Origin of the sequence: Streptococcus nasisuis, from assembly GCF_040836615.1 — a bacterium.
In the GTDB taxonomy this organism is placed as follows: Bacteria; Bacillota; Bacilli; order Lactobacillales; family Streptococcaceae; genus Streptococcus; species Streptococcus suis_V.
This window is the reverse complement of record NZ_CP162268.1, coordinates 1,730,146-1,845,488: the sequence shown is the minus strand read 5'-3', so window position 1 is coordinate 1,845,488 and position 115,343 is coordinate 1,730,146. Positions and strand designations below refer to the sequence as shown.

Genomic DNA, 115,343 nt, shown 5'->3' with positions numbered 1-115,343 from the left:
CTTTTATCATATTCTAGTCCAAGGTCCCGCTCTTATAAAAGAAGTCATGCCACTTATCGAAGAGCGTTTCGGTAAGTTTGTCGTGCTTCATTAAATTAGATAGTAGGAAGGAAATAAGCGATGTCACAACGACACTTATCACTCAATCGCGAAAAGAAGGAAATCTTCTCTTTTCGGAAATTTAAGGCCTATGGTACTGCCTCAGCCCTCCTCGGCTCTGTCTCCCTGCTTGCAGGGGCACCAGCCGTTTTGGCAGAAGCGGCACCTCTGCCAGAGGCAGATACAGATAATGCTATAGGTCAGACCGAAGAGGCAGCCCCTATTGAGGAGCCAGCTACTTTTGCGGTCAATGAAGAAGAAACGACCATTGTCGATACCAGCCTGCCAGAGCCAAGCCCTGTCCTTGAGCCGGCAGCAGATGAAACTGCTCCTCCCGTAGAAGGGGTTGAAAGTCCAGCCCCTTCTGCAGTTGAAGAAGCACCAGCTCCCCTGCAAACGGAGCTACTGACTAGTCTCATCCAGCAAGCTCGTGCAACTGATCTCCTCCATAAGACAACTTCAACAGCTCAAACCTTATTGGATGCGATCAGTCAAGCCGAGGCTGCCCTAACCGACCCTGCAAGCAGTCAGGAACTGATAGACAGTCGGGCTCAAGCTCTCCAAGTCGCCCTCCAAGGCCTTGAAGACAAGGTAGTGGAAACTGAAACCAATCAAGAAACCAGCCCAAATCCTCTAGCAGAGGAAGAAATAGCTCCTAGTAATCCGGAAGCAAATCCTCTGGAGGAAGTTAAAACTGAACTAAGTGAAGAGACTAGCCAACCTGAAAAAATAGAGGAAAAGATAGATAGCCAAGTAGCAGAAGTCCTGCCAGAAACAGAACTTACTGCAGAAGAGCCTGTTGATCTGAAGACAGAAGAAGCTCCTGCTTTAACACCGTTCCCTATCGCCTATAAGGTCCAGTACATCGACCAAGAGACAGGAGAAGTCGTCACCAATGAGCATAAGCTGGAAGTCGTGGAAGCAAGCAGCGGCCCTGTCAGCACAGCAATCACCGTATGGGCAAAAGACTTGAAGAACTACGAGCTAGCCCAAGGTCAGTCTGCCTACCTGACCCAGACCATCTCCTCAGACACCAAAAACCTCATCAGCTTCTATGTCGTCAAGAAAAAAGAGCTAGAAGGGCAGGGCAGTGTGGAGATAGAAGGATATACCAGCACACGTAATCTTCCTGCGACTAAGTTTACAATATTTAGTGATCAGAGTGTTACTGTTCAGTATGATCCTGCTACGGATAGGACAGAGTGGCATTTTACAATGCCTGAAACAAAGATAGAGGATTTAAAATCTCCTACTATAATAGAAGACTCCATATATGAAGGATATAGAGATGTCGTTTTAAGATCTGAGTCCCCAGAACCGCATAATATCCAATTCATTGACAAGGCATGGCGGCGCTTACCATACGGCTCAAAAATTGGAGACTCACCATATGGTTATATGATTGGTACTCCTGATTATGAATTCTATGTAATTGATATTCCTGTTACATTTAAAAGAGTTTTTGATAGGATTGGTGTTGGAGCCAGAATTACTGATATTGAGTATGTCTATAGTCAGTACTACAGTGTCAATACTACCCTATACAGCTCAGGAAACATACTGAAGCAATCAGTAGGAATGGATCCATTCTATCATTTTAAGTTTGGACCGTTAATACCTAGTAAAACACCCATAAATAGAGAAAAAACTGTTCTTTACCATAATACCGTGAGTAATGTGTGGTTTAACTCACCATTGATTAACAATCCTGCTCGAGGACAAGATATTACTACTGATCAGGGAGTCCTACCTAATGCACGTTCTGGTATCTCTAATGCTGACTCAATGCCATCTGGTACTACTTTTGCTTGGGCGGTGACTCCTGATGTGAACTCCCCAGGTGTGAAACCTGCTAAAGTACGTGTTACTTATCCTGGTGGTATCTATGATGATATTCCAATTAATGTGACTGTTATTTCCACAGTTCAACAGGCTACTATCCGTTTTGTCAATAGCTCTAAGAATAATGCTGTTCTTGAGACTATTAACCTGACGGGGCGGACGGGGCAGACTTTTGGACGGGATATCGCTCCAGAAATCACTAAGTACACTAACCAAGGCTACGTTGTAGTGACAAATACCTATAACAAAGACAGAGTGTATAGTGCTAGCACTACAGATAACGAAGTCTTTACTGTAACACTGCGTGAAGGCACTACCACAGTTACCAACGATACCCAGTGGCCTACTGGCGTAACACGCGGTCCTCTGTCAGAGAGCGTTACGCGGACTATTAACTACCGTTATGCTAACGGTAGTCAAGCAGCAGCTCCACATACGGAAACACTCCGCTTTACTCGTACGGCTACGGTTAACAATGTTACCAAGGCAGTAACCTACAGTAACTGGGTAGCGGCCAACAATGATACGACCTTCGATGCTCGTACTTCACCAGCCATCGTTGGCTACACACCAAGTCAGGCAACTGTTCCAGCGGTAACAGGAGTTGTTGCGACAGCGCAAGATAGTACGGTAACCGTTACCTACAATCCTGTCGACCAGAAAGCTGTTATCAACTTCGTCAACTCTTCTAAGAATAATACCGTCCTTCATACCATCAACTTGACTGGTAAGACAGGTCAGGCATTCGGTACAGATATTGCCGCTAAGATTAAAGAGTATACCGATCTTGGATATGTGTTGGTAACAAATACCTATAACAAAGCTAACATCTATACTCCAAATCCTGCAGACACTGAAACATTTACCGTCACACTGCGTGAGGGTACAACAACTGTGACGACGGATACCCAATGGCCTCCAGGTGTGACACGTGGTCCTCTGTCAGAAAGTGTAACGCGGACTATTAACTATCGCTACGCTAATGGTACACAAGCTGCGGCACCGCACGCAGAAACACTCCGCTTCACCCGTACGGCTACGGTCAATAATGTTACCAAGGCAGTAACCTACAGTAACTGGGTAGCGGCCAACAATGATACGACCTTCGATGCTCGTACTTCACCAGCCATCGTTGGCTACACACCAAGTCAGGCAACTGTTCCAGCGGTAACAGGAGTTGTTGCGACAGCGCAAGATAGTACGGTAACCGTTACCTACAATCCTGTCGACCAGAAAGCTGTTATCAACTTCGTCAACTCTTCTAAGAATAATACCGTCCTTCATACCATCAACTTGACTGGTAAGACAGGTCAGGCATTCGGTACAGATATTGCCGCTAAGATTAAAGAGTATACCGATCTTGGATATGTGTTGGTAACAAATACCTATAACAAAGCTAACATCTATACTCCAAATCCTGCAGACACTGAAACATTTACCGTCACACTGCGTGAGGGTACAACAACTGTGACGACGGATACCCAATGGCCTCCAGGTGTGACACGTGGTCCTCTGTCAGAAAGTGTAACGCGGACTATTAACTATCGCTACGCTAATGGTACACAAGCTGCGGCACCGCACGCAGAAACACTCCGCTTCACCCGTACGGCTACGGTCAATAATGTTACCAAGGCAGTGACCTACAGTAACTGGGTTGCGACTAATAACGACACAACCTTCGATGCTCGTACTTCACCATCTATCGTTGGTTACACACCAAGTCAGGCGACAGTACCAGCGGTGACAGGAGTAGTTGCGACAGCGCAAGATAGTACGGTAACCGTTACCTACAATCCTGTCGACCAGAAAGCTGTTATCAACTTCGTCAACTCTTCTAAGAATAATGCCGTCCTTCATACCATCAACTTGACTGGTAAGACAGGTCAGGCATTCGGTACAGATATTGCCGCTAAGATTAAAGAGTATACCGATCTTGGATATGTGTTGGTAACAAATACCTATAACAAAGCTAACATCTATACTCCAAATCCTGCAGACACTGAAACATTTACCGTCACACTGCGTGAGGGTACAACAACTGTGACGACGGATACCCAATGGCCTCCAGGTGTGACACGTGGTCCTCTGTCAGAAAGTGTAACGCGGACTATTAACTATCGCTACGCTAATGGTACACAAGCTGCGGCACCGCACGCAGAAACACTCCGCTTCACCCGTACGGCTACGGTCAATAATGTTACCAAGGCAGTAACCTACAGTAACTGGGTAGCGGCCAACAATGATACGACCTTCGATGCTCGTACTTCACCAGCCATCGTTGGCTACACACCAAGTCAGGCAACTGTTCCAGCGGTAACAGGAGTTGTTGCGACAGCGCAAGATAGTACGGTAACCGTTACCTACAATCCTGTCGACCAGAAAGCTGTTATCAACTTCGTCAACTCTTCTAAGAATAATACCGTCCTTCATACCATCAACTTGACTGGTAAGACAGGTCAGGCATTCGGTACAGATATTGCCGCTAAGATTAAAGAGTATACCGATCTTGGATATGTGTTGGTAACAAATACCTATAACAAAGCTAACATCTATACTCCAAATCCTGCAGACACTGAAACATTTACCGTCACACTGCGTGAGGGTACAACAACTGTGACGACGGATACCCAATGGCCTCCAGGTGTGACACGTGGTCCTCTGTCAGAAAGTGTAACGCGGACTATTAACTATCGCTACGCTAATGGTACACAAGCTGCGGCACCGCACGCAGAAACACTCCGCTTCACCCGTACGGCTACGGTCAATAATGTTACCAAGGCAGTGACCTACAGTAACTGGGTTGCGACTAATAACGACACAACCTTCGATGCTCGTACTTCACCATCTATCGTTGGTTACACACCAAGTCAGGCGACAGTACCAGCGGTGACAGGAGTAGTTGCGACAGCGCAAGATAGTACGGTAACCGTTACCTACAATCCTGTCGACCAGAAAGCTGTTATCAACTTCGTCAACTCTTCTAAGAATAATGCCGTCCTTCATACCATCAACTTGACCGGTAAGACAGGTCAGGCATTCGGTACAGATATTGCCGCTAAGATTAAAGAGTATACCGATCAAGGCTATGTATTAGTATCCAATACATACAATAAAGCTAATATCTATACTCCAGATCCAGCTGATACCGAAACCTTTACAGTAACACTGCGTGAGGGTACAACTGGCACCACCGGTGATACCGGCACTACGGGTACAACAGGTACAACAGGTACAACAGGTGATACTGGCACTACAGGTACTACTGGAACAACCGGTGACACTGGCACAACTGGTACAACTGGTACAACCGGAACAACAGGTGATACCGGAACTACAGGTGACACAGGCACCACCGGCGACACCGGAACCACCGGTGATACCGGCACTACGGGTACAACCGGTGATACCGGAACTACAGGTACCACAGGAACAACTGGCGACACAGGAACAACCGGTGATACCGGCACTACGGGTACAACCGGTGATACTGGTACAACTGGTACCACTGGAACTACCGGCACGACGGGTACAACTGGTACCACTGGAACTACTGGCGATACAGGTACGACAGGAGACACCGGAACCACCGGTACTACCGGTACTACTGGTACAACCGGTGACACTGGAACTACTGGTACTACAGGTACCACAGGTACAACCGGAACTACAGGTGACACCGGCACAACCGGCGATACAGGAACTACTGGCGACACTGGCACAACCGGCGATACCGGAACTACTGGCGACACTGGCACAACCGGCGACACTGGAACTACTGGTGATACCGGCACCACTGGCGACACCGGTACAACTGGCGATACTGGAACTACAGGTGACACAGGTACCACAGGTGATACTGGAACTACAGGTGACACCGGAACTACCGGCGATACTGGAACAACTGGCGACACCGGTACCACAGGCGACACCGGTACAACTGGTGACACCGGAACTACAGGTGACACAGGTACAACCGGCGACACTGGAACTACCGGTGACACAGGAACAACCGGCGATACCGGCACAACCGGCGACACCGGCACAACCGGCGACACCGGCACAACCGGTGATACAGGCACCACAGGTACCACAGGCGATACCGGCACAACCGGTGATACAGGTACAACTGGTACAACTGGCACAACCGGTGATACAGGTACAACCGGAACTACCGGTGATACTGGCACGACGGGTACCACAGGCGACACCGGCACAACCGGCGATACTGGAACTACCGGTGACACAGGAACAACCGGCGATACCGGCACCACCGGCGACACAGGTACCACAGGTGACACAGGAACAACCGGCGATACAGGTACAACAGGTACTACCGGAACTACTGGCGATACAGGAACAACAGGTGACACCGGAACTACCGGTGATACAGGTACAACTGGTACAACTGGCACAACCGGTGATACAGGTACAACCGGAACTACCGGTGATACTGGCACGACGGGTACCACAGGCGACACCGGCACAACCGGCGATACAGGAACTACCGGTGACACAGGAACAACCGGCGATACCGGCACCACCGGCGACACAGGTACCACAGGTGACACAGGAACAACCGGTGATACTGGAACTACAGGTGACACCGGCACCACAGGTGACACAGGTACCACAGGTGATACCGGCACCACAGGTGACACAGGTACCACAGGTGACACCGGAGCTACCGGCGATACCGGCACAACTGGCGACACCGGCACAACTGGTGATACAGGTACAACCGGAACTACCGGTGATACTGGCACGACGGGTACCACAGGCGACACCGGCACAACCGGCGATACTGGAACTACCGGTGACACAGGTACCACAGGCGATACAGGCACCACCGGAACTACTGGTGATACAGGAACTACAGGTGACACCGGCACAACCGGCGACACTGGAACTACTGGTGATACCGGCACCACAGGTGACACCGGAACTACAGGTGACACAGGCACCACAGGCGATACAGGCACCACAGGTGACACCGGAACCACAGGCGATACCGGCACAACCGGCGATACCGGAACTACTGGCGACACTGGCACAACCGGCGACACTGGAACTACTGGTGATACCGGCACCACTGGCGACACCGGTACAACTGGCGATACTGGAACTACAGGTGACACAGGTACCACAGGTGATACTGGAACTACAGGTGACACCGGAACTACCGGCGATACTGGAACAACTGGCGACACCGGTACCACAGGCGACACCGGTACAACTGGTGACACCGGAACTACAGGTGACACAGGTACAACCGGCGACACTGGAACTACCGGTGACACAGGAACAACCGGCGATACCGGCACAACCGGCGACACCGGCACAACCGGAACTACCGGTGATACAGGTACAACTGGCGATACCGGCACAACTGGTACAACCGGTACGACAGGAGACACCGGCACAACCGGTGATACTGGTACCACAGGCGATACCGGAACTACAGGTGACACAGGCACAACAGGTACAACCGGAACTACTGGAACTACTGGTACAACTGGCGACACCGGAACAACCGGTGATACCGGCACTACGGGTACAACCGGTGATACCGGAACTACAGGTACCACAGGAACAACTGGCGACACAGGAACAACCGGTGATACCGGCACTACGGGTACAACCGGTGATACTGGTACAACTGGTACCACTGGAACTACCGGCACGACGGGTACAACTGGTACCACTGGAACTACTGGCGATACAGGTACGACAGGAGACACCGGAACCACCGGTACTACCGGTACTACTGGTACAACCGGTGACACTGGAACTACTGGTACTACAGGTACCACAGGTACAACCGGAACTACAGGTGACACCGGCACAACCGGCGATACAGGAACTACTGGCGACACTGGCACAACCGGCGATACAGGAACTACTGGCGACACTGGCACAACCGGCGACACTGGAACTACTGGTGATACCGGCACCATCGGTGATACCGGCACAACTGGCGATACTGGAACTACAGGTGATACCGGCACAACTGGTGACACTGGCACAACTGGTGACACCGGAACTACCGGTGATACAGGAACTACAGGTGACACCGGAACTACTGGTGATACAGGAACTACAGGTGACACCGGCACAACCGGCGACACTGGAACTACTGGTGATACCGGCACCACAGGTGACACCGGAACTACAGGTGACACAGGCACCACAGGCGATACAGGCACCACAGGTGACACCGGAACCACAGGCGATACCGGCACAACCGGCGATACCGGAACTACTGGCGACACTGGCACAACCGGCGACACTGGAACTACTGGTGATACCGGCACCACTGGCGACACCGGTACAACTGGCGATACTGGAACTACAGGTGACACAGGTACCACAGGTGATACTGGAACTACAGGTGACACCGGAACTACCGGCGATACTGGAACAACTGGCGACACCGGTACCACAGGCGACACCGGTACAACTGGTGACACCGGAACTACAGGTGATACCGGCACAACTGGCGATACTGGAACTACAGGTGATACCGGCACAACTGGTGACACTGGCACAACTGGTGACACCGGAACTACCGGTGATACAGGAACTACAGGTGACACCGGAACTACTGGTGATACAGGAACTACAGGTGACACCGGCACAACCGGCGACACTGGAACTACTGGTGATACCGGCACCACAGGTGACACCGGAACTACAGGTGACACAGGCACCACAGGCGATACAGGCACCACAGGTGACACCGGAACCACAGGCGATACCGGCACAACCGGCGATACCGGAACTACTGGCGACACTGGCACAACCGGCGACACTGGAACTACTGGTGATACCGGCACCACTGGCGACACCGGTACAACTGGCGATACTGGAACTACAGGTGACACAGGTACCACAGGTGATACTGGAACTACAGGTGACACCGGAACTACCGGCGATACTGGAACAACTGGCGACACCGGTACCACAGGCGACACCGGTACAACTGGTGACACCGGAACTACAGGTGACACAGGTACAACCGGCGACACTGGAACTACCGGTGACACAGGAACAACCGGCGATACCGGCACAACCGGCGACACCGGCACAACCGGCGACACCGGCACAACCGGTGATACAGGCACCACAGGTGACACAGGTACCACAGGCGATACCGGCACCACAGGTGACACCGGCACAACTGGTGACACCGGCACAACCGGCGATACTGGAACTACAGGTGATACCGGCACAACTGGTGACACCGGAACTACAGGTGACACCGGAACTACCGGTGACACAGGAACAACCGGCGATACAGGTACAACAGGTACTACCGGAACTACTGGCGATACAGGAACAACAGGTGACACCGGAACTACCGGTGATACAGGTACAACTGGTACAACTGGCACAACCGGTGATACAGGTACAACTGGTACAACTGGCACAACCGGTGATACAGGTACAACCGGAACTACCGGTGATACTGGCACGACGGGTACCACAGGCGACACCGGCACAACCGGCGATACTGGAACTACCGGTGACACAGGAACAACCGGCGATACCGGCACCACCGGCGACACAGGTACCACAGGTGACACAGGAACAACCGGCGATACAGGTACAACAGGTACTACCGGAACTACTGGCGATACAGGAACAACAGGTGACACCGGAACTACCGGTGATACAGGTACAACTGGTACAACTGGCACAACCGGTGATACAGGTACAACCGGAACTACCGGTGATACTGGCACGACGGGTACCACAGGCGACACCGGCACAACCGGCGATACAGGAACTACCGGTGACACAGGAACAACCGGCGATACCGGCACCACCGGCGACACAGGTACCACAGGTGACACAGGAACAACCGGTGATACTGGAACTACAGGTGACACCGGCACCACAGGTGACACAGGTACCACAGGTGATACCGGCACCACAGGTGACACAGGTACCACAGGTGACACCGGAGCTACCGGCGATACCGGCACAACTGGCGACACCGGCACAACTGGTGATACAGGTACAACCGGAACTACCGGTGATACTGGCACGACGGGTACCACAGGCGACACCGGCACAACCGGCGATACTGGAACTACCGGTGACACAGGTACCACAGGCGATACAGGCACCACCGGAACTACAGGTGACACTGGCACAACTGGTACCACAGGTACAACTGGTACTACAGGTACTACTGGTACAACCGGTGACACTGGCACCACAGGTGACATAGGTACCACAGGCGACACCGGCACAACCGGTGATACTGGCACCACAGGTACTACCGGAACTACTGGCGATACAGGCACCACAGGTGACACCGGCACCACAGGTGACACCGGCACAACCGGTGATACTGGTACAACTGGCACAACCGGTGATACAGGTACAACCGGAACTACCGGTGATACAGGTACAACTGGCGATACCGGCACAACTGGTACAACCGGTACGACAGGAGACACCGGCACAACCGGTGATACTGGTACCACAGGCGATACCGGAACTACAGGTGACACAGGCACAACAGGTACAACCGGAACTACTGGAACTACTGGTACAACTGGCGATACAGGAACAACAGGAACAACAGGTACAACAGGTACAACCGGTGATACTGGTACCACAGGTACAACCGGTGATACAGGCACAACAGGTACAACCGGAACTACAGGTGATACAGGCACGACGGGTACCACAGGTACCACACCGAATCCAGACAATACAAGTACACCACCGACCATCAACCCAGTCAAACCGGGTGATACGACAATCGGTGGAGGTGGTACACCAGGTGGAAGCGTCACTGTAACCCTGCCAGATGGTACTGTCATCACAACCCCGGTTAAACCAGATGGAACATGGAATGTACCGTTACCAAATCCAGCTAAACCAGGTGATACCTTCACTGGCACTCAGAAAGAACCAGGCAAGGATCCAAGTCGTCCAGTCACAACAACTGTACCAGGTACACAGGCGGATGGACACACTCCTATCGGACAGGATGTACCGACAACAGTTGGTAAGACACCGGATGCCAAAGATGGTATTAAGAATAAAGACGATTTACCACCGGGTACTGACTATACTTGGAAAGACCGCCCAGATACCTCTACACCGGGTGACAAGCCAGCTACTATCATAGTGACTTATCCAGATGGCTCGACCGATGAAGTACCAGTAACTGTGAAGGTGACTAATCCGGATGATAAGGTAAGTACTCCACCTACTATCAAGCCTGTCAAACCAGGCGATACGTCAATCGGTGGAGGCGGCACACCGGGCGGAAGCGTGACTGTTACTCTCCCAGATGGTACTGTCATCACAACCCCAGTCAAACCAGATGGAACATGGAATGTCCCATTACCAAATCCAGCTAAACCTGGCGACACATTTACCGGCACGCAGACAGAGCCCGGTAAGGATCCAAGTCGTCCAGTCACAACAACTGTACCGGGTACCCAGGCAGATGGGCATACCCCTATCGGACAGGATGTACCGACAACAGTTGGTAAGACACCGGATGCCAAAGATGGTATCAAGAATAAAGACGATCTTCCAGATGGTACTAGCATCACATGGAAAGACCGTCCAGATACCTCTACACCGGGTGATAAGCCTGCTACTATTCTAGTAACTTATCCAGACGGCTCGACCGATGAGGTCCCAGTAACTGTGAAGGTGACTAATCCGGATGATAAGGTAAGTAATTCGCCAAGCATCACTCCAATCAAACCAGGTGATACAACAATAGGTGGAGTTGGTACACCAGGTGGAAGCGTCACTGTTACCCTACCAGATGGTACTGTCATCACAACCCCAGTCAAACCAGATGGAACATGGAATGTCCCATTACCAAATCCAGCTAAACCGGGCGACACCTTCACCAGCACTCAGAAAGAACCTGGTAAGGACCCGAGCGCTCCAGTCAAAACAACTGTACCTGGTACCCAGGCAGATGAGCATACCCCTATCGGACAGGATGTACCGACAACAGTTGGTAAGACACCGGATGCCAAAGATGGTATCAAGAATAAAGACGATCTTCCAGATGGTACTAGCATCACATGGAAAGACCGTCCAGATACCTCTACACCGGGTGACAATCCTGCTACTATTCTAGTAACTTATCCAGACGGCTCGACCGATGAAGTCCCAGTAACTGTGAAGGTGACTAATCCAGCTACTCAAGCGGATCAATTCCCACCGAAAGTGATTCCAGAAATCATCAATAAAGGTGGTACTGTTGATTTGACAGACAATATTGCTAATCTGCCAGAACTTCCTAAAGGAACCAAGGTAGAGGATGTAACGCCTGTAGGTAGCATTGATCCAAATAAACCTGGTACACAGACTGGACGAATCAAAGTGACTTATCCAGATGGTTCAAGTGTAATTGTAGATGTTCCAGTTGTCGTAGTAGACAACGATAGCTTGACACCGATTACCCCAGCGAAGAAATCACCGGATAATTTCTTGCCGAGAGAATCCTTCGATGCCCGTCCATCAACTCTCAGCGTTGCAGGCGGTGGAGGAAGCTACACTCCTACCTATAGCGGTGGTATGTCAAGTAGCAGTCCAACTGGCAAGTCATTACCAAATACAGGTAGTGAAGCGGGTCATCAATTCCTCGGCTTGGCCGGTATCTTGTTGCTATCAGCAAGTGGCCTCCTGCTGAAGAAAAAAGAAGACCGCGATGAACTATGAGAGTAGTCTATAGGTAAGCGATAGATCATCTTATCTATGGCGTAAGAATAGAGGCTCTTTGTCAACTGTAGTGGGTAGATGAAAAGCTAACACCTAGAGAGGACGAAATTCGTTCTCTCATTTTTGATGTTTAAAGCAATATATATCTTGGTTTTAAAGTTCGTAAAGTTCCTAAAGCCAAACGCTTGCCTCTTAATGTCTTTGATGAGTTTATTGGTCGCTTCCAGTTTAGCGTTGGAATATGGAAGCTCCATGGCGTTCGTGATGTAAGTTTTATATTTTAGAAATGTCTTAAAAACAGTCCTAAAGGTTGAATTGACAAGATTCAGATTGTCCTCTAGAAGTTCGAAGAAATGTTTCGAGTTCTTCTCTTGGAAATGGAAGAGAAGGACCTGGTAGAGTTCGTAATAGAATTTCAGTTCCACAGAGAAATTCAATGTCTTCTGGACAACCTCTTTCGGTGTTACTGTTTGCCCGAAAGTGCGAGAAAAGAAGCGATTCAGAGACAGTTTACGACTATCTTTTTGGAGAATACGCCAGTGATTTTTCATGGATCGATAAGGTAGGGAACGCGTATCGAAAGTCTTCATAATATCAATTCTAGTCGTCATCATAGCACGGCTCAGGTGTTGGATAATGTGAAATCTATCAAGAACAATTTTCGCATTTGGAAATAACTGTTTGATGATAGGAATATAGCTACCCGACATGTCCACTGTTACGACCTCGACAGTTTCTCTGACCGCCCTAGGATACTTGTAGAAATAGTTCTTGATGGTGGTTTGGCGGTTGTTGTCAAGAATGGTCACAATCGATCTCGTCTCAAAATCCTGAGCAATAAAGGCGAGTTTTCCCTTGTTCCGACTAAATTCATCCCAGCTCAAGACTTTTGGTAATTTCATAAAATCATGCTCAAATTGAAATTGAGCCAGTTTCCTCTGGACAACTGACACGGAGATATGTAGTCTCCTAGCGATGGCTATATTGGTCATGTTTTCTGTATGGAGTTGTGTGATTTTCTCCCAAATAGGTTGGGAAATCTGACAGTTTTTCTTGACTAGAGGTGTCTCAGATACAGTCACTTTTTGGCAAGATTTGCATTGAAACCGTCGTTTCTTAAGCAAGAGGAGGGTCGGAAAGCCCTGACAATCCAAAATCGGAATCTTTGACGACTTTTGAAAATCGTACTTGATACACTTCCCTTGGCAATGAGGACAGCTAGGGCTGTCATAATCCAGCCTTGCTCGAATTTCCAGATGGGTCTGATGTTTTAAAACGAAGAGAATTTTGATGTTTTTGTCTTTGATTCCGATTAGTTCTGTGGTATGATGAAGTAGTTCCATATGAGTCTTTCTAATGTGAGTGTGGTTGCTTTTCATTATAGGTCATATGGGATTTTTTGTATACACTCAAAAAGGCTACATAATCTCTACAGTGGATTTACCCACTACAGAAATTATAGAGCCAGAATAGAGAGATTCCGAAAGGAGTCTCTCTTATTCGTTTTATTTGTTGTTCTTTTGTCAACCGTAGGCAACGGATGAAAAGCTGGCCTTCTATTTAACGTTTTTCCTTTTCCGTGTTACAATAAGGTATAACATTTTGGAGGTTTATTATGAAATGGAATAAAAAGATAGCAGTTGTTGTTGTTTTATTGGTTAGTTTGGTAAGTCTGTCAGCCTGTCAGTCGATTTCCAACTGGTGGAAGAATACAAAGGAAGAATGGATTGGCTTAGAGATGACTGTACGGACTTTTGATGAGAATTCACAGTTAATTGATGAGATGTCTGGGAAATCTCTATCCATTGAGCGTAATAGAGAATTTGACTCCGTTGATGCCGAAGGCTATTCGAATGCGGATTCGTCTGTTTTGAAGGTGACACTTGGTGATTATGAGATTGACCATGTTGGGTCCTCTTTGATTGCATCGGAAGAAGGGCTAGAGGATCTCTATGCCAAGTACCAGACCACTGTCGATATCACTAACTATGACCGCTCAATTCCCTTAGTCAATCGAATGGTGTCAGGGCTTAAGAATGATTTTACAGGTAAGGCAAAAGTAGTCTTGATACGTTCACAAAACGGGACACCACTTGCGACCTACGTGGGGGATAAGGTATCCCTTTATGCTTCGGATGCTCCTAAGACTTCTGAACTCTTGATTGACGGTAAGCGATTGATTATTTACCGCTGTGATTATACGATTTATGACAGAGAATTATTGGAGAACTAGATGATAGAGATTCGTTCAGCACAGCTAGAAGATGCGGCAGACTTGGTGGCTATCTACGCTCCTTATGTTGAAAATACGGCTATTACCTTTGAAACAGAAGTGCCGTCAGTCGCGGACTTTATCAGTCGGATTGAAAATACTTTGGAGAAATTTCCTTTTCTAGTCGCAGTAGAAGAGGGGAAGGTTGTGGGGTATGCTTACGCTTCCACCTACTATGCCCGTGCTGCTTACGATTGGACAGTTGAATTGTCTGTTTATATCAGTAAAGAGATGCGTGGTAAAGGGATTGGAAGTCTCTTGTATGCTGCCTTGGAAGAGGAGTTGACGGTGCGTGGCTTTAAGAACTTTTTAGCCTGTATTGCCCTGCCTAATCCAGCCTCGCTTGCTCTCCATGAGAAGAGGGGCTATAAACAGGTGGCTCATTTCAAGAAAGTTGGCTACAAATTCGGTACCTGGCATGATATTGTCTGGCTCCAAAAATCTCTGGTAGGTGAGAATGATGAAGATTGAAGAATTAGAACAGCGACTCTTGGCTGTAGCTGATGCTAGTCAAGCCCAACCTATGAAGGCTTATATGAAGAATCACTTTGACTTTCTTGGAGTTCGTACACCAGATCGCCGAAAAGTTGCTAAACAATTTTTCAAAGATTTTAAGGTTCAAGGGATTGACTGGGATTTTATAGAGGCTTGTTGGGCCAAACCCTATCGCGAGTTTCAATACATTGCTATTGATTACTTGGTTACCAAGAAAAAAGACTTGGTTTTAGCTGACCTGCCCCACTTGAAAAAACTGGCTCAGACAAAGTCATGGTGGGATAGCATTGATGGCTTGGACAAGCTGGTTGGGAAGATTGTTTTGGACAATCCAGAGGCCAAGCAGACCATTTTGGAATGGAGTGTAGATGACGATTTCTGGCTGAGACGAATTGCCATTGACCACCAACTCTTGCAAAAAGAAAAGACAGACACAGAGTTGCTGGAGAAAATCTTGGTCAATAATCTCAATCAGACTGAATTTTTCATCAATAAGGCGATTGGCTGGAGCCTGCGAGATTATTCTAAGACCAATCCTGAATGGGTACGGACTTTTCTTGGCAAGTACAGCTCACAAATGGCAGGTCTGTCTATTCGTGAAGCCAGTAAATATATTTAGGTGGATTTATGATGGCAAAGCTATATAAATTTGAAGAAGTCATTCATCCAGTACCAGATAAAGGCGGAGCCTACGTTATTTTTCCCTATGACATTCGTCAGGAATTTGGAAAGGGAAGAGTAAAGGTAGAGGCTACTTTTGATGGCCTTGTTTATCATGGCTCTATTGTCAATATGGGAATCAAGGACGAACTGGGTAATGTCTGTTACATTATCGGTGTTCAGAAAGCTATTCGAGCTGCCATTGGAAAGCAAGCAGGAGACAGGGTTCAAGTCACAGTTCAGGAACGCTTGGAGTAGTTTTACTTGCAAATTATTCAAATTGTGGTAGAATGGGTTCATGCGATGAGCCGAGTAGTGGGTGGTGATTAAGGTTCAGCACACTTCTAAGAGTTCGTGTCAACATCTCAGCGCAGTGGTTGATTGGCAGATTTGTTCGTGTTGCACACTCCAAATCTGACCTAATCAACTGTGCGGGGGTGGGAAGACGAACTCTTGGTTGATTGGTTGAGTTCTTTCCCACTCCCTTCGACGCTAGGGAGGTCTTCATTGAATTGAAACGCAGGAGCGGACCTTGAATAGTTGTGTGAACCTTCTATTCTGGCTCTTTGTCAACTGTAGTGGGTAGATGAAAAGCTAACACCTAGAGAGGACGAACTTCGTTCTCTCTTTCTTTATGTTCAAAGCAATCAAAATGCGTTTTTTAAAGTTCTCAAAGTTCCTGAAACCAAAGGCATTTCTTTTAATGACTTTGATGAGATTATTGGTAGCTTCCAGTTTGGCGTTGGAATAAGGCAATTCTAGGGCATTCAAAACCTTGTCTTTATCCTTTAGAAATGTCTTAAATACCGTCTGGAAAATAGGATTAACAGTGGTTATTTCTTGTTCAATTAGGTCAAAGAAATGGTCTGAGTTCTTCTCTTGGAAATGGAATAAGAGAAGCTGATAGAGTTCATAGTGCTGTCGTAGTTCCTCAGAGAAAGACAAGAGTTTTTCCAGGATTTCCTTGTTAGTCAAATGCATTCGAAACATAGGGCGATAAAATCGTTTATCATTGATTTTACGGCTATCTTGTTGTATCAATTTCCAGTAGCGTTTCAAAGCACGGTATTCCTGCGATTTTCTGTCGAATTGATTCATGATTTGAATACGGACACGGTTCATAGCACGGCTAAGGTGTTGAACAATATGAAAGCGGTCGAGTACAATTTTTGCATTCGGAAAAAGCTGTTTAGCAAGTTGATAATAGGGACTAAACATATCCATGGTAATCACTTTGACTCGATTTCTAACCTTTCTAGGATAGCGTAGAAAGTGGTTTCGGATGGTTGCTTGAGTTCTTCCGTCGAGAATGGTGATGACATTTAGGGAGTCGAAATCTTGAGCGATGAAGCTCATTTTCCCCTTCTTGAAGGCATACTCGTCCCAACTCATCACCTCAGGTAGGGTATTCCAATCCGTTTCAAACTTGAACTCATTGAGCTTTCTCATAACTGATGATGTTGAGATAGCTAGCCTGTGTGCAATATGTGTCATTGCTTGATTTTCGATGAGTAACTGGGCGATCTTCTGACTAACAGCGACAGATATTTGATGGTTTTTCTTAACAAGAGGAGTTTCAGCGACAGCCATTTTCCCACATTCTTTACACTTGAAACGACGCTTTTTAAGGCGGATAAGGAGTGGGTAACCAGCAGTTTCTAGGTAAGGGATTTTTGATGCTTTCTGGTAGTCGTACTTAGCCATTTGTCCCTTGCATTCTGGACATTTAGGAGCCATGTAATCCAAGTAACCGTGGAGTTCTAAGTGAGTTCCCATATCATATTCATCAGTGATAGTAATATTTTTGTCTTTAATTCTGAGAAAATTAGTGATAAGATTTAGTTGTTCCATATGAGTCTTTCTAAAATGATAGTTTGAGCACTTTTCATTATAGGTCATATGGGACTTTTTGTATATACTCAAAAAGGCTCCATAATTTCCATGGTGGTTTTACCCACTACAGAAATTATAGAGCCTCTATTCTCATCGGAAACGATGCCCTTGCCCACCCTTGAGGTGGGCTTTTTTTGGTATAATGGAAAAAGAACCTGTATTCACAGTTCGGCACTTTTAGCTAAGGCTAGTTTTCTACTACTCATCGTTAGTTTTTTAGAAATACAGTCAGTATTTTTTCAAAAAACGGTCCTAATTATCAAAAAACTATCGCTTACCTAAATGTACCTTACTTGTGAGTCCAGATTGTAAAGAATAGTTCTTAGACGCCAGAATTGTGTGAGGAAACCATGAAGTTATATTATTCAGACATCAGCAACGATATTACCAAGAAGTTGACCGCTTTAGCACTGGAAGAGTCCCAGCGGGTTCAACGGGTATTTTACATTGCGCCCAACTCCTTGTCCTTTGAAAAGGAAAAAAAGGTCCTATCCTACCTGCCGAGAAAGGCTAGTTTATCAATCCTGGTGACCCGCTTTGCGCAAATGGCCCGTTATTTTATCTACCATGAAGAGAACAGCAAAAAAGCGTTGGATGATTTGGGCTTGTCCATGATGGTCTATCGAGTTTTAGCACAGTTTGAAGATGGTGATTTGCAGGTCTATGGCCGCTTGAAGAAGGACCCGGCATTTATTGAGCAGGTGGTCAATCTTTACAAGGAATTGCAAACCTCCAACATGCCCCTTTCTGCCTTGGAAAATCTGGAGACTTCTGCCAAGCAGGCAGATATTATCAAGATTTTGTCAGCCTTGCAGGACGTTCTCATGGACGAGGATTATGAAAATGAGACCAAGTTGGCGCAATTCAGACGGAAAGTAGAGTCAGGTCAATTGGATGACCAGCTCAGACAGGTGGTCCTGATTGTGGACGGTTTTACGCGTTTTTCAGCTGAAGAGGAAGCCCTAATTGCCAGCCTTCATGGGCGTGTATCGGAAATACACATTGCCAGCTATGCCAGCAAAAAAGCCTACCAGGAAACTCATCTTGAGGGGAATGTTTTTCAAGCCAGTGTTGAATTTCTCCGTCACTTGGCTTTTAGCTACCAGACCAAGCCTATTTTCATGGACGGAGTTGATCAAGGCAAGTTGACAAGGGATGGTGGCGATGTTACGAGGCCATCCCTTGCAAAACTCTCCAAAAATATTGAAAGCCAGTTTGATTATTCCAAACCTGCCTATGAGCTGACTGAAGAGGATTTGTCAGCTATTGAAATCTGGGAGGCTACCAATCAAAAGGAGGAGGTTGAAGCGGTTGCTCGTTCCATTCGTAAAAGATTGTTTGAGGGGACTCGCTATAAGGATATCCTAGTCCTGCTAGGTGATATGGATAGCTACCAACTTCAGATTGGCAAGATTTTTGATAAATATGAAATCCCCCACTATTTTGGCAGGGCTGAGGAAATGAGTCACCATCCGCTGGTGCATTTTGTGGAGTCCCTGGAGCGTCTGAAACGCTATAATTTTCGGGCGGAGGACCTGATTAACTTGCTGACATCTGGTCTCTATGGCCAGCTGGAGCAGGGGCAACTGGACCGCTTCCACGCTTATATTACCTTTGCGGATCTCAAGGGCCAGGCTAAGTTTTCTCGTGATTTTACGGTCAATAGCAGAGCGAATTATGATTTGGAGGTTTTGAACCAGCTACGAGAGAGCATTATGGCACCTCTGACACAGTTTTTCAAGGCTCGTCCGCAGTCAGGCCAATCCCTCCTAGAAAAATTCATGGAGTTTGCCCGTTGCATCAACTTGGCTGAAAATATGGCTGCCTTGTCAGAAGGACTGAGCCAGCTGCAAATTGAAAAAGAGGAAGAGGTTTGGAAGGCTTTCTGCCATATTCTGGAAGTTTTTCAACACTTGTTTGCCAAGGAAACCCTGTCGGTCGAGGATTTCCTTTCCCTACTCAAGGCGGGTATGCAATCTAGTCATTACCGGACCGTGCCAGCAACGGTGGATGTAGTGTCTGTCAAGTCCTATGATTTGATTGAACCGCATACGGCCAAGTATGTCTATGCCCTGGGGTTGAGCCAGTCGAATTTCCCAAAAGTTGCCAAGAATACAGGTATTTTGACAGACGAGGAGAAGGCCAGGATGAATGAACGTTCGGACTCCCTAGCCCAGTTCCACATTCCTAGTCGGGAAAATGGCAAGAAAAACCATGCTACCTTTATGTCCTTGCTGCATTCGGCGACTGAGCATCTGGTCTTATCAGCTCCGCAATTGTACAATGAAGGTCAGGAATTAGTCTCTCCTTATCTGAAGCTATTGACGGGCTTGGGTGTGAAATCCATTGAAAAAGGTCGGAGGACGACCCTGCTGCCAACGGATGTCGGGCATTTTAATGGTCTCCTGTCCCAAGTTATTCAGCTCAATCCTGAGGAATTGGCTACAGAAGAGGATACTGATATCAAGAACTTTTGGTCGGCGGCTGTCCGTTATCTTGATAAGAAGTTAAAGCAAAAGGGCGTTACCATTCCGACAATTTCCAGCCAATTGCACAGTCAGAAGCTGGCCAAGAAAACTCTGGCAACCCTCTATCCAGTTGACCAGCCCTTGAGGTTGTCGGTGTCTAGCTTGACGGACTTCTACAAGAATGAATACCTCTTTTTCATTAAGCATGTCTTGCGTTTGCAGGAGCAGGATTCTATTCGACCGGATGCTCGTAGCCATGGGAATTTCCTCCATCGGATTTTTGAGCGCGTGACCATGGACCACAGCAGTGCCTTCTTCGATGAAAAGTTGGAGCAGGCCATTGCAGCAACCCGTCAGGAAAAGGATTTCCAGGCCCTATACGGTGAGAATGCCGATAGTCGTTATTCGGAGCAAATTTTGCTGGACGTAGCGCGTGCAAGTTCCCTCGTTTTACGAGGCGATAGTCCTGTGCGAGTTTTGGCCAATGAAGCAGTGTTTGGTCAGAACGAGCAAGCCCATTTAGAACTAGAAGGTGGTCGTAAGCTACAAATTATCGGTAAGATTGACCGCCTGGATCAGCTGCTATCTGACCAGGCTTTGGGTGTCGTTGACTACAAGTCCAGTGCCAATAGCTTTAAGATTGACAGATTTTACAATGGCCTTAGTCCTCAGCTCATTACCTATCTGTCGGCTGTTAGTCAGATGAAGGTTGCTGGGCAGACAGATAAGGTATTTGGGGCCATGTATCTGCATTTGCTGGATCCCATTGTCAAATTGGCCGATACTAAGGGGCAGGACCAGGTTCTTGCCGAAGCATACAAATCCTTGGTTTATAAGGGCTTATTTATCGAAGAGGAGAGCAATCGTCTCAACCAACTCTATCATAAGACCAAGGCCAGTCTTTATAGTCGCAAGGAATTAGGGCTTCTAATGGCCCATAATGAGAAATTGTACCGCCAGGCAGCCAGCCGCATTTTAGAGGGAGAATTTGCCATCAATCCCTATACAGAAGATGGACGTTCCGTTGCAGGTGACCAGCTCAAGGCCATTACCGGATTTGAAGCAGACCGGCATCTGAGCCAGGCTCGTGTCTTGGTCAAGGGTGGTAGGCGAGAAGACTGGTTAGAGCGAATGAAAGGAGGGAGCCAATCGTGAGCTTTCAAGCATTTTTAACCGAAGAAGAAATCAAAGAGATTCAGGCCCAGGAACTGGCTTCCGAAAAAGACCAGAAGCGAACTCCAGAGCAGATTGAGGCCATTTACAGCCATGGGCAGAATATTTTGGTGTCCGCATCAGCGGGCTCAGGAAAAACCTTTGTCATGGTCGAGCGGATTTTGGACAAGCTCAAACGGGGTGTCCATATTGACCAGCTCTTTATCTCCACCTTCACGGTCAAGGCGGCCGGTGAATTGAAGGAGCGGATTGAGAAAAGGCTCAACACGGAAATCAAGGAGACGGTGGATGAGGACATCCGCAGGCATTTGACGGCTCAATTGGCTGAATTGGGCAATGCGGATATCGGAACCATGGACTCTTTTACCCAGAAATTGGTCACGACCTATGGCTATGAGCTGGGCGTGGCGCCCAATTTCCGTATCATGACAGATAAGAATGAGCAGGATTTGCTGAAAAATGAAGTGTTCGGTGATCTCTTTGCAGATTATCTGTCTGGAAAAGATGGCAAGTCGTTTGAGCAATTGGTTCGGAATTTCTCCGGCAACCGTAAGGATAATAAGAATTTTCGGGAATTGGTCTACCAGATCTATGACTTTAGCCAGGCAACTAGCGCACCAGACAAGTGGCTGCGACAAAATTTGCTCAAGGGCTATCAAGTTTATATGGACTGGGAGAGCCTGCCTAGCTCTAACCTAACAGGTTTGCTAGCAGCCATGTTTCAGGCCGCTGATGACTTGCAGGACTTGACTGATTTGCCGGATTACAAGCAAAAAACAGCCAAGGGAGAGGATACGGCGGCCTACAAGAAGCACCAATTGATTTTCCAAAGTCTGCGCGAATGGGCCCAGGAATTTGATAGGCATATGGAAGCGGGCCGCCTACCGGAATTGACTGGCAAATTAGTGGACATCCTCCCTTCGTCCAGCGATGTCACAGTGGCTGGGGTCAAGTACCCTGTCTTTAAGCAGCTCAAATCCCACTTGCAGAATCTCCAGTTTTTAGAGACCATTTTTGCCTACCAGCCCCAGGTCTTGCCACTTTTGAGGATTTTGCAGGAATTTGTTTGCGATTTCTCTTATCAATATTTACAGGCCAAGATGCAGGAAAATGCTTTTGAGTTTTCTGATATCAGCCATTTAGCCATCGGTATTTTAGAAAGCAATGCGCAGATTCGCCAGCATTTCCAAGAAAAGTACCATGAGGTCATGGTGGACGAGTATCAGGATAACAACCACACCCAGGAGCGGATGCTGGATCTCTTGTCAAATGGGCACAATCGCTTTATGGTGGGAGATATCAAACAGTCCATCTACCGTTTCCGTCAGGCGGATCCTCAGATTTTCCAAGATAAGTTCGAGCTCTACCAGGCCAATCCAGAGGCTGGCAAACTGATCCTGCTCAAGGAAAATTTCCGTAGCCGGGTAGAGGTCATCGATGCGACCAATGCTATTTTCACGCGCCTCATGGACAAGGAAGTGGGGCAAATCAAGTATGATGAGACCCATAGCCTGGTTGCTGGTAGTGAGAAGCAAGGGAAACAAGAACTCATCCTGCCCAATAATGAGATGGAGTATTTGATTTACAATACGGATATATCTGACGAGGAGCAGGAGGAGCAATCCTTTACAGCTGGCGAGGTGGAGCTGGTGGCCAAGGAAATCATTCGCCTGCATAAGCAGGAAGGAGTAGCTTTTTCAAAGATTACGCTACTGGTGCCAAGTCGGACCCGCAACGATGCTATCTTGACCAGTTTTGAAAAGCATGGTATCCCCTTGGTAGCGGATGGTGGTATGGCTTCCTATCTCAAGTCGCTGGAGGTCATGGTCATGCTGGACACCCTGCGGACCATTAACCAGCCACTCAATGATTACGCCCTGGTAGCCCTGCTCAAATCCCCTATGTTCGCTTTTGATGAGGACCAGTTGGCTCGTCTGGCTCTCCAGACAGAGACTGGATTTTTCTTCGACAAGATTCAGCTGGCTCTATCGGGTCAATCGGAGAATGCAGACTTGATTGAGCAGGATTTACTGGAAAAAGTTCAGAAGTTTGATGCCGTCTTGTCAGACTGGAGAAAATTTGCCAAGCTTCATTCCATTCACGACCTGATTTGGAAGATTTTCAATGATCGCTTTTACTATGATTATGTGGGCGCTCTGCCCAATGGTCAGAAGCGGCAGGCCAATCTTTATGCCCTGGGCTTGCGGGCCAATCAGTTTGAAAAGACAGGATTTAAGGGCTTGTCACGCTTCATCAGCATGATTGATAAGGTTCTAGCCAGCGATAATGACCTGGCCGAGGTAGAGGTGGCTGTTCCCAAGGATGCTGTCCAGCTCATGACGGTCCATAAGTCCAAGGGCTTGGAGTTCCAGTATGTCTTTCTCATGAATATGGACAAGAAGTTCAATGCCATGGAAAGTCGGGCGCCTTATATTCTCAGTCGGGAAAATGGCCTGGGCATCCAGTTTATAGCAGATATGAAGGACCAGTTTGATACGCCGCTCCCGCATGTGCGCGTGCAAATGGACACCCTTCCCTATCAGATAAATGGCCAGGAGCTGAAAATTGCTAACCTATCGGAACAAATGCGCTTGCTCTATGTAGCCATGACCCGTGCGGAGAAAAAGCTCTATCTAGTGGGCAAGGGCAGTCAGGAAAAATTAGCTACTCGCTACGATGGCAAGCGTCAAGATGGCGTTCTTGCAAGGGCCAGCAGAGAGAGCATGACCTCTTTCCAAGACTGGGTGCTAGCCATTGAGGCGGCCTTTCCAGACCAAGACCTGCATTTCAAGAAGCGCTTTATCCAAGACACTGATTTGGTATTTACTGATGAGGATAAATTGGAAATGCCTGACAAGCAGACCAATCCAGGGGGCAAAGACCAGCGACAGTCTAAAGCTATTTCAGATACTATCAAGCAACTAAATGGTGTCGAAGAGCTCAATCAGCGTTACAAGCCAGCTATTGATTTGCCGACCTTGCGGACGCCAAGTCAGATTAAAAAACTCTATGAGCCGGTCTTATCTGATGAGGCCCTAGATGTGATTGAAACGAGACAGACAGAGCATTCCTTTAGCTTACCGAATTTCACTAAACACAAGCAGGTGACGGGTGCTGATATGGGGTCTGCTATCCATGAGCTCATGCAGGCTATTGATTTGTCATGGCTGGTGACAGAGGATACGGTTAAAGAAGCTCTTGCCCGTGTGCAGACTAATCAGGCTGTCAAGGACAGGATTGATACTCAGAAGATTTTGGACTTTTTTGATACAGATTTGGGACGGGAAATCTTGTCCAATACTGACAAGCTACACCGCGAGGCACCTTTTGCCAGTATCCAAAAAGATGCAACTTCTAAAGAGGAATTTGTCCTGCGTGGAATTATAGACGGCTACATCCTTTATGAGGACCATATCGTTCTGTTTGATTACAAGACCGATAAATACAAGCATCCGGAACAATTACGAGAACGTTACCAGCAACAAATGGCCCTCTACGCTGCCAGCTTGAGACAGGCCTATGCGATTGACCGAGTGGATTCATACTTAATTCTTTTAGGCGGAAATCAGATTGAGGTTTTGTCCCTCTGACACCTGTAAAATGGAGGAAATTTATGGAACGTACATTTTTCATTATTAAACCAGACGCTGTCCAGCGTGGGCTGGTAGGGCAGATTATTTCCCGCATCGAGCACCGTGGCTTTACCATTTCTGATTTGAAAATGATGACGGCGACGGAAGACTTGATTGCCGCCCACTATGACCATTTGACGGACAAACCATTTTTCCCGCAGTTGGTGGACTATATGACTAGTGGACCGCTGATTGCTGGTATTTTGAACGGACCAGAAGTTGTGACATCATGGCGGGCCATGATGGGGGCGACCAATCCTGTCAATGCACTTCCAGGCACCATTCGAGGCGATTTGGCAACAGCGCCCCTGGATGGAAATGTCAAAAATGCTGTGCATGGTTCTGACTGTGCAGAGGCTGCTGAACGTGAAATCCGCCTCTGGTTGGGTGACAAGTAAGTCGGTGGACACCTGTATCTTATCATAATTTTTAGCACCCGAGCGGTGCTGGCTTGTCTTCATTTTCTTTATGTAATACAATGGTGTTACCGATAGATGAGGAGAAAATGTTATGACTACGATTACCTTGAAGGTGTCTGAGGCAGATAAAAACTTTATGAAAGCAATGGCTAAGTTTGAGGGGATTTCCCCTTTCGGAGCTTATTCGTACCAAGACATTGGAGGCTTTGGAAGATGAATATGATGCTCGTGTGGGGGAACTAGCTTATCAGGAGTACCTAGATGATGTAGCTAAGGGCTATCAGCCATTGACCATCGAAGAAATGGCAGAGGAGCTTGGCATTGATGGGGTTGCTAGTTCGATTGTGCGATACATCTATAAAAATGTTGATGGTTCAGCTAATCCACGAGAAAAAGGTAAAGGATTGACCGCTAATCGTGCTGGTCAGTGGCTTACCGCGTAGGAGACTACCGGGTTATTTGTGACATTATTGATGATGAATTGGTTGTACTTGCGATGACTGTTGGCCATCGTCGTGATGTTCATTAAGCATTCGAGTATTCGAGTGCTTTTCTTGTACCCAAAATAGAAAGGAGTAGGGTTATGAACAAGCATAGCACAAAGAAATACTAGCAGAAGTTGAGCAAATGCTCTATTCTTTGCCTGTTTTAGAGCATATCGGAGCTATTCACCAAAGCTGGTACTTTAGGCTTGAAGACAGTAGCTTTCTTGCCAAAACTATAATGAATTGATATAATGAAGAGTATTACCCTTAAAGGATGAATGATGAATTTAGAAGATTTGAAAAAACGACAGGAGAAGATTCGTAACTTCTCTATCATTGCCCATATTGACCATGGGAAATCAACGCTGGCTGACCGTATTTTGGAAAAAACAGAGACAGTTTCTAGCCGTGAAATGCAGGCCCAGCTCCTAGACAGCATGGATTTGGAGCGTGAGCGTGGCATTACCATCAAGCTCAATGCTGTCCAGCTCAACTACAAGGCCAAGGATGGTGAGACCTATACCTTCCACCTGATTGACACACCGGGGCACGTTGACTTTACCTATGAAGTTTCTCGGTCTTTGGCAGCCTGCGAAGGTGCGATTTTGGTAGTCGATGCTGCTCAAGGTATTGAGGCTCAGACCTTGGCCAACGTTTATCTGGCCCTGGACAATGATTTGGAAATCCTGCCCATTATCAACAAGATTGACTTGCCAGCGGCTGACCCAGAACGTGTCCGTCATGAAATCGAAGATGTAATCGGACTGGACGCCTCAGAGGCTGTCTTGACGTCCGCAAAAGCGGGTATTGGCATCGAGGAAATCCTTGAGCAAATCGTTGAAAAAGTGCCTGCACCAACTGGTGATGTCGAGGCGCCCCTTCAAGCATTGATTTTCGACTCTGTTTACGACCCATACCGCGGTGTTATTTTGCAGGTCCGCATTGTCAATGGTGTGGTCAAGCCCGGCGATACCATTCAAATGATGTCCAATGGCAAGACCTTTGACGTGACAGAAGTGGGAATTTTCACACCCAAAGCCATGGGACGTGACTACCTGGCAACGGGTGACGTAGGTTATATTGCGGCCTCCATCAAGACGGTTGCGGATACCCGTGTCGGTGATACGGTGACCTTGGCTGACAATCCTGCCTCTGAACCCTTGGCTGGCTATAAACAGATGAACCCAATGGTCTTTGCTGGTATCTATCCGATTGATTCCAACAAATACAATGACTTGCGCGAGGCCTTGGAAAAACTCCAGCTCAATGATGCGAGTCTGCAATTTGAGCCTGAAACTTCGCAGGCCCTTGGATTTGGTTTCCGCTGTGGTTTCTTGGGACTGCTCCACATGGACGTTATTCAAGAACGGATTGAGCGGGAATTCAACATTGACCTGATCATGACAGCGCCGTCGGTGGTTTACCATGTCAATATGACAGACGGTGAGTCGATCGATGTGGCCAACCCATCTGAGTTTCCAGATCCGACCAAGATTGCCACTATCGAAGAACCTTACGTCAAGGCCCAAATCATGGTACCGCAGGAATATGTCGGTGCGGTGATGGAATTGGCCCAGCGCAAGCGTGGCGACTTCGTGACCATGGATTATATTGATGACAATCGTGTCAATGTCATTTACCAAATCCCGCTGGCTGAAATTGTCTTTGATTTCTTTGACAAGCTTAAGTCCTCAACCCGCGGCTATGCGAGCTTTGACTACGAGATTTCTGAATACCGCTCATCTAAACTGGTGAAAATGGATATTCTCCTCAATGGCGACAAGGTCGATGCCCTCAGCTTTATCGTCCACAAGGAATTTGCCTACGAACGTGGGAAAATCATCGTGGACAAGCTCAAGAAAATCATTCCACGTCAACAATTTGAGGTGCCAATCCAAGCCGCTATCGGTCAAAAAATCGTGGCCCGTAGCGACATTAAGGCCCTTCGGAAAAACGTTTTGGCCAAGTGTTATGGTGGTGACGTTTCCCGTAAACGTAAACTTCTGGAAAAACAAAAGGCCGGTAAAAAACGGATGAAGGCCATCGGTTCCGTCGAAGTACCGCAGGAAGCCTTTCTCAGCGTCCTCTCAATGGATGAAGATGATAAAAAATAAGTCAGGAAGGGCTGGGCAGATGCCTAGCCCCTTTCCTATAGGTTGAACAATGAAAACAATTTTCGATTACCAAAGTCAAGGCCAAGCAGGACAAATTGACTCCTATGTCCTGCTCAGCAACTCGCCCCGCAGAAAAGAGCTTTTGCAGTTTTTAGCGCCAGAAATCCAGTCGGTAGAAGTTGATGAACGCAGGATTGAAGAACAGTTTATGGCTGAATTCGCTGCGGATGATTTTCTGACCCGGGCCGCCAAGACCTGTTGTGAAATTTCCAAGGCCAAGTCTGACCTGCCTCTGGAGCCGGGTAAGCTCTACATTTCAGCGGACACCATTGTGGTGGCGGACGACCGAATTTTTAATAAACCGCTTGATTTGGCGGAGGCTGAGGCCATGTTGCGCTCTTACTTCGGCAAGACCCATCAGGTTGTGACCTCGGTCTGCCTGCGCACTGCGGATTCATTGGATGTCTTTTACACTGTGGCAGAGATTGACTTTGTCGACTATTACCCAGCGCTTGAGGAGCCTATTCAGACCTACATCCATGACAAGCAGCCCCTGGACAAGGCTGGTGTCTACGGTATTCAGGAGCTGGACCCACGCTTTGTGGCCGGGATTTCAGGTGACATTCATACCATCATTGGCCTGCCCGTCGCTGAGGTTTCCCGTAGGATTTTTTCTACAAAGGCTTTGGAAAAGAGCAGAGCACTTTAGACCATTGAGAAAAGGAAGTTTATGAGCTTAGATATTGAGAAGTACCGGCAGCTGGCCCTGCAAAAACAGGGAGAGCACCGCAAATTTTTGGCTAGCTTGAAGAAAAAGCCACCGAAAAATTTAGATAAAATTGTCAAGGAATTGCACGACGAGGTCTTCCAAGAAATTGACTGCACCCAGTGTGCCAATTGTTGCAAGGATTTAGGACCAGACTTGACGGAGGCGGATATTACCCGCATGGCCAAGCTCTTTCGGATGAAATTGTCGACCTTTGAGTCCACCTATCTGCGGGTGGATGAGGATGGCGACAAGGTCTTCCAGTCCATGCCCTGTCCATTTCTGGGTCCTGACAATCTCTGTGACGTCTATGACGCCCGTCCCAAGGCCTGCGCAGCCTTTCCCCATACCGACCGAAAGCGTTTCTATCAGATTAACCATCTGACCTTGAAAAATACGCTCATTTGCCCAGCAGCCTATCTTTTTGTAGAGCGGTTGAAGGAGAGAGTGTAAGAAAGAATTCACCGAAAGGAAATACTATGGAAAAATTTTGTCAGTCTTGTGCTATGCCTTTGAATTTACATGGCCTAGATGTTCGTGGAAGTGAGAAAGATGGGACGAAATCGTCTATCTATTGCTCTTATTGTTATGTTAACGGTCGTTTTGTAGAGCCAGACATCAGTTTTGAAGAAATGTTAGTTAAGGGCAAAACTGCCATTTCAAATGGTCAAGGAAATGCCTTTGTCAAATGGTTGATGAAGGCCAGCTATCCTATGATGCTCAAGAAAACCAAACGCTGGAAAGCTTAGTTGAGTCCTATGACAATAGTCAGAGGATTTTTCTGTCGACTTCATATTCTGATTTTTATTCTAATTAGTGCTATAATAGTATTTGTTGAGTTCAGGTAAGAGGAGGTAGTTATGTCATTATTATTGTCACCGGTTGAGATTGCTGGTTTGTCGCTCAAAAATCGTGTGGTCATGCCACCTATGTGTATGTACGAAGTCAAGACTGAAGATGGGTTGCCAACGGCCTTCCATCATGCCCACTATGGCGCGCGTGCTATCGGCGGAGTTGGCCTGATTATCCAAGAAGCAACGGCTGTAGAACCAGATGGTCGGTTATCTAAGCATGACTTGGGTATTTGGACAGATGAACAGGCACAGGCCTTAGCCAAATTAGTTTCGGAATTGAAGGCTTTCGGAAGTAAGGTCGGTATCCAGCTCAGTCATGGTGGCCGTAAGGCCAAGGATGCGGAACTGCCCCTTGCTCCGACTGCTCTTGCCTTTAACCAAGATTACAAGGTACCGCAGGAAATGACCCTTGAAGACATTGAGCGTGTTCAGTCTGCTTTTGTGGCGGCTGCGGCACGTGCAGCTCAGGCTGGCTACGACATGATTGAAATTCACGGGGCGCATGGCTATTTGGTCAATCAATTTCTGGAACCCTTGACCAATCAACGGACGGATGCCTACGGTGGTAGTCTAGAAAATCGATTCCGTTTTTTGAAAGAAATTATCGAAGGTGTCAAAGCTGTCTTTACTGGTCCAGTTTGGGTGCGCTTGTCAGTGACCGCCTACGATGAGACTGGCCAGCAAAATACACTCCAAGATTACCAACAAATTGCCAAATGGTTGGAAGAACGGGGCGTGGCTTGCCTGGATATCTCAACTGGCGGTGTCATGGATACGCGACCAAATATTCCAATCTATGGTGGTTATCAGGCTGGTTTTTCTGCCAAAATCAAAGAAGCTGTCAGTATTCCAGTTACAGCTGTTGGTTTGCTTAATAGTCCAGAGATGGGCGAATATATCTTGCAAAATGGCCAGGCTGATTTGATCCAAGTCGGTCGTGGTCTCATTCGTAATGTCAATTGGTTGGCAGAGGCGGCCGAGGTCCTGCACGACCATGATTTTCAAGTCTACAATGCCTCTTACCAACGTGGTCAAGTCAAGTAGGGGCTTGCTGGGAATGATACAGTTGAATTCACAGGCTATTTTTCAAAAAAAAATAAACCTCAGACTTGACTTAAAGTAGGTTTAAGTTGATACAATAGTGATGGAGGCAGCTATGTCCACGATTAAAGAAATTTCGGAGTTGCTGGGGATTTCAGCGCCGACCATCCGTTTTTATGAGAAAGAGGGAATGGTGGAGATTCCTAGAAATGAGCGGGGTATCCGTCAGTTTGATGAGCGGAGCATTGACCGGATCAAGGCCATTGTCCACTATCGCCGTGTGGGAATGCCCTTGGAGGATATCCAGAAGATTTTGGCGGAGTTCCACAATCATGCCCTGTCGTCGGACTTGCTCAAGAAAACGCAGGCCCAGCTGGAGGCTCAGATTGCAGCCTTGCAGGAGACTCATGCCTATCTGGTCAAGAAAATCGAGATCCATCAGCAGTTAGCCCAGCTAGAAGCTCAGAGAATTTCGGCAAATGAGTGGACAGATGCCTACAACGATATACGAAGAAAGGACGCAGAGTCCTAGTGTTTCAAAAAGGAGGAAACATGGAAAACTATACACTTTCAAATGGTGTCAAGATTCCAAAGATTGGTTTTGGCACTTGGCAGATTAAAGAAGGCGATGCTGCCTACAAGAGTGTGGCGCACGCCCTCAAGGTTGGCTACACGCATGTTGATACGGCGCAGATTTATGGAAATGAGCGCAGTGTTGGTCGTGCCATCGCAGATAGTGACCTGGCGCGTGGGGACATTTTCCTGACGACAAAGGTCTGGAACGACAAGCACGATTATGAGCTTGCTAAGGCGTCGATTGAGGAATCGCTGGAAAAATTAGGCGTTGACTATCTTGACTTGCTCTTGATTCACTGGCCAAATCCAAAGGCGCTCCGTGAGAATGATGCCTGGAAGGCTGGAAATGCTGGTGCCTGGAAGGCCATGGAGGAAGCCTACAAGGCAGGCAAGGTCCGCGCTATCGGTGTATCCAATTTTATGATCCATCACCTGGAAGCCTTGTTTGAAACAGCTGAAATCAAGCCACAGGTCAACCAAGTTCTCTTGGCACCGGGTTGCCCGCAGGAAGAATTAGCAGCCTTCTGCCGTGAGCACGACATTCTTCTGGAAGCCTACAGTCCACTGGGAACAGGCAGCATCTTCAAGAATAAAGTAGTACAAGAAATTGCTGAAAAGACTGGCAAATCTGTTGCCCAAGTGGCATTACGTTGGAGCCTGCAAAAAGGATTCTTACCTCTACCAAAATCTGTCACTCCAGCCAACATTGAAAGCAATTTGAACATCTTTGACTTTGAATTGTCGGCAGATGATGTGGCGACCTTGGATAGTGTTGAAGGCGTCAGCGTCCAATCTGATCCAGACAATGTGAATTTTTAAGAAACTCAACAGCTGACGAAAGTTGGCTGTTTTTTGTGCGAGCACGGTCTGTATACCAATCCAAGGAGAATGCGCGTGACCGACCTATTTTTGGAAAAGGGGAGAAGTTGATTGATATAGTCAATTGAAACAAGAGCAGGACAAAAGTGCCTCAAGAAAAGTATCACAATTTGGCAATACTTTTCTGAGGTGTTTTTTCATTTGAGCCCATGTTTTCTCAATGGGATTATACTCAGGTGAGTAAGGAGGAAGTGGTAAAAGTCTATGACCCTGCTCCTTGCATAACTCTTTTAGCTTACTCATCCGATGAAACCTTGCATTGTCCATAATGATAACAGATGGTCTATCTAAAGTGGGTAGTAAGAATGTTTTAAACCAAGCTTCGAAAAAGTCACTAGTCATGGTTTCTCTGTAGGTCATTGGGGCTATAATCTCACCGTTTATAAGACCTGCGACTAAAGATAGCCGCTGGAATCTTCTTCCAGAGACCTGACCTGTGATCAACTGACCTTTCAAAGATCGACCATATTCTCGATGAAAATATGTCTCAAACCCTGTCTCGTCAATATAAACAGGTGTCAAGTGACTTAAGTTATTAAATTCTTTAAGGAACTGATTTACTTTCTCAGGGTCTTGTTCATAGTAGGTACAGCTCTTTTTTTCGAGTATATCCCATAGCTTTGAGAGCGTAATGAATAGCTGTTGGATGACAGCCAAATTCAGAAGCTATTTCAGTCAAAAAAGCATCTGGATGAGCTTCAAGATAGTTCTTTAATTTTACTCTATCAACTTTTCTTGGTTTGGTTCCCTTAACTTGGTGATGAAGCTCGCCAGTAGTCTCCATTAATTTTAGCCATTGATAGATGGTGTTGCGTGAAATATCGAAAACAACAGATGCTTCAGTAATACTGCCGGTTTTCTGACAGTATGCGAGAACTTTTTTACGAAAATCTAATGAATATGCCATAAGTACATTATACCACAAATGTACTGTTTTTGTTTCATTGTGCTATACAACTATAGAATGAAAAGCCCTTGAAGTCTTTGATTTGGAGGGCTTGTTTGCATTTTGGAGATGAATCAACCAAATTCTTGTACCTAAAACTAAATTCCGCTACAGTATGATAAAATATAAATACAAATTAGGATAAACAGGACAGAGGTTAGATCAAATGAAAAGAAGCCGATTACTTATCAGTATTTTAGCAACAATAGCAATTTTAATTTTATGAGGGTGTGGCATGACTGAGGGGAAAGAAACATTGAAGGAAGAGAGACAAATTGCACAAAAGATAGCTAAAGATTTTTCGTAAAAATATTTGGCGCCAGATAAAAATGAAATCACAACGATTACCTTTTATCAGGAACCGGTCGTTTCAAACGATGCAACTGGAAATGTTACATATAAATTTTACATAAATGATAATAGTGAATGGAAAGTCGGAGCTTCTGTTAAGGAACAGACCGGTGAGATATGGGCTTATGGAAGTGATTATATTGACCTTGTCCATTCTGAACAAATTCTTCAAAATGATGATTTGACTATTAAACTTTGGGAGCAAAAGTAAATGTTAACAACAACTCAAGACAGTAAGATTCTATCAAATGTTTCCTATTGGATAGATACGAATAAATCTGACAAACCGTTTACCCCTTTAAAAGGTGAGATATTAGATACTAGAGATATCAGAGGATTATCACAGAACTTCCAAGTCCTCCAAGTTGAAGACAACACCGCCAACGGCATGCAGGCAATGGCAGTTGCTCCAGTGATTAACTGTGATTAGGAGATATAAAATGAAAAAACGAAGAATTTTTATTAGTTTAGTAGTCGCAATGACAATTTTAATATTAGGAGGATGTGGAATGGCTAAGAGCAATAAAGAAGTGAAGTATAAAGAAGAGCAGGATAGAATGGTGGAGTATTTAGCTCAGAATTATGAAGGTGTTGAAAAAATTGAGTTTATAAATTTTGAAAAGAATAATACTACAGGTACATGGAGTAGTGATGCGATTGTTAATGACATTTATTATATAACTTTTAGCCTTAATGGATTCGGGGGAGAAATAGATGTAACTGAACATATTTCTAGAAGTAAAGGAAAAGAGTTACATCTGAAAAATGGGGAGGAAGATATAAATACTTCAAAAATACAGAAAGTTTATTTTGAGGAATAGAGAATGATAACACATAAAGATTATAATAGGATTGCTGACAAGGTTTATGCGGTAGATAGTGGCAAAGAGGCTTTTCCAATTGAAAAAGGAGATAAAATTTTAGGGAAAAAATTCCAAGTCCTCGCTGTAGAAGACAACACCACCAACGGCATGCAGGCAATGGCTGTAGCGCCAGTGGTTAACTGTGATTAGGAGATATAAAATGAAGAAACGAAGAATTTTTATTAGTTTAGTAGTCGCAATTACCATTTTAATATTAGGAGGGTGTGGTATGACTGAGAGCAATAAAGAAGTGAAGTATAAAGAAGAGCAGGATAGAATGGTGGAGTATTTGGCTCAGAATTATGAGGACATTAAGAAAGTTGAGTTTACAGAAATTGAGCATAATAAAATAACAGGAACATACTCATTTTATGCCACAATAAATAATCAAATTCAAATCGATTTTACACTGAGAGGATTAAATGGCGAAATCTATGTGAATGAGCTTTCTTCTAGAAATCATGGGCATTTTCTTAAAAAGTCAGACACATCTAATGAGAAACCAGATGTAGATGTGGTATATTTAGGAGAATAGTATAATCGTCTTGGGAATGATAGTGACTTTGTACTCATTGTTTCGTAATAAACGGAGAGGAAAGCAGTAAGATGAAAAAGTATCGATTATTTATCAGTATTTTAGCAACAATAGCAATTTTAATTTTAGGAGGGTGTGGCATGACTTCGCAGAAAGAAACATTGACCAGAGAGCAACAGGATAATGTGGTTAGATGGATTGCTAGGGGGTATGAGATAGAGTCGGTGGAATTTACAAACTTTGGGAAAAACGAAGCAACTGGAACATATATGTTAAGCATAAAAATTAATAATAATGACAATTTGGGTACTGTATATTCTACATCTAGTTTAATAAAATTTGATAAAAATACTGGTTCTATTGGATTAGATCCTATTGATGAATTTGCTTCTTTGGAGAAAACAAATCCTATTAATGATAATGATGAAGTAAATATAAGTTCAATAAAAATTAAGTATTTGGGAGAATAGTTATGTCATTGGAAGATAAAAATATCGATATTTGTCAGATCAATCTTATTGGTTAGATATAAGCAGAACAGATGTCAATCACAAACGAACAGTATATATATTATAAATAAGGATAAAAATATGAAAGAAGAGTACATTAGAAAATTATTATATGAGATACCAGAAGGGGCGGATTATGCCATAGATGCTTCTGAGCTAGAACAAGAGGATATCTCATCTACTAGAGTAAGACAATTGGAGGAGTTATTGCAAAAAGGCGAGTATGTCTTTGATCTCTATGTTATTAACTGCTTGGGGATACGATAGTGGTTTCAATTGCTTAACAGAACTTTTTGATAAAGGTTTACTCAGAGGTTTTATAGTCAATAGATTATATGGATATGATGAAACCTATAAACATATCTTGGATAACTTGATATTATTTTGGATAAATAAGGGCGCAGGAGAGGATAAAGAGATAGAAGTCAAAGTTAATCTATATATAAAAAAAATTATTCAGGATTCATTCCTAGAGATGTATGATTTAGATCCTTTGATTACATTTTTACAACTTTCTAGTACACGTCAAGAGCTTATAGAATTGATAAAACAAAATCTCGAAAAAATAACTTTGGAGCAAGAGAATTTCTTATGGAGAATAAAAAGTGATTTGAAGATCATAAACCTTTATGATAAAGATTTTGTAGACAATTTTATAAATAAATATTCTTTAGACCGAGATGATGTTTTATAATTTGATAAAATAAGTATGGAAAATATTAAATTTTATAAAATCAATGAACCTTTTGGTGAATTTTAGAATTTTGCTCCTTTTGGTTTGTTTGATGTTTCTGGTTTATATTGGCCGACAAGTGAGCACTATTTCCGAGCTAAAAAATTTGAGCAAAAGGAGCTTAGGGAAAAAATTAGATTACTTTCTAATCCAAAGGCTGCTGCTTTGGATGATGCCTATGATGCCGTTAGGAATGGACTAGGTAAAGCAGTGAAAGGTACTTGGAATATGGTGGCAAGTTGGTTTAGAGGAGGTTTAAAACATGCGTAATAAAGGACTCTTATCCGCAACGTTCGAACAGTCAAAAAAGGTTGTAAAAAAATCAGAAATCATGCGGTACAGTAATGATTTAGTATCTTCAATGAGTTTGTTAAAGAGGTTCATCCTAATTTTACCTGTTGCATTTCTGATAGGCTTGTTTTACATGTTAGGAGTAGCTCTACCGACATACGTCACCTCAGTTGATTCAATCAGTCTGGGTGAGTATACAATCAGAACTATTCACCAAATGGATTTAATCCTATCTCCTTGGATAAAAAAGTTTATTATTTTGGAAGGCTTCATGCTTATAATAAATTTATTTCCAAAATCAGACTATGCATTTCAGTTACTATTTGGAGTCATGATTTCAATAGTTGTTACATTGATTGGTGTGTTAGGAATGCTTCCTATGTCAGTTGGTCTTACAGTAGGTGCCTTTGGATGGATTGGTTTTTTACTTCAACTGTTAGTATGTGTATATCTGTGGAAGACTCTAGTAATCTCAAATGTAGAACAGCTTAAAAAACAACTTTATAAGGGGGAACCAGCTAATAAAGACTGGGGAGAGAGCCTAATGGCATTTATCAAGAAGTATGGAGGTGTTCTATTACTTCTAGCTATTGTCAATCGTTGGACCTTCAATTTTGGGGAAGCGATCAAAACGCGACCAGACATTTTCAGTTTCTTGTATGGTTGGGCTTTCTTATTAGTTGCGGCTCTCATGATTTTTACTACGGGCATGACCCTGAAAAATTTTGTAGCTGCATTTTACTTTTTCAAGTACCAAAAAGAATATCGCCAGTTCTTTAAAATCTCAAATGAGCAATGGTATGGCAAATGGCGTGGAAAAATGATAGATAAGAAGAAACAAAAAGAGAAATAAAATTGACAAATGAATTATTACCATTAGGAAGTATTATCTACTTAGAGGAAGCGATAACAAAGTTGATGATTGTAGGAAGAGGTCCTATTTTTGAATCAGATGGGGAGAATGTGTATAGTGATTATGTAGGAGTAATTTATCCAGAAGGGATCAATCCAGAAGATGCCATTTTCTTCAACCACGAAAATATTGAAAAGGTTGTATTTGAAGGCTATAAAGATGATGAAGAAAAACGCTTTATGGAAGTGTATGAAAGTTGGGAATCTGTGTTAGAAGTAAAGAAAGTAAAAATGTAGGCAAAAGTGCTATAGCTAAATATGTAAAATCAAATAAGTCAATATCCGAGTGAGCTTGAATTACTACTATATTCATTTTTAATTAATGAGGTTATCGAAAAAGGAAACGATATTACGATTAAAATGACATTTCTGAAATAGATAGGGAGAAACAATGAGGTTACATGAAAAATGGATAGAAGACTCTAGACAAATGGGCTTACTTGCTGTGAAAGAACAGCTACAGGCGGTTATCTATGGCTTAGCTATTGGTGATGCTTTAGGTGTTCCAGTTGAGTTCAAAGAAAGAGGGACCTATAGTATTACGGATATGATTGGTCATGGAACTTATAACCAACCTTTGGGAACTTGGTCTGATGATACCTCTTTATCCTTGTCATTAATGGAACATCTTTCAGAGTGTTCTGATTTACCAGCATTAATGGATAAATTTGCGGCTTATCGCAATGGCTATTTGACCCCATACGGTGATTGTTTTGATATTGGAATTGGAACTAATCAGGCTATTGAACGCTACTTGTCAGGTGTTTTCCCTGAAGAAGCAGGTGGACAATCTGAAATGGATAACGGAAACGGGGCTCTGATGAGGCTTTCCCCTTTAGCGATTCTATTGCAAGAAGAATTTGATTTTCCTAAGAAAGTAAAAATAATTGAAAGATATACAAAAATTACCCATAGACATCCAAGAACTGTAGTTGCATCAATCTTATATATTCAAATACTTATTGGCTTGTTATTGAATAATAATCTAGAAAATACAATAAAAGGAACAAAAAAAATATTTCCCCGCGTTGTAAAATGAAGTGCAACAAAAAAGACATGTTCGTCTGATATACTAGAATTCCCCAACTCAGTATAGAAAGCAGATGAACATGTCCAACACTCATTCTACCAGAAACTCATCCTATTCTCATCTCTCAGCCACAGAACGTGGTGAAATTGCAGCTTATCTTAAAATGGGAAAGAAACCAATTGAAATCGCTCGGCTTCTGGGTCGTCACCGGTCTACAATCTGTCGAGAAATCAAACGTGGTTCAGTAGATCAGGTACAGGATAAAAATGGGAAACGAACTTATTTCAGCGCCTATTTCGCTGATAGTGGACAACGTGTCTATGAGACCAATCGCCGAAAGTGTTCTTATCTCAAGTTGAATGATTGCTCCGCTAGGTTCATTGAACAATTAGGAGATGCCTTGAAGGCTAACGTTCGTCTCCATAGCGTAGATAGTTTTGTTCAGACTTATAAAGCAAGCCATTCTGAAGAAGTCGTACCCTCTACCAAAACGATTTATCGTTATATCAAAGAGGGGCTGTTAGCTATTAAACCAATCGATCTGCCTAAGATGGTTAGTATCAGAAAACGTTCTAAGAAAGTCACGAAGATGAATCGGAAGACTTTAGGTAAGTCTATCGAAGAGCGTCCAGAGTGTATCAATGACCGTTCTGAATTTGGGCATTGGGAGATTGATTTAGTTCTTGGCAAGAAAACCAAAGGTGAAGCAGTTATTTTGACCTTGGTAGAGCGCCAGACACGCTATGCACTGGGCATTAAGCTAGAAGACAAACAGTCCCACACCATTAATAGTGCTGTAAGGCATCTCACCAGTCTGTATCCTATTGCATCCATCACAGCAGATAATGGTGCGGAGTTTAGTTTACTCTCAGACCTGGAAGCCGTTGATGTTTACTTTGCACATCCTTATTCTTCACATGAGAGAGGAACAAACGAGAACTTCAATGGTCTCCTCAGAGAATATATCCCTAAAGGAGTCTCACTTAATTCACTAACCTCTGAAGAACTGGACAAGTATATCACTGCCATCAATGAGCGCCCCAGACGACTTCTTCAATATCAATCCTCGAAATTTCTGTTTGGGCTAGCCCAGACAGCTTAACCTCTGGATCTCTAGTTATCAATGAACTTGTTGCACTTGACTTGACAATATTCGAAAAAAATATTTCTAGAATCTTTCGATCAATCTCACCCTTACAGGAAAGAGTTTGAAGAATACTATGCAGACTTATTCAATAAAGAATTTTTAGAATTACCATCTTCTGAAATAGCTTCTACAGGCTATGTTGTAGATACACTAAAAGCTGTAATTTGGTGTGTAGGCACGACAGATAGTTTTAAATCAGCTATTCTAAAAGCGGTAAACCTAGGTGGTGATACTGATACAATCGGAGCGATAACTGGAACACTAGCTAGTGCTCTGTATAAAATTGAAAGTATACCAGAAGAATGGATAAATAATATCGCGAATAAACTATTAATTGATAAAAAAATAAGAGGCTTTCTACACTATTTTGAAGAATTAGAGTATCAAAAGAAAGGACTCAAAGCACATTTTCGAAATAGGATAAGGTAAATATGGTAAGAAATAACTTCTATGGTATAATAGTTTCATTAACCTTTGATAAAATAATTCGCCTCTGAAAGGAAAAACATCGTGACCTACAAATTTCTATTTTTCGACCTTGACCATACTTTGTTGGATTTTGCGACTGGTGAGGAGATTGCCCTCACTCAGTTTCTGGAATTTATGGAAGTGGAGGACATTCAGGCCTTTAAAGATGTCTATCGTCCGCTCAATCAGGGCATGTGGAAGGACTTGGAAAAGGGTTTGATTACCAAGAAGGAGCTGGTCAATACTCGATTTTCGCGGGCCTTTGCCCATTTCGGACGGCAGGAAGACGGAGCTGAGTTGGCCCTTCGTTACCAAGAATTTATCGGTCGTCAAGGACAGATTTTTGAGGGAGCGGATGATTTGCTTGAGACCTTGACGGAGCGTGGCTACCAGATTTATGGCGCGACCAACGGCATCACCTACATCCAGGAAAATCGTCTCAAACACTCACCTATTGGCAGCTATTTCAAGCAAGTATTTATCTCTGAGCAGATGGGGACCCAGAAGCCGGAGCTTGATTTTTATGAAAAAATAGCAGAGCAGATTACCGATTTTGACCTGTTCAGAGCGCTCATGATTGGTGACAGCCTGACGGCAGACATCCAAGGCGGTATCAACGCTGGCATGGATACAGTCTGGTACAATCCAGCTGGCCTAGAAAATACAAGCCATCTCACACCAACCTACACCATCAGCAACTACCAGCAATTAATAGATATCTTATAAGCAGCGAGACCATTGCTTGCTTTTTTCATTTTTTCAAATCTTAAAATTCTTGTAACAATCTTGTATAAATAGTTTTAAAAAATGCAATAAATATGCTATGCTAAACTAGTGTATTCTGCACAATCTATCAAAACAAAAGGAGAAACAATATGAAAAAGATTGATTGGATTGAATATTTTGAAGCTATCAATGGTCGTTCGCCAGAAGCTCATGAGATTGAAGCTGCTCTTGCCGCTGGAGAATTTTAAGAGGATGGCCATCAAAATATACCTACAGAAGAAGTTGTTCAAGAAGAAAAAGTTGATGCAGAGTCCACTGTAGAGTCTGTTTCAGCTCCAGTAGACATTCCTGCCCAGCAACCAGTTCAGGAACCAGCTCAAGCCTTCGCTCAGCAAACCAATGCTCAAGCGCAACAAGTACAGCCACAGCCAACGGTACAGCAGGTAAATCCGCAGGCCTTACAACAAGCGCCAGCTGCACCATCAGCATTCGGTCTCTTCTTCAAGCAGTTTAGAGAGTGGATTGTGTCTGCTTGGAAGAAACCAACTTCAATTGCCAGCCATACCCACAAATACAACGGTTTGACCTCTCTCTTGCTCATCGCCTTTTTCGCAGCCCTGACTATTTATTTCCCAATGGTTAAGACGGCAAACAGTGTCAATAGCTTTACAAATAGTCTGACTTCAGAACTCGGTGGTCTGTTTGAGGGCGCTAATGGCTACGATGCTTATGGTTCTTCCGCATCTGCAGTAAGTGTTGGACTGGATATCTTGTTTAAGACCTTTATCGGAATTGCTCTGATTATTTTTTCAATTGTCCTGGCAGGATTTGTGGTGAAACGTTTTATCTACAAAGAACAGCAATATACATTTGCCTACACTCTTGAATATTATGGTCGTTTGTTTGCGGTAAACGTATTGCTTTATGCAATTGCGGCCTTGTCAGCTGTTTTGGGAATTTTCTCTCTGGTTGGTGTTGCGACCTCTTTAGCCCTCTTTGCTGTGGGTTCAGCCAGCGTCTATGCCCTTGCTAACTTTACTAATTCATCACAGTTGGACTCCTTGTATCGCTACTTTATTGCTATTTTGGTAAATGGTCTGATTATCTTTGTATCAGGAATTATTGCAGCCTCTATCGTAGGACAAATGTTCTGGTCAAGCCTCTTTTAATCAAATAGGAGTTGAAATATGGCAACGAAAGAAAAATGGATCGATTTATTTGAAAAGGTTATTGGTAGAAAGCCAACCCCTGCTGAATTTGTTAAGGCCAAGGAAGTTGACTTTGACTTAAAGCAAATCAAGGCCATAGCAGGATTGGACAGCGACCAACAAGTAGCTGCAGAAAATGTGGCTGAGACTAGTGCAGAGACTGTGGCAGAAGCAGTTCAAGCAACCCAGCCTGTACAGCCAGTAGCGGAAGCAGTACCTGTAGCGCCAGCCCAGCCTGTTCAAGAGGTGGAGCAGGTCCTTGTGGAGCAACCTGTCTTTACCACTTATCAAACCAAGCCACAGAGCAAGAAAAAGAAGATTCTCTTTGGCTTGGGTGCGGTGGCCCTACTTGCACTCGGCGCGGGCTACTACTATATGGATTCTGTGACTGGAATGGACATCGCTGTTGATGAATTCCAAACAGCAGTTGACAGCAATGATTACGACCAGATTGCGACCCTCCTATCTTCTAATGATGACAAGTGGACCAAGTCAGAGGCTAAGGATTTTATCCAATATTTGAACTCTGAAGGCGTCGATATCAAGAGTGAGCTAGATGCCATTGAAGCATCTGGCGGAAAAAATACTTTTTACGACCAACGTGGAAATAAGTTGCTCGGATTACGTGAAAAAGGACGTAAATTGGGTCTTTTTCCAGAATACCAAGTGACCAGTTATCCGGTTGAAATTCTTGTCAACAGTGACCTGTCTGAATTATCTATTGATGACCAAAAGATTGAAGCCAACAAAGAAACATCTTTGGGTGAACATCATTTTGCCAATAAAGAATTCAAGGCTAAGGGCAAAACCAAATCTGGAGACTTTGAAACCAGCTTGCAGCCGAATCTCAGTCAAGCTGAAGAAAACAGGATTGTCATGACCCTATCGCCTGTTCAGAAAACGCTCAACCTACACCTGCCGGTCGATAACGGCTCTATCAAGGACATCAAGGTCTTCTCTGGTGATAAGGAAATTGCCAAATCACTGTCAGAAAGCGTTGAAGTTCTAGACAATCAACATCTTGATTTGAAGGTTAGCTTTAATTTTGAGGGCGCAACATTTACAACGGAATCTACCAAGGTTCTGGTCGATCCAGCAGTTGGCGAAATTTATGCGGATTTGACCATGTCTTCTGAGGAAAGCAAGAAGTTGATGGACGCTCAAAAAGCTAAGGAAAGCAAGGAAGCTCAGGCCAAAGAGGAGCAGGAAACCAAGGAAAAAATCCAGACCTTCATGAATGACTATATCGAGTCAATGCGGTCTTCTATTACCCACCGTACCGTTCAGTTTGACAGATATTTCGATACTGCAAGTGAGGTCTATCGTATATATGTAAACTATATTGAGGGTGGCGGTGTTGCCAGAGCCAATATCGATTACCAAACGACGATTGATTATACTGTGACGGATGTCAAGAAAGATGGAGACAACTACGTCGTGACCGTTCATAATCAATTTAGAGAAGTTTATCTCAATGGTAAATCGAGTACCTTGACGAAAAAACAAGTCTTTAATCTGAGACAAAACGGTGATTCTTTCTTGATTTATGGAGTAAGTGAAACGTGAGGCAAATAATGATGAATAAAAAAAGCTTGAGTTTTCTCATGCTCTCCGCTCTGCTCTTAACAGCATGTGGCCAATCAGAAAGTACGGTAGAATCAAGTAAATCAAATGACACCAGTCATTCAAGCAAGACAGCGCAAACCAAGACTGAAGTGTCATCAGAAACCAGCGAAACTGCTGAAGGGTCAGAAAACAGTAGCGATATTAGTTCGTCGTCTGAACAGGCCGAGGAGACCATTGCTACAGATGCAAACTACAACGGCTCTTATTACAGTGTCCAAGGGAAATACGGACCAGTTGTCATTGCCAATAAAAAGCATCCTCTGGCAGCTTCCTACGCTCCAGGTGAGGACCCGCAAGCTTTGGCAGCCTTCCAGAGCCTGATTGCAGACATGCAGGCACAAGGATTCGCTGTATCGCATTCCTATAGTGGTTTCCGTTCTTACGAGACCCAGGCTGGGCTCTATCAGTCCTATGTCAATCGTGATGGTCAGGTTGCTGCCGATACCTATTCAGCCCGTCCAGGCTATAGTGAGCATCAGACAGGCTTAGCATTTGACCTCATGGACAGCGCTGGCAATCTCTTAGAAGAGCCGACCGCAGCCAACTGGGTAGCTAAAAACGCCCACAACTATGGCTTTATCGTTCGGTATCAGCCTGGAAAAGAAGCCATCACAGGCTACATGGCTGAAGCCTGGCACCTGCGTTATATTGGCCAAGAAGCGACTGACATTTACAATTCTGGTCTGACCCTGGAAGAGTATTTCGGCGTTGCTGGCGGCGGTTATCAATAATAGAAAAAAGTACTTGACCATACAAATCAGATGTGATATGATGGTTTATCTTATAAAGTCGTTTAGTTTACTTCTAGTACTGGCTTCAACAGTCTGGGAGACTGTTGAAGGGTATAATGATTCAGCAGATGTATTCTGCGTCAATAGTCGCAGGCATAACTGAAGTTAGGCAAGACGAGTTAACGAAGTAATAAAAGATAAACCATATGACGATAATTGGAGGAACATAATGTTTAAAGCAATGGAAGTATATTTGGTAACCAATGGTAACGGATTGGAAGCCATCGAATTTTACAAAAACGCCCTCGGTGCAACAGTTGAGCAAGTAAATTTGTTCAAGGATTTCTTGCCGGATTGTCCAGCTGAATTGGAAAATCATGTGATGAATGCACAATTCCGCTTGCCAAACGGTCAACGTTTCATGCTTTCTGATAACAACCCAGAAATGCCTTACTCAGTAGGCGACAACATCACCGTTGCCCTTATCACTGATGATGCTGAAACAGCTAAGGATTTCTACGACAAATTGTCAGTAGATGCTAAAGCCATCAACATGGAGTTGCAGGCAGTGCCATGGTCACCAGCCTACGGAAATGTTACGGACAAATTCGGCATCACGTGGCAATTCAACGCAGAAGTTGAAGGCTATGGGGCGGAATATTACGCAGAAGAAAACTAAACACACAAAAAGTTCGGAGCAAATGTTCTGAACTTTTTTACAAGGGTCAATTGAACAAGGAAAAAGAGTTTGGAACTGTTTTCCAAACTCTTTACTTTTATATCATAATTTCGGCTCTATAATTTCTGTAGTGGGTAAATCCACTGTAGAGATTATGTAGCCTTTTTGAGTGTATACAAAAAATCCCATATGACCTATAATGAAAAGCAACCACACTCACATTAGAAAGACTCATATGGAACTACTTCATCATACCACAGAACTAATCGGAATCAAAGACAAAAACATCAAAATTCTCTTCGTTTTAAAACATCAGACCCATCTGGAAATTCGAGCAAGGCTGGATTATGACAGCCCTAGCTGTCCTCATTGCCAAGGGAAGTGTATCAAGTACGATTTTCAAAAGTCGTCAAAGATTCCGATTTTGGATTGTCAGGGCTTTCCGACCCTCCTCTTGCTTAAGAAACGACGGTTTCAATGCAAATCTTGCCAAAAAGTGACTGTATCTGAGACACCTCTAGTCAAGAAAAACTGTCAGATTTCCCAACCTATTTGGGAGAAAATCACACAACTCCATACAGAAAACATGACCAATATAGCCATCGCTAGGAGACTACATATCTCCGTGTCAGTTGTCCAGAGGAAACTGGCTCAATTTCAATTTGAGCATGATTTTATGAAATTACCAAAAGTCTTGAGCTGGGATGAATTTAGTCGGAACAAGGGAAAACTCGCCTTTATTGCTCAGGATTTTGAGACGAGATCGATTGTGACCATTCTTGACAACAACCGCCAAACCACCATCAAGAACTATTTCTACAAGTATCCTAGGGCGGTCAGAGAAACTGTCGAGGTCGTAACAGTGGACATGTCGGGTAGCTATATTCCTATCATCAAACAGTTATTTCCAAATGCGAAAATTGTTCTTGATAGATTTCACATTATCCAACACCTGAGCCGTGCTATGATGACGACTAGAATTGATATTATGAAGACTTTCGATACGCGTTCCCTACCTTATCGATCCATGAAAAATCACTGGCGTATTCTCCAAAAAGATAGTCGTAAACTGTCTCTGAATCGCTTCTTTTCTCGCACTTTCGGGCAAACAGTAACACCGAAAGAGGTTGTCCAGAAGACATTGAATTTCTCTGTGGAACTGAAATTCTATTACGAACTCTACCAGGTCCTTCTCTTCCATTTCCAAGAGAAGAACTCGAAACATTTCTTCGAACTTCTAGAGGACAATCTGAATCTTGTCAATTCAACCTTTAGGACTGTTTTTAAGACATTTCTAAAATATAAAACTTACATCACGAACGCCATGGAGCTTCCATATTCCAACGCTAAACTGGAAGCGACCAATAAACTCATCAAAGACATTAAGAGGCAAGCGTTTGGCTTTAGGAACTTTACGAACTTTAAAACCAAGATATATATTGCTTTAAACATCAAAAATGAGAGAACGAATTTCGTCCTCTCTAGGTGTTAGCTTTTCATCTACCCACTACAGTTGACAAAGAGCCATAATTTCTTCCAGTAGACCTTATAGAGGTAATACTGCAAGCCAGTAGCTAAGACCAGAACGAGTGTGGATATTCCTGAGCTAACATAGATTGGACCGATAGTGTTCGTCAGGATTGTTGCAATCACAAAGAGAATGGTTCCCAGAATCATGGTTGCAAAAATTGAGCCTGCAATCAACCACTGGCCAGCGCCGCGACCGAAGAGCTGATTAGAATTTTGCCAGTTAAGCATGAGGAGTCGCTGATCCCGCCAGTAGAAAATCTGTCCAACTAAAATTGCTGTTACTAGGTTACCAATTGTAAAGGCGAGGGCCAAAATTGGGTTTACCTTGAGCAATGCGATTGCCAGGACCAAATAGAGCAAGGCTGGTGGCAGAAATTGGACTGCCGAGACAACCCAGAATTTCTGAATAGTAAACTGCTTAAAGTTGATAGGTAGTGTCTTGATAAAGTGATAATTTTCCTTTTCCAGCGACATGGCCACCCCAATAAAGGTTGTAGCCCCTGCAAACATACTGCCCAGAATAGCTCCAGCCAGCAGAAAAATACCGAAATAATCTACTCCGAATTGACTAAAGGAATCACCATCCATAAATTGTGAGAAACTTGGAAAGAGGGCCACACCCATGATAATTGGCTGCAGGAAGGATTGAACCAGGAGATTGCTGTCGTTAAGCGTAGCCAGGTGGTGTTTGATCAGGGCCTGCTTGAGATTGCTAGGAAGTTTGCCAGATTTTTTCCTGCTCTTCTTGCTGGAAATGCTATCAATGGCCAGCATTTGATTGAAATAATTAGGAATAACTGTCTTGGTCGCATAGTAAATCAGACCGATCATGACCAAGATTGGAAGAGCAAAATGTAGGAGCGTAGCCAGCGACAAGGTCTTGCTGACTAGATAGTGGAAACCAACAAAGACCGGAATGGTCGGAAATTCCACAAAGCCACCTGTATCAAACGACCGTACTTGTTGGCTTTGGATGTACATCATGGCCCCAACAGAAATCAGGGACGCTCCAGTTGTCAAGATGGTTGAAATCAAGGTCTTACGAGGACTTTTTGTCAGAATAGTTCCGATAAAATGTACCATGATTAGGTTGACCACATTGACCAGGAGCCAGAGGATGGCAAAGGAAAGCAGGGCAAGTGGCAGCAGGGTCAGTCCTCCGATTTGATAATAGGTCACACCCAGTAGAGTCAGGTTGGGCATGAGAAAGGGCAGAACCATTCCTTGAGCCGACAGAACCTTGGCTACAAAAACCTCACTGGCTTTGACAGGTAGGGCCAGATAGAGTTTTGTGTCCTTGCTGTCATAGAAGACGGAGAAAAATCCTGTAAATCCATATAGGATAGCCATGACCGTAAAGATTCCCAGCTGCATGGAGAAGAAACCAACCGAGCGACTATAGTCAATTCCAAGGAAAAAGACAGTGTAGAGGACGGCAAAGCCCACTACCATAAATCCCTGTTGCCAGAGGATACTCTTGTAGGCTGAAAAGGAGGCATCCTTGCGCTTGCTTTGCTTTTTCTTGACCTGGGCCAGCAATTGCGGATTGGAGTTGAGGATATTGATTTTCACCAATTCCCAGATGACAGACTTGTTCATGCCTCCTCACCTACCTTTTCCTGCTGGCGGCCAGCCAATTCCAGGTAGATAGTTTCCAGGTCCTTATCAGGATACTGGGATTTTAATTCTTCCAGGCTACCTACGAAAATCAGACGACCCTTTCTCAGAATGCCAATGCGGTCACACAGTTGCTCAGCAACGGACAAAACGTGCGTTGAAAAGAGAACCGTATTGCCACCTCTGGCATGTTCCTTCATCATCTGCTTGAGATCAAAGGAGGCTTGCGGATCCAGTCCAGTCAAGGGCTCATCCAAAATCCAAATATCTGGATTGGGTATCAGAGCGCCGATAATAATGGTCTTCTGCCGCATACCATGGGAGAAACTATCGATAGGCTCGTGCTGGCGGGCGGTCATGTCGAAAAGAGTTGACAGGGTCCCGATACGCTGGTCTACGTCCTCCTTCGGCACATCATAGACCTTGCCGAGGAAGTGCCAGTATTCAAATGCTGTCAGATTGAGGAAGATATCTGGCGAGTCTGGAACGTAGGCAATCCGCTTTTTAATCTCATCCCGATGCTCAGCCAGAGTGAGATTGTCCACCAAAATATGACCTTCCGTCGCCTCAATAATGGAGGTCAGAAGGCTAATGGTCGTGGTTTTTCCAGCACCGTTGTGGCCAATCAGCCCAAAAATCTCACCCGATTCAATGGTCAAATTCAAGTCATCCAAGGCAAGATTGTCACCGTAAGCCTTGGTAATGTGGTCGAATGTAATCATAAGTTCCTCCTTAATTGTTCAAATGATATATAGACTTATTATACTACTATCTTAGGACAAAAACAAGAGTTTCTAGAGAGAAAATGTAAAAAAATCACATTTTTTCTTTATGAAATTTTTGATCAAAACTGCTATACTAGACCTATGAACGATACCATTAAACACAAGTTGGAGCTGCTGCCGGATAGTCCAGGTTGCTATCTCCATAAAAACAGATACGGAAAGATTATCTATGTGGGCAAGGCCAAAAATCTGCGCAATCGGGTTCGGTCTTATTTTCGTGGTGCCCATGATACCAAGACAGAGGCTCTCGTAGCGGAAATTGCTGACTTCGAGTTCATCGTGACCGATTCCAATATTGAGGCGCTCCTGCTGGAAATCAATCTGATACAAGAAAACAAGCCTCGCTATAATATCATGCTCAAGGATGATAAGTCCTATCCTTTCATCAAAATCACCAAGGAACGGCATCCACGCTTGATGATTACTCGTCAGATTAAGAAGGACGGAGGTCAGTATTTTGGTCCCTATCCTGATGTCGGAGCTGCCAATCAGACCCTCAAGTTGTTGGATCGACTCTATCCATTTCGCAAGTGTAAATTACCTGAAAATCAGTTCTGTCTCTATTATCATTTGGGACAATGTTTGGCGCATGGAGACAATATGCCCAGTATTGCTGACTATGATAGGATGGCCAAGGAAGTAGCCCAGTTCTTGACAGGGCATGATGATAAGATTGTCACTGATTTGCAGGAAAAGATGAAGGTGGCGGCTGGCAATCTGGAATTCGAGCGGGCTGCAGAATACCGTGATCTCCTCCAATCCATTGCCACCTTGCGGACCAAGCAACGGGTCATGGCCCATGACCTGCAAAACCGTGATGTCTTTGGTTATTATGTGGACAAGGGCTGGATGTGTGTGCAGGTATTCTTCGTTCGTCAGGGGAAACTGATTGAGCGGAATGTCAATCTCTTTCCTTACTATAATGATGCGGATGAGGATTTCTTGACCTATATCGGCCAGTTTTACAGGGACCAGCAACATTTAATACCGTCTGAGGTTTTGATACCGCAGGACATTGACCAAGAAGCAGTCGAAGCTTTGGTCGCCACAAAGGTCATCAAGCCCCAGCGTGGTGAGAAGAAGCAGCTGGTGAATTTGGCGACGAAAAATGCGCGTGTCAGTCTGGAGCAGAAATTTAATCTTTTGGAGAAAAATCTGGAGAAAACCTACGGTGCTATTGAAAATATTGGCCAGCTCTTGGGGATTCCGACGCCGGTTCGTATTGAGGCTTTTGATAACTCCAATATCATGGGAACCAGTCCCGTGTCGGCCATGGTCGTTTTTGAAAATGGGGTGCCCAATAAGAAGGAGTACCGCAAGTACAAGATTAAGACAGTTGAGGGGCCGGATGATTATGCCTCTATGCGGGAAGTTTTGCGCCGCCGTTATAGTCGCGTCCTCAGAGAAGGCTTGGTGCCACCCGATTTGATTATCATTGACGGTGGCCAGGGACAGGTCAATGTGGCCAAGGAGATTATCGAGCGTGAGTTGGGTATGACCATTCCGATTGCGGGCTTGCAGAAGAATGACAAGCACCAGACCCACGAATTGCTGCTTGGAAATCCGCTTGAAGTGGTTGAACTGCCTCGTAACTCGCAAGAATTTTTCCTCCTGCAACGCATTCAGGACGAGGTACACCGCTTTGCCATTGAGTTTCACCGTCAGGTTCGTTCGAAAAATTCTTTCTCTTCAAAATTGGATGGTATTGAGGGTTTAGGACCAAAGCGCAAGCAGGCTCTGATGAAACATTTCAAATCCATTGGCAATATCCAAGCAGCAAACATACAAGAAATCGCCGAAGCAGGTGTGCCTTATAAGGTAGCGGAGAAGGTCAAGGAGAAGTTGAACAATGAAAATTGAACGCTCTGCCATTTTATGGTAAAATAAAAGATAATGACTGTAGAAGGAGAAAGCAATGGCTTTTGGAGAAGAAAAACACAAGAAAACTTTATTTGAACGCTTTACATTATTGATTGTTATTATTATGGTGGTTGCCACGATCGCTGGTTTAATTTTCCCTGCAATCAATGCATTAATGAACTAAAAGGCGCTTTTTAGCGTCTTTTTCAGAGAAAGATTAGGTAGATTATGAGTATGTTTTTAGATACTGCCAAGATTAAGGTCAAGGCAGGTAAGGGTGGCGACGGGATGGTTGCCTTCCGTCGTGAAAAATACGTTCCCAACGGAGGTCCGTGGGGTGGTGACGGTGGTCATGGCGGTCACGTTATTTTCAAGGTAGACGAAGGCTTGCGTACCCTCATGGATTTTCGTTACAACCGCATTTTCAAGGCGGATGCCGGTGAAAAAGGTATGACCAAGGGCATGCACGGTCGTGGTGCGGAAGATTTGATTGTGCGCGTGCCACAGGGAACAACCGTTCGTGATGCGGAGACTGGCAAGGTTATCACCGACTTGGTGGAGCATGGTCAGGAGTTCGTCATTGCCCACGGTGGTCGTGGTGGCCGTGGAAATATCCGCTTTGCCACGCCGAAAAATCCTGCGCCTGAAATTGCTGAGAATGGTGAACCAGGTGAGGAACGCAATCTGGAATTAGAACTAAAAGTTCTGGCGGACGTTGGTCTGGTTGGTTTCCCATCTGTTGGGAAATCCACTCTCCTCAGTGTTATTACAGCTGCCAAGCCAAAAATTGGTGCCTACCATTTTACAACCATTGTACCGAATTTGGGAATGGTGCGAACTAAATCAGGCGAATCCTTTGCGGTTGCCGATCTGCCAGGCTTGATTGAGGGAGCTAGTCAAGGTGTCGGCCTGGGAACGCAATTCCTCCGTCATATTGAACGGACGCGTGTTATCTTGCACGTTCTGGACATGTCAGCCAGCGAAGGCCGTGATCCCTATGAGGACTATGTGGCCATTAACAATGAATTGGAAACCTACAATCTTCGTCTCATGGAACGTCCGCAGATTATTGTTGCCAATAAGATGGACATGCCAGATGCGGAAGAGAATTTGAAAGAATTCAAGAAGAAATTGGCCGCTAACTATGATGAGTTTGACGAACTGCCACAGATTTTCCCGATTTCCGGTATTGCTCATCAAGGATTGGAAAACTTGCTGGAGGCGACAGCAGAATTGCTTGAGAAAACGCCAGAATTCTTGCTGTATGAAGATTCTGATTTCCAAGAGGAAGAAGCTTACTATGGTTTCAATCCAGATGAACCTGAATTTGACATCAGCCGTGCGGATGATGCCAGCTGGATCTTGTCTGGCGATAAGCTAGAAAAACTCTTTACCATGACCAACTTTGACCGCGACGAATCTGTCATGAAATTCGCCCGTCAGTTGCGTGGAATGGGTGTTGATGAAGCCCTCCGTGCGCGCGGTGCCAAGGACGGTGACACTGTCCGCATCGGCAAATTTGAATTTGAATTTGTTGATTAGTGAAAAAGTCCAGTGGACTGTTTCAGCTGGTCTCCCAGAAACTGGAAGGCGACCATAAGACTGAGTGTCCCGCTATTATTCAACAATCATCAACCTGAGCTTGTGTTTCAGGACTACATTTTATTCCTCAAGGAGGTATGCAATGGGTGATAAACCAATATCCTTCAAGGATAAGGATGGAAATTTTGTTTCGGCAGCCGATGTTTGGAATGCTGAAAAATTAGAAGAGCTTTTCAATAAACTCAACCCCAATCGTAAACTTCGTTTGGAACGCGAGCGATTGGCCAAGGAAACTACGGAATCATAAAATATTACCTGCCAATATCTATTGGCAGGTTGTTTCTTACTTCTATTTTTGTAAATTTTCTTGAAAATACTCCAACATATAAAGAAAACTTATAGGATATTTTCATGGTTTCGTTTTACATTTTCTATGTCGTGTGATACTATTGGTTCATTCCAATGGAAAGTTAAGGTATAAACAATGACATCAACATTCAATCAAATCTCTGAAACTAATCGTTCAGAATTTATCCAACGTCTATTTGACACAAATATGACAAATGAAGAAGTTGCGCCTCTTTTGTCTCTGACTGAGGAAGAAGTTGCTGTTTTGCGTTTGCAAACTGCATAAGAAATATTAAAATCATACCTTACATAGCTTTTATCAATTTTATTGGAAAAAGATGATATAATGATGAAAAATTATGCAGTTCTCTATTGACAAAAGTCTTGAAAACAGGTATGATAGTTACAAAATAAACAGTGAAAGGAAACAAGCTATGCTGAAAAAGGGTCGCATGACTATGCTTGCTCATACTTATTTCTACGGCTATTTTAGATAGTGTTTGTAGACATGGTAGACATGGATGCAAACACAAAATCGTAAGGTTTGTATCTATGTGGCTGTAGTTGTTTTGACCTGTGCCCATAGATGATACATCTAAACGGCACGCAGCATTCATCTTGTTTTCTAAATGCAGTTGAATAGTGGGGACCGTTTAGAGTGATTCTAGGCGGTCTTTTTCTGGTTTGATTGCTTCATTGTATAATTATTAAAAGGAGATAAATCATGAGATTTAAAAAGTTTATTCTTAGTTCAGTGGCAGTTTTATCTGCCGTAACTCTTGCTGCTTGTAGCGCACATGGTTCAGATGACCAGACGACAAAAGTCGGCATTATTCAATACGCAGAGCATGAGGCTTTGACCGGTGCACGTAAGGGCTTTGTGGAGGCACTTGCTGCAGCGGGTTATAAGGAAGGTGAAAACCTGACCATTGACCTGCAAAATTCGCAAGGTGACCAAGCTAACTTGCAGACCATGGTCGAGCAATTGGCTGGGAATAATGACCTCAACTTTGCTATTGCAACACCAGCAGCTCAGGCTATGTTGAATGCTGATAGTGAGACTCCGAGCGTCTTTACAGCTGTTACAGATCCTGTTGAGGCAGGTTTGGTTGAGTCGCTTGATGCACCCGGTGGAAGTATGACGGGTTCGATTGACGCGACGGACGTAGAAGGGCAGATTGAAATGTTGCTCAAAGTCGTACCGTCAGCGAAAACAGTTGGTATTTTTTACAATTCAAGCGAAGTGAATTCAGAAGTACAGGCTAAGCAAGCTAAGAAAGCTTTGGAGGCCAAGGGGGTTAAGGTTGAAGTCGCAACTGTTACGACAACCAATGATGTGCAACAGGCTATTACTTCATTAGCTGGTAAGGTCGATGCCATTTACCTGCCGACGGATAATACTGTAGCGTCAACTGCGTCAACTATTGGTGAGGTGCTCAAGGTGGCAAAAGTTCCGTCTATCGGAAGTGATGCTGCTTACTTGGAAGGGGTTCTCTTCACTTACGGTGTGGATTACCATGCAATCGGTGTTCAGGCAGGTGAATTGGCTGCCAAAATCTTGGACGGAGAAAAACCGGCTGATTTGCCTGTTCAAAAACCACAAACTGCAGCTATCGCTATCAACGAAGAAATGGCTGTAGCAGTAGGGATTGACCCAGAAACCATTAAAGCATTAGAAAAGTAAAAACGTGTAAGGTAGGGAAGAAAGAATGAAATTAGTAAAAAAATTGACAAGTATAACCTTGGTGGGTGCAGGCTTGTTGGCTTTGGCAGCTTGTTCATCTGGCTCGGAGGAAAAATCGACAGAAGGTGCCGTTAAGGTGGGTGTCCTTCAGTACATGGAACATGAATCTTTGACGGCGGCACGCGAAGGATTTGTGGCAGAACTGGCTGATAATGGCTACAAAGAGGGTGACAAATTGGTCTTGGATTACCAAAATGCTCAGGGTGATCAGGCCAACTTGCAAACTATTTCAGAGCAATTGATTGACGGTAATGACCTTGTCTTGGCCATTGCAACACCCGCAGCGCAAAGTTTGGCAACGGTATCGACTGAAACACCGATTTTATTTACCGCGGTGACGGATCCGATTTCAGCAGACTTGGTGGAAAGCCTTGAAAAGCCGGGTGGATTGTTGACAGGAACTTCTGATCAGGCTCCAATTGATAAGCAGGTTGAATTGTTGGGCCAAGCAGTTCCCGATGCTAAAACAGTCGGTATTCTGTACACGACGAGCGAACGCAATTCGGAAGTCCAAGTAGAACAAGCTGAGAAATTGCTCAAGGAGGCTGGCTACAAGGTTGTACTGAAAGGAATTACCAGCTCCAACGAAGTACAAGATGCGACAACGAGCTTGATGAAGGATGTGGATGCTGTATTTGTGCCAACGGACAATACTGTTGCTGCAACCATGTCTATGATTGGTGAATTGTCAGCTGAGCACAAGGTTCCAGTTATCGGTGGTTCAACAGACATGGTTGACCAAGGTGGTCTTTTGACATACGGTACCAACTATGAGGCGCTTGGACGTCAGACAGCCAAGATGGCCATCAAGATTATCGAAGGCGAGAAAGTTTCCGAGGTTCCTGTAGAATATCCAGAAGCGGTCAATCTTCATCTCAATGAAGAAATGGCGCAAAAACTGGGAATTGACACCTCAAAACTATCCGTTTCTGAGTAAAAAATGGGAGCATGACAGGACCTAGCATCGCTAGTCCGTTGTCATGCCCCCGCACAGTTGATTAGGGCAGGTTCGGAGCGCAAATCGCCTGTTGTTATGGCTTGCTAAGCAATCCTTATCTCCAACCTTTCACAGTTCCCCAAACTGTGAAAGCCAATCAACCACTGCGCTGAGATGTTGTATGAATAGCAGTGGATGCTCAGCGCTTATTTAACATGAAACTTTTAAGGAGAAAATTGTGGATATAATTTTATCAAGTATATCGCAAGGGCTACTGTGGTCCATTATGGCGATAGGTGTTTACTTGACGTTTAGAATTTTAGATATTGCTGATTTGACGGCAGAAGGTGCCTATCCTCTGGGTGCTGCAGTTTGTGCGACAGGGATTGTCAATGGGCTAAATCCTCTTGTATCGACCTTCCTTGCCTTGTTTGCAGGTATGATTGCAGGCTTGGTTTCTGGGCTCTTGCATACTAAAATGAAAATTCCAGCCCTGTTGACAGGTATCGTGACCTTGACAGGTTTGTATTCGATTAACCTGAAAATCCTCGGCAAAGCCAACGTTGCTCTCTTGAAACAAGTGACCTTGGTGACGCAATTGCAGGACTTAGGCTTGTCTAAGATAAATGCGGTTCTCTTGATTGGTGCGGTCTTTGTTATGGCAGTCATTCTGCTGTTGACGCTCTTGTTCAACACGCAAATTGGTCTGGCCATTCGTTCGACAGGGGACAATATTCCCATGAGTGAAGCCAACGGTATCAATGTGGACAAGATGAAGATTTACGGATACATGTTGTCCAATGGTCTGATAGCACTCTGTGGTGCGCTTTTGACCCAAAACAATGGCTATGCGGATTTGAACTCTGGAACAGGAACCATTGTTATCGGATTGGCATCGGTGATTATCGCAGAAGTTGTTTTGCGGAACTTGCGTTTGGGATGGCGTCTGGCATCTGTGGCTCTGGGTTCGGTTATCTATCGCTTGATTATCCTTGCGATTTTGGAAATTCCGGGCATGGATGCGGACCTTGTCAAACTCTTCTCAGCGATTTTGTTGGCAGTTGTCCTGTATGTGCCAGAATTGCAGAAGAAGCTCAATATTCGCCGTCCAAAATTAAACGGAACTGCATAGGAGGTTCAGATGAGTACAATTTTATCAATACAAAATATTCATAAGACCTTCGAGGCGGGTACAGTCAATGAGAACCATGTTCTGCGTGGTCTGTCTCTTGATGTTCAAGAAGGTGATTTTATTTCCATTATCGGTGGTAATGGAGCAGGGAAGTCAACGTTCATGAATTCACTTGCTGGTGCTTTGACGGTGGATTCTGGCGACATTTTGCTGGAAGGCAAGTCCATTAAGCATGTGCCAGCAGCTAAGCGTTCAAAAGACATTAGTCGTGTTTTTCAAGATCCGAAAATGGGAACTGCTTCTCGTTTGACCATTGAGGAAAATATGGCCATTGCCTACCGTCGTGGATTGTCTCGTGGCCTGGGTTGGGGTGTCAAAGAAAGTGAACGCGCTATCTTTAAAGAAGCTCTCAAAGAACTTGGTCTTGGACTTGAAAACCGGATGAAGGTAGACACGCAATTCCTATCGGGTGGTCAACGTCAAGCCTTGACACTCATGATGGCATCGCTGGTTAAGCCCAAAGTCCTACTTTTGGATGAGCATACGGCGGCCCTCGATCCTAAGACCAGTGATATGGTGATGGACTTGACCAAGAAAATTGTTGAAGGTCAAAAATTGACAGCCCTCATGATTACCCACAATATGGAAAATGCCATCCAGTACGGAAATCGTCTGGTCATGCTCCATCGGGGACAGATTGTTGTCGATGTCCAAGGTGAAGAGAAGAAGACCCTGACCGTGCAGCACCTCATGGACCTCTTCTATAAAAACAGCGGTGAAAAGATTGCTGACGACGAAATGATTTTGTAAAGACAGAAAAATGAGGTTGGGCATAAAGTCCAACCTCATTTTTCTGATTATATGACTTTTAGTCCGTCACGCTCCGTAAGGTACGTGACAAATAAACCACCCGCTATGCGGGTGCGCGACGAAGGTTATACCAAAAAACTCCAAACGCGATACAATAAAGGTGTTCAAGCCTATTGTAAAGCGAAAGGAGAAAAATATGGCGCAGAAGGCACATAGTTTATCACATACAAAGTGGCTATGTTCTACCACATTGTCTTCACCCCTAAGTATAGACGAAAAATTATCTACAATCAATATCGAAGTAGTCTTGGAGAGATATTTCGACGATTGTGTAGTTATAAAGGTGTTGAAATTATCGAAGGTCATCTGATGCCAGACCATGTTCATATGCTTGTCTTGATACCCCCAAAACTTGCAATTTCCGATTTTATGGGATATTTGAAAAGTAAAAGTGCTCTAATGGTATTTGATAAACACGCTAATTTGAAATATAAGTACGGGAATCGTAAGTTTTGGGCTAGAGGCTACTATGTTAGTACGGTTGGGCTGAACGAAAAGACAGTTGCGAAATACATTCGCGAGCAAACAACTAATCTGGGAGATTAGTTGTTCAATGACATTGCACTTGATTCTTGAGTGTCAAAGAGTATGAAGCTCCATTTTCAGATGGCAGTTTTAGAACAAGATAAAAGCCCGTTGTTACGGGCATTAGTCAAGTAATTATAGCACTAACCTGAACGAAGTTCAGCGAACGTCTTTAGACGTCGCTGGAGAGAAACAGCTTATAGCCGGTGTACAAGCCACCCGTTCTCACGGGTGGTTATGACTTTTTATAAATGTGAATAAATATCAAAATATTAATAATTGAAAATAAATAATCGTAGTGATATAATTTGGGGTATGAGAATAGACTTTATTTAGAGTAGGGGAATCAATATGGGTAAATTATTAGCAACTCGAATGCGTAGTCGGAGAAAAGAGTTAGGCTTATCTCAGGTTGAGTTGGCTTCCGGAATTTGTGAGCAGGGACAGATTAGTAAAATCGAACGCGACATAGACTATAGTCCTGGAGCTGATGTGGTATATGCCCTAGCTAAAAAGTTGAATGTAACAATGGATTACTTTTTTGATGAGGAAATTCATGTTGAGTCAGACTTTTTGACTCAATTTCGTAGCGTGTCTAAAAAGTTTTTAGAGAGACGAGATTTTGAGTCGTTAAAATATATCTATGAGTTGGAAACTGCAAAGATGGTGAAACTACCGCTCTCAGATCAGTTATATCTTCAATGGATTGAAGCTATTGTTCTGTTTAATTATGATCACAAGCAGGATGAAGCCATAAAAAAACTTGAAACTATCTTGTCGAAATACAGTGAATATGATTGGGAATACTTGAATATTTCAAATAGTTTGTTGCATTTCTACTTCAAAACAGCCAATAACTCAAAATTTGAAGAAGTTTATAGTCATATGACTTCACTTTTTAAAAGTGTTAAGGCCCGAACGATTGAGCAGTTAGAGATATTGATTAAATGTCGGTATAACTTTTGTCGATACCTATGGTTAAACAAACAAGCAGAGAGAGCGATAAGTGAAACACTTGAAACAATTGATATTTGTCTCAAGAACAATAGTTTCTATTGTTTAGCTAATCTTTACTGCTTACTTGGAAATGTTAGTGAAGGTTTTTCAAGGACTGATAAAGTAAAAGAATACTTTGTGACCGCTCAAAATATATATCAACTTGAGAGAAATGATAAGATGGCTTTAGAAATTGAACGATTCATTAGCGAGACCTTTCAATGATATATAAAATAAAATTGTCCAAGCAACTCAGTGTTCAACGGGTTGCTTTTCTTGTACAGTCATTATAGGGTATAACACCTTTTAATTCAATCATATTTTATTCGTTTAAAAATAAAAAACAGAAAATATAAAAATATTTATAAAAATAGTTGACGAATAATATATTCAAATGATAAAATATAATCAAGAAAAAGGAAAGGGGTTGCAGATTATGAAAAAGGCAACTAAAAAGTTTATTGTCGCAGTTTTATTGGTGGGTTTATTGGTTATTGTTGGTAAACCATCTGGTAATACCACTCCAGCCCCTTTAGGCTTTGATCCAGGTGAATTATATACTGTAAATATTTAAAATAAGGATTGTACAATTTTAAATAAAGTCGACAAATATTGTCGTTGAAAGAATGGAGAGATTCTAATGTACTAATCGAGATATTTTTGGATACTTTAAATTGTTATGTGGCTTTGTTAGAGAAATGAGGTAATCAAAATGGTTTTAAGTATTTTTGATAATATTTATCTATACTTGTCTGATAAGTATAATAAAATAGTTCGTAATCATGCACTTGTTTGGATTTTTGTCCTTTTAATCGTCCTATACTTTGCATATGCATTTTACTGCACTAGTCGAGGCTATACATTCTCTGGAATGGCTAACTTCTTTAATGGTGGTGTTAGTATTGGTTGCTACAAATAAATCTTGATGTTTGATTTTCTAGATTGTAGTTTAATTAGACAGTGAGGCGGATAAACTATGTTCTAGAGAAGAATATAGTTTATCCGCTTTTAACTTTTAGAGAGTCCAGTTCTAATTCTTCAAATTGTTAGTCATCATTTTTGGAGGTAGTATGCTTGAAGTAAAAGAATTATGTAAATCATTTGGTAGCCATTGTGTTTTAGATAGCCTATCGATAACATTTGGAAAAACAGGTATCACAGTTATTGTAGGTTTAAATGGCTCTGGAAAGACTGTTTTTCTAAATTCGGTATCAGGAATTATTCAGTACGATAGTGGTGAGGTGTTATTGGATGGTAATTCTAATGGAAGTGATACTTTCAAAAAGAACATTTTTTACATTCCTTCTGACTCCTATCTACCAGAATATTTAACTGGCAATGAATATGCAGATTTTGTCCAGTCACGATATGAAAACTCAAGTAAGTCCATCTTTTCTGAGATATCTTGCCTTTTAGATATGACTGAAGCGTTGGAAAAAGCAATAGAGTCTTACTCATTTGGTATGAAAAAGAAACTTCAAATTGCTTTGGGACTTTCATTGAATGTGGGGTATCTTCTTGCTGATGAAGTTTTTAGTGGACTAGATTTAGAAACAGTTATTCTTACCCAAGAGTTATTTGGACTGTATGCCAAGAAACACAAGGTCTTGCTCGTTTCTCATGAGCGGAATATTATAAACCAATTTTCCAATGATATCTTATTAATGAGGAAAGGGAAACTAACGGAGTTTAAGGGTACAGCAGATGAACTTTCTGAATACATCTATCAGCAAGGGAAAATTGCTGAAAAACTTCAAAAAATTAAAGAACTCATTTGATCTGGTGTCATTTTATTATAATGATGCTTTAAAAGGTTTTTTGAACAGGCCATTTTTCAAAAAAAAGAGAAATCAATTCCTCGTAGCCATTATTGGTTTTGTCCTATATTTTTGGTATTTCTTATCTAATGTCCGTGAGATTGGACGTTTAGGTGAGGGTGCTAGAGGGTTGGATTTAGAAACATTTACAGAACTAACTCGTATAACAATTATGAGTTATGTCAATATGTGCATCATTCTATCAGTTGCTCTGTTTGTTTTTGTAAATTCAATCATAACATTAACTAAAAGCTCAGTCTATATAACGAATATACTCCCTTACAGTAGAAGAGAGATATTAGTTGCTCAAAAATTATTCAAAATAGGAGTAGCACTAGTAGGTTATGAGTCGATTTTGCTCTTAGTATTCCCACTATTTGGACAATTACCTATTATCAAAGTAAGTGATCAATTGATGTTGCTATTATTGTTTCATAGTATTTTTGTAGCTATTTTTTCAATAATGGATGCATTGTATGCTATTTTTGCAAAGGTAGCGACAAAATTCGCTAAATTTTCAGTTGCTTCAGTGTTATTTGTTTTAGACATATTTTTTACATTATTTTGTGCAACATATCTGGTATATTTCAAAATAGGTATAGACACATATGTAGGAAGAATCTCAATTGCCCTTACAGATCTAATTGTGATCATGCTTTTAATAGCTCTTATTATTCTCATTATTGTGATGTTTTTGAGTTATAAATTTACTTTAAATATTCAAGAGTATAAGAAGTTGTCCTATGGTTTGATTAGATTGCCAATGATTAAACTTAATTTGAGTACAACTTTTCCAGCTATTTATCGACATAAAAGTTTTATTCATTCATTAACATTAATCACAATTTTTTCACTTATTATTACTTACCAATTAGGTTTAAGAAGCGGATTAGAGACACTCGCTAATTTAAATTCCCTTCTGGTATTCTCTGCTATAAGCTATGCGGATGCAACAGCTAGAATTAGAAAATACTATGATTTTTATAGGGTTGGTCTGATTGAAGAAGTAATTTCATTGGTGTTGGGAGGAATAATACTATCTGCGGCGCCTTTAGTTATCGCAGTTTACCTGAAAGGATCGATGTTACCATTTTTCATGTCCATGGCAATTTATTTATGCGCTTTGATAGCGGGGCTTCTTTTTCCAACTACTCAGGGTAATCTTAACGAGACAGCATCAACAACTACCACAGTCTTTCTATCCATAGTACTCTATCTTGTTTTAAGGAATGATAATGTTTATCTTTCATCGGCTATATTAGTAGTGTTATTACTCATACTGAGTGTATTTCTAGCAAAAGAAAGAAGGTATTGAAATGAACAAAAAATTACTCAATTACTTCAAATGGGGAAATATCGCTTATCTATTTTTAGTGGCTATTGATTTAATTGTAGAACTTTTTCAAATTAATGAAAGTGGAACAGTTTTGACACTTTTTGGAGTAAAAATTATTAGTAGAATTACTCCAAGTGAATTAAATACGACTTTTTTACTACACCATAGATTGATTATCTCCTATATTGTGACTATGGCAGTATTCTTACTAACAGGCTATCTCTTAAATAAAAGAAAATTAAGAGAGAATCCAGTATGACAGTTTGGGAAATCATAGTACAACTTCCACTAGTTTTACTAACCGTGGTCGTTCATGAGCTATTACACTACTTGACTGCGTATTTTCTTGGATATAATCCTAAATTTGAATTTGAAAAATTTCTTGTTCCCTCAGTGAAGTTTTTAAATAAGGGCAGAGATATTGATAATTTTATGATAGCATTAGTTGCTCCTGTTGGTATGGTACTGATTGGACTTCTAATACCAGATAATAATGCTTTTTTGGCTTTAGCAAGAATAGTTTGTTTCTTGAATGTTTTACACATTTTTCCGTTTTGTACAGATGGGCAAGTTATTCTATTATCATTACTGAATATAGTGAGAAAAGGAGGAAAGGCATGAAGAGATTCTTTAAAATTATGCTAGTTGGTGTTGCAGTGTTAGTGTGCTTCATAGTAGGATATCAATGGGCTATAGGTGCTGATAAGGCTCCTGAATATAATACGAATACAGCACAATTTATTCATGAAGAACCAGAGAGTGTAATCAATAAAATCGAAGATGGAGAAGAAGGGATTTATTACTTTGGTTTTGCAGCATGTCCTTGGTGCGTAGAATTAATTCCGATTCTAGATGATGCGTTGGTGACAACTAATCAGAAGGCTTATGTTGTAGATACAAGGAGTAAAGGTTTCACAGATACTCTTCGTAGTCGATTGAAAAAAGTATATGAGAAACATCATGATGATGAACTATCTGTCCCATTTTTAGTAGTTATTGCAGAGGATGGTTCAGTTCAAACACACGTAGGAACAGTAGAAAACCATGATGCTCACAAGGAAAAACTAACGGACGGGCAGAAAAAGGAGTTAAAACAATTATTAGTGGGCATGCTTCAATGAACGTATATTTGATTATCATGTTGCAATTGTTAATTTTAGTATAAAATGAAATGAAGACTTTGTTATGACGAAAAGCATTAAAAAGATTACTGGAATTGTAGGAAAACGCCTATGATATACAAAACCATCCATTTCATAAGAAAACTGTCCCTATCCCACATTGTTTTAAAGACGAGACGGTGACGTGGCATTAGTTTGAATTTCAGGATTTTAGAACTTGTCTGACTCAATGATTCAGCATGGAGTTCACTAAAATATAAGAAAAAATACATTGAGGTCATGCTCGATGTATTTTTGGGCTCTTTGTCACTGTAGTGGGTTGATGTCAGCTAACACCTAGAGAGGACGAACTTCGTTCTCTCTTTCTTTATGTTCAAAGCAATCAAAATCCGTTTTTTAAAGTTTTCATCTTCCTGAAACCAAAGGCATTTCTCTTAATGACTTTGATGAGATTGTTAGTAGCTTTCAGTTTGGCGTTGGAATAAGGCAATTCTAGGGCATTCAAAACCTTGTCTTTATCCTTTAGAAATGTCTTAACTACCGTCTGGAAAATAGGATTAACAGTGGCTATTTCCTGTTCGATAAGGTCAAAGAAATGAACTGAGTTTTTCTCTTGGAAATGGAATAAGAGAAATTGATAGAGTTCATGGTGCTGTCAGAGTTCCTCGGAGTAAGACAGGAGTTTTTCCAGTATTTCCTTGTTAGTCAAATGCATGCGAAACATAGGGCGATAAAATCGTTTATCGCTGAGTTTACGGCTATCTTGTTGTATCAATTTCCAGTAGCGTTTCAAGGCTCGGTATTCCTGCGATTTTCTATCGAGTTGATTCATGATTTGAATGCGAAGCGGTTTATAGCACGACTAAGGTGCTGCACGATATGAAAGCGGTCAAGTACTATCTTGGCATTTGGGAGTGAAACAGTCTGGGAATAGACTGTTTCGGCCTGAGCCTAGAAATTGGAGAGCGAAGGGTTTAGCCACTACAGAAATTATAGAGCCAAAAATAGACTACTGATTTCATGCAAGTCAGTAGTCTTTTTTCTTATGGTTGTAAAAATTCTAGCATTTCTTCCATCGGAATTTGGTGAATAGCTGCCTGTCCTAATGTTGGGACAATAACCAGCTTGATGGATTTGCCACGAGCTTTCTTGTCGCGAGTCAAGGCTGCGTAGAGCGCGTCACTGTTCCAAGGTTGATGGCTGGTCGGCAGTCCAAATTTTTGGCACATAGCGATAATTTGGTCGGTAATGCCAGCAGGCATGAGGCCTTTTTCTTCAGCAACGCGCGATAGCTGGACCATTCCGATAGCAACAGCCTCGCCGTGCATGACTTGACCGTAACCAGCAGTAGCTTCGATAGCGTGACCAATGGTATGACCAAAGTTCAGATAGAGGCGGACGCCATTATCCAATTCATCCTCGACAACGACCTTGCGCTTAACGTTACAAGAACGGTAGATGATGGTTTCAGCATTGGCCAAAATACTCTCGGTAGAACCATCCATGTCTGACAAGAGGTCCCAGAGTTCGATATCATCAATCAAACCGTATTTGACAACCTCACCCATGCCCTCAATCAATTCGCGTGTGCCCAAGGTTTCTAGGGTGTTGGGATCAATGAGAACACCATCAGGTTGGCAGAAGGTACCGACCATGTTTTTGGCAAAGGGCGTGTTGACCCCCGTTTTGCCGCCGATGGACGAATCAACCTGAGCGGTCAGGCTAGTTGGGACTTGGAGGAAATGAATGCCCCGCATATAGGTTGAGGCCACAAAGCCAGCCAAATCACCTACGACACCGCCACCAAGGGCTAAGATACCGTCACTTCGGGTCATGCCTTCTTGAACAAGAAATTCATAGGCTTGATTGACCGTGTCCAGATTTTTGGATGCTTCACCTTCTGGAAAGGCAAATGCGATGGTTTCAAAACCAGCTGTTTCAAGACTAGCTCTGACCGTTTCCAGATAGAGTGAGGCAACATGGTCATCCGTAATAATCGCAATTTTTTGTGGCTTCCAGAGCGAGCTTGCCCAAGCACCGACCTGCGCTAAGCTTCCTTTTTCGATGAGAATATCGTAGGGATTTTGGGGAAGATTGACAGTTAGTTTCATGCTGTGTCCTCTCTAGTTGATGTCATATTTTTCGACTAATTGTTTCCAAATCAAGTCCGTCGGCATTTCTTTGCCTGTCCAAGACTCAAAAGCCTCAGCAGCTTGAAAGAGTAACATACCTAGACCATTGATGCTTGGAATGCCTTGTTCCTTGGCGAGTTTGAGTAAGGGCGTCTCAAAAGGTTGGTAAATCACATCTGCCACTAAACTGTTTTTTGGAAATGCAATGGTTTCCTGAATTGGCAGAGACTGACCATCCATGCCGACGCTGGTTCCGTTGACGAGCAAGTCAGACTTTGTAACATGCTCCTGAACCAAGTCCTGGTTGTCAATCGGCAATACCTGAATGGAGCAACAGGTTGCTTGGGCAATACGGTTAGCAGTAGCCTGCGTTCTGTCCAGACTTTGTTGGCGACAGAAAATTGTGATTCCCTTGGCACCATCCAAAGCAGCCTGGGCAATGATAGCTGTAGCAGCACCGCCTCCGCCCAGAATAGTCAGTCTTTTATCTGCTACATGGAAGTTCAGTTGTTTTTCCAAACTCTTGAAAAATCCGATGCCGTCCGTATTGTGCCCAATCAATTGGCCATGGCGGTGAATGACCGTATTGACCGCGCCGATTAAGCGAGCAGACTCTGTTAATTCGTCTAGGTAGGGAATAACCGCCTGCTTGTAGGGCATGGAGAGATTGATACCAAACATGTCGTAGCGCTTAATGTTGTCAAGTGTGACTGGTAGGTCTTGCTCTGCTATTTCCCAAGCCACGTAGACCCCATTGACCCCAGTCTCTTCAAAGGCAAGATTGTGAATGAAGGGAGAAATGGAGTGTTTAATGGGTTTGGCTACCACAGCAGCCAGACGCGTATAGCCGTCAATCGTCATGTGAGACCTCTCAAATGTATCAGCAGATTAGATGGTTTCGTGGATTTCACGAATCAGTGCTTCAGTTTTATCCCAACCAAGGCAAGGGTCGGTAATGGATTTACCAAAGGTTTCTGGGCTATCCTGACGACCATCTTCTAAGTAGGATTCAATCATAAAGCCACGAACATACTTGCGAATATCGTCGTTCCAATCGCGGTTAATCAGGGTTTGGCGGACGATACGGATTTGTTCCAGATAATTTTTACCAGAATTGTCATGGTTGGTGTCGATGACGATAAAAGGATTTTTGAGACCAAAGTTCTGGTATTGTTTGATAGTTTTTAAGAGAATATCGTAGTAGTAGTTCGGTTCGTTGATGCCTTGTTCTGTGCTAGCACCACGAAGAATAGCATGGGCCAGCGGATTGCCGTCTGTATCGACTTCCGCATCGCGGTAGATGAAATTCTGCTTGTTTTGCGCTGCGTAAATGGCGTTGAACATAACGGTCAGATTACCAGAAGTAGGATTTTTCATCCCGGTCGGCATGTCAATACCAGAGGCGACAAAGCGGTGCTCCTGATCTTCGACCGAACGGGCACCGATAGCATGGTAGGACACCAAGTCCTCAACCAAGGGGAAATTAGCCGAGTAAAGCATTTCATCCGCAGTGGTCAAGCCTGTTTCTGTGATGACACGGTAGTGTAAATTGCGCACGGCCGCGATACCGTTAATCAAATCAGGCAATTTTGAGGTATCTGGCTGGTGAACCAGTCCCTTGTAGCCTTCGCCATTGGTACGGGGCTTAGCCGTATAAACCCGCATGACCATGAAAATCTTATCTTTGACCTCGTCTTGCAATTTAGACAGACGACGGGCATATTCCAAAACGGCCTCTTCGTTATCCGAAGAACATGGGCCGATGACCAGTAAGAGGCGGTCATCCTCACCGCGGATGACTTTTTTTAGTTCCTCGTCACGCTTTTCTTTAGCAACTAGGAAGTCTCCTTCTAGTTTAGATAATTCTTTTACTTGTTCAATGTTGATGCGTGTGCTGCGCTGATGAATTCCCATAGCTTGTTTCCTATCTGTTTATCTGTTGTAAATTTCTCGAATGAGTTCCTCAGTTTTATCCCAACCAAGGCAAGGGTCGGTAATGGATTTTCCGTAAACTTCGGCGTTGTCCTGACGTCCATCTTCCAGATAGGACTCAATCATGAAACCGCGGACGTAGTCACGGATTTCTTGGTTCCAATCACGGTTAATCAGGGTTTGACGAACAATGCGGATTTGCTCCAAATAATTTTTACCGGAGTTATCGTGGTTGGTATCAATGATAATAAATGGATTTGCCAAACTAAATTGCTTGTAGAGGCCAATGGTTTCCAAGAGATTATCGTAGTAGTAGTTTGGCAGGTATTTGCCACTTTCTGTCACCGCACCACGCAGGATAACGTGAGCCAGCGGATTTCCAGATGTTTCAACCTCTGTGTTATTGAAGAGGAAGGACTGCTTTTTCTGAGCCGCGAAAATACCGTTAAACATGACCTTGAGGTTACCAGATGTCGGGTTTTTCAAGCCAGTCGGCACATCAATTCCAGACGCCACAAAACGGTGTTGCTGATTTTCAACCGAACGGGCACCAACGGCAATGTAAGATACCAAATCATCAACAAGTGGCAGGTTTTCGGGATAAAGCATCTCGTCGGCCGTCGTCAAACCAGTCTCTGTGATGACACGGTAGTGGAGATTGCGGACAGCCTTGATACCGTTGATGAGACTAGGTGCTGCATCGGTCTTTGGTTGGTGCATGAGTCCCTTGTAGCCGTCGCCATTGGTACGAGGCTTAGCCGTGTAGACCAGCATGACCATAAAAATTTTGTCTTTGACTTCTTCTTGTAACTTAGCCAAACGATGGGCATAGTCCAGAACCGCCTCTTCATTATCAGAAGAGCAAGGCCCGATGACCAAGAGCAGACGGTCGTCCTCGCCTTTTAAAATCGCCTCTAACTCACGGTCGCGCGCCTCTTTTTTGGATAAGGTTTCTGGGGATAATTTTGAATGGTCTCTTACATCCTGAATATCAATTTTTTCGCTAATTGGTGTAAACACTAGATAATCTCCTTGATTGATAGAATTTCTTTTTATTATACCATGAAAGCAGCTATTATTAAAACCATATCTATGTTTTTCGAAAAATTTACAGTAAATTCTGAAAATTATATCAAATATAGGTATTTTCAAAGATAAAATGGCATAAAAATCTGAAAATATTCTGCAAATGTGGTAGAATGAAAGGGAAACTATGTGAGGTATGGAAATGAAATTAAGAACAAATGCAAGAGCCTTAGAAGGTACGATACGCGTTCCGGGTGATAAATCCATCAGCCACCGTTCCATTATTTTTGGATCCTTGGCAAAAGGCGTAACTCGTGTTCATGATATTTTGCGTGGTGAGGATGTCCTCTCGACCATGCAGGTTTTTCGTGATTTAGGCGTGACGATTGAGGATAATGGGGATGTTGTCGAGGTTCACGGTGTTGGTTTTGATGGACTGCAAGCTCCTAAAAATGACCTAGATATGGGAAATTCAGGGACATCCATTCGTTTGATTTCGGGTGTCTTAGCTGGTCAAGACTTTGAGGCTACCATGTTTGGTGATGATTCGCTGTCAAAACGTCCTATGGATCGTGTGACGGTACCGCTCAGCCAAATGGGTGTAACCGTTTCTGGTCAGACAGACCGTGATTTGCCACCTTTGACCATCAAAGGTACCAAGTCCCTCAAGCCGATTTCCTATCAATTGCCAGTAGCATCTGCTCAGGTAAAATCAGCCCTCTTATTTGCAGCCCTGCAGGCAGAAGGCGAGTCGGTTATTATCGAAAAAGAAATCACTCGTAATCACACGGAGGACATGATTGTCCAATTTGGTGGACATTTGTCTGTTGATGGCAAGGAAATCCGCATCACGGGTGGGCAGGAATTTATAGCGCAAGAGATTGTTGTGCCGGGTGATATTTCCAGTGCGGCCTTCTGGTTGGTGGCTGGACTGGTTGTGCCTGGTTCAAAAATTACCCTTGAAAACGTCGGCATCAATGAAACGCGGACGGGTATTCTGGATGTCATCAAGGCTATGGGTGGAAGGATGACCTTGTCCAATGTGGATGAGATTGCCAAATCAGCGACCATTACGGTCGAGTACTCTGGCTTGCAGGGAACGGAGATTGCTGGTGACCTGATTCCGCGCTTGATTGACGAATTGCCAATTATTGCTCTTTTGGCGACGCAAGCCCATGGCACAACCATTATTCGCGATGCTGAGGAGTTGAAGGTTAAGGAAACGGATCGCATTCAAGTGGTGGCAGATGCCTTGAATGCCATGGGAACCAAGATTGAGCCGACTGCAGATGGTATGATTATCGAGGGACCCACGCCATTGCACGGTGCAACAGTCAACACCTTTGGTGACCACCGTATTGGCATGATGACAGCTATCGCAGCCCTCTTGGCACAAGATGGCGAGGTTGTTCTTGAGCGCGCTGAGGCCATCAATACCAGCTACCCAGCCTTCTTTGACCACCTTGAAAGTCTAGTGAAATAAATTCAGTAAATAGGAGAAACAATGCCAATCGTATTACTTGGTTTTATGGGAGTTGGAAAGACCACGACCGCTAAACTCTTGGATATGCCACTCTATGACATGGACCAGATTATTGAGGAACGGATTAGCATGTCCATTGCGGATTTCTTCCAATCAGAGGGCGAAGATGCTTTTCGCCAGTTAGAAACCCAGGTCTTGGAAGAGCTGATGGACTTGCCAAATGATTACTTGGTTTCAACGGGCGGTGGTGTGGTTAAATCTGCCAAAAATAGGGAGATCTTGCTCAAAAATAAGCTCAACAATGTTCTCTTAACCGCCTCCTTTCCAGTAGCTTATGAGCGGATTAGCCGAGATCATCAGTCGCAACGTCCCTTATTCATACAGCACAGCCGAGAAGAATTTGAGACCATTTACCAAGAACGAATGGCTTTATATGAAGGACTGTCTGATCTGATCATTGACACAGACCAACTCAGTCCAGAACAAGTAGCAAGGAAGATTCTATGCAAGTAGCTTATTTGGGCCCTCGAGGGTCCTTTACCCATCAAGTTGCTCAGCAGGCCTTTCCGGAAGCGGATTTGCAGGCTTTTGGTACCATTACAGAGGTCGTCAAGGCCTATGAGACTGGTTTGGTGACCTATTCGGTCATTCCGGTTGAGAATTCTATCGAAGGTAGTGTTCACGAGACCATTGACTATCTTTTTCATCAGGCAGAAATCCATGCGGTGGCAGAAGTGGTTCAGCCCATCGCCCAGCAATTGTTAGCGACGGCGCCTCATAAAGAAATTGAGGTCATCTATTCCCATCCGCAGGCCATTGCTCAAGGGAAAAAATATGTGCAGGAACATTTTCCGAAGGCTCGTTTGGAGTTGACAGCAAGCACGGCCTACGCAGCCCGATTTGTTGCGGAGCATTCGGACCAGCCTTTTGCGGCCATTGCCCCTCACGCTGCGGCTGAAGAGTACGGTCTGCAGGTCATTGCCCAAGACATCCAAGAAATTGCCGAGAATTTTACCCGTTTTTGGATTTTGGGGCATACGGTGCCTCAATTGGCATTGCGGGAAACAGATCGGAAGGTTTCTTTGGCTCTTACCCTGCCAGATAATCTGCCAGGTGCACTCTATAAGGCTATGTCGGTCTTTTCGTGGAGAGGAATCGGTTTGACCAAGATTGAAAGTCGGCCGCTGAAAACGGCGCTGGGTGAGTATTTCTTTATTTTGGATATTGAGAATAATTCAGATGAATTAGTTGGCTATTCTTTGGAGGAATTGAAAAGTTTAGGGATTTTTTATAAGATTTTAGGAAATTATAAGGTTTATAGTGTGTAATAACTTTAGAAAGGAGTGAATATGGCGAAACATCCCTTATCACATCATGAAGAGCTACGCTTGGACTACCTGCGTAAAAATATTCACTACTTAAACGAGAAGGAAAAGACGGAGCTGGATTACTTAGAGTATCTTGAAAAGGGTAAGGAGCGAGTCATTGCGCCTTCGCCACTTGAGGAGGAGGCTTCTAATCTTCCAGAGTTTTCACTTGAAGATTCTTGGAGAGAGGTTGCGCCCCTTGTAGAGGAAGAGGATCTCTTACCAGCCTATCCGACCTTGAGTCGAAAAGAAAGGTTAAAAAAATCTAAGAAAGATAAGGCGACTTCAGTAACTGAAGATAGTAGTAGTCAGCCACCCAAGAAACCTTTTTTCAAACGACTTTTAAGCATTATCTTTTGGGGACTGCTGATATTGTTGCTTGCCTTGGGCGCTATGTTTGTTAAAGGGATGATTAGCGTGGATAACAAGCCTGCTACCGAACAATTTGCTGGTCAGGCGACACAGGATGGCATCAATATTTTAATCTTAGGAACAGATGGTCGAGTTGGACAAAGTACCGGTGAAACTCGAACGGATACTGTTATGGTCCTGAATGTCAATAATAGTAGCAATAAGATAAAACTAGTCAGCTTTATGCGGGATACGCTGGTTACTATCGGTGGAGAAGGTGACTACAAACTCAACTCTGCCTACACTTTTGGTGAGCAAAATGGTGGTCTTGGGGCTGAAAATGTTCGGCAGGTTTTGAAGGAAAATTTTGATATTGATATTCAATACTATGCCCTTGTTGATTTTGCGAGTTTTGCATCTGCTATTGATATGCTCTTTCCATCGGGTGTGACCATTGATGCTCAATTTTCAACGATTGATGGTGAAACGGTGTCTTCTGTTGAAGCACCCAACGACCTGCGTCTGGAGGAAAATGCACCAGCTTATCAAACCATTCAGGTCGGTCCACAGCAGATGGATGGAAAAACCTTGCTCAACTATGCTCGTTTTCGTTCGGATGATGAAGGTGATTTTGGACGGACAAGGCGGCAACAAGAGGTTTTGGATGCAATTATTAGCCAAGCTCAGAATCCGACCAAATTATTCTCTGGTGCTGAGGCGCTTGGAAAAATTTACTCTATGACCTCTACCAATGTCCCACTAGCCTTTCCGTTGCTTCGTGGTCCAGGTATTTTGCTGGATGCACCTAATGGAATTGAACGAGTAACCATACCAGAAAACCACGATTGGATTGATGAGTATGACAATTATGGTGGTATGGGACTAAAAATTGACTTCTATAAATACCAAGAAGTGCTGAGAGAACTGGGTCTAAGGTAAGAATGCGCCAGTTTTCTTGTGAAATATGCTATACTTAAAAGTGACTTCGGTCACTTTTTTCGTGACCAGATTTAGAAAGTAGTAAGATGATACAAAAGAACGATATTGTAGAAGTTGAGATTGTTGATTTGACCCACGAGGGGCAAGGTGTTGCAAAAATTGAAGGTTTTGTCTTTTTTGTGGACAATGCGCTACCGGGTGAGAAGATTACCATGCGGGTCTTAAAACTGAAGAAAAATGTTGGGTTTGGTAAGGTCGAGGAATTTTTAACCCAGTCGCCAGACCGTAATCAAGATCTAGATTTGACCTATCTACGGACAGGTATTGCTGACTTGGGGCATCTGGCTTATCCCGCCCAGCTTACTTTTAAGAAGAAACAGGTGAAAACGGCTCTGCGTAAGATTGCTGGGATTTCAGATATCGTGGTTGAGGATACGCTAGGCATGGACCATCCTCTGGCCTACCGCAATAAGGCTACGGTGCCCGTTCGTCGTGTCAATGGCCAATTAGAAACAGGTTTTTTCCGAAAAAATTCTCACGATTTAGTGCCAATTGAAGATTTTTATATTCAAAACAAGGAAATTGATGCCTTGATTGTGGCAACGCGCGATTTACTCCGTAAGCTAGACCTCAAACCCTACGACGAGAAGGAGCAAACTGGGCTCATTCGCAATATTGTCGTACGACGCGGTCATTATACTGGGCAGATGATGCTGGTTTTGGTGACAACTCGTCCGAAAATTTTCCGTGTGGAGACCTTGATTGAACGTTTGACAGAGGCTTTCCCAAATCTGATCTCTATTATTCAGAACATCAACGACCAGAATACCAATGCAATTTTCGGTCAAGAATTTCGCCTGCTTCACGGGTCGGAGACAATTGTTGACCGGATGTTGGACAATGAATTTGAAATCTCAGCGCCGTCTTTCTATCAGGTCAATACGGAAATGGCAGAGCTGCTCTACCAGACAGGGATTGAGTTTGCTGGTTTGTCAGCCGATGATGTCGTGATTGATGCCTATTCGGGAATTGGCACCATCGGTCTTTCCTTTGCCAAGCAGGTCAAGCATGTTTACGGTGTTGAAGTGGTAGAAAAAGCGGTGGCAGATAGCCAGAAAAATGCGACTCGAAATGGGATTAACAATGTGACCTACGTCTGCGATAGTGCTGAAAATGCCATGCAAAAATGGGTGGCTGAAGGCATTAAGCCGACTGTGATTTTCGTGGATCCGCCACGGAAGGGCTTGACCGAGAGCTTTATCAAGGCCTCGGTGTCCGTTGCTCCTGAGAAGATTGTTTACATATCTTGTAATGTGGCGACCATGGCGCGTGATGTTAAGCTTTATGAGGAATTGGGATATAAACTGATTAAGGTACGACCGGTGGATCTTTTTCCGAATACGCATCACGTGGAGTGCGTAGTGTTGCTACAACGAAGCAACGGGTAAAAATCCTTTATTTTAAGCACTTTTTCAAGCATTTTGTCTTTATTGAAAAGAGTGATTTTGACATAAAAAAGGTTCAAAAAAAGTACATTGATGTGAATGTCTGTTTGGATGTCGACTGCGTAGACAAAAAATAGATACGTCATAAAAAATAATAGTTCAGCGAGAACATTTTACTAAGTGTTCTCGTTTTTTTATTTTCAGGAGGAATTCATGAAAAAGAAGGAACAATCATCACGCCAAATCGTGATGTGTCATCTTGTGGCTATTTTAGGAGTTGATATTGTGAAAGCAACACAGCTAATTGATGAAATGGAACAACCAGGTTTAATCCGATTTGATGAATTTGGAAATGTTGGAATATTAGTCTTGGAGGGACAATCATGAAACGAATTACCGCTAATCAGTATCAGACATCAGAGCGTTATTATAAACTCCCTAAAATTTTGTTTGAGAGTGAACGTTATAAGGATATAAAGCTGGAGGTTAAGGTAGCCTACGCGGTTTTAAAAGATAGGTTGGAGCTGTCTTTGAGTAAGGGCTGGATTGATGAGGATGGGGCTATTTACTTGATTTATTCCAATTCAAATCTGATGGCACTTTTAGGCTGTTCAAAGTCAAAATTACTCTCTATCAAGAAAACCTTACGTAACTATGGCTTAATTGATGAAGTCCAACAGTCCTCTAGTGAAAAAGGTCGAATGGCAAATAAAATTTACTTGGGGTATTAGAACATGAAACTACCCCAGTCTTACATACTGACGGGGCTAGTGTTAAAAAAACACTAGGGGAGTCTCAAAGAAAGACGGGGCCGGTCTTAAATTCAGCCCCTAGTGAGACTGAAGGAAGTGAGACTAAATATAGTGAAACTGAAGGGAGTGATTTCCTTATTGAGGACGAGGAGGAGAGGCAGCTGGTAGATGAGAAACAAGAAGAGAACTTTACTTTAAAAGTTGATGGCGTGACCAAGTACGATCGAGATTATATTTGGGGTTTGGTTCATGACCAGTTAAGACAGTCGGGGCTATCTCAGTCAGCTAGTGACTATGCCATGATTTATTTTAGTGACCGTTATCAGTATGCTTTGGAACATATGCGATTTGCTCGGTCAGCGGAAGTAATAGCTGAATACGTATTTAATGGTGTGCTGTCAGAGTGGACCAAGCAACTGAGACGACAAGAAGTAAAGGGAGGTGATTAAGTTGATTTGGTGGATACTAGGTGGAATCTATCTGATTTCTATCATCATTTTGATTGTTGAAATCATCCGTGCACCAGAAATGGATGATCATATATAAGCAAGAGTTTTACAAATCGTAAGGCTCTTTTTATTTGGAAAGAGAGGAAAAATGAAATTTTTAGATTTATTTGCTGGGATAGGTGGTTTTAGGCTAGGCATGGAATCACAGGGCCATGAGTGTTTGGGTTTTTGTGAAATTGATAAATTCGCTAGAACATCCTACAAAGCCATGTTTAACACAGAAGGAGAAATAGAATACCATGACATTAAAGAGGTCACAGACCATGACTTTAGACAATTTAGAGGGCAAGTGGAGGTTATCTGCGGGGGATTTCCTTGCCAAGCTTTTTCACTCGCAGGAAGACGACTGGGATTTGAAGATACTCGAGGGACTCTCTTTTTTGAGATTGCTCGAGCGGCCAAACAAATCCAACCACGTTTTCTATTTTTGGAAAACGTCAAAGGCCTACTCAATCACGACGAGGGACGGACGTTCGCCACAATCCTCTCCACGTTGGATGAATTGGGGTATGATGTCGAATGGCAGGTGCTTAACAGTAAGGACTTCCAAGTCCCGCAAAACAGAGAACGGGTCTTTATTATCGGACATTCTAGAAGATACCGTTCCAGATTCCTATTTCCTCTCAGAAGAGAAAATAGCCCAGCTCATCTTGAAAGGTTAGGAAATATCAATCCCTCTAAACGTGGTTTGAATGGTGAAGTCTATCTGACGAGTGGACTTGCTCCTACACTAACGAGAGGTAAAGGAGAGGGGGCAAAAATCGCCATTCCAGTCTTAACACCAGATAGACTTGAAAAACGCCAACATGGGCGTCGCTTTAAGGATAATCAAGACCCTATGTTTACTTTGACCAGTCAAGATAGACATGGTGTTGTCGTCGCAGGAAATCTGCCGACTAGCTTTGACCAGACCGGTAGAGTATTTGACATTGCTGGTTTGTCACCAACCTTGACCACCATGCAAGGTGGAGATAAGGTGCCAAAGATACTGCTGAGGGAGGAGCTGCCATTTCTGAAAATCAAGGAAGCCACAAAAAGAGGGTACGCAAAGGCAACTCTTGGAGACTCTGTCAATCTGGCTTATCCAGACTCAACCAAACGTAGGGGACGAGTGGGAAAGGGAATATCCAATACCTTGACGACTTCAGACAATATGGGAGTGGTGGTCGCTGCTCTGGAATATCGACAGGATAAGTGGTATGAAGTCACAGGGATTGTCTTAGAGGGGAAACTTTATCGCCTGAGAATCAGACGACTGACACCAAGAGAGTGTTTCAGACTTCAAGGCTTTCCTGATTGGGCTTATGAAAGAGCAGAAAGTGTTTCCAGTAAGAGCCAACTATACAAACAGGCCGGTAATAGTGTGACTGTCACAGTTATTGAAGCCATTGCCAGAGAATTTAGAAGAATGGAAGAGGAAGAAATACATGAACCTACTACATAAGAAAAGTATCCTAGATTGTACTGAATTAGAGGAACGTATTCACCAAGTTGAAACCAATCAGTTACTGGAAAAGATTCTATCACTCCCCAATTTTGATTGTGACTTTGAGGTGACTTTTGAAGATGATTACCATAAAGAGATGAATGATCCCCTATTCTACGAATCCAATCTTCATCGGATTTCGGATTTTTTGGAAACTAGGGATATTAAAAATGGTGTAGATACTTTATTGACGAAAGACAATCACCTGGCCTTTCGTGCCTTTGGTGAAAATTATTCTGCTAGGGGAAAGGAGGGCATTTTAACGACTCTAGTGACGGTCAAGTGCTTTGGTGAAGGACGGATGCCCATTGATATGAGTCGCTATTTCTCAACTCCTGAACCAACAGTTGAAAATAACCTAACCCTATAAGGAGGTGCCTATGCTTGAGGTATATCTAGGAAATAATGCCAATACAAATCAAGATTTACTAACCATTTTGACGACCTATGGAGTGGCTTATCGTTGTACAAAAGCATGTGATGTAAACCGTGAAATCTTACTGTCACTCTTTGCCAAAACCACGGATTGTTTTGAGTTGCTGTCGCCACGATTTCTTCGCTTTAAGCGTCAATATTCGATAAGTTTGAATGAAATGATTCAGCTTATTCTCCAAAAACCAGACCAAAACCTTCGGCTGCCTCTCATTGTCTGTCAGAATCATGTCTATCCAGCTATTGGACTAGACGACGTGCGAACCTTTCTTCCCAGACAGGTAAAAGAAGAGCTGTTTCAGGCCAGCTTGATGAAACAAGTGACAGGGTAGGTGTGAAGATGAATGAACGATTTTGGGATAATTTAGAAATCATTCTGGCAGAAAAAGACCTCACTTGGGCAGAACTAGTTCGCAAAGTATTCAAAGGTCAATATGTTTATCCCAGTGAGTTTAATCGCCTCTATCAAAAATTGCGACATTACAAATCCAATCGCCTGATGCCACAAACAAGATGGGTTGAGCGAATCGTTCTAGTCTTAGACATTGATTACGAAGATTTATTCAAGAGGTGACAATGATAAGGATAGTGTTGTTTTATCTAGCCATACAGCTTAACGGTCTTCTTGTGAGTTTATACCTGCATGACTATATGACGATTAAGGTCTTAATCCTGCTACAAATGCTTCTTTTAGGTGTAGCTTGTCTAGAGATTACTCATCAAAAACATACTAAGATTAGTAGTGAGGAAATCTCCGACGGGAGAAAGTACTCACTACTTTTTCTTTATGATAAAGTAGAGGTGTCTTGTTAAGTCGAGAACTCTTTTGACGCTAGACGTCGCATCAAAAACTGGCAAGGCACCTGTTTTAGAAAGAATGTTATCAAAGTATGTGGGACGCCAGACGTCGAGTATTGAAAATGACATCACTAAAACAAGGAATCATTCAAGACAAAGAGGTAATATCATGCGAGTAGTATTTGGGATTGACGTGGTAAGGTAAGTTCAGAAGTAGCCATTCTAGTCAACGGCGAGAAGGTTCATAACTACACCATGTCCAATGATGCCATTGGCTTTTTCTCGGCTACTTGGCGATTTGAAAACCGTCCACAAGCCAGAAATCATCTTTGAAGCAACAGGCGTCTATTCTCGTCGTCTTCAAGCTTTTCTGGATGAACATAGCTACGCTTATACACGACTCAATCCCTTAGAAGCCAAGAAGCAACTGGATAGCTTGCGTGTGAGAAAAACAGATCAAATTGACGCCGAAAAACTAGCTCAATCTCAGTTTGTACTGAATCGTAAATCGACGTATGTCCAAGAAGAAGTCTACCAAACTTGCGGGATCTCAGTCGATTCTATCAGAACTTAACTGAGGACATCGTTCGAGCTAAAACCGCCTGCACAAGGTCTTACAGGTCACTTTCCTGAATTGGAAACTATCTTGTCAACACCAACTGGGGAACAATACTGGAACTTAGTTATAGCTTTTCCTTGCAAGGACTTCGTGCTTGAGTTAAGCAAGGATGAACTCTCAAAGAGCATCCGTCTGTCCACTTCAAAACGGATTTCTGACAAGCGTGTGGTTTACTTAGTTGAGAAGCTGACAGCACTAGCTAATCAATCTTATTGTGCCGTTAAGAAACCCTCTCCGATCATGGAAGAGGTGCGTTACTATGCAAAAGAATTGCTTAGACTTTCTCGAACAGAGACAAACCGTCTTAGACGAAATGGTGGAACTAGCTCAGCCATTACCAGAATATGAGATTCTGCTTTCTATTCCTGGTATCGCTGAGACGACTGCAACAAGTATTATTGGCGAACTGGGAGATATTCGCCGTTTTCAGTCTGCCAATCAAATCAATGCCTTTATCGGTATTGACCTAAGACACTATGAATCTGGAAGCTTCCTCGCTAAGGAGCACATTACCAAGCGTGGCAATCCCTACGCTAGAAAGATTCTGTTCAAGTGTATTCACAATATCGCTTCAGCTAGTCACACTAATCCTTGCCATATCGCAGACTTTTATGAGAAACGAAAAAGATAATCGCATAACGACTTCAATCAACCACTACACGATTGCCTCCATACATCGACTCATTCGACGAGGTATTACCTCATTATGCATAACAAACTTTACGATTACGCTTCAACCCAAAATCGATGAAACTGTTTATGCTCTATCATTGTAACACCTTATCGTAAAACAACATAAGTGTTGGTTTTGTATACACTTTTCACTAAACTTTAGTCCAAAAGAAAACAATTTCCTTATTTTGACTATTGAACTCAAAATATTTTTCGTCAAATACCTTGATGGACTTGACAAATGGTAGAAAAACTGTTCAATCAAAAAATATGACCTTGCAAAATCGCCTAAGATGGTTGCTTCTTGGCTTTGCGTGTATGGTTGCTTTTGCAGTCTTTATCAGTTTTCTATTTCCAGTTCAGACTAGGAATCAAGCGGAATTAGTAGAAGTAGGAAAGCAGGTTTCTCATGTTATCTTTTTATTGTTTCTGGTAAATGCAAGTGTCCTTGAAGAGATTGTTTATAGGCAGTTGCTGTGGGAAAAATTGACATTCCCTTTTGTACAAATAGGCGTGACCAGTTTTCTCTTTGCTCTAGCCCATAGTCCCATTCAGTTAGGGAGTTGGCTCATGTATAGCTGTCTTGGCTTGACCTTGGCTGTTGTTCGATTGAAAACAGATTGTAAGATGGCAATCGCCTTACATTTACTTTGGAATAGTTTGGTTTCTGTCTTAACCTTCTTGTGATACCAAAATCAAGAGTGCTTCCGTATTATGGAAGCACCTTATGTTTGATAGGGAATCCAAAGAAGAGGAGGGCACCATGTCTTCTGAACAACAAGAACGTCAAGCGATGCAATACGTGGAAAGAAGTAGTTTATTGACAGTTAGAACCCTCTTAAAGCTCTTAGAGTGGTCGGCTAGGCAAGCCTTAGCCCAAGACTCAGCTTATAAGATTGGGGTTCAAAAACTGGAAGAACTCCTTCAAAGCCCTTACGCCATTGAAGCGATTGATGTTAGTAAAGACATCCTAGATAAGCCAATTGATGTGGAGAAATTCAAGGAGCTAATGGAGTCAGAAAAACTGCCCCTTGCTATTAGTTGGCAAAAAGACTATCTCTACTTTTATGCCAAGGATAAGGCCTTGCTCGATCATCACTTAGATGAATTGTTGAAGAAACTGGTGTCTAATCCAGAGAAGTTAGAAGGTCTAACCTTTGATAAAACCTTGGACCAAGAGATAGAACTGGCCAAAGAGAAAATTAGAGTGACAGAACCTTCGGCAGTCAAAACCAAGGAGGTGACCTTGTAATGTATTCTAGGCAAAAAGCATTTGTCTTTGGACTCTTAGGTCTCGCCTTTGGCTATTTCTGCCATCGTCTAACCCTACTCTATGATAGTTTAACCAATGCCCCACCTATGGAACGTTTAGCCTACCTCTTAGGAGAGGGGTTAAATCAGGTTTTCAATCCTATATGGCTTTTTTCCTTTACTCAAAAATCTCTACTTGCCTTTATCCTTGGGGTTCTAACGATGACATTAGTCTATCTTTATGTATCGACAGGACAGAAAGTCTATTGAGAAGGGGAAGAATACGGTTCTGCACGATTTGGAAACAGTAAGGAAAAGCGGAACTTTTACAGTAAGAATCCTTTCAATGACACGATTATGGCTCGTGATGTTCGTCTAACCTTGTTGGAAAAGAAGAAACCCCAGTTTGACCGAAATAAAAATTTGATTGTCATTGGGGGTTCTGGGGCAGGTAAGACCTTTCGCTTTGTGAAACCCAACCTTATCCAACTTAATTGTTCCAATATTGTCGTAGATCCTAAAGACCATTTGGCTGAGAAGACAGGTAAACTCTTTTTAGAAAACGGTTATCAGGTCAAGGTTTTAGACTTGGTTAATATGACCAATTCAGACGGTTTTAATCCCTTTCGTTATGTAGAAACTGAGAATGATTTGAACCGCATGTTAACGGTCTATTTTAACAATACCCGTGGGTCTGGTTCTCGCAGTGATCCATTTTGGGACGAGGCTTCCATGACATTGGTGAGAGCTATTGCCTCTTATTTGGTGGATTTTTACAATCCTCCAGGAAGTTCCAAGCAAGAGCAGGAAGCAAGACGTAAGCGTGGCCGTTATCCAGCCTTTTCTGAGATTGGGAAACTCATCAAACTCTTATCAAAGGGAGACAATCAGGACAAAAGTGTTCTTGAAGTCCTGTTTGAAGACTATGCTAAGAAATATGGTCATGAGAACTTTACCATGAGAAACTGGGCGGATTTTCAGAACTACAAGGACAAGACCTTGGATTCGGTCATTGCTGTCACAACAGCTAAATTTGCCCTTTTTAATATCCAATCGGTGATTGATTTGACGCAAAGAGACACTATGGATTTGAAAACGTGGGGCACTCAAAAGACCATGGTCTATCTTGTTATTCCAGACAATGATACGACCTTTCGTTTTCTATCTGCATTATTTTTCTCTACGGTTTTCTCCACTTTGACCAGACAGGCTGATGTTGACTTTAAAGGGCAACTGCCGATTCATGTTAGAAGCTATCTGGATGAGTTTGCGAATGTCGGAGAAATCCCAGACTTTGCTGAACAAACCTCAACAGTTCGCTCTAGGAACATGAGTCTAGTTCCAATCTTGCAAAATATCGCTCAACTCCAAGGACTTTATAAGGAAAAAGAGGCTTGGAAAACTATTCTGGGGAACTGTGACAGTCTCCTCTATTTGGGTGGAAATGACGAGGAAACTTTCAAATTCATGAGTGGTCTTCTAGGCAAACAAACCATTGATGTCAGAAGTAGCAGTCGCTCTTTTGGGCAGACGGGTTCAAGTTCGACCTCTCACCAGAAAATTGCTCGTGACTTGATGACGGCTGATGAAGTAGGGAATATGAAACGAGATGAGTGTCTTGTACGCATTGCAGGGGTTCCTGTTTTTCGAACCAAGAAATATTTTCCGCTCAAACATAAGAATTGGAAATGGCTTGCGGATAAGGAAACCGATGTACGCTGGTGGCACTATCATATCAATCCCCTAACCGCTGAGGAAGAGGTAGATTTGTCAGGCCATAAAATAAGGGATTTAAGCACAGAAACGACACTACATTAATTGAAATGAGGAATTATATGAATCAAAAACTATCAGGCTTTGTTTACGGAGTGGACGCCAGCTCCATGTTCTCCCAAGCTATGTCTCTATTACAAAAAGGTTTGATTGCAGTAGGAGCCTTTCTTGTTGTCATGGGCATTATCAACCTTTCAACCAACATTAAAGATGGTGGGCCAGGTGTCCGAAATGCCATTCTAGAAATTGTTGGTGGGGTCATGGTGGGAGCCGCGGGTGCTTTTGTGACTCAGATTACCATTTAAGGGAGGACAGCATATGACATGATAATGAATTTTACGTCACCTTTTGTATTTCTAGCCTCTGAAAAAGTATCTAGCGATAGCCTTTTTGAAGGGTTTCAAGGGATTTAGAATCAACCGCTAACCTAGTTAAATCACTAGCGGACTTTAATCCGACGGTGTGGTCTACATGACAGCCATTACTAAGGGGATTATGCAGCCTTGGGAGAAGCTATTCTTGCGGTTGTTCTCGTACTCGAATTTTCAAAATGGCCAAGAAAATCGCAAACTCAGGTGGTGCAATGACCTTTGAAGCCATAGCACCTATGATTGTCAGCTACATCATGGTCGCGGTCGTGATTACCAATACGACGGTTATTGTGGAAGCTATTATTGCCATTGCCTCTTATGTTATTGAACAAGTGGCAAGTCTTGTCACGAATGGTGGTACTAATTACGATACCATCTCAGGCATTAAGGGATCTGGGATTGTAGGAAAAATGATTATTGGCTTTTTTGCGATTCTCATTTGGTTGGTACGAATGGCCAGTATCATGGTTGTCAATATCTTGATTACCATTCGCTTTATCCAACTCTATCTGATGATTCCTTTTGCCCCTGTTACTATTCCAACCTTCCTCAGTGATGACTGGAGGAGTGTTGGGATTGGCTACCTTAAGAACATCATGGTCTATGCCGTTCAAGGTATTTTGATTTTTCTAATTGTATCTCTTGTTCCCTTGTTTGAATCGGCTGGAAAGATTGCTTTATCAAATGGAGCTGGAGTTATGGAATCACTCGCCATTATGTTTGGTGGCTTGGTACAGGCCATCTTGTTAATCATTGCCTTAGTTGGCAGTCAACGAACCGCCCGAAGTATTTTGGGGATGTAGGAGGAAGGGAGTCATTATCTCGCCTCCTCTTTTTATAGCTTACTTAGATTGGAGAACATTTATGAACACTCGTGTCTTTAAGGACATCTCAAAGGTTCAACACAGGGCATGGTTAGGATTTACAACTAGACAGGTTATTTTTGTATTTCCAGCCGTCGCCATAACCATTTTGGTATTGGGCTTGAACCTATTTTACTGGCAATTTGGGGATTGGTTTGTCTATGGTTTTGTTTTTAGCTTTACCATTCCACTCATGTTATTTGGGGTCTATCGACCCAATGACTTACCTTTTGAAACCTATCTCAGGTACCGATTTCATTATGAACTAACGGTGCCAGACCGTACATTTACTGGAAGAAAAGGAGACCAACGTGAAAAAATTAAAACACTCAATGAAACCAAAGACCTCTTCTTATGACAAAAAGCAAAAGACGAAAACACAGAAGCAGGAAATCAGACCTTCTACCGTAAATACGTTAGCCTATCAAGGACTTTTTCAGAATGGCCTTATGCAGGTCAGTCCAAGCTATTTTTCACAAACCTATCTTTTAGGAGATGTCAATTATCAAACAGTTGGTTTAGATGATAAAGGAGCTATTGTTGAGAAATATTCCGATTTAATCAATTCACTGGATGATAAGACCAATTTCCAACTGACCATTTTCAATCAAAAGGTCAATCTGGAAAAATTCCGTAAGAGTATTCTCTATCCCCTGCAGGAAGATGGGTTTGATGCTTATCGTGATGAATTAAATCGCATGATGAATGCCAACTTAGAGGCGGGCGAGAACAACTTTTCGGCTGTCAAGTTTCTTTCATTTGGCAAGAGCGACCAAACACCAAAACTAGCTTTTCGGTCGCTGTCGCAAATTGGTGAATATTTCAAGAGTGGCTTTTCAGAGATTGATGTATATCTTGGTCTGCTTGGTGGAGAGGAGCGAGTGAATGTCCTTGCGGATATGTTGCGAGGTGAAAATCATTTACCGTTCTCTTACAAGGATTTGACCCTATCAGGTCAATCCACCAAACACTTTATTGCCCCAACCTACCTTTCCTTTAAACACAAGAATCATATTGAATTGGACGATAGATTATTACAGATTGTCTATGTTCGTGATTACGGTATGGAGCTAGGGGATAAATTTATTCATGACCTCATGCAGTCAGATTTGGAAGTGATGATTAGCCTGCATGCCAAAGGCTCAACTAAGTCTGAAACCATGACCAAGCTACGAACCAAGAAGACCTTGATGGAATCACAAAAAATTGGGGAACAACAAAAGATGGCTCGGACTGGCATCTATTTGGAGAAGGTCGGCCATGTTCTTGAAAATAATATCGATGAAGCAGAAGCTCTTCTTCAAACCATGACCCAAACAGGAGATAAACTGTTTGACACCGTATTTCTAATTGGCGTGCTGGCGGATACCGAAGACCAACTCAAACAATCTCTTGATATTATCAAGCAAGTGGCAGGGTCTAATGATATGATTATCGATAACTTGACCTACATGCAAGAAGCGGCCTTTAATAGTCTCTTGCCATTTGGGAAGAACTATCTTGAAGGTATCTCTCGTTCTCTATTGACTTCAAACATTGCCGTGAATGCACCGTGGACTTCCGTAGATATTCAGGACAAGGGTGGGAAATTTTATGGCATCAATCAAATCTCAAGTAATATCATCAGTATTGACCGTGGCAAGTTAAATACTCCGTCAGGGTTGATTTTAGGGACTTCTGGAGCTGGCAAAGGGATGGCGACAAAACACGAGATCATCTCTACTAAGCTCAAGGAAGCAGATAGTGATACTGAAATTATTATTGTCGATCCAGAAAATGAGTACAGTATTATCGGTCAAGCCTTTGGTGGGGAAAGTATTGATATTGCCCCAGATTCAACTACCTTCTTAAATGTCTTAGATCTATCAGATGAGAATATGGATGAGGATCCAGTCAAGGTCAAGTCCGAATTTCTCTTATCTTGGATTGGAAAGCTCTTAGACCGCAAAATGGATGGCCGTGAAAAATCCTTGATAGATCGTGTGACACGCTTGACCTATAAGCATTTTGACACACCATCCTTGGTCGAATGGGTCTTTGTCTTGTCCCAACAACCTGAACAGGAAGCTAAGGACTTGGCACTGGATATGGAACTCTATGTGGAAGGGTCGCTGGACATATTTTCACATCGGACCAATATTAAAACAGACAGTCATTTCCTGATTTACAATGTCAAAAAGTTAGGCGATGAATTAAAACAAATTGCCCTCATGGTTATCTTTGACCAAATTTGGAATCGGGTGGTCAAAAACCAAAAGCTAGGGAAGAAGACCTGGATTTACTTTGATGAAATGCAGCTTCTCTTATTGGACAAGTATGCCTCTGATTTCTTCTTTAAACTTTGGAGTCGTGTCCGTAAGTATGGGGCGATACCGACAGGCATTACTCAGAATGTAGAAACGCTTCTTTTGGATGCCAACGGCAGACGCATTATTGCCAATAGCGAGTTCATGATTCTTTTAAAACAGGCTAAGAGCGATCGAGAAGAATTGGTGCATATGCTTGGACTTTCTAAGGAACTGGAGAAATACTTGGTCAATCCTGAAAAAGGTGCTGGGCTAATCAAGGCCGGTTCAACCGTTGTTCCATTTAAAAATAAGATTCCACAACACACCAAGCTCTTTGACATCATGAGTACGGACCCTGAAAAAATGAGGACATGAGATGAAAGAGGATAAAAAGCTAGTCAAACATGCTAGGCAAAACTTTCGAAGCAACTTAAAATCAGCCCGTATGCATTATCGGAAAGAAGTTAGAGCCTTAAAACAGACTGTTCCTAAAAAAGGACGATTTCGAAAACCAGCCCAAAATTCTCTTTTTCAGGAAAAGAAAACAGAGATAAAAGGAAATCTACTCAGTAGCCAAAAGGAAGCAGAAGAGAAGTTCCTAAAGGAAATTACCTATGTTTCTCCTAGACTGTTGAAGGTAAAGGAAATCAAGAACTATCGACTTCCTCAAGCTCAAGAGCGTTTGCGGACTGCAAGAAAACATTTGTCAGAAGTGAAACTAAGTGAGAAGCAAAAGGCAGTTAATCCCAAGTTTACTTTCCAAAAAGAAAATCCTTCCCCGAAGTCTCGCTTTCAGTTTCACCAAGAAAAATCATTTGATCGACTAAGTGCAGAAAAAGACGTAAGTTCTGCCAAGCGTGAGGTTAAACAACTCAAGAAAGTCCAAAAGACTAAGAAAAACTCTACCAAAGTCAAAGTTGGATTAGGCTTAGTTGCATCTGAATCCCTTGACCTGATAGCACAGGAGGATGATTTAGATGGTCTAAGATCCATGAAGGATATTAGTTTGAAAGCCAGACGCTATGGAAGGTTTACCTTTCAAGCAGGTAAGGTGGTAGTAAAAAGTGGACAGACAGGTGTGAGGTTTACCAAAACAAAATTTTCTCATGGAAAGGAACGATTCCAGAACTTCAAAAAGGGAAAAGGATTCACACGCCAGAAACCTCTTAAACCAAGAAGACGTTACCAGACCTTTTTAAAGCATGTGAGAAAACAAAGTGTCGCAGGTATCAAAGGAATCGTCCAAGCCATTAAGGGAAGTGTGACTTTCTTTTCTGTCCTTGCGGGAAATCCTTTGACTTGGATTGTCTCAGGCATTCTCTTGATACTCCTTTTGATGATGAGCTTTTTCATGAGTGTTTCAGGTAGTAGTGTCATTCAACAAGATGAGATGGAGTTGACCAAGGCCTATACCCACATGACGTGGGAAGATGCGGAACATACGAGAACCAATGAAAAAGGGATTGCCTACTACACCAAGATTGATGAGATTATGGTTTACATGAATCATCAATACCAAGACTACAAGCTTGACGATTTCATGGAAACAGGTGGTGTGACCTACAAAGCGTTTCTCAGTCAAGTGTGGACAGACTTAAATGGTGGAGATTCTATTAAATCCATGTCTGACTTATATAAAGAACCTACTTACAAGCTGTCTGATGAAGACCAGGAAGAGTTAAAGGAGTTGACAGAAGGAGGCAACTATCTAGCCCTTCAAGAATTGGACAATCCCTTTCAGGGACAGACTGACGAGGATAGCTTAAGCATGACCTACCGATATGGGTATGAGGTCATTGATGAGAAACCAACGCTGCATCACCATATCATCTTAGAAGCGAAAGAAGGTCAAGTCATTGTAGCTCCGATGGATGGCAAGGTATCTCTTGATGGAGAGAACGTTGTTTTGACATCTGGTAAGGGAGTGAATAAGACTAAACTAACCTTGTTTGGCATTCATTCAGGCCGAGTGAGTGAACATCAACATGTCTTGGCAGGAGATATTATTGGTCAGACCAAAGACGGAACGGGTCTAAAAGTCACCTATCAAAAGGTTGATGATGATACGGATAAGTTGGTCTATGTCAATCCAGCTTTCTACTTTCCAAAAGTAATCCAGGTTCAGACCACCATTCTTCCAACTATCGGTCAGTTTGGCGGCGATGAGTTCGAGAGAGCCAAGGCAATTTATGACTATCTTAAAAGCAAAGGTGCGACAAATCAAGCTATAGCAGCTATTTTAGGAAATTGGTCGGTAGAATCTTCCATTAATCCAAAACGAGCTGAAGGCGACTATTTATCTCCGCCAGTTGGTGCGACTGATAGTTCGTGGGATGATGAGGGCTGGCTCTCACTTAATGGTCCAACTATATACAATGGACGTTACCCAAATATAATTAAACGTGGTTTAGGCTTAGGCCAATGGACAGATACCGCGGATGGGTCACGCAGACATACTTTATTGTTGGAATATGCCAAAGGAAAACATCAAAAGTGGTATGACTTAGGGTTACAACTGGATTTCATGTTGCATGGGGATAGTCCTTATTACACCAACTGGTTAAAGGGCTTCTTCAAAAATACAGGTAGTCCAGCTAGTCTTGCCCAACTCTTTCTCATTTACTGGGAAGGAAATAGTGGTGATAAGCTACTTGAACGTCAGACACGAGCAAGTGAGTGGTATTACCAAATTGAAAAAGGCTTTAGTCAACCCAACGGTGGGACAGCACAAAGTGATCCAAAATCTTTAGAAGCTGTACGAGGAGACCTTTTTGAAAACTCTATTCCAGGAGGTGGTGACGGTATGGGGTATGCCTACGGCCAATGTACTTGGGGAGTTGCAGCCCGTATTAACCAACTGGATCTAAAGCTCAAAGGTAAAAATGGTGAGAAGATTTCAATTATCAGTACCATGGGCAATGGCCAGGATTGGGTGCGTACAGCCGCAAGTCTCGGTGGGGAGACAGGGACAAGTCCACAAGAAGGAGCTATCCTTTCCTTTGCGGGAGGAGGACATGGTACACCAACAGAATACGGACATGTGGCTTTCGTCGAAAAAGTCTACCCAGATGGCTCCTTCCTTATCTCCGAAACCAATTACAATGGCAATCCCAACTACACCTTCCGTAAATTATCTGGAGTGGATAGTAGCTTGAGTTTTGCTTATACGACGAAATAAAAAAGGATATGCTAACAAAATGAATAAATGTTAGCATATCTTTTGTGTTTTTTTGTCACGATTAATCAGAATTTATAGAAATGAGAACTGTTATGAGACGAATCATCTCATCAAGAACATCTGCAAGTGAAATCCCTTTTGTATAGCTATATTTTTTTGAATAATTTTGCCATTGTTTATTCTGAATAGGGTCAGATTTGAACCTCTCGAGTAGTTCAATAATCTTTACAAAATCGAGTTCTGTTTCGCGATATGAAAATGTTCTCTGACAGGCATTTCTCAACTGAATGAAGTCAATGTCTTCTTTCTTCAGTTTGGAAAGAATATAAACATCGTAAAAATCTTTGCTTCTACTGTTCAAGAAGTTACGTGAATAGATGGTTTGAAGTTTTTCAGCTAGAATTGTTTCAATTGTATAAGCAATGATTGGAAAATTGTCTTCATCAAAAATAGCTTTATAGTCGTATGTAATCGGCTGAGGAGTTACAACATCACCTGTCGCAATATCCAAATGGATAACTTGTTTAATATTCTCAAGTTGGCACGAAATTGTTGCTCGATAGCCACCATAGTCATCACTTTCTTTAATAGCTGTGATTGATTGAATCACAAAAGATATACCTTCTTCGGAATCTGCTAAAATTTCCTTGAGTTGCTGTTTAACAGTTTCTTCTGAGAGTGTTATTTGATGGAATAAAAAGTCAATATCAACCGTGCTACGAGATTCAACTCCGATAACATTTGACAGTAGGAATCCTCCTTTGAATATATAGTGATTTGAATAGGTACTCTGACTTAATTTTTTCAAAATCACTTCAAGAAAGTAATAGGTCATCACGGAATTAAAGGTTAATCCAGTATGCTTTGATATTTTATGACAGAGTGCTGTTAGCTTAGCTTTATTCATACTAGAACCTCCAGAGTTTGTTTGACCTTGTCCAAGGTGTTCATTTTTGTCGCATATTCATAGAGTTTTGTAAGATTTTTTTTAGGATAGTCCCCATAAGATTGAAGTGTCTTGACAAAGAGTTCGGAATCAATCTTTTCTCGATGTATTACAAAATCACAAATAATACGTTCAAAATCATATACCCTTACGTTGTTTCCCATAGGAGTAGGTACAGTAGTCATTCCCAGCTCGCTGTATTCTTTAGAGACAAAGTGAATATTTAGATTAGCTGGAGGAGTATTAAAGCGGTAGCCTCTAGGAACTGTCACATCAAAATATTGTGGAATTTCATCTGTAAACTGTTGTAGATACAGTGCCGAAATATAAGAGAAAATAGCCTTAGGAAAACGATATTGAAAGAAGTAGTATTCATCATAGTCTCCGTTTTGGGTTAGGAAAATACCTTTTTCAACTCGGAAGATAATGCCTTCTTTCTCTAGTCTTGTCAGATATATTGTTGGAATACCTAGTGCTTTACAATCTTTGTTTGTGACAATTCCATTGTTCTTTTCTATAAAATCGAGTAGAATCTCTTTTTTTGACATACGGCCTCCCACTTGTTGCTTTTACACTACAATTTTACAATATTTGTGGTATAAAAGCAACATTTTCTTTTCCCTCATTTTATTGTGATAACAAAATCAAGCCTTCTTTTTTATGATGGTATTGAACTTGGGCTACGAGCTGTACAAAAAAGAGAGTTTCTCCTAGAACGGAAAGTTCTTCGTCAAAACTCCTATTTTTGTCGTGCTCGCTTAACGCCCTCGTATCTAATAAAGAGTGACAGTTTGTTGCTACATAAAAAAGAAAAGAAGGACTATTTATGACCAAAACATGTAATCATCACTTTCTTGTCAATCAGGAAAAAGGCGAGAAACACGTCTTTCGTAAGAGTAAAAAATACCGTACTTTATGTTCGGTTGCCCTTGGAACCATGGTGACCGCTGTTGTTGCTTGGGGTGGGACGGTTGCACATGCAGACGAAGTCACATCATCAGTTGACACCACCATTCAACGAACGGAAAATCCAGCCACGAATTTACCAGAAGCACAACCAAACCCTGTATCTGAACAAACTGAAAGTTTAGGGTCAACTGGACAATCTAATGGTGCAATCGCTGTCACCGTACCACATGATACGGTAACACAAGCAGTTGAAGAGGCAAAGGCTGAAGGTGTTTCTACGGTTGAAGATAGCCAAATGGATTTAGGAAATACAACTTCTGCGGCAGAAACCAACCAACAAATTTCAAAAGCAGAAGCAGATGCCCAAAATCAAGTTGAGGCTATCAACGAAGTTACTGAAACCTACAAAGCTGACAAAGCAGCTTATGTGGATGAAAAAGCTCGCATCGAACAGGAAAATAAGGAGCTGTCACAGGCCTACGAAGGGGCCAACCAAACTGGTAAAGAGACAAATACTTGGGTTGATACCAAAGTCAAAGACCTAAAAACTCGGTATGCAGATGCTGATGTGACAGTAAAAGAACAAGTAGTCTCATCAGGAAACGGAACATCTGTACTGGACTATACAAACTATGGCAAGGCTGTTGAAACTATTCAATCAACTAACGAACAAGCTGTAGCGGATTATCTAACAAAGAAAACCAAGGCAGATGATATTGTTGCGAAAAATCAGGCCATTCAAAAAGAAAATGAAGCTGGACTTGCTAAGGCAAAGGCAGATAATGAAGCCATTGAAAGGCGTAATCAGGCAGGTCAAGCAGCTGTTGATGCTGAAAACCGTGCAGGTCAAGCCGCAGTAGATCAAGCTAATCAGGAGAAACAACAATTAGTTTCAGATCGTGCAGCCGAGATTGAAGCTATCACAAAACGTAATCAAGAAAAAGAAGCCGCAGCCAGAAAAGAAAATGAAGTGATTGATGCCTACAATACCAAAGAAATGGAACGCTATCAACGTGACTTGGCCGAGATTTCGAAAGGTGAAGAAGGTTATATTTCTGAAGCCCTTGCTCAAGCCCTCAATCTCAATAACGGTGAGCCACAAGCACAACATGGAGCCAATACCCGAAATCCAAATCAGATCATTTCAACTGGTGATGCTATGCTTGGTGGCTACTCAAGAATATTGGATTCAACAGGATTCTTTGTCTATGATAGCTTCAAAACAGGTGAGACCCTTAGTTTTAACTATCAAAATCTTCAAAATGCACGATTTGATGGTAAAAAGATTAGTCGAGTGACTTACGATATTACCAACCTTGTATCACCAGCTGGAACCAATGCCGTGAAATTGGTTGTGCTAAATGATCCAACCGAGGGCTTCATTGCCTATCGAAATGACGGAAACGGTGACTGGCGAACAGACAAGATGGAGTTTCGTGTAGTTGCCAAGTATTACTTGGAAGACGGTTCACAAGTTACCTTCTCCAAAGAAAAACCAGGTGTCTTCACGCATTCTTCTCTCAATCATAATGACATTGGTCTAGAGTATGTCAAAGATACATCTGGGAAATTTGTGCCGATTAATGGTTCAACCGTTCAAGTGACTAATGAAGGTCTAGCTCGTTCTTTGGGTTCCAACCGTGCAAGCGATTTGAATTTACCTGAGGAATGGGATACCACATCAAGTCGTTATGCTTATAAAGGAGCTATTGTCTCAACAGTTACATCAGGAAATACCTATACAGTCACCTTTGGGCAAGGCGATATGCCACAGAATGTTGGCTTGTCATACTGGTTCGCCTTAAATACCCTACCAGTTGCACGTACAGTAACACCGTATAGTCCCAAACCTCATGTAACGGTGGAACTTGAACCCATTCCAGAACCTATTACGGTAACACCAGATGTCTTTACTCCTAAAACATTTACACCAGAAAAGCCTGTAACCTTCACGCCAAAGCCTTTGGAAGAAGTGGTGCAGCCTAGTCTAACTTTGACCAAGGTAACCTTACCTGTCAAACCTATTCCAAAAGAACTTCCAACGCCACCACAAGTTCCGACTGTCCATTATCATGCGTACCGTTTGACGACAACTCCAGAGATTATGAAAGAAGTAGTCAATAGTGACCAAGCTAATCTTCATGAGAAAACTGTCGCAAAAGATTCAACGGTGATTTATCCCTTAACAGTTGATGCCTTATCGCCCAATCGTGCCCAAACGACTAGTCTCATTTTTGAGGACTACTTGCCTGCTGGTTACCTCTTTGATAAGGAAACAACACAAAAAGAGAATGGAAACTATGTCCTTAGCTTTGATGCGACTAAGAATTTTGTGACCTTGACCGCAAAGGAAAACTTGTTGCAGGAGGTAAATAAAGATTTAACCAAGGTTTATCAACTGACTGCTCCAAAACTCTATGGTTCTGTTCAAAATGATGGGGCAACCTATTCCAATAGTTACAAACTCCTTTTGAACAAGGGTACAACCAATGCTTACACAGTCACTTCAAATGTTGTAACGGTTCGTACACCAGGTGATGGGGAGACAACCACACTCATTACACCAGATAAAAATAATGAAAATGCGGATGGTGTCCTCATTAATGACACGGTCGTAGCCCTTGGCACAACCAACCACTATCGTTTGACTTGGGATTTGGACCAGTATAAGGGAGATCGTTCTGCTAAAGAGACAATTGCACGAGGCTTCTTCTTTGTGGACGATTACCCAGAGGAAGTGCTCGATGTGGTGGAAAATGGCACGGCTATCACAACCCTTGATGGTCAGCAGGTATCAGGAATAACGGTTAAAAACTATGCTTCACTAAATGAAGCCCCTAAAGACCTTCAAGATAAATTAGCTCGTGCTAAGATTACACCGACAGGTGCCTTTCAAGTCTTTTTGCCGGATGACAACCAAGCCTTTTATGACCAGTATGTTCAAACAGGAACTTCTTTAGCTCTTTTGACCAAAATGACGGTGAAAGATAGTCTCTATGGTCAAACTAAGACCTATACAAACAAGTCTTATCAAGTTGATTTTGGAAATGGCTATGAAACCAAGGAAGTGACCAACACCCTTGTTTCTCCAGAACCCAAGAAACAGAACCTCAATAAAGACAAAGTGGATATCAATGGGAAGCCCATGCTAGTGGGAAGTCAAAATTACTATACTCTCTCATGGGACTTGGACCAATACCGAGGGATTAAAGCAGACAACTCTCAGATTGCACAAGGTTTTTACTTTGTGGATGATTGTCCAGAAGAAGCTTTATTGCCGGATGAAGCAGCTATTCAGTTTATCACATCTGATGGCAAAACAGTTTCAGGAATCACGGTGAAGTCTTATTCTCAATTAACTGAAGCTCCTAAAACGCTACAAGCAGCCCTTTCCAAACAAAAAATTCAGCCTAAAGGAGCTTTTCAAGTTTTCATGCCTGAGGACCCACAAGTCTTTTTTGAATCTTATGTGACCAAGGGGGAGAATATTACCATTGTCACTCCGATGATGGTTTTGGAAACCATGCTTAATTCAGGGAAGTCTTATGAAAACGTGGCTTATCAGGTGGACTTTGGGCAAGCCTATGAAACTAACACGGTGACCAATTTTGTCCCTAAAGTAACTCCACATAAGTCTAATACCAATCAAGAAGGTATTTCAATTGATGGAAAGACTGTTCTTCCGAATACGGTCAATTATTACAAAATTGTCTTGGATTACAGTCAATACAAGGACATGGTCGTGACGGATGATGTTCTTGCCAAGGGATTTTACATGGTAGACGATTACCCAGAAGAAGCCCTTACCCTAAATCCTGATGGCATTCAAGTTTTGGATAAGGCTGGCAATCGTGTATCTGGTATCTCTGTCAGCACCTACGCTAGTTTGTCAGAAGCTCCGGAAGTCGTCCAAGATGCCATGGCTAAACGTCAGTTTACACCTAAAGGAGCCATTCAGGTCCTTAGTAGCGATGATCCCAAAACCTTTTATGAGACCTATGTGAAGACTGGTCAAACCTTAGTTGTCACGCTTCCGATGACGGTAAAAAATGAGTTGACCAAAACAGGTGGTCAGTATGAAAATACAGCCTATCAGATTGATTTTGGCTTGGCCTATGTCACGGAAACAGTGGTTAATAATGTTCCAAAATTAGACCCACAAAAAGATGTGGTAATTGACTTGTCTCATAAAGATGAGAGCCTTGACGGGAAAGAAGTGGCCTTGTATCAAACCTTTAACTATCGCTTGGTTGGAGCATTGATTCCAAGCAATCGTGCGACTGATTTATTTGAATATGGTTTTGAAGATAACTATGATGAAAAGCATGATGAGTACAATGGTGTTTACCGCAGCTATCTGATGACGGATGTCAGCCTCAAAGACGGTTCAGTCTTAAAAGAGGGAACAGAAGTCACGAAATATACCTTGCAACAGGTGGATACAGAAAATGGCCTAGTGTCAATTTCATTTGATAAATCCTTCTTAGAGACTATCTCTGATGATTCAGCCTTTCAGGCAGATGTTTACCTTCAGATGAAACGGATTGCGACTGGTCAGGTGGAGAATACCTATCTCCATACAGTGAATGGCTATGTCATCAGCTCAAATACAGTTGTAACACATACACCTAAACCTGAAGAACCAAGTCCAAATCAACCTACCCCACCTCAACCACCAATTGAGATTATTGAGCCGCCTGTTCCAGCAAGCGTCTTGCCAAATACAGGCGAACAGGAATCCCTTTTGGGCTTGATTGGAGCTGGTATTCTGCTTGGTACGGCTTTTGGACTGAAGAAAAAGGAGGAGAAGTAGATGAATCCAAAAACCATTTATGAAATGGATTCAGACCAAGATGGTTTGACAGACGCTCAGGAACTGGCTCTTGGGACCAATCCATACGCTATTGACACAGATGGTGATGGTCAAGCTGATTTAGAAGAACTACAATCAGGACATTCACCACTAGTCCTACAAAAGGAGTTGTGTGATGGCTTGGAACTTTGACACCATGAAAGAGACTTTGTCTGAAATGGAAAAGGTCAATTACCAAGAGTTTATCAAGGCCTTTCTCTCATTGGAATTAAGTATTTCTGATAGAACAATCCTCAATCAGGTTTATCAAGATTATATGGATGAGGATGACCTATCCTTGATTAGTGATGAGCTACGAGTTAAAGTTGATAGTTATCAGGATGAAGTACAGGCAGATATGACTGACATTCTGGAAAAGTTGTACCGAACAGGTGAAGGCTCTAATTTTATTATGGATTTAATGTCCTCAAATAGTCTTTCAGACACCTTGGAACAGTATGAGGTTTTGGATAGTGACGATTATTCACTACTTAGCCTTGAAACCTTACAGGCCATGATTCAACAGGACTTGGCTATTTCTAGTCAGGATTATTTTGGAGATTTGGTTCACCTTGCCTTGCAAAAAGATTTACTAGACCAGAAAAGTCATTTCTTACAACACTATGTGGCAACTGTAATGGATGGTATTCCACAAGAAAGAGACCAACGAGCCTTGGTCCTAGATTAACACAAAGGGCTGAGAAACACTCTCAGCCTTTTTAAAATGGGAGGGAATAATGAATCAAGAAGTCTTACTACAAATGATGAGAGCAACCATTCCTCGTGATAGAGCCTTGCTTGAAGCGTTTTTATATTACCAAGCAGAGCATTTTGATGAGGAGTGGGATAGTCTCGTTTATCAGTTTATGACCAATAGGCAGGAATTCAAAAGACCTGTTCAGGTACTTCACTTTGAGACAGATGTTTCAGCTTTTGTTCAGGCTAGTCCTTATGATACTGCTCATGATCTATTGACCTATACACAAGTATTCGGCCAAACTGGTCTCCAAAAACTTGACAAACTATCGACGTCTGAAAAAGACTTGGTGATTGAAGTGGCCTTGTTCAATCTGGCCACTCGTTTTCAACTATTAGACTCAAATGGACACTACCAAACTATTTCACCAGATTCTCTATTACAAAAGAGTAGGGGAGCTAATTTGGTCAATGTTTATCGTGTGGCTAATAATTTAGCGGATCGGATCAGCCGAGATATTGAACAGTTTCTCTTGACTTACGAGCCTGAGCTTGAAACAAGAGCTGATGAAACTGTTGATGAGCATAAAACAAGTGTTCAGCAGGCAATATCTTTTCGAGAAAAGGGCACTCTGGTTATTGCTAGTTTGGATGTAGATTTGTCTCAACTAGATGTTCAAACAGGAAAAACCAGTCATCTGCCAGCTTATGAAGAGTTATCTTTACGACGTAAATTTGAGATTCTAACATATTTTGACCGAATTCGAAATGAACGTTCCAAAGTCCCAAGTTTTAGACGAGGTGATTTTGACACTGAAATGGAAATGACACTAGTCTTTGATGGCGAGGAGTTACTTACCTATCTAGAGGCTGATGGTAGTCCCTATGAGTTGAAAAGAAAGCTGACTACAGTCGAAGAAAAGGAATTAGAAAAAATTGGACAAGCCATTAGGATAGAAAATCAAGAAAAATTGACTCAGCTAGGGATTGATTTATCTCAGTTTGACCCAGACCGAGTCGGTATTTTATTGGATGCGGCAGGTCGTTTTCGTTTGAAAAATGCGGACCTTGCTTTATTAGGTGGCTATCCCAAAGCCTCGGTAACTCAACTAGCCCTTGCGACAGAATTACTCCAAATGGGATTGAGTCATGAAAAGGTTGAATTTTTCTTTGGTAGCCAGCTTTCCATTGAAGAGCTGAGACAAGTTGCCTACGCCTTTTTACACCAAGAACTAAGCAGAGAAGATGCGGAGCAATTTGAAAAAGATAAAGGTAATCAGCCAGATTTAACCCTTAGAGATTGGAAAAGCAAGCTAGAGAAAGCTGAGTCGAAAGTAGTGGTTGATGAAGAGTTAGCGGAAAATCCACTAGTCCAGAGAGTATTGGACACGTATCCTCTGGGGTCATTGGTTTTCTATAAGGGACAGGACTTTGAGGTCGTGTCGGTCAGCGATGCTCGATTGAACGGTTTGATTCGGATTGAGTTAGTCAATGACTTTTCGGATATCATTGAACAAAATCCAGTTCTTTATTTGAGGACCTGGGAAGAAGTCAGTCAGGCACTTCATCAGCCAAAGGCAGAACCACAAACAGAGTTAGAAGAAGCGGACCAAGAACTAAATCTTTTTTCATTTCTGGAAGAGGAGCCAGTTCAGAGTATTGGACTATTGGAACCAGATGGTTCAGAAAAAGGTCATAACGATACTGATCTTGAAGAAACAGATAATCAAATTCCTGAAGAGGAAGTCGTCGAAACAATTCCAGAGATTCCAGTAACGGACTTTTATTTTCCAGAAGATTTGACGGACTTTTATCCTAAGACTGCTAGAGATAAGGTTGAGACAAACATCGCGGCAATTCGGTTGGTAAAAAATTTGGAAGTGGAGTACCGCAATGCTTTACCAAGTGAACAAGAACTCCTTGCCAAGTATGTAGGCTGGGGTGGACTAGCCAATGAATTTTTTGATGACTATAATCCAAAATTTTCTAAGGAACGAGAAGAACTGAAAAGCCTAGTCACAGATAAAGAGTATTCGGATATGAAACAGTCCTCTCTGACAGCCTATTATACAGACCCTGCCCTTATCCGTCAGATGTGGGATAAGTTGGAAAGAGATGGCTTTACAGGTGGCAAAATCCTAGATCCTTCCATGGGAACAGGGAATTTTTTTGCAGCAATGCCCAAACACTTAAGAGAAAAGAGTGAGTTATATGGTGTGGAATTAGATACTATTACAGGAGCTATTGCCAAACACCTTCATCCAAATAGTCACATTGAAATTAAGGGCTTTGAGACGGTGGCTTTTAACGACAATAGTTTTGATTTAGTGATTTCAAATGTTCCCTTTGCCAATATACGAATTGCGGATAACAGGTACGATAGGCCTTACATGATTCATGACTACTTTGTCAAAAAGTCACTTGATTTGGTCCATGATGGTGGACAAGTAGCGATTATCTCTTCCACAGGAACTATGGATAAGCGAACAGAAAACATCTTACAAGATATTCGTGAGACAACTGAATTTCTTGGTGGGGTTCGACTGCCTGATTCTGCCTTTAAGGCCATTGCGGGAACGAGTGTCACAACGGATATGTTATTCTTCCAGAAACACCTGAACAAGGAATATGTGGCAGACGACTTAGCCTTTTCAGGTTCCATTCGTTATGAAATGGATAGTCGCATTTGGCTCAATCCTTACTTTGATGGAGAATACAATAGCCAGGTGCTAGGAACCTACGAGGTCAGAAATTTTAATGGCGGAACACTTTCTGTTAAGGGGACTAGTGATGACTTGATTGCAAGTGTTGAAACAGCTCTACATCACGTAAAAGCCCCAAGAAAGATTGATAGAAATGAGGTCATCATTAACCCAGATGTGTTGACCAAACAAGTCATTGATACCTCCATTCCAGCTGAAATGAGGGAGAATCTAGGCCAGTACAGTTTTGGTTATCAGGGTTCTACAGTTTACTATCGAGATAACAAAGGCATTCGAGTCGGAACCAAGACGGAAGAAATCAGTTACTATGTCGATGAAGAGGGCAACTTCAAAGCATGGGACACCAAACATTCTCAAAAGCAGATTGATCGCTTTAATGCCTTAGAAGTGACTGATAACACTGCTCTGGATGTCTATGTGACCGATGATGCAGCAAAACGTGGTCAGTTTAAGGGATATTATAAAAAGACAGTTTTCTATGAAGCTCCATTGTCTGATAAAGAAGTGGCACGAATCAAAGGAATGGTCAATATTCGCAATGCCTACCAAGAAGTTATTGCCATTCAACGCTATTATGACTACGATAAGGAGACCTTTAACCACTTGTTAGGCAAACTCAATCGTACCTATGATAGCTTTGTCAAACACTATGGGTATTTGAACAGTGCAGTGAACCGCAATCTTTTTGATAGTGATGATAAGTATTCGCTTCTTGCTAGTTTGGAAGATGAACGTCTGGATCCAAGTGGAAAGTCTGTTATCTATACTAAATCCCTTGCTTTTGAGAAGGCTTTAGTGCGTCCTGAAAAAGAGGTTAAAAAGGTACATACAGCCCTTGATGCCTTAAATTCTAGCTTGGCTGACGGCAGAGGGGTTGATTTTACTTATATGATGTCCATTTATCAGGTCGATTCTAAGATGTCCTTGATTGAGGAGCTAGGAGACCTCATTATGCCTGATCCTGAGAAGTATCTGAATGGGGAATTGACCTATGTGTCTCGCCAAGACTTTCTGTCAGGTGATGTCGTCACTAAGTTAGAACTGGTGGACCTATTCATCAAACAAGACAATCAGGACTTTAACTGGTCACATTATGCAGGACTTCTAGAAAAAGTCAAACCAGCACGCATTACTTTAGCAGACATTGATTATCGAATCGGTTCACGCTGGATTCCTTTGTCTGTTTACGGAAAATTTGCCCAAGAAACCTTTATGGGGAAAGCCTATGAACTGTCAGACCAAGAAGTAGCAACAGTCCTTGAAGTCAGTCCGATTGATGGGACGATGTCTTACCAATCCAAGTTTGCCTTTAGATACTCTACCGCAACGGATAGAAGTTTAGGTGTGCCTGGGTCACGCTATGATAGTGGCCGAAAAATCTTTGAAAACCTGCTTAATTCCAATCAACCAACCATTACCAAACAAGTGGAAGATGGGGATAAGAAAAAGAATGTGACGGACGTGGAGAAGACAACGGTTCTTCGTGCTAAGGAAACACAACTTCAAGAACTCTTCCAAGATTTTGTGACTAGTTACCCAGAGGTGCAACAGATGATTGAAGAGACCTATAATAGCCTTTATAATCGTACAGTCTCAAAAGTTTATGATGGCAGCCATTTAACCATTGATGGGCTTGCCCAGAATATTTCCTTACGCCCTCACCAAAAGAATGCTATTCAACGGATTGTGGAAGAAAAACGAGCGCTTCTAGCTCATGAAGTGGGTTCAGGTAAGACCTTAACCATGCTTGGGGCAGGATTCAAATTGAAAGAATTGGGGATGGTACATAAACCACTTTATGTGGTGCCGTCTAGTCTGACTGCACAGTTTGGTCAAGAAATCATGAAATTTTTCCCAACCAAGAAGGTCTATGTGACCACTAAGAAAGACTTTGCCAAAGCCAAACGCAAACAGTTTGTGTCTCGGATTATTACAGGGGACTATGATGCCATTGTCATTGGGGATTCCCAGTTTGAAAAAATTCCCATGAGTCAGGAAAAACAGGTCACCTATATCCAAGATAAACTGAACCAATTACGAGAAATTAAGCAAGGTAGCGACAGTGATTATACTGTAAAAGAAGCAGAGCGTTCTATTAAGGGATTGGAGCATCAACTAGAAGAACTCCAAAAACTGGAGCGAGATACCTTTATTGAATTTGAAAATCTGGGCATTGATTTTCTCTTTGTGGACGAAGCTCACCATTTCAAGAATATCAGACCCATTACAGGCCTAGGTAATGTGGCAGGAATTACCAACACGACTTCTAAAAAGAACGTGGATATGGAAATGAAAGTGAGACAGGTTCAAGGAGAACACGACTATTGTAATGTGGTCTTTGCGACAGGAACACCAGTCTCTAACTCTATTAGTGAACTCTATACCATGATGAGCTATATCCAACCCGATGTCCTAGAACGATACCAGGTCTCTAATTTTGATTCATGGGTAGGGGCTTTTGGGAATATCGAAAACTCTATGGAACTAGCCCCGACAGGAGATAAGTACCAACCCAAGAAACGGTTCAAGAAATTTGTCAACCTTCCTGAACTCATGCGAATCTACAAGGAAACTGCCGATATTCAGACCTCAGATATGCTCGACTTACCTGTACCTGAAGCTAAGATTATTGCGGTGGAAAGCGAGTTAACGCAAGCTCAGAAATACTACCTTGAAGAGTTGGTTGACCGTTCAGACGCTATCAAGTCAGGCAGTGTTGATCCAAGTCGAGATAACATGCTTAAGATAGTGCGCTGTTAAGCGTAAAAATGTATCTCCCTCGCAGAGGGATATTATTGAAAGTAAATAATAGGAACAACTAACTAACCTAGCGGGGAAACCCAAAGGGGACAATAGCATGTTAGTAAAGCGGATAAGGAGTGAGTTACAACGCTTTGATGTGCCGCAAGTTCCGTAACCTATGGTTAAGGCTAAACTGCTTGAACATCAATTCTGACTAGGTGCAAAGCATCGCCCATCGGAAAGTAACTGAGACCGATGTTACTGTATATTCGTTGTTGTGATTTTGGACGAATAACTTTCTACAGTAAAAGAGCATACGATAAGTATGAATAAAGGAATGAGTGAGGAACCTAAGGGTTACTAGAACGTACATTTTTAACGAATAGCAGGATTGCCTAAGAGGGAGACCCTTATGGTAACGGAGTCACCGTAGTAGTTTGAGCAAGGGAAAACCTTGTACATGGCGAAGGGTGACAGGTAATTTCGATTAGTTAGAAAGGATTAGGTGCGTGAGATGCGTACAGCCAAAACTATTTTAACAGTCATTCATGAACGTGGAAAACAAGATAAACCACTTGAAAGGGTTTATAAATTACTATTTAATCGTGAATTGTATCTAATAGCCTATGCAAAGTTATACCCGAATAACGGAGCAATGACAAAGGGTGTTACAGAGGAAACGATTGATGGTATGTCTATTCAAAAAATAGATAGGATTATTGAACAATTAAGACGAGAAACCTATTACTGGAGACCAGCTAGGAGAGAGTACATTCCTAAAAAGAATGGAAAACACCGTCCTTTGGGAATACCAGTATGGAGTGATAAACTTCTTCAGGAAGTGATTCGCATGATATTAGAAGCCTATTATGAGCCACAATTTAGTGAACATTCTCATGGTTTTAGACCAAAAGAGGGTGTCATACAGCTTTACAAGAAATTCAGACTTGGAAAGGGACACGTTGGTTCATAGAAGGAGATATCTCTAGTTATTTTGACACGATTGACCACGATGTATTAATCACTATGTTGTCTAGACAAATTCAGGATGGTCGGTTTATTAGGCTTATCAAAAATATGCTTGAGGCAGGATATCTTGATGATTGGAAGTTTCACAAGACTATTAGTGGAACACCGCAAGGTGGAGTTATTAGTCCTTTATTAGCTAATATCTATTTACATCAATTTGATAAGTGGGTCGGTGAAGAACTGATACCTCAATATACAAGAGGTAAAAAGCAGAAAGCAAACTCAGCCTATAATCATTTGAGTAGAAGAATTAAATGCTATCAGGATAAAGGAGATTATAAAAAAGCTCATCAGTTAATTGTTGAGAGAAGAAATCTCCCTTCAGTTGATACTTATGATACCAGCTATCGGAGATTAAGATATGTTCGGTATGCGGATGACTTTATTCTAGGCTTTACAGGTTCAAAAGCTGAGGCAAAGGCTATAAAGAAGCAAATTGGAGACTTTTTAAATACTAAGTTATCTTTGGAACTTTCTCAAGAAAAGACTTTGATTACCCATGCGACTGGAGAATCAGCTAAATTTCTGGGATATGAGATAAAAGCACAACGTGTCAATGATTATATTGATAACAAAGGGAGACGGAGTGCCAATGGTGTTATCGCATTATTTGTACCTGCATCAGTTATTGAAAGCAAATGCCGCCAATACATGAAAAATGGTAAAGCTATTCATCGTAATAACTTATTGCAGGATGATGACTTTAGTATCGTTCAAACTTACCAACAAGAATATAGAGGGCTGGTTCAATATTATATATTGGCACAAAATTTGTCATGGTTCTCAAAAGTCTATTGGTATATGGAAACATCACTCCTTAAAACATTAGCATTTAAACATAAGTCATCCATTAATAAAATGTTAGCTAAATATAAGACTACCACAACTAGCACGAATGGCCGAACTGTGCCGTGTTTACAGGTAGTTGTGCCTCGAGAAGATAAACCTCCTCTAGTTGCAACGTGGGGTGGCATTTCACTTTCTTATAAAAAGAAAACTGTAATAGAAGATGCTCCGTATCAAGTTTATGGTGGTCGAACAGAGCTTATCAAGCGATTACTCGCAAATAAGTGTGAGCTATGTGGAAGTGAGGAGAACATAGAGGTACATCATATCAGAAAATTAGCAGACTTGAACAAACACAATGGAAAATTAGTTCCAAAGTGGAAAGAAATTATGTCAGCAAGATGTCGAAAAACGCTAGTGACTTGTCGGGATTGTCACCATGCAATACATAATGGTTCAATAAATACACGTTTATGAAATGAAATTACTGGAGAGCCGGATGATGCGAAAGTATCATGTCCGGTTCGGTGGGGGGATAATGGAAAAGGGGTCGCAATGACTACCTCGCTAGTATCCTACCCTACACTGGAGAAGCCAGAAAACTAGCCATTGACATGCGTCTCATTGATCCTGCTTACACCTTGTCTGACAATCAGAAGATTCTTCAAGTAGTGGACAATGTGGAACGCATTTACCGTGAGGAGAAAATGAGAAAGCTACCCAGATGATTTTCTCAGATATTGGAACGCCTAAAAGTAAGGAAGAAGGGTTTGATGTTTACAATGAATTGAAAGACCTTTTAGTGGATAGAGGGATTCCCAAAGAAGCAATAGCCTTTGTCCATGACGCTAATACGGATGACAAGAAAAACTCTCTGTCACGCAAGGTCAATAGTGGAGAAGTACGGATTCTCATGGCTTCTACGGAAAAAGGGGAACAGGATTAAACGTCCAGTCTCGCATGAAAGCTGTCCACCATTTAGACGTTCCCTGGAGGCCCTCAGACATTGTCCGTGCGTCCGTAAAGGCGGTATAGTGAATCTACTTTTTGGCAAAGTAGTAGGCGTGACCTTAATGCCTATCATCACCCAACTGACCTGTGAGGGAAACCAAATATCAGGGAACAAAGCACGTTGGGAAACTCATAAGTTGATGAGTTATCACATCACGACTGAATGAGGAGATGACAATGTAACAGTTGTTACTGAGATAATTATAAGGATAAAATCTAAACTGATTGAAGGATAGTCTAAACGGTCTGTGTCGGGACTGTGAGGTAAGATAACTAAAACCCTCATACTATGGAACTTCATTATCACTGTTCGAGGTAGTGAAGCAAAGGGATTCCATAGCGTATTCATAGTAAATGAAAACAGATGAACGTCCTATCCGATGAAATTATCAAGCTATGTTACTATACCAGCTAAACGGAGATTACCTAAGTCAAAATGCTTGTAAAAGCTATTAAACATCAGGTTTATGAATATTTGATAAGGTAACGGAGTTCCCGTAGTAGTTCGAGCGTGTTAATGGCACGTACATGGCGAAGGGGAACAGTTTATAACATTAACATTATGGAAAGGAAGGTGTGTGAGACACCATGAGAAATCCTCAAAATGTGTTAAACAATCTAACAAAACACAGTAAAGATAAAAACTATCAATTTGAGCGACCTTATCGCTTACTTTACAACAAAGAAATGTACTTAGTTGCCTATCAAACGATTTACGCTAACCCAGGACACATGACACCTGGAGTAGATGAGTTGACGATTGATGGTATGAGTATGGCTAGAATTGACCAATTGATTGATTCCCTGAAAGATGAATCTTATCAGCCACATCCATCAAGACGAACCTATATTCCTAAAAAGAATGGGAAGCCACGTCCACTAGGTATTCCATCATTTGATGATAAGCTCTTACAACAGGTTATCAAAATGATTTTGGAATCCATCTACGAGGGACAATTTGAATCCTCTTCCCATGGTTTTCGTCCGAATAAAAGCTGTCATTCAGCACTTACTCAAATTCAGAAAACCTATACAGGAGTAAAGTGGTTTATTGAAGGAGATATCAAATCGTTTTTTGATAATATCAACCACGATGTGATAATTCAAATTCTACGAGAAAGAATTACGGATGAGCGTTTCTTACGCCTGATTCGTAAATTTCTCAATGCAGGATATGTGGAAGATTGGAAATTCTACAAAACCTACTCAGGAACTCCACAAGGAGGAATAATCAGTCCAATTCTAGCCAATATCTATTTGGATAAGTTTGATAAATATATGACAGATTATGTGAAGAACTTCTGTGAAGGGAAATACCGTAAACGTACCCCAGAATATCGCCAAAATGAGATTGCACTGGGAAAAGCAAGAAGAACACTAGAGTGTACTTCGACGGAAAACCAACGCCAAGAAGCCATTCAACGTATTCGTCAATTAGAAAAAGAAAGAGTATTGATTCCTCATAGCGACCCTATGGATAGTAGTTTTAAGCGTCTAACCTATACCCGATATGCAGATGATTTTATCTGTGGTGTGATTGGAAGTAAAGAGGACGCTCGTCGTATTAAAGCAGACATTAAGGACTATTTGGAAACGGTTCTCAAATTGGAACTCTCTGAAGAGAAAACCCTGATTACCAATGCAAGAGATAAAGCGAGGTTTCTGGGTTATCATCTGTACATTCGCCAATCCAATTTAGCCAAACGTGATTCGTCAGGACGATTGGTCAGAAATTATACAGGTAGATTGGTTTTAGAGGTTTCTATTGAAACGATTCGAGATAGATTGTTGTCCTATGGGGCTATGAAAATGACTTATCATAGAGGTCACGAAGTTTGGAAACCAACAGCTCGTTATTTTATGAAAGACTGTGATGATTTAGAGATTTTAGAACGCTACAATGCAGAAATAAGAGGTTTTTATAACTATTATTGTATCGCTAACAACAGTTCTATCCTCCATCGCTTTAAGTATATTATGGAATATAGCATGTATAAAACCTATGCGACCAAGTATCGTACGACTAAATCTCACATCATCCGTAAATATAAAAAGGATGGTCAATTCAGGATACAGTATATTGGACGTAAAGGAGATACAATGACCCGTTATTTCTATAATGGAGGCTTTAAACGTCAAAAGAAATCTTTCCTAGAAAATGATAATTTACCAAATACGGCAAAATATTTTAGCCGAACCAATTTAATTGATAGATTAAAAGCAAACCGTTGTGAGTACTGTCAAGCTACCAATAGTCTCATTGAAATTCATCATGTGAAAAAACTCAAGGATTTAAAGAAAAAGACTTTTTGGGAACGTTTGATGATTTCTAGACAACGGAAAACAATAGCATTGTGTAAAGATTGCCATAAGAAATTACATTATGGCAAGTTAGATTGAGTTTATAAATGGAGAGCCGTATACATTGAAAGGTGTACGTACGGTTCGGGGGCGAGTATTTGGAAACCTGCCGTAGTAATACGGTAAGGCGCTGGGTACTTAGCCTACAGCGCAATGGTAGGTTAATTCGTCAAGGCAATATGCACCAAGAGGTAGCTATTTACCATTACATTACGAAAGGGAGCTTCGATAACTACCTCTGGCAAACTCAGGAGAATAAACTCAAATATATCACGCAAATCATGACCTCTAAAGATCCTGTACGGTCGGCAGAAGACATTGATGAACAAACCATGACTGCTTCAGACTTTAAGGCTCTAGCGACAGGTAATCCTTATCTCAAACTCAAGATGGAACTAGAGAATGAGTTGACGGTATTGGACAATCAAAAGCGTGCCTTTCATCGCACTAAAGATGAGTATCGCCATACTATTTCTTACTGTGAGCAGAACCTCCCTGCCCTTGAGAAACGCCTTAGTCAATATGACCAAGATATTGCCCAATCTTTGGCAACTAAGTCACAAGATTTTGCCATGCGATTTGATAATCAGACAATGGATAACCGTGCAGAAGCTGGAGACTATCTACGTAAACTCATTACCTATAACCGTTCTGAAACCAAAGAAGTAAGAACGCTCGCGACCTTTAGAGGGTTTGAGCTTAAGATGGCAACCAGAAGTCCTAGTGAGCCCTTGCCAGATATGGTGTCTTTAACCATTTCAGGCAGCAACCAGTATTCTGTCTCTTTAGACTTGAAATCAGATGTGGGAACCATCCAACGCATTACTAATGCCATTGACCATATCCTAGAGGACCAAGAAAAAACAGAAGAAATGGCTAACAATTTGAAAGATAAGCTAGCAGTCGCAAGGGTTGAAGTAGAGAAGGTCTTTCCAAAAGAAGAAGATTATCAGCTGGTTAAAGCCAAATATGACATCCTTGCCCCTTTGGTTGAACAAGAAGCAGAGGTTGAGGAAATTGATGCAGCTTTGGCCAAGTTTAGTGAAGATACAACACCCCAAAAGAAGCAACAAATAGCACTTGAGATATAAGAAAAAAGGCTGACAAATAATTTTGAACGCGGTAAAATGAAGTCAAGAAATCACAAAAGGAGAATAGATCATGACCCAAACACTAGAAGAAATGCGTTATCAACTAGAAGAATGGTTGTCACAAGGCTTTACGAGTTCAGAAGATAGGGCAAACTACCAAACTTTAAAGGAACAGTATGAAGATGAGACCTTTGATTACAGTTTTTCAAGGCGTGAAATTACTGGACAGCTGGAACTCATCATCACAAGTCGTGAGAATGATTTTCCTAGCTTAGATGAGGTGACAAAGACGGAATACCTTGATTTGGTTGCCCAACTTGATGATTTAGACAAGAGACAGGCTGACTATTATCGCAAGCAATTAGCCTAGAAAGAGGTGTAAGATGTTGGAGCAAATTCTACAAAGCCTTTTGATTATCGCAGCAATAGGACTGATGTTGTTTGTCCTTTATCGGATTGTGAAAGTTTCAGGTGCTTTATTTCTTATCGGACTCATCAGTGGATTAGTCTTTATTGAAATATATGGAATTTACCTATTCTTCACAGAAAGACACCTATATTCAGAAGATTTAGCAGCTAATGGCATATGGAGTTTCACTGGATTTTATATTGCATTGAATTTATTTCTTGCTATTAGCTTAAGTATGAGGTGGTGGAGAAATAGAATCGTTTAACATGGGGATTACCTACTGGTAGTCCTTTTTCTTGTGATAAAATCTCCAAGCTAATCTTGATATGATGAAGCTATCACTAATAGAGGAGTAAGCCATGTTAAATAAAGTGAAAGCTCGATTTCTGATTGGATTAGGAGGTTTAATCGCAGTCAGTTTTATGGTCATGATTGGCTACACGATTGGCTCACAAACCATTTCAAAGCAAACAGAGAACCAAATACGAGCAGAAGCCAATAAACTTGTGTCAAAGAAAAAGCAGGAGGAAAGAGCGACAGTCCTATCAGATGAGCTTGTCAATGAATTTCTCACTCAATATTTCACCAAGGTCCAGCTGGGTGAAAATAACGCTCGTATCAAACCCTACATGACGGACTCGGCATTTTCAGAAGAGGAAGCAAATCAGAATAAAGCGATCAATCAAGTTTATAAAGACTATATGCTTGACTACCGATTTGAATCAGCCAGTATCTATGTCAATACAGAAAGTAATGTTGCACTTGCGGAAGTTACCTATCAAGTGACCTATGTATCTGATTTGAGTGAGCAACAACAGCGAACCTCTCAAACAGAAACCAAGACGGTTATGTTATCCTACTCCAAAGTTTCCGACAAGCTCCTGGTTAATCAGTTGACCATTTGGAATGGAAAACTAGAGGACATTAAAGAAGCCACAGATGGTGCAAATTCCAGCATACCAACGATCCAAGGATGTAGGACGGATTTTGCGGACATTCAAATAAAAAAGAATGTGGAGGTAACAGACAATGGCAAAGACGATTTTTGAGGAACTGGGCGGCAAATATGAAAGGCAAGGCGACTATTTAATTCCATGTATAGCTTTACCCGCTGAAGAAGAACAGCCGATAGGCACATGGGGACAGCGGCGTCTGGATTATCTGAAGAAGTACCACAAAGTTACATACACCAATCTTCTCACAAGCGGCAGGCTGAACATTTACCTTGCCGACATCGACAGGCAGGCGCAGGAACGCTTTGAAAGGCTTATAGAGGGCATGAAACAGGCGCAGGGCATAACGGAACGGCTAAAGGAAGAAAATGCCCTAGAATGGACAGGATGCCTCAATAACATAAGGGCTTGTGCGAGGGAGATTGTAGGAAAAGAAATTATCTATGTATAAGCAGCAGGTTAACGGTAGAGTGAAAATTTTGCCACTTTTCCTGTTTTAGTGCAAAGTTTTAGTATTTCGTCAGCTTGACAAATAAATGATTAAGGAATATAATTAAGTTTGATTTCATACAAGGAGTTAATAAATATGCGGCAAGGTATTCTTAAATAAACTGTCAATTTGATAGTGGGAACAAAAAGTAGCAGTCCCGTTTCACTTTTAATATGGGGCTTAGTTTTTTGTACCCAGTTTAAGAATACTTTTATCATGTAATTTTATATGCCCGAAAACATATAAGTGTTTTGGGGCTATTGGAGTTATTTACCCAGTGATAGGAGTATTTATCACTGGGTATTTTTATGCCCTTTTTTGGGTGTTGATAGGAGGAAAATCACATGAAAATAATTAACTTAGGCATTCTGGCTCACGTTGACGCAGGAAAGACAACATTAACGGAGAGTTTATTGTATACCAGTGGTGCAATTGCAGAACCAGGGAGCGTAGATAAAGGCACAACAAGGACAGATACAATGAATTTGGAGCGTCAAAGGGGAATCACTATCCAGACAGCAGTGACATCTTTTCAGTGGGAGGATGTAAAAGTCAACATTATAGATACGCCAGGCCATATGGATTTTTTGGCGGAAGTATACCGTTCTTTATCCGTATTAGACGGAGCAGTATTATTAGTTTCTGCAAAGGATGGCATACAGGCACAGACCCGTATACTGTTTCATGCACTACAGACAATGAAGATTCCGACAATTTTTTCATCAATAAAATTGACCAAGAGGGGATTGATTTGCCAATGGTATATCAAGAAATGAAAGCAAAGCTTTCTTCGGAAATTATAGTGAAGCAAAGGTTGGGCAGCATCCCCATATAAATGTAACGGACAATGACGATATGGAACAGTGGGATGCGGTAATTATGGGAAACGATGAACTATTAGAGAAATATATGTCAGGGAAACCGTTTAAAATGTCAGAACTGGAACAGGAAGAAAACAGGAGATTCCAAAACGGAACGTTATTTCCCGTTTATCACGGAAGTGCTAAAAACAATCTGGGGATTCGGCAGCTTATAGAAGTGATTGCCAGTAAGTTTTATTCATCAACGCCTGAAGGTCAATCTGAACTATGCGGGCAGGTTTTTAAGATTGAATATTCAGAAAAAAGGAGGCGTTTGGCTTATGTGCGTCTGTACAGCGGCGCATTGCATTCGAGGGACGTTGTCAGAATATCAGAAAAAGAGAAAATAAAAATTACAGAGATGAGTATTCCTACAAACGGTGAATTGTGTTTAGCAGATACGGCTTACTCTGGTGATATTGTAATTTTACCAAATGATGTTTTGCAGCTAAACAGTATTTTGGGGAACGAAATGCTGTTGCCGCAGAGAAAATTTATTGAAAATCCTCTCCCTATGCTCCAAACAACGATTGCAGTAAAGAAATCTGAACAGCGGGAAATATTGCTTGGGGCACTTACAGAAATTTCAGATGGCGACCCTCTTTTAAAATATTATGTGGATACTACAACGCATGAGATTATACTTTCTTTTTTGGGGAATGTGCAGATGGAAGTCATTTGTGCCATCCTTGAGGAAAAATACCATGTGGAGGCAGAAATAAAAGATCCTACTGTTATATATATGGAAACACCGCTTAGAAAAGCAGAATATACCATCCACATAGAAGTCCCGCCAAATCCTTTCTGGGCTTCTGTCGGGTTGTCCATAGAGCCGCTCCCTATTGGAAGCGGAGTGCAGTATGAAAGCAGAGTTTCACTTGGATATTTAAACCAATCGTTCCAAAATGCGGTTATGGAGGGGTTCTTTATGGCTGCGAGCAGGGGCTGTATGGATGGAAAGTGACAGACTGTAAAATCTGTTTTGAATATGGATTGTATTATAGTCCTGTAAGTACCCCCGCAGACTTTCGGCTGCTTTCCCCTATCGTATTGGAGCAGGCTTTAAAAAAGCAGGGACAGAACTATTAGAGCCATATCTCCACTTTGAAATTTATGCACCGCAGGAATATCTCTCACGGGCGTATCATGATGCCCCAAGGTATTGTGCAGATATTGTAAGTACTCAGGTAAAGAATGACGAGGTCATTCTGAAAGGAGAAATCCCTGCCAGATGTATTCAAGAATACAGGAACGATTTAACTTATTTCACAAATGGGCAGGGAGTCTGCTTGACAGAGTTAAAAGGATACCAGCCAGCTATTGGTAAATTTATTTGCCAACCCCGCCGCCCGAATAGCCGTATAGATAAGGTTCGGCATATGTTCCACAAGTTAGCTTAACAGCTTGCAAAAGTCATATAAAATGAGATTTGAAAGGATTAGAGACTAATTATGATGAAATGCGAATGGATATTGTGTCCTGTTTGTGGGAGCAAAACCCGTAATAAAATTAGGAAGGACACTGTTTTGGAGAATTATCCCCTTTATTGTCCAAAATGCAGACAAGAAAGCTTGATTAAAGTTGACAACTTGAAGATAACTGTCATCAAAGAGCCAGACGCTTAAGACGCAGAGCCGATGAAATTGTGGAACAATTCACGAATCATCGGCTCTTTTTGTTTCGTATTTGAAAGAACAAACTCACCAAATAAAAAAAACGATATTCGGGTGGGTTATTTTGTTATACCCTAAATTACCCTCTGAGTAAGCACGACCTTAAAGACTTAAAGGAACGGTGCAACGAGCAGAGCTGGGAACAGGGAGTTTCCCAAAGTTAAAGATACCACATCAATCCCACGCGGACTTTTGCTCAACCGATACAGCCGGAGGGCTGGATAACAAGAAAAGGCGGTATGCGCCCCGTGGAGGGGTAGCGTACCGCCTTTTCTTGTGGGGGTTTCCAAAGGGGGCAACGCCCCCATTTGGCACACGACTTTGCGAAGCAAAGTGTAGTGTGTTATACGCTCTGCCGGCGTTGCCGTGAAAATGCCGTTGCCGCCGGGGAGGGCAAGGGCATTTGAAGCGGCAGGAAAACAGGGCTGTGCTTGCGTGGCGTGGAGCCGCAAGCGCAGGTCTGGACTCATCAGCAGACAGGGCGTATATGAAAGCCCCAGTTCCTCGTCCTACGCTCCAACTTGTGGACAAAGTGTCCCGAAGTTGTGGCCACACTCCCGGAAAAGTAGCAGGACAACGGGCAACCGTCAAGGCTGAAATGAACGGGTTTACACCCGGCCTTGACCTCCGCCCGCTGTCCCGCTGGATGGGTGGACAAGGCGGCCAATCCCTCAAAGTGCTTGGCCGCTCTCTTTCTGATTTTGAGGTATTCAGTTTTTCAAAATTGAATAATCAAAATAAATTTTTTCGATTGAAAAAATTTTATTTGTTATCATCTTCAATGCCATATTTTTTCTTTTGCCGAATCACATAATTACTGATTTTTTCATCATATAGTGGATACTGGTAATCCAACTGGCATGCCACTTCTGACGAAACCTCCCGGAACAATGCCATACATTGTTCAAAGGATTCCCACATATGGGGATAGGAATCCATATTATAAGTGGACATAAGTCGTTCCCACAATTCCTCTGGGACATATTGCTTCATAAATTTATAGTTTTTTCCCAAACTGAAATGAAATCCCTGTTTGATACCAATCAGCCAGGAAATCATGCGAAGCAATTCTTTTCGTACTATATCATTCATATGGTCAATAGCAAAAAGAATTTCTTTGCGGCATAAGCCCTTTACTACATATGTTGTAGTATTCCAAAATTCATTACAGCAATCGTCAAACATTCTTTGAGTAGGCTTCTGCAAGTGGTAGTCTATATCCGTTGGTATTGGCGGCTTTACGATACGGTTGTCTTTATCCAACAGTAACTTTACCAGTTTATCCCATGTAAAATACTCGTCTATCAGTTCCAGCGGCAGCAAAGTTAAATCTATCTTAACATCATCAGTAAACAGCATTAAATATGAAAATCCCTTTTCTACAGCTGGAAATAATTCCATATCTTCCGGCTTTTGCAGAATCAACCTTTCACCAAATATATCTAGCCATTTATCATCACTTGTGAAGCTGTCCATATCCGTAACAAAAAAAGTAATATCAAAATCCTGAAAATCATCAGGCGGAATATTTGTATTTGTTCTAGATCCTTCCAAAGTAACCATGCGAATGCGTTTGTCTGTTTTTGCAAAATTCAAAACAATATCATAAACTTCCTTTTCTGATCTCATTTTTATCTCCTCCAATTATTGAAATAGGTGTGAAGCCATTTTAGGGCTTTCCCGCCTTGATTACCCTTTAGCAAAGACGGGCGGGACTGTCAACGGCGGCGCATGAAATGCGCCGTTCATCTTGACCGTTGACTGGCTCGGCTGGCTTTGCTATCTTCCTGACAAATGGGAATGTCTAAGATAGTAAAGACGTCCCACATGCAACTCTTTCTTTTATTGCGGAAACCGTATCTTTAATTGTGAATGTAGTTGTGTCTATGACATTTGATTCATATACTCCCAAACCGGAAAATTGCTCCCACATTGTTTCCACTAATTCAATATTTGTTTTTCTATCTAATTTTGAGCGTTCCACAGCTCGCTTCATAGTTTCTTTTTTACTCGCTCTTAATACAATATAGTGTACCTCGTAATCTTCTTGGGCAAGAGCTTTCCACGGCTCCAAAAACCATGGCCCGACAATCCCATCTACAATTACATCATATCCGCCACGAGCATATCGCTTTGCAGCTTCTAAAAAGGCTTCAATGACAACCAGATTTTGCTCGTTGGATTCTGGCAAATGTGGTGGTATTGCGCCTTTGCTTAAGTAATGAAAAAAGTCATCGGTGTGCATATGCACTGATTTATCCATATCTGATTCCTTTGCGACAATTGACGCAGTTGTTGTTTTTCCTGTCCCCGGTGAGCCTGTAATCACAATAATTCTTCCTTGATTCATCTGTATTTTCCCTCACAATTCAAATTTATCACTTTGTTCCTGCCTGCTCAATCATCTTCTTCGCAAACTGCTGGAACATTTCAACAGTTTCTTTATCCATCGGTGTAAGCTGTCCGATCTGTCCAGCTATCATCGCCGTTACATCGTCAATGGAAAGTGGTTTTTGTTTCTGTTCCGCCAGTGCGTCCCGCATGGCTTGGAACATAGCGGCGGTCACAGCTTCTCCCGGCTGTTCCCCGTTGTCAATGTCTTTCTTAATGTCCCGCAGGATAGCCAGGAACACATTTTTGATTTTTTCAATCTCCGCTTCATGTTCCCCTATCTTTTGGGCGTTCAAAAGCTGTAAATCCTGCTTCGCTTCTGCCCGGTGTTCCGGGTGTTCTTTCATCAGGTCGGACAGGGAAGCCGTTGCCATCTCGATAAGCTGGTTTCTTGCTGTTATGCCCTTTGCCGCCGTATCCTGAAAATAAATCCGTATCAAATCTATCAGCTTAGGAAAATTCCT

At 42.6% G+C, this 115,343-nt stretch carries 95 protein-coding genes and 14 pseudogenes (2 of these 109 only partly in view); 94 read left to right on the top strand and 15 right to left on the bottom strand.

Annotated features, from left to right (window positions below; all coding sequences use genetic code 11):
• Both AB1F57_RS09310 and AB1F57_RS09305 read left to right on the top strand, forming a co-directional pair.
• A protein-coding gene (locus AB1F57_RS09310) for a hypothetical protein (protein ID WP_367985663.1) crosses the window boundary here: on the top strand, positions 1-94 show its 3' portion. It extends 344 nt beyond the left edge of the window; 94 of the gene's 438 nt are visible here — the last part of the coding sequence; its start codon lies beyond the left edge, outside the window; it ends in the stop codon at positions 92-94.
• 26 nt (positions 95-120) lie between these two features.
• The gene (locus AB1F57_RS09305; protein ID WP_367985662.1) at positions 121-12,648 is read left to right on the top strand and encodes a Rib/alpha-like domain-containing protein; all 12,528 of its coding nucleotides are present in this window, start codon (positions 121-123) and stop codon (positions 12,646-12,648) included.
• An 86-nt stretch (positions 12,649-12,734) separates the two neighbouring features.
• On the opposite strand, the gene AB1F57_RS09300 is transcribed toward AB1F57_RS09305, so the two are convergent.
• The gene (locus AB1F57_RS09300) at positions 12,735-13,991 is read right to left on the bottom strand and encodes an ISL3 family transposase (RefSeq protein ID WP_172022804.1); all 1,257 of its coding nucleotides are present in this window, start codon (positions 13,989-13,991) and stop codon (positions 12,735-12,737) included.
• 272 nt (positions 13,992-14,263) lie between these two features.
• Here AB1F57_RS09300 and AB1F57_RS09295 point away from each other — a divergent pair, with 272 nt between their 5' ends.
• From AB1F57_RS09295 to AB1F57_RS09280, 4 genes are read left to right on the top strand one after another with little or no spacing between them, the layout of a single operon-like run.
• Positions 14,264-14,881 carry a DUF5052 family protein gene (locus tag AB1F57_RS09295; RefSeq protein ID WP_174853018.1) on the top strand — a complete coding sequence of 206 codons (618 nt, stop codon included), beginning with the start codon at positions 14,264-14,266 and terminating at the stop codon, positions 14,879-14,881.
• Positions 14,882-15,391, top strand: a complete 510-nt coding sequence (locus AB1F57_RS09290; protein WP_174853019.1) for a GNAT family N-acetyltransferase — start codon at positions 14,882-14,884, stop codon at positions 15,389-15,391.
• Positions 15,381-16,034, top strand: coding sequence for a DNA alkylation repair protein (locus AB1F57_RS09285; RefSeq protein ID WP_174853023.1), 654 nt, complete (start codon positions 15,381-15,383; stop codon positions 16,032-16,034). Before AB1F57_RS09290 ends, AB1F57_RS09285 begins: the two co-directional genes overlap by 11 nt.
• Positions 16,035-16,045: 11 nt before the next feature.
• Complete coding sequence (locus AB1F57_RS09280) at positions 16,046-16,333, top strand: DUF1905 domain-containing protein (protein ID WP_174853024.1); 288 nt, start codon at positions 16,046-16,048, stop codon at positions 16,331-16,333.
• A 336-nt stretch (positions 16,334-16,669) separates the two neighbouring features.
• On the opposite strand, the gene AB1F57_RS09275 is transcribed toward AB1F57_RS09280, so the two are convergent.
• A complete protein-coding gene (locus tag AB1F57_RS09275) occupies positions 16,670-17,926 on the bottom strand; it encodes an ISL3 family transposase (RefSeq protein ID WP_174853283.1) in 1,257 nt (418 codons plus the stop codon).
• A 392-nt stretch (positions 17,927-18,318) separates the two neighbouring features.
• Between AB1F57_RS09275 and rexB the strand changes: the two genes are divergently transcribed.
• The 12 genes and pseudogenes from rexB (at position 18,319) to AB1F57_RS09215 (ending at position 32,315) form a co-directional block, all read left to right on the top strand.
• A complete protein-coding gene (gene rexB / locus AB1F57_RS09270; protein WP_367985661.1) occupies positions 18,319-21,591 on the top strand; it encodes an ATP-dependent nuclease subunit B in 3,273 nt (1,090 codons plus the stop codon).
• A complete protein-coding gene (addA, locus tag AB1F57_RS09265; protein ID WP_174853021.1) occupies positions 21,588-25,199 on the top strand; it encodes a helicase-exonuclease AddAB subunit AddA in 3,612 nt (1,203 codons plus the stop codon). The genes rexB and addA overlap by 4 nt, the downstream gene beginning before the upstream one ends.
• Positions 25,200-25,222: 23 nt before the next feature.
• Entirely contained in the window at positions 25,223-25,639 is a 417-nt protein-coding gene (gene ndk / locus AB1F57_RS09260) for a nucleoside-diphosphate kinase (RefSeq protein WP_172094987.1), read from the top strand.
• A 112-nt stretch (positions 25,640-25,751) separates the two neighbouring features.
• A pseudogene (relB, locus tag AB1F57_RS09255) lies at positions 25,752-25,983 on the top strand (type II toxin-antitoxin system RelB family antitoxin); the annotation flags it as partial.
• A pseudogene (locus AB1F57_RS09250) lies at positions 25,963-26,189 on the top strand (type II toxin-antitoxin system RelE/ParE family toxin). The pseudogenes relB and AB1F57_RS09250, both read left to right, overlap by 21 nt.
• Positions 26,190-26,426: 237 nt before the next feature.
• Positions 26,427-28,259, top strand: a complete 1,833-nt coding sequence (gene lepA / locus AB1F57_RS09245) for a translation elongation factor 4 (RefSeq protein WP_105110806.1) — start codon at positions 26,427-26,429, stop codon at positions 28,257-28,259.
• A 49-nt stretch (positions 28,260-28,308) separates the two neighbouring features.
• Positions 28,309-28,968 carry a Maf family protein gene (locus AB1F57_RS09240; RefSeq protein WP_167785034.1) on the top strand — a complete coding sequence of 220 codons (660 nt, stop codon included), beginning with the start codon at positions 28,309-28,311 and terminating at the stop codon, positions 28,966-28,968.
• A 21-nt stretch (positions 28,969-28,989) separates the two neighbouring features.
• Positions 28,990-29,478 carry a YkgJ family cysteine cluster protein gene (locus tag AB1F57_RS09235; RefSeq protein WP_105122713.1) on the top strand — a complete coding sequence of 163 codons (489 nt, stop codon included), beginning with the start codon at positions 28,990-28,992 and terminating at the stop codon, positions 29,476-29,478.
• A gap of 26 nt (positions 29,479-29,504) precedes the next feature.
• The gene (locus tag AB1F57_RS09230; RefSeq protein WP_167785035.1) at positions 29,505-29,774 is read left to right on the top strand and encodes a zinc ribbon domain-containing protein; all 270 of its coding nucleotides are present in this window, start codon (positions 29,505-29,507) and stop codon (positions 29,772-29,774) included.
• A 111-nt stretch (positions 29,775-29,885) separates the two neighbouring features.
• Positions 29,886-30,923: an NADH:flavin oxidoreductase/NADH oxidase gene (locus AB1F57_RS09225; protein WP_174853022.1), complete on the top strand. Its 1,038-nt coding sequence runs from the start codon at positions 29,886-29,888 to the stop codon at positions 30,921-30,923.
• A gap of 112 nt (positions 30,924-31,035) precedes the next feature.
• Positions 31,036-31,452, top strand: a complete 417-nt coding sequence (locus AB1F57_RS09220; RefSeq protein WP_367985660.1) for a MerR family transcriptional regulator — start codon at positions 31,036-31,038, stop codon at positions 31,450-31,452.
• Positions 31,453-31,472: 20 nt separating this feature from the next.
• Positions 31,473-32,315, top strand: coding sequence for an aldo/keto reductase (locus tag AB1F57_RS09215; RefSeq protein WP_367985659.1), 843 nt, complete (start codon positions 31,473-31,475; stop codon positions 32,313-32,315).
• A 120-nt stretch (positions 32,316-32,435) separates the two neighbouring features.
• Here AB1F57_RS09215 and AB1F57_RS09210 read toward each other — a convergent pair.
• Positions 32,436-33,282, bottom strand: a protein-coding gene (locus tag AB1F57_RS09210) for an IS630 family transposase (RefSeq protein ID WP_367985658.1) whose coding sequence is annotated in 2 segments (ribosomal slippage) — positions 32,436-32,976 and positions 32,975-33,282 — 849 coding nt in all. Because the reading frame shifts where the segments join, the coding sequence is not laid out codon by codon here.
• A 352-nt stretch (positions 33,283-33,634) separates the two neighbouring features.
• Between AB1F57_RS09210 and AB1F57_RS09205 the strand changes: the two genes are divergently transcribed.
• The 21 genes and pseudogenes from AB1F57_RS09205 to AB1F57_RS09105 all read left to right on the top strand — a co-directional run bounded on the left by AB1F57_RS09205 (position 33,635) and on the right by AB1F57_RS09105 (position 46,622).
• Positions 33,635-33,883, top strand: a complete 249-nt coding sequence (locus AB1F57_RS09205) for a hypothetical protein (protein ID WP_174853326.1) — start codon at positions 33,635-33,637, stop codon at positions 33,881-33,883.
• Positions 33,884-34,102, top strand: a complete 219-nt coding sequence (locus tag AB1F57_RS09200; protein ID WP_174853327.1) for a hypothetical protein — start codon at positions 33,884-33,886, stop codon at positions 34,100-34,102.
• Between the two features lie 10 nt (positions 34,103-34,112).
• A complete protein-coding gene (locus AB1F57_RS09195) occupies positions 34,113-34,493 on the top strand; it encodes a DUF1433 domain-containing protein (RefSeq protein ID WP_174853328.1) in 381 nt (126 codons plus the stop codon).
• Positions 34,494-34,496: 3 nt separating this feature from the next.
• Complete coding sequence (locus AB1F57_RS09190; protein WP_174853329.1) at positions 34,497-34,685, top strand: hypothetical protein; 189 nt, start codon at positions 34,497-34,499, stop codon at positions 34,683-34,685.
• Positions 34,686-34,695: 10 nt separating this feature from the next.
• The gene (locus AB1F57_RS09185; protein WP_174853330.1) at positions 34,696-35,070 is read left to right on the top strand and encodes a DUF1433 domain-containing protein; all 375 of its coding nucleotides are present in this window, start codon (positions 34,696-34,698) and stop codon (positions 35,068-35,070) included.
• Between the two features lie 71 nt (positions 35,071-35,141).
• Positions 35,142-35,540 (top strand): hypothetical protein, encoded by a 399-nt coding sequence (locus tag AB1F57_RS09180; protein WP_174853331.1) that lies wholly within the window; start codon positions 35,142-35,144, stop codon positions 35,538-35,540.
• 120 nt (positions 35,541-35,660) lie between these two features.
• Positions 35,661-35,846: a hypothetical protein gene (locus AB1F57_RS09175; protein ID WP_174853332.1), complete on the top strand. Its 186-nt coding sequence runs from the start codon at positions 35,661-35,663 to the stop codon at positions 35,844-35,846.
• A complete protein-coding gene (locus tag AB1F57_RS09170; RefSeq protein WP_174853333.1) occupies positions 35,818-36,273 on the top strand; it encodes a hypothetical protein in 456 nt (151 codons plus the stop codon). Before AB1F57_RS09175 ends, AB1F57_RS09170 begins: the two co-directional genes overlap by 29 nt.
• 84 nt (positions 36,274-36,357) lie before the next feature.
• Entirely contained in the window at positions 36,358-36,582 is a 225-nt protein-coding gene (locus tag AB1F57_RS09165) for a hypothetical protein (RefSeq protein WP_367985657.1), read from the top strand.
• The gene (locus AB1F57_RS09160) at positions 36,575-37,456 is read left to right on the top strand and encodes a hypothetical protein (RefSeq protein ID WP_174853334.1); all 882 of its coding nucleotides are present in this window, start codon (positions 36,575-36,577) and stop codon (positions 37,454-37,456) included. Before AB1F57_RS09165 ends, AB1F57_RS09160 begins: the two co-directional genes overlap by 8 nt.
• Before the next feature lie 2 nt (positions 37,457-37,458).
• Positions 37,459-37,752 (top strand): DUF4176 domain-containing protein, encoded by a 294-nt coding sequence (locus AB1F57_RS09155; RefSeq protein ID WP_170238473.1) that lies wholly within the window; start codon positions 37,459-37,461, stop codon positions 37,750-37,752.
• Positions 37,753-37,906: 154 nt separating this feature from the next.
• On the top strand, positions 37,907-38,554 hold the full coding sequence (locus tag AB1F57_RS09150; protein WP_174853335.1) for an ADP-ribosylglycohydrolase family protein: 648 nt from the start codon (positions 37,907-37,909) through the stop codon (positions 38,552-38,554).
• A gap of 70 nt (positions 38,555-38,624) precedes the next feature.
• Positions 38,625-39,647, top strand: a complete 1,023-nt coding sequence (locus AB1F57_RS09145) for an IS30 family transposase (RefSeq protein WP_367985656.1) — start codon at positions 38,625-38,627, stop codon at positions 39,645-39,647.
• A gap of 60 nt (positions 39,648-39,707) precedes the next feature.
• Positions 39,708-40,121: an ADP-ribosylglycohydrolase family protein gene (locus AB1F57_RS09140; RefSeq protein ID WP_367986349.1), complete on the top strand. Its 414-nt coding sequence runs from the start codon at positions 39,708-39,710 to the stop codon at positions 40,119-40,121.
• Positions 40,122-40,202: 81 nt separating this feature from the next.
• The gene (locus tag AB1F57_RS09135) at positions 40,203-40,886 is read left to right on the top strand and encodes a YjjG family noncanonical pyrimidine nucleotidase (protein ID WP_367985655.1); all 684 of its coding nucleotides are present in this window, start codon (positions 40,203-40,205) and stop codon (positions 40,884-40,886) included.
• 149 nt (positions 40,887-41,035) lie between these two features.
• Positions 41,036-41,131, top strand: a pseudogene (locus tag AB1F57_RS09130) (DNA primase); the annotation flags it as partial.
• Positions 41,132-41,152: 21 nt separating this feature from the next.
• Positions 41,153-42,055, top strand: coding sequence for a DUF6574 domain-containing protein (locus tag AB1F57_RS09125; protein ID WP_367986348.1), 903 nt, complete (start codon positions 41,153-41,155; stop codon positions 42,053-42,055).
• 18 nt (positions 42,056-42,073) lie between these two features.
• Positions 42,074-43,660, top strand: a complete 1,587-nt coding sequence (locus tag AB1F57_RS09120; RefSeq protein WP_367985654.1) for a hypothetical protein — start codon at positions 42,074-42,076, stop codon at positions 43,658-43,660.
• Between the two features lie 8 nt (positions 43,661-43,668).
• A complete protein-coding gene (ldcB, locus tag AB1F57_RS09115) occupies positions 43,669-44,451 on the top strand; it encodes an LD-carboxypeptidase LdcB/DacB (RefSeq protein WP_367985653.1) in 783 nt (260 codons plus the stop codon).
• 229 nt (positions 44,452-44,680) lie between these two features.
• Entirely contained in the window at positions 44,681-45,130 is a 450-nt protein-coding gene (locus AB1F57_RS09110; RefSeq protein ID WP_105137519.1) for a VOC family protein, read from the top strand.
• A 235-nt stretch (positions 45,131-45,365) separates the two neighbouring features.
• Positions 45,366-46,622, top strand: a complete 1,257-nt coding sequence (locus tag AB1F57_RS09105; protein ID WP_172022804.1) for an ISL3 family transposase — start codon at positions 45,366-45,368, stop codon at positions 46,620-46,622.
• An 8-nt stretch (positions 46,623-46,630) separates the two neighbouring features.
• Here the strand turns inward: AB1F57_RS09105 and AB1F57_RS09100 are convergent, their stop codons facing one another.
• Entirely contained in the window at positions 46,631-48,259 is a 1,629-nt protein-coding gene (locus AB1F57_RS09100) for a permease (protein WP_367985652.1), read from the bottom strand.
• The gene (locus AB1F57_RS09095; RefSeq protein ID WP_105161306.1) at positions 48,256-48,999 is read right to left on the bottom strand and encodes an ABC transporter ATP-binding protein; all 744 of its coding nucleotides are present in this window, start codon (positions 48,997-48,999) and stop codon (positions 48,256-48,258) included. The genes AB1F57_RS09100 and AB1F57_RS09095 overlap by 4 nt, the downstream gene beginning before the upstream one ends.
• 144 nt (positions 49,000-49,143) lie before the next feature.
• Between AB1F57_RS09095 and uvrC the strand changes: the two genes are divergently transcribed.
• The 17 genes and pseudogenes from uvrC to AB1F57_RS09010 all read left to right on the top strand — a co-directional run bounded on the left by uvrC (position 49,144) and on the right by AB1F57_RS09010 (position 63,290).
• Positions 49,144-50,922, top strand: a complete 1,779-nt coding sequence (gene uvrC, locus AB1F57_RS09090; RefSeq protein WP_367985651.1) for an excinuclease ABC subunit UvrC — start codon at positions 49,144-49,146, stop codon at positions 50,920-50,922.
• A gap of 55 nt (positions 50,923-50,977) precedes the next feature.
• Positions 50,978-51,106 carry a DUF4044 domain-containing protein gene (locus AB1F57_RS09085; RefSeq protein ID WP_105137515.1) on the top strand — a complete coding sequence of 43 codons (129 nt, stop codon included), beginning with the start codon at positions 50,978-50,980 and terminating at the stop codon, positions 51,104-51,106.
• A 44-nt stretch (positions 51,107-51,150) separates the two neighbouring features.
• Positions 51,151-52,464, top strand: coding sequence for a GTPase ObgE (obgE, locus tag AB1F57_RS09080; RefSeq protein WP_167785056.1), 1,314 nt, complete (start codon positions 51,151-51,153; stop codon positions 52,462-52,464).
• Between the two features lie 142 nt (positions 52,465-52,606).
• Positions 52,607-52,771 (top strand): hypothetical protein, encoded by a 165-nt coding sequence (locus tag AB1F57_RS09075; RefSeq protein ID WP_105101249.1) that lies wholly within the window; start codon positions 52,607-52,609, stop codon positions 52,769-52,771.
• Between the two features lie 177 nt (positions 52,772-52,948).
• Positions 52,949-53,098: a hypothetical protein gene (locus tag AB1F57_RS09070; RefSeq protein ID WP_161497988.1), complete on the top strand. Its 150-nt coding sequence runs from the start codon at positions 52,949-52,951 to the stop codon at positions 53,096-53,098.
• A 438-nt stretch (positions 53,099-53,536) separates the two neighbouring features.
• Positions 53,537-54,496, top strand: coding sequence for an ABC transporter substrate-binding protein (locus AB1F57_RS09065; RefSeq protein ID WP_167785057.1), 960 nt, complete (start codon positions 53,537-53,539; stop codon positions 54,494-54,496).
• A gap of 25 nt (positions 54,497-54,521) precedes the next feature.
• Positions 54,522-55,493: an ABC transporter substrate-binding protein gene (locus AB1F57_RS09060; protein WP_167785058.1), complete on the top strand. Its 972-nt coding sequence runs from the start codon at positions 54,522-54,524 to the stop codon at positions 55,491-55,493.
• Positions 55,494-55,731: 238 nt separating this feature from the next.
• On the top strand, positions 55,732-56,625 hold the full coding sequence (locus AB1F57_RS09055) for an ABC transporter permease (protein ID WP_105137512.1): 894 nt from the start codon (positions 55,732-55,734) through the stop codon (positions 56,623-56,625).
• A 9-nt stretch (positions 56,626-56,634) separates the two neighbouring features.
• Positions 56,635-57,435 (top strand): ABC transporter ATP-binding protein, encoded by an 801-nt coding sequence (locus AB1F57_RS09050; RefSeq protein ID WP_167785060.1) that lies wholly within the window; start codon positions 56,635-56,637, stop codon positions 57,433-57,435.
• A gap of 196 nt (positions 57,436-57,631) precedes the next feature.
• Positions 57,632-58,124 (top strand): annotated as a pseudogene (tnpA, locus tag AB1F57_RS09045) (IS200/IS605 family transposase).
• 247 nt (positions 58,125-58,371) lie between these two features.
• A complete protein-coding gene (locus AB1F57_RS09040; RefSeq protein WP_105110843.1) occupies positions 58,372-59,241 on the top strand; it encodes a helix-turn-helix domain-containing protein in 870 nt (289 codons plus the stop codon).
• Positions 59,242-59,410: 169 nt separating this feature from the next.
• A complete protein-coding gene (locus AB1F57_RS09035) occupies positions 59,411-59,590 on the top strand; it encodes a hypothetical protein (RefSeq protein ID WP_153047868.1) in 180 nt (59 codons plus the stop codon).
• Between the two features lie 496 nt (positions 59,591-60,086).
• Positions 60,087-60,794 (top strand): ABC transporter ATP-binding protein, encoded by a 708-nt coding sequence (locus AB1F57_RS09030; protein ID WP_002940085.1) that lies wholly within the window; start codon positions 60,087-60,089, stop codon positions 60,792-60,794.
• Positions 60,721-62,148 carry a hypothetical protein gene (locus AB1F57_RS09025; RefSeq protein WP_249339006.1) on the top strand — a complete coding sequence of 476 codons (1,428 nt, stop codon included), beginning with the start codon at positions 60,721-60,723 and terminating at the stop codon, positions 62,146-62,148. Before AB1F57_RS09030 ends, AB1F57_RS09025 begins: the two co-directional genes overlap by 74 nt.
• Position 62,149: 1 nt before the next feature.
• Positions 62,150-62,428, top strand: coding sequence for a hypothetical protein (locus tag AB1F57_RS09020; RefSeq protein WP_105110846.1), 279 nt, complete (start codon positions 62,150-62,152; stop codon positions 62,426-62,428).
• Positions 62,425-62,790 (top strand): metalloprotease family protein, encoded by a 366-nt coding sequence (locus AB1F57_RS09015; RefSeq protein ID WP_105137509.1) that lies wholly within the window; start codon positions 62,425-62,427, stop codon positions 62,788-62,790. Before AB1F57_RS09020 ends, AB1F57_RS09015 begins: the two co-directional genes overlap by 4 nt.
• Entirely contained in the window at positions 62,787-63,290 is a 504-nt protein-coding gene (locus AB1F57_RS09010; protein ID WP_105110848.1) for a transporter, read from the top strand. Before AB1F57_RS09015 ends, AB1F57_RS09010 begins: the two co-directional genes overlap by 4 nt.
• A gap of 329 nt (positions 63,291-63,619) precedes the next feature.
• Here the strand turns inward: AB1F57_RS09010 and AB1F57_RS09005 are convergent.
• The 5 genes and pseudogenes from AB1F57_RS09005 to AB1F57_RS08985 form a co-directional block, all read right to left on the bottom strand.
• Positions 63,620-64,202: pseudogene (locus AB1F57_RS09005) on the bottom strand (transposase); the annotation flags it as partial.
• A 131-nt stretch (positions 64,203-64,333) separates the two neighbouring features.
• Positions 64,334-65,401, bottom strand: a complete 1,068-nt coding sequence (aroB, locus tag AB1F57_RS09000; RefSeq protein ID WP_170239411.1) for a 3-dehydroquinate synthase — start codon at positions 65,399-65,401, stop codon at positions 64,334-64,336.
• A gap of 12 nt (positions 65,402-65,413) precedes the next feature.
• Positions 65,414-66,283 (bottom strand): shikimate dehydrogenase, encoded by an 870-nt coding sequence (locus AB1F57_RS08995; protein WP_170239410.1) that lies wholly within the window; start codon positions 66,281-66,283, stop codon positions 65,414-65,416.
• 27 nt (positions 66,284-66,310) lie between these two features.
• Positions 66,311-67,336 (bottom strand): 3-deoxy-7-phosphoheptulonate synthase, encoded by a 1,026-nt coding sequence (locus AB1F57_RS08990; protein WP_105137505.1) that lies wholly within the window; start codon positions 67,334-67,336, stop codon positions 66,311-66,313.
• An 18-nt stretch (positions 67,337-67,354) separates the two neighbouring features.
• Positions 67,355-68,374, bottom strand: coding sequence for a 3-deoxy-7-phosphoheptulonate synthase (locus AB1F57_RS08985; protein WP_367985650.1), 1,020 nt, complete (start codon positions 68,372-68,374; stop codon positions 67,355-67,357).
• Between the two features lie 208 nt (positions 68,375-68,582).
• On the opposite strand from AB1F57_RS08985, the gene aroA reads away from it, so the two are divergent.
• The 21 genes and pseudogenes from aroA to AB1F57_RS08880 all read left to right on the top strand — a co-directional run bounded on the left by aroA (position 68,583) and on the right by AB1F57_RS08880 (position 88,957).
• The gene (gene aroA, locus AB1F57_RS08980) at positions 68,583-69,863 is read left to right on the top strand and encodes a 3-phosphoshikimate 1-carboxyvinyltransferase (protein WP_367985649.1); all 1,281 of its coding nucleotides are present in this window, start codon (positions 68,583-68,585) and stop codon (positions 69,861-69,863) included.
• A 21-nt stretch (positions 69,864-69,884) separates the two neighbouring features.
• Positions 69,885-70,376, top strand: a complete 492-nt coding sequence (locus tag AB1F57_RS08975; RefSeq protein ID WP_174853155.1) for a shikimate kinase — start codon at positions 69,885-69,887, stop codon at positions 70,374-70,376.
• Positions 70,367-71,191: a prephenate dehydratase gene (gene pheA / locus AB1F57_RS08970; protein WP_318830310.1), complete on the top strand. Its 825-nt coding sequence runs from the start codon at positions 70,367-70,369 to the stop codon at positions 71,189-71,191. The genes AB1F57_RS08975 and pheA overlap by 10 nt, the downstream gene beginning before the upstream one ends.
• 21 nt (positions 71,192-71,212) lie before the next feature.
• A complete protein-coding gene (locus tag AB1F57_RS08965; protein WP_367985648.1) occupies positions 71,213-72,520 on the top strand; it encodes an LCP family protein in 1,308 nt (435 codons plus the stop codon).
• 86 nt (positions 72,521-72,606) lie between these two features.
• Positions 72,607-73,968 carry a 23S rRNA (uracil(1939)-C(5))-methyltransferase RlmD gene (gene rlmD, locus AB1F57_RS08960; RefSeq protein WP_367985647.1) on the top strand — a complete coding sequence of 454 codons (1,362 nt, stop codon included), beginning with the start codon at positions 72,607-72,609 and terminating at the stop codon, positions 73,966-73,968.
• A gap of 210 nt (positions 73,969-74,178) precedes the next feature.
• Positions 74,179-74,352 (top strand): hypothetical protein, encoded by a 174-nt coding sequence (locus AB1F57_RS08955; protein ID WP_000726045.1) that lies wholly within the window; start codon positions 74,179-74,181, stop codon positions 74,350-74,352.
• Positions 74,349-75,166, top strand: a pseudogene (locus AB1F57_RS08950) (replication initiator protein A). The gene AB1F57_RS08955 and the pseudogene AB1F57_RS08950 overlap by 4 nt, the downstream one beginning before the upstream one ends.
• A 148-nt stretch (positions 75,167-75,314) precedes the next feature.
• Positions 75,315-76,670: a DNA (cytosine-5-)-methyltransferase gene (gene dcm / locus AB1F57_RS08945; RefSeq protein ID WP_367985646.1), complete on the top strand. Its 1,356-nt coding sequence runs from the start codon at positions 75,315-75,317 to the stop codon at positions 76,668-76,670.
• Positions 76,654-77,082, top strand: a complete 429-nt coding sequence (locus AB1F57_RS08940) for a hypothetical protein (protein ID WP_367985645.1) — start codon at positions 76,654-76,656, stop codon at positions 77,080-77,082. The genes dcm and AB1F57_RS08940 overlap by 17 nt, the downstream gene beginning before the upstream one ends.
• 10 nt (positions 77,083-77,092) lie before the next feature.
• Positions 77,093-77,476: a hypothetical protein gene (locus AB1F57_RS08935; RefSeq protein WP_367985644.1), complete on the top strand. Its 384-nt coding sequence runs from the start codon at positions 77,093-77,095 to the stop codon at positions 77,474-77,476.
• A gap of 8 nt (positions 77,477-77,484) precedes the next feature.
• Positions 77,485-77,718, top strand: a complete 234-nt coding sequence (locus AB1F57_RS08930; RefSeq protein ID WP_138125622.1) for a transcriptional regulator — start codon at positions 77,485-77,487, stop codon at positions 77,716-77,718.
• 2 nt (positions 77,719-77,720) lie between these two features.
• Positions 77,721-77,858, top strand: a pseudogene (locus AB1F57_RS08925) (CPBP family intramembrane glutamate endopeptidase); the annotation flags it as partial.
• A 253-nt stretch (positions 77,859-78,111) separates the two neighbouring features.
• A pseudogene (locus tag AB1F57_RS08920) lies at positions 78,112-79,312 on the top strand (IS110 family transposase).
• A 149-nt stretch (positions 79,313-79,461) separates the two neighbouring features.
• Positions 79,462-79,920: a CPBP family intramembrane glutamic endopeptidase gene (locus AB1F57_RS08915; protein WP_367985643.1), complete on the top strand. Its 459-nt coding sequence runs from the start codon at positions 79,462-79,464 to the stop codon at positions 79,918-79,920.
• Between the two features lie 76 nt (positions 79,921-79,996).
• Positions 79,997-80,485, top strand: a complete 489-nt coding sequence (locus AB1F57_RS08910; RefSeq protein ID WP_367985642.1) for a hypothetical protein — start codon at positions 79,997-79,999, stop codon at positions 80,483-80,485.
• A pseudogene (locus AB1F57_RS08905) lies at positions 80,485-82,302 on the top strand (VirD4-like conjugal transfer protein, CD1115 family). The gene AB1F57_RS08910 and the pseudogene AB1F57_RS08905 overlap by 1 nt, the downstream one beginning before the upstream one ends.
• 17 nt (positions 82,303-82,319) lie before the next feature.
• Positions 82,320-82,562, top strand: coding sequence for a hypothetical protein (locus tag AB1F57_RS08900; RefSeq protein ID WP_001072171.1), 243 nt, complete (start codon positions 82,320-82,322; stop codon positions 82,560-82,562).
• 18 nt (positions 82,563-82,580) lie between these two features.
• Positions 82,581-83,431 (top strand): annotated as a pseudogene (locus AB1F57_RS08895) (conjugal transfer protein TrbL).
• 61 nt (positions 83,432-83,492) lie between these two features.
• Positions 83,493-83,849: a PrgI family protein gene (locus tag AB1F57_RS08890; protein WP_240016523.1), complete on the top strand. Its 357-nt coding sequence runs from the start codon at positions 83,493-83,495 to the stop codon at positions 83,847-83,849.
• Positions 83,803-86,154 (top strand): VirB4-like conjugal transfer ATPase, CD1110 family, encoded by a 2,352-nt coding sequence (locus AB1F57_RS08885; RefSeq protein WP_367985641.1) that lies wholly within the window; start codon positions 83,803-83,805, stop codon positions 86,152-86,154. Before AB1F57_RS08890 ends, AB1F57_RS08885 begins: the two co-directional genes overlap by 47 nt.
• Position 86,155: 1 nt before the next feature.
• Positions 86,156-88,957 carry a phage tail tip lysozyme gene (locus tag AB1F57_RS08880; protein ID WP_367985640.1) on the top strand — a complete coding sequence of 934 codons (2,802 nt, stop codon included), beginning with the start codon at positions 86,156-86,158 and terminating at the stop codon, positions 88,955-88,957.
• Positions 88,958-89,018: 61 nt separating this feature from the next.
• On the opposite strand, the gene AB1F57_RS08875 is transcribed toward AB1F57_RS08880, so the two are convergent.
• Both AB1F57_RS08875 and AB1F57_RS08870 read right to left on the bottom strand, forming a co-directional pair.
• The gene (locus AB1F57_RS08875) at positions 89,019-89,864 is read right to left on the bottom strand and encodes a nucleotidyl transferase AbiEii/AbiGii toxin family protein (RefSeq protein WP_367985639.1); all 846 of its coding nucleotides are present in this window, start codon (positions 89,862-89,864) and stop codon (positions 89,019-89,021) included.
• A complete protein-coding gene (locus AB1F57_RS08870; RefSeq protein WP_367985638.1) occupies positions 89,861-90,451 on the bottom strand; it encodes a type IV toxin-antitoxin system AbiEi family antitoxin domain-containing protein in 591 nt (196 codons plus the stop codon). Before AB1F57_RS08870 ends, AB1F57_RS08875 begins: the two co-directional genes overlap by 4 nt.
• 278 nt (positions 90,452-90,729) lie before the next feature.
• Here AB1F57_RS08870 and AB1F57_RS08865 point away from each other — a divergent pair, with 278 nt between their 5' ends.
• The 17 genes and pseudogenes from AB1F57_RS08865 (at position 90,730) to AB1F57_RS08785 (ending at position 113,302) form a co-directional block, all read left to right on the top strand.
• Positions 90,730-95,625, top strand: coding sequence for an SspB-related isopeptide-forming adhesin (locus AB1F57_RS08865; protein ID WP_367985637.1), 4,896 nt, complete (start codon positions 90,730-90,732; stop codon positions 95,623-95,625).
• Positions 95,626-95,817, top strand: coding sequence for a thrombospondin type 3 repeat-containing protein (locus AB1F57_RS08860; RefSeq protein ID WP_001068450.1), 192 nt, complete (start codon positions 95,626-95,628; stop codon positions 95,815-95,817).
• On the top strand, positions 95,801-96,352 hold the full coding sequence (locus AB1F57_RS08855) for a hypothetical protein (RefSeq protein WP_367985636.1): 552 nt from the start codon (positions 95,801-95,803) through the stop codon (positions 96,350-96,352). The genes AB1F57_RS08860 and AB1F57_RS08855 overlap by 17 nt, the downstream gene beginning before the upstream one ends.
• Before the next feature lie 49 nt (positions 96,353-96,401).
• The gene (locus tag AB1F57_RS08850) at positions 96,402-101,843 is read left to right on the top strand and encodes an SNF2-related protein (RefSeq protein WP_367985635.1); all 5,442 of its coding nucleotides are present in this window, start codon (positions 96,402-96,404) and stop codon (positions 101,841-101,843) included.
• A gap of 496 nt (positions 101,844-102,339) precedes the next feature.
• Positions 102,340-104,117, top strand: a pseudogene (locus tag AB1F57_RS08845) (reverse transcriptase domain-containing protein).
• Between the two features lie 92 nt (positions 104,118-104,209).
• Positions 104,210-104,675: pseudogene (locus tag AB1F57_RS08840) on the top strand (hypothetical protein); the annotation flags it as partial.
• 564 nt (positions 104,676-105,239) lie between these two features.
• Complete coding sequence (gene ltrA, locus AB1F57_RS08835; RefSeq protein WP_367985634.1) at positions 105,240-107,051, top strand: group II intron reverse transcriptase/maturase; 1,812 nt, start codon at positions 105,240-105,242, stop codon at positions 107,049-107,051.
• Positions 107,052-107,155: 104 nt separating this feature from the next.
• Positions 107,156-108,103: pseudogene (locus tag AB1F57_RS08830) on the top strand (hypothetical protein); the annotation flags it as partial.
• Positions 108,104-108,173: 70 nt separating this feature from the next.
• Positions 108,174-108,473 carry a DUF5962 family protein gene (locus tag AB1F57_RS08825; RefSeq protein WP_000194866.1) on the top strand — a complete coding sequence of 100 codons (300 nt, stop codon included), beginning with the start codon at positions 108,174-108,176 and terminating at the stop codon, positions 108,471-108,473.
• Positions 108,474-108,486: 13 nt separating this feature from the next.
• Positions 108,487-108,777 carry a DUF5966 family protein gene (locus AB1F57_RS08820; protein ID WP_000893083.1) on the top strand — a complete coding sequence of 97 codons (291 nt, stop codon included), beginning with the start codon at positions 108,487-108,489 and terminating at the stop codon, positions 108,775-108,777.
• A 94-nt stretch (positions 108,778-108,871) separates the two neighbouring features.
• Positions 108,872-109,561, top strand: coding sequence for a peptidylprolyl isomerase (locus AB1F57_RS08815; RefSeq protein WP_238143333.1), 690 nt, complete (start codon positions 108,872-108,874; stop codon positions 109,559-109,561).
• A complete protein-coding gene (locus AB1F57_RS08810; protein ID WP_367985633.1) occupies positions 109,542-109,916 on the top strand; it encodes a TnpV protein in 375 nt (124 codons plus the stop codon). The genes AB1F57_RS08815 and AB1F57_RS08810 overlap by 20 nt, the downstream gene beginning before the upstream one ends.
• Before the next feature lie 383 nt (positions 109,917-110,299).
• Entirely contained in the window at positions 110,300-110,731 is a 432-nt protein-coding gene (locus AB1F57_RS08805; protein ID WP_367985632.1) for a GTP-binding protein, read from the top strand.
• 79 nt (positions 110,732-110,810) lie between these two features.
• Positions 110,811-111,904, top strand: a pseudogene (locus AB1F57_RS08800) (elongation factor G).
• Positions 111,865-112,215 carry a hypothetical protein gene (locus tag AB1F57_RS08795; protein ID WP_367986346.1) on the top strand — a complete coding sequence of 117 codons (351 nt, stop codon included), beginning with the start codon at positions 111,865-111,867 and terminating at the stop codon, positions 112,213-112,215. The pseudogene AB1F57_RS08800 and the gene AB1F57_RS08795 overlap by 40 nt, the downstream one beginning before the upstream one ends.
• A gap of 51 nt (positions 112,216-112,266) precedes the next feature.
• Positions 112,267-112,440, top strand: a complete 174-nt coding sequence (locus tag AB1F57_RS08790) for a cysteine-rich KTR domain-containing protein (RefSeq protein WP_011528024.1) — start codon at positions 112,267-112,269, stop codon at positions 112,438-112,440.
• A gap of 451 nt (positions 112,441-112,891) precedes the next feature.
• Positions 112,892-113,302 (top strand): hypothetical protein, encoded by a 411-nt coding sequence (locus tag AB1F57_RS08785; protein ID WP_002334817.1) that lies wholly within the window; start codon positions 112,892-112,894, stop codon positions 113,300-113,302.
• Here the strand turns inward: AB1F57_RS08785 and AB1F57_RS08780 are convergent.
• The 3 genes from AB1F57_RS08780 to AB1F57_RS08770 form a co-directional block, all read right to left on the bottom strand.
• Positions 113,251-114,117 (bottom strand): aminoglycoside 6-adenylyltransferase AadE, encoded by an 867-nt coding sequence (locus AB1F57_RS08780; protein WP_001255868.1) that lies wholly within the window; start codon positions 114,115-114,117, stop codon positions 113,251-113,253. The two genes, AB1F57_RS08785 and AB1F57_RS08780, sit on opposite strands and share 52 nt — an antisense overlap.
• A 175-nt stretch (positions 114,118-114,292) precedes the next feature.
• Entirely contained in the window at positions 114,293-114,838 is a 546-nt protein-coding gene (locus AB1F57_RS08775; RefSeq protein ID WP_001071501.1) for an AAA family ATPase, read from the bottom strand.
• Between the two features lie 28 nt (positions 114,839-114,866).
• A protein-coding gene (locus AB1F57_RS08770) for a helix-turn-helix domain-containing protein (protein WP_002334816.1) crosses the window boundary here: on the bottom strand, positions 114,867-115,343 show its 3' portion. The gene runs 327 nt beyond the window's last position; 477 of the gene's 804 nt are visible here — the last part of the coding sequence; its start codon lies beyond the right edge, outside the window — the gene reads right to left on this strand; the stop codon is at positions 114,867-114,869.

Excerpts from the sequence above, each read along its gene's own strand:
- AB1F57_RS09305 (WP_367985662.1), top strand. The coding sequence starts at position 121 with ATGTCACAACGACACTTATCACTCAATCGCGAAAAGAAGGAAATCTTC.
- AB1F57_RS09300 (WP_172022804.1), bottom strand. The coding sequence starts at position 13,991 with ATGGAACTACTTCATCATACCACAGAACTAATCGGAATCAAAGACAAA.
- AB1F57_RS09295 (WP_174853018.1), top strand. The coding sequence starts at position 14,264 with ATGAAATGGAATAAAAAGATAGCAGTTGTTGTTGTTTTATTGGTTAGT.
- AB1F57_RS09290 (WP_174853019.1), top strand. The coding sequence starts at position 14,882 with ATGATAGAGATTCGTTCAGCACAGCTAGAAGATGCGGCAGACTTGGTG.
- AB1F57_RS09285 (WP_174853023.1), top strand. The coding sequence starts at position 15,381 with ATGAAGATTGAAGAATTAGAACAGCGACTCTTGGCTGTAGCTGATGCT.
- AB1F57_RS09280 (WP_174853024.1), top strand. The coding sequence starts at position 16,046 with ATGGCAAAGCTATATAAATTTGAAGAAGTCATTCATCCAGTACCAGAT.
- AB1F57_RS09275 (WP_174853283.1), bottom strand. The coding sequence starts at position 17,926 with ATGGAACAACTAAATCTTATCACTAATTTTCTCAGAATTAAAGACAAA.
- rexB (WP_367985661.1), top strand. The coding sequence starts at position 18,319 with ATGAAGTTATATTATTCAGACATCAGCAACGATATTACCAAGAAGTTG.
- ndk (WP_172094987.1), top strand. The coding sequence starts at position 25,223 with ATGGAACGTACATTTTTCATTATTAAACCAGACGCTGTCCAGCGTGGG.
- lepA (WP_105110806.1), top strand. The coding sequence starts at position 26,427 with ATGAATTTAGAAGATTTGAAAAAACGACAGGAGAAGATTCGTAACTTC.
- AB1F57_RS09240 (WP_167785034.1), top strand. The coding sequence starts at position 28,309 with ATGAAAACAATTTTCGATTACCAAAGTCAAGGCCAAGCAGGACAAATT.
- AB1F57_RS09235 (WP_105122713.1), top strand. The coding sequence starts at position 28,990 with ATGAGCTTAGATATTGAGAAGTACCGGCAGCTGGCCCTGCAAAAACAG.
- AB1F57_RS09230 (WP_167785035.1), top strand. The coding sequence starts at position 29,505 with ATGGAAAAATTTTGTCAGTCTTGTGCTATGCCTTTGAATTTACATGGC.
- AB1F57_RS09225 (WP_174853022.1), top strand. The coding sequence starts at position 29,886 with ATGTCATTATTATTGTCACCGGTTGAGATTGCTGGTTTGTCGCTCAAA.
- AB1F57_RS09220 (WP_367985660.1), top strand. The coding sequence starts at position 31,036 with ATGTCCACGATTAAAGAAATTTCGGAGTTGCTGGGGATTTCAGCGCCG.
- AB1F57_RS09215 (WP_367985659.1), top strand. The coding sequence starts at position 31,473 with ATGGAAAACTATACACTTTCAAATGGTGTCAAGATTCCAAAGATTGGT.
- AB1F57_RS09200 (WP_174853327.1), top strand. The coding sequence starts at position 33,884 with ATGTTAACAACAACTCAAGACAGTAAGATTCTATCAAATGTTTCCTAT.
- AB1F57_RS09195 (WP_174853328.1), top strand. The coding sequence starts at position 34,113 with ATGAAAAAACGAAGAATTTTTATTAGTTTAGTAGTCGCAATGACAATT.
- AB1F57_RS09190 (WP_174853329.1), top strand. The coding sequence starts at position 34,497 with ATGATAACACATAAAGATTATAATAGGATTGCTGACAAGGTTTATGCG.
- AB1F57_RS09185 (WP_174853330.1), top strand. The coding sequence starts at position 34,696 with ATGAAGAAACGAAGAATTTTTATTAGTTTAGTAGTCGCAATTACCATT.
- AB1F57_RS09180 (WP_174853331.1), top strand. The coding sequence starts at position 35,142 with ATGAAAAAGTATCGATTATTTATCAGTATTTTAGCAACAATAGCAATT.
- AB1F57_RS09175 (WP_174853332.1), top strand. The coding sequence starts at position 35,661 with ATGAAAGAAGAGTACATTAGAAAATTATTATATGAGATACCAGAAGGG.
- AB1F57_RS09170 (WP_174853333.1), top strand. The coding sequence starts at position 35,818 with ATGTTATTAACTGCTTGGGGATACGATAGTGGTTTCAATTGCTTAACA.
- AB1F57_RS09160 (WP_174853334.1), top strand. The coding sequence starts at position 36,575 with ATGCGTAATAAAGGACTCTTATCCGCAACGTTCGAACAGTCAAAAAAG.
- AB1F57_RS09150 (WP_174853335.1), top strand. The coding sequence starts at position 37,907 with ATGAGGTTACATGAAAAATGGATAGAAGACTCTAGACAAATGGGCTTA.
- AB1F57_RS09145 (WP_367985656.1), top strand. The coding sequence starts at position 38,625 with ATGTCCAACACTCATTCTACCAGAAACTCATCCTATTCTCATCTCTCA.
- AB1F57_RS09120 (WP_367985654.1), top strand. The coding sequence starts at position 42,074 with ATGGCAACGAAAGAAAAATGGATCGATTTATTTGAAAAGGTTATTGGT.
- ldcB (WP_367985653.1), top strand. The coding sequence starts at position 43,669 with ATGATGAATAAAAAAAGCTTGAGTTTTCTCATGCTCTCCGCTCTGCTC.
- AB1F57_RS09110 (WP_105137519.1), top strand. The coding sequence starts at position 44,681 with ATGTTTAAAGCAATGGAAGTATATTTGGTAACCAATGGTAACGGATTG.
- AB1F57_RS09105 (WP_172022804.1), top strand. The coding sequence starts at position 45,366 with ATGGAACTACTTCATCATACCACAGAACTAATCGGAATCAAAGACAAA.
- AB1F57_RS09100 (WP_367985652.1), bottom strand. The coding sequence starts at position 48,259 with ATGAACAAGTCTGTCATCTGGGAATTGGTGAAAATCAATATCCTCAAC.
- AB1F57_RS09095 (WP_105161306.1), bottom strand. The coding sequence starts at position 48,999 with ATGATTACATTCGACCACATTACCAAGGCTTACGGTGACAATCTTGCC.
- uvrC (WP_367985651.1), top strand. The coding sequence starts at position 49,144 with ATGAACGATACCATTAAACACAAGTTGGAGCTGCTGCCGGATAGTCCA.
- AB1F57_RS09085 (WP_105137515.1), top strand. The coding sequence starts at position 50,978 with ATGGCTTTTGGAGAAGAAAAACACAAGAAAACTTTATTTGAACGCTTT.
- obgE (WP_167785056.1), top strand. The coding sequence starts at position 51,151 with ATGAGTATGTTTTTAGATACTGCCAAGATTAAGGTCAAGGCAGGTAAG.
- AB1F57_RS09075 (WP_105101249.1), top strand. The coding sequence starts at position 52,607 with ATGGGTGATAAACCAATATCCTTCAAGGATAAGGATGGAAATTTTGTT.
- AB1F57_RS09070 (WP_161497988.1), top strand. The coding sequence starts at position 52,949 with ATGACATCAACATTCAATCAAATCTCTGAAACTAATCGTTCAGAATTT.
- AB1F57_RS09065 (WP_167785057.1), top strand. The coding sequence starts at position 53,537 with ATGAGATTTAAAAAGTTTATTCTTAGTTCAGTGGCAGTTTTATCTGCC.
- AB1F57_RS09060 (WP_167785058.1), top strand. The coding sequence starts at position 54,522 with ATGAAATTAGTAAAAAAATTGACAAGTATAACCTTGGTGGGTGCAGGC.
- AB1F57_RS09050 (WP_167785060.1), top strand. The coding sequence starts at position 56,635 with ATGAGTACAATTTTATCAATACAAAATATTCATAAGACCTTCGAGGCG.
- AB1F57_RS09040 (WP_105110843.1), top strand. The coding sequence starts at position 58,372 with ATGGGTAAATTATTAGCAACTCGAATGCGTAGTCGGAGAAAAGAGTTA.
- AB1F57_RS09035 (WP_153047868.1), top strand. The coding sequence starts at position 59,411 with ATGATAAAATATAATCAAGAAAAAGGAAAGGGGTTGCAGATTATGAAA.
- AB1F57_RS09030 (WP_002940085.1), top strand. The coding sequence starts at position 60,087 with ATGCTTGAAGTAAAAGAATTATGTAAATCATTTGGTAGCCATTGTGTT.
- AB1F57_RS09025 (WP_249339006.1), top strand. The coding sequence starts at position 60,721 with ATGAACTTTCTGAATACATCTATCAGCAAGGGAAAATTGCTGAAAAAC.
- AB1F57_RS09020 (WP_105110846.1), top strand. The coding sequence starts at position 62,150 with ATGAACAAAAAATTACTCAATTACTTCAAATGGGGAAATATCGCTTAT.
- AB1F57_RS09015 (WP_105137509.1), top strand. The coding sequence starts at position 62,425 with ATGACAGTTTGGGAAATCATAGTACAACTTCCACTAGTTTTACTAACC.
- AB1F57_RS09010 (WP_105110848.1), top strand. The coding sequence starts at position 62,787 with ATGAAGAGATTCTTTAAAATTATGCTAGTTGGTGTTGCAGTGTTAGTG.
- aroB (WP_170239411.1), bottom strand. The coding sequence starts at position 65,401 with ATGAAACTAACTGTCAATCTTCCCCAAAATCCCTACGATATTCTCATC.
- AB1F57_RS08995 (WP_170239410.1), bottom strand. The coding sequence starts at position 66,283 with ATGACGATTGACGGCTATACGCGTCTGGCTGCTGTGGTAGCCAAACCC.
- AB1F57_RS08990 (WP_105137505.1), bottom strand. The coding sequence starts at position 67,336 with ATGGGAATTCATCAGCGCAGCACACGCATCAACATTGAACAAGTAAAA.
- aroA (WP_367985649.1), top strand. The coding sequence starts at position 68,583 with ATGAAATTAAGAACAAATGCAAGAGCCTTAGAAGGTACGATACGCGTT.
- AB1F57_RS08975 (WP_174853155.1), top strand. The coding sequence starts at position 69,885 with ATGCCAATCGTATTACTTGGTTTTATGGGAGTTGGAAAGACCACGACC.
- pheA (WP_318830310.1), top strand. The coding sequence starts at position 70,367 with ATGCAAGTAGCTTATTTGGGCCCTCGAGGGTCCTTTACCCATCAAGTT.
- AB1F57_RS08965 (WP_367985648.1), top strand. The coding sequence starts at position 71,213 with ATGGCGAAACATCCCTTATCACATCATGAAGAGCTACGCTTGGACTAC.
- rlmD (WP_367985647.1), top strand. The coding sequence starts at position 72,607 with ATGATACAAAAGAACGATATTGTAGAAGTTGAGATTGTTGATTTGACC.
- AB1F57_RS08955 (WP_000726045.1), top strand. The coding sequence starts at position 74,179 with ATGAAAAAGAAGGAACAATCATCACGCCAAATCGTGATGTGTCATCTT.
- dcm (WP_367985646.1), top strand. The coding sequence starts at position 75,315 with ATGAAATTTTTAGATTTATTTGCTGGGATAGGTGGTTTTAGGCTAGGC.
- AB1F57_RS08940 (WP_367985645.1), top strand. The coding sequence starts at position 76,654 with ATGAACCTACTACATAAGAAAAGTATCCTAGATTGTACTGAATTAGAG.
- AB1F57_RS08935 (WP_367985644.1), top strand. The coding sequence starts at position 77,093 with ATGCTTGAGGTATATCTAGGAAATAATGCCAATACAAATCAAGATTTA.
- AB1F57_RS08930 (WP_138125622.1), top strand. The coding sequence starts at position 77,485 with ATGAATGAACGATTTTGGGATAATTTAGAAATCATTCTGGCAGAAAAA.
- AB1F57_RS08915 (WP_367985643.1), top strand. The coding sequence starts at position 79,462 with ATGGACTTGACAAATGGTAGAAAAACTGTTCAATCAAAAAATATGACC.
- AB1F57_RS08910 (WP_367985642.1), top strand. The coding sequence starts at position 79,997 with ATGTCTTCTGAACAACAAGAACGTCAAGCGATGCAATACGTGGAAAGA.
- AB1F57_RS08900 (WP_001072171.1), top strand. The coding sequence starts at position 82,320 with ATGAATCAAAAACTATCAGGCTTTGTTTACGGAGTGGACGCCAGCTCC.
- AB1F57_RS08890 (WP_240016523.1), top strand. The coding sequence starts at position 83,493 with ATGAACACTCGTGTCTTTAAGGACATCTCAAAGGTTCAACACAGGGCA.
- AB1F57_RS08880 (WP_367985640.1), top strand. The coding sequence starts at position 86,156 with ATGAAAGAGGATAAAAAGCTAGTCAAACATGCTAGGCAAAACTTTCGA.
- AB1F57_RS08875 (WP_367985639.1), bottom strand. The coding sequence starts at position 89,864 with ATGAATAAAGCTAAGCTAACAGCACTCTGTCATAAAATATCAAAGCAT.
- AB1F57_RS08870 (WP_367985638.1), bottom strand. The coding sequence starts at position 90,451 with ATGTCAAAAAAAGAGATTCTACTCGATTTTATAGAAAAGAACAATGGA.
- AB1F57_RS08865 (WP_367985637.1), top strand. The coding sequence starts at position 90,730 with ATGACCAAAACATGTAATCATCACTTTCTTGTCAATCAGGAAAAAGGC.
- AB1F57_RS08860 (WP_001068450.1), top strand. The coding sequence starts at position 95,626 with ATGAATCCAAAAACCATTTATGAAATGGATTCAGACCAAGATGGTTTG.
- AB1F57_RS08855 (WP_367985636.1), top strand. The coding sequence starts at position 95,801 with ATGGCTTGGAACTTTGACACCATGAAAGAGACTTTGTCTGAAATGGAA.
- AB1F57_RS08850 (WP_367985635.1), top strand. The coding sequence starts at position 96,402 with ATGAATCAAGAAGTCTTACTACAAATGATGAGAGCAACCATTCCTCGT.
- ltrA (WP_367985634.1), top strand. The coding sequence starts at position 105,240 with ATGAGAAATCCTCAAAATGTGTTAAACAATCTAACAAAACACAGTAAA.
- AB1F57_RS08825 (WP_000194866.1), top strand. The coding sequence starts at position 108,174 with ATGACCCAAACACTAGAAGAAATGCGTTATCAACTAGAAGAATGGTTG.
- AB1F57_RS08820 (WP_000893083.1), top strand. The coding sequence starts at position 108,487 with ATGTTGGAGCAAATTCTACAAAGCCTTTTGATTATCGCAGCAATAGGA.
- AB1F57_RS08815 (WP_238143333.1), top strand. The coding sequence starts at position 108,872 with ATGTTAAATAAAGTGAAAGCTCGATTTCTGATTGGATTAGGAGGTTTA.
- AB1F57_RS08810 (WP_367985633.1), top strand. The coding sequence starts at position 109,542 with ATGGCAAAGACGATTTTTGAGGAACTGGGCGGCAAATATGAAAGGCAA.
- AB1F57_RS08805 (WP_367985632.1), top strand. The coding sequence starts at position 110,300 with ATGAAAATAATTAACTTAGGCATTCTGGCTCACGTTGACGCAGGAAAG.
- AB1F57_RS08790 (WP_011528024.1), top strand. The coding sequence starts at position 112,267 with ATGATGAAATGCGAATGGATATTGTGTCCTGTTTGTGGGAGCAAAACC.
- AB1F57_RS08780 (WP_001255868.1), bottom strand. The coding sequence starts at position 114,117 with ATGAGATCAGAAAAGGAAGTTTATGATATTGTTTTGAATTTTGCAAAA.
- AB1F57_RS08775 (WP_001071501.1), bottom strand. The coding sequence starts at position 114,838 with ATGAATCAAGGAAGAATTATTGTGATTACAGGCTCACCGGGGACAGGA.